At 48.1% G+C, this 115343-nt stretch carries 123 protein-coding genes, 2 tRNA genes and 3 pseudogenes (2 of these 128 cut by a window edge); 44 read left to right on the plus strand and 84 right to left on the minus strand.

The genetic code is table 11. The features are described 5' to 3' along the window. The 5 genes from nifJ to A31E_RS14560 all read left to right on the plus strand — a co-directional run. Positions 1 to 476 carry the end of a pyruvate:ferredoxin (flavodoxin) oxidoreductase gene (gene nifJ, locus A31E_RS14580; RefSeq protein WP_000628247.1) on the plus strand. The gene continues 3049 nt to the left of window position 1, outside the view, so only the last 476 of its 3525 coding nucleotides appear in the window; its start codon lies off the left edge, out of view; the stop codon is at positions 474 to 476. A gap of 365 nt (positions 477 to 841) precedes the next feature. Then, positions 842 to 1975, plus strand: coding sequence for a porin OmpN (gene ompN / locus A31E_RS14575; RefSeq protein WP_000837952.1), 1134 nt, complete (start codon positions 842 to 844; stop codon positions 1973 to 1975). A 140-nt stretch (positions 1976 to 2115) separates the two neighbouring features. After that, positions 2116 to 2550 carry a universal stress protein UspF gene (gene uspF, locus A31E_RS14570; RefSeq protein WP_010376343.1) on the plus strand — a complete coding sequence of 145 codons (435 nt, stop codon included), beginning with the start codon at positions 2116 to 2118 and terminating at the stop codon, positions 2548 to 2550. Between the two features lie 1014 nt (positions 2551 to 3564). Then, the gene (locus A31E_RS14565; protein ID WP_001201817.1) at positions 3565 to 4515 is read left to right on the plus strand and encodes an omptin family outer membrane protease; all 951 of its coding nucleotides are present in this window, start codon (positions 3565 to 3567) and stop codon (positions 4513 to 4515) included. Positions 4516 to 4699: 184 nt separating this feature from the next. Then, complete coding sequence (locus A31E_RS14560; RefSeq protein WP_001226090.1) at positions 4700 to 6184, plus strand: alpha/beta hydrolase; 1485 nt, start codon at positions 4700 to 4702, stop codon at positions 6182 to 6184. Between the two features lie 69 nt (positions 6185 to 6253). On the opposite strand, the gene cdtC is transcribed toward A31E_RS14560, so the two are convergent. The 35 genes and pseudogenes from cdtC to A31E_RS14400 all read right to left on the minus strand — a co-directional run bounded on the left by cdtC (position 6254) and on the right by A31E_RS14400 (position 37695). Further along, on the minus strand, positions 6254 to 6826 hold the full coding sequence (gene cdtC / locus A31E_RS14555) for a cytolethal distending toxin type IV subunit CdtC (protein WP_001220161.1): 573 nt from the start codon (positions 6824 to 6826) through the stop codon (positions 6254 to 6256). Next, a complete protein-coding gene (cdtB, locus tag A31E_RS14550) occupies positions 6823 to 7644 on the minus strand; it encodes a cytolethal distending toxin type IV nuclease subunit CdtB (RefSeq protein WP_000734594.1) in 822 nt (273 codons plus the stop codon). The genes cdtC and cdtB overlap by 4 nt, the downstream gene beginning before the upstream one ends. Then, positions 7641 to 8354: a cytolethal distending toxin type IV subunit CdtA gene (cdtA, locus tag A31E_RS14545; RefSeq protein ID WP_000358617.1), complete on the minus strand. Its 714-nt coding sequence runs from the start codon at positions 8352 to 8354 to the stop codon at positions 7641 to 7643. The genes cdtB and cdtA overlap by 4 nt, the downstream gene beginning before the upstream one ends. A gap of 511 nt (positions 8355 to 8865) precedes the next feature. Then, positions 8866 to 9156, minus strand: a complete 291-nt coding sequence (locus A31E_RS14540; RefSeq protein ID WP_000355611.1) for a hypothetical protein — start codon at positions 9154 to 9156, stop codon at positions 8866 to 8868. A gap of 10 nt (positions 9157 to 9166) precedes the next feature. Further along, positions 9167 to 9871 (minus strand): tail fiber domain-containing protein, encoded by a 705-nt coding sequence (locus A31E_RS14535; protein ID WP_000235972.1) that lies wholly within the window; start codon positions 9869 to 9871, stop codon positions 9167 to 9169. A gap of 9 nt (positions 9872 to 9880) precedes the next feature. Further along, entirely contained in the window at positions 9881 to 10162 is a 282-nt protein-coding gene (locus A31E_RS14530) for a hypothetical protein (RefSeq protein WP_000654144.1), read from the minus strand. Between the two features lie 1246 nt (positions 10163 to 11408). Next, positions 11409 to 11738 (minus strand): phage tail protein, encoded by a 330-nt coding sequence (locus A31E_RS26755; RefSeq protein WP_410402909.1) that lies wholly within the window; start codon positions 11736 to 11738, stop codon positions 11409 to 11411. Positions 11739 to 12170: 432 nt separating this feature from the next. Beyond that, positions 12171 to 12537 (minus strand): annotated as a pseudogene (locus tag A31E_RS26760) (prophage tail fiber N-terminal domain-containing protein); the annotation flags it as partial. Positions 12538 to 12601: 64 nt separating this feature from the next. After that, entirely contained in the window at positions 12602 to 13201 is a 600-nt protein-coding gene (locus tag A31E_RS14520) for an Ail/Lom family outer membrane beta-barrel protein (protein WP_001228229.1), read from the minus strand. A gap of 67 nt (positions 13202 to 13268) precedes the next feature. Further along, a complete protein-coding gene (locus tag A31E_RS14515) occupies positions 13269 to 16667 on the minus strand; it encodes a phage attachment tail tip protein J (RefSeq protein WP_016248729.1) in 3399 nt (1132 codons plus the stop codon). A gap of 60 nt (positions 16668 to 16727) precedes the next feature. Continuing rightward, entirely contained in the window at positions 16728 to 17375 is a 648-nt protein-coding gene (locus A31E_RS0122555) for a tail assembly protein (RefSeq protein ID WP_011703559.1), read from the minus strand. Next, complete coding sequence (locus A31E_RS14510; RefSeq protein ID WP_000194743.1) at positions 17273 to 18016, minus strand: C40 family peptidase; 744 nt, start codon at positions 18014 to 18016, stop codon at positions 17273 to 17275. Before A31E_RS14510 ends, A31E_RS0122555 begins: the two co-directional genes overlap by 103 nt. Positions 18017 to 18020: 4 nt before the next feature. Next, positions 18021 to 18719, minus strand: coding sequence for a phage minor tail protein L (locus A31E_RS14505; RefSeq protein WP_001152480.1), 699 nt, complete (start codon positions 18717 to 18719; stop codon positions 18021 to 18023). Further along, positions 18719 to 19057, minus strand: a complete 339-nt coding sequence (locus A31E_RS14500; RefSeq protein WP_000024053.1) for a phage tail protein — start codon at positions 19055 to 19057, stop codon at positions 18719 to 18721. Before A31E_RS14500 ends, A31E_RS14505 begins: the two co-directional genes overlap by 1 nt. Beyond that, positions 19050 to 22283, minus strand: coding sequence for a phage tail tape measure protein (locus A31E_RS14495; RefSeq protein WP_000840612.1), 3234 nt, complete (start codon positions 22281 to 22283; stop codon positions 19050 to 19052). Before A31E_RS14495 ends, A31E_RS14500 begins: the two co-directional genes overlap by 8 nt. Before the next feature lie 163 nt (positions 22284 to 22446). Continuing rightward, the gene (locus A31E_RS26765; RefSeq protein ID WP_001635124.1) at positions 22447 to 22572 is read right to left on the minus strand and encodes a hypothetical protein; all 126 of its coding nucleotides are present in this window, start codon (positions 22570 to 22572) and stop codon (positions 22447 to 22449) included. Between the two features lie 182 nt (positions 22573 to 22754). Next, a complete protein-coding gene (ydaY, locus tag A31E_RS14490) occupies positions 22755 to 23114 on the minus strand; it encodes a protein YdaY (RefSeq protein ID WP_122984268.1) in 360 nt (119 codons plus the stop codon). Positions 23115 to 23264: 150 nt separating this feature from the next. After that, positions 23265 to 24227, minus strand: coding sequence for a phage tail tube protein (locus tag A31E_RS14485; RefSeq protein ID WP_000094291.1), 963 nt, complete (start codon positions 24225 to 24227; stop codon positions 23265 to 23267). Between the two features lie 26 nt (positions 24228 to 24253). Continuing rightward, a complete protein-coding gene (locus A31E_RS14480; RefSeq protein ID WP_000144682.1) occupies positions 24254 to 24646 on the minus strand; it encodes a phage tail terminator-like protein in 393 nt (130 codons plus the stop codon). Further along, positions 24643 to 25023 (minus strand): hypothetical protein, encoded by a 381-nt coding sequence (locus A31E_RS14475; protein WP_001029818.1) that lies wholly within the window; start codon positions 25021 to 25023, stop codon positions 24643 to 24645. The genes A31E_RS14480 and A31E_RS14475 overlap by 4 nt, the downstream gene beginning before the upstream one ends. Continuing rightward, positions 25024 to 25407 carry a hypothetical protein gene (locus A31E_RS14470; RefSeq protein WP_000524258.1) on the minus strand — a complete coding sequence of 128 codons (384 nt, stop codon included), beginning with the start codon at positions 25405 to 25407 and terminating at the stop codon, positions 25024 to 25026. Continuing rightward, on the minus strand, positions 25407 to 25802 hold the full coding sequence (locus A31E_RS14465) for a hypothetical protein (RefSeq protein ID WP_000634207.1): 396 nt from the start codon (positions 25800 to 25802) through the stop codon (positions 25407 to 25409). The genes A31E_RS14470 and A31E_RS14465 overlap by 1 nt, the downstream gene beginning before the upstream one ends. 3 nt (positions 25803 to 25805) lie before the next feature. After that, entirely contained in the window at positions 25806 to 26030 is a 225-nt protein-coding gene (locus tag A31E_RS14460) for a hypothetical protein (RefSeq protein WP_000908083.1), read from the minus strand. A 42-nt stretch (positions 26031 to 26072) separates the two neighbouring features. After that, positions 26073 to 27212, minus strand: a complete 1140-nt coding sequence (locus A31E_RS14455) for a major capsid protein (protein WP_000918489.1) — start codon at positions 27210 to 27212, stop codon at positions 26073 to 26075. Positions 27213 to 27310: 98 nt separating this feature from the next. Further along, positions 27311 to 28075, minus strand: a complete 765-nt coding sequence (locus A31E_RS14450) for a DUF6651 domain-containing protein (RefSeq protein ID WP_000770040.1) — start codon at positions 28073 to 28075, stop codon at positions 27311 to 27313. Between the two features lie 104 nt (positions 28076 to 28179). Beyond that, positions 28180 to 29292 (minus strand): phage minor head protein, encoded by a 1113-nt coding sequence (locus A31E_RS14445; protein WP_024165603.1) that lies wholly within the window; start codon positions 29290 to 29292, stop codon positions 28180 to 28182. After that, on the minus strand, positions 29276 to 30682 hold the full coding sequence (locus A31E_RS14440; protein ID WP_000763705.1) for a DUF4055 domain-containing protein: 1407 nt from the start codon (positions 30680 to 30682) through the stop codon (positions 29276 to 29278). The genes A31E_RS14445 and A31E_RS14440 overlap by 17 nt, the downstream gene beginning before the upstream one ends. Before the next feature lie 2 nt (positions 30683 to 30684). After that, the gene (locus A31E_RS14435) at positions 30685 to 31986 is read right to left on the minus strand and encodes a terminase large subunit domain-containing protein (RefSeq protein ID WP_000625349.1); all 1302 of its coding nucleotides are present in this window, start codon (positions 31984 to 31986) and stop codon (positions 30685 to 30687) included. Further along, the gene (locus A31E_RS14430; protein ID WP_000089437.1) at positions 31967 to 33061 is read right to left on the minus strand and encodes a terminase small subunit; all 1095 of its coding nucleotides are present in this window, start codon (positions 33059 to 33061) and stop codon (positions 31967 to 31969) included. Before A31E_RS14430 ends, A31E_RS14435 begins: the two co-directional genes overlap by 20 nt. Positions 33062 to 33064: 3 nt before the next feature. Beyond that, a complete protein-coding gene (locus tag A31E_RS14425; protein ID WP_000126788.1) occupies positions 33065 to 33274 on the minus strand; it encodes a hypothetical protein in 210 nt (69 codons plus the stop codon). Further along, positions 33252 to 34184, minus strand: coding sequence for a GREB1-related protein (locus tag A31E_RS14420; RefSeq protein WP_001204031.1), 933 nt, complete (start codon positions 34182 to 34184; stop codon positions 33252 to 33254). Before A31E_RS14420 ends, A31E_RS14425 begins: the two co-directional genes overlap by 23 nt. Then, on the minus strand, positions 34177 to 34968 hold the full coding sequence (locus tag A31E_RS14415; RefSeq protein ID WP_001291091.1) for a ParB/Srx family N-terminal domain-containing protein: 792 nt from the start codon (positions 34966 to 34968) through the stop codon (positions 34177 to 34179). Before A31E_RS14415 ends, A31E_RS14420 begins: the two co-directional genes overlap by 8 nt. Positions 34969 to 35105: 137 nt before the next feature. Then, positions 35106 to 36563, minus strand: a complete 1458-nt coding sequence (gene trkG / locus A31E_RS14410) for a Trk system potassium transporter TrkG (protein WP_024165216.1) — start codon at positions 36561 to 36563, stop codon at positions 35106 to 35108. A 137-nt stretch (positions 36564 to 36700) separates the two neighbouring features. Then, complete coding sequence (locus A31E_RS26770; RefSeq protein ID WP_000091919.1) at positions 36701 to 37165, minus strand: lysis protein; 465 nt, start codon at positions 37163 to 37165, stop codon at positions 36701 to 36703. Further along, positions 37162 to 37695, minus strand: a complete 534-nt coding sequence (locus A31E_RS14400) for a lysozyme (RefSeq protein WP_000992105.1) — start codon at positions 37693 to 37695, stop codon at positions 37162 to 37164. The genes A31E_RS26770 and A31E_RS14400 overlap by 4 nt, the downstream gene beginning before the upstream one ends. Positions 37696 to 37800: 105 nt before the next feature. Here A31E_RS14400 and A31E_RS14395 point away from each other — a divergent pair, with 105 nt between their 5' ends. Next, a complete protein-coding gene (locus A31E_RS14395) occupies positions 37801 to 38073 on the plus strand; it encodes a hypothetical protein (protein ID WP_000370546.1) in 273 nt (90 codons plus the stop codon). Here the strand turns inward: A31E_RS14395 and A31E_RS14390 are convergent. The 8 genes from A31E_RS14390 to hokD form a co-directional block, all read right to left on the minus strand. Then, positions 38039 to 38383 (minus strand): YdfR family protein, encoded by a 345-nt coding sequence (locus A31E_RS14390; RefSeq protein ID WP_000193293.1) that lies wholly within the window; start codon positions 38381 to 38383, stop codon positions 38039 to 38041. The two genes, A31E_RS14395 and A31E_RS14390, sit on opposite strands and share 35 nt — an antisense overlap. A 4-nt stretch (positions 38384 to 38387) precedes the next feature. Continuing rightward, positions 38388 to 38603 (minus strand): phage lysis protein EssD, encoded by a 216-nt coding sequence (gene essD / locus A31E_RS14385; RefSeq protein WP_000839599.1) that lies wholly within the window; start codon positions 38601 to 38603, stop codon positions 38388 to 38390. A 776-nt stretch (positions 38604 to 39379) separates the two neighbouring features. Then, a tRNA-Gly gene (locus A31E_RS0122565) sits at positions 39380 to 39454 on the minus strand. Between the two features lie 3 nt (positions 39455 to 39457). Further along, a tRNA-Thr gene (locus A31E_RS14380) sits at positions 39458 to 39533 on the minus strand. 365 nt (positions 39534 to 39898) lie between these two features. After that, positions 39899 to 40441 carry a DUF1133 family protein gene (locus tag A31E_RS14375; RefSeq protein WP_000640136.1) on the minus strand — a complete coding sequence of 181 codons (543 nt, stop codon included), beginning with the start codon at positions 40439 to 40441 and terminating at the stop codon, positions 39899 to 39901. Next, entirely contained in the window at positions 40438 to 40728 is a 291-nt protein-coding gene (locus A31E_RS14370; protein WP_001551052.1) for a DUF1364 domain-containing protein, read from the minus strand. Before A31E_RS14370 ends, A31E_RS14375 begins: the two co-directional genes overlap by 4 nt. After that, a complete protein-coding gene (locus A31E_RS14365) occupies positions 40728 to 41327 on the minus strand; it encodes a DUF1367 family protein (protein WP_000940316.1) in 600 nt (199 codons plus the stop codon). The genes A31E_RS14370 and A31E_RS14365 overlap by 1 nt, the downstream gene beginning before the upstream one ends. A 464-nt stretch (positions 41328 to 41791) precedes the next feature. Next, entirely contained in the window at positions 41792 to 41947 is a 156-nt protein-coding gene (hokD, locus tag A31E_RS14360) for a type I toxin-antitoxin system toxin HokD (protein ID WP_000813254.1), read from the minus strand. A gap of 634 nt (positions 41948 to 42581) precedes the next feature. Here hokD and A31E_RS14355 point away from each other — a divergent pair. Continuing rightward, positions 42582 to 44393 carry an ATP-dependent nuclease gene (locus tag A31E_RS14355; protein WP_016248732.1) on the plus strand — a complete coding sequence of 604 codons (1812 nt, stop codon included), beginning with the start codon at positions 42582 to 42584 and terminating at the stop codon, positions 44391 to 44393. A gap of 172 nt (positions 44394 to 44565) precedes the next feature. Here the strand turns inward: A31E_RS14355 and A31E_RS14350 are convergent, their stop codons facing one another. The 4 genes from A31E_RS14350 to A31E_RS14335 form a co-directional block, all read right to left on the minus strand. Next, the gene (locus A31E_RS14350) at positions 44566 to 44988 is read right to left on the minus strand and encodes a DUF977 family protein (protein WP_016248733.1); all 423 of its coding nucleotides are present in this window, start codon (positions 44986 to 44988) and stop codon (positions 44566 to 44568) included. 40 nt (positions 44989 to 45028) lie between these two features. Further along, complete coding sequence (locus A31E_RS14345; protein WP_016248734.1) at positions 45029 to 46111, minus strand: hypothetical protein; 1083 nt, start codon at positions 46109 to 46111, stop codon at positions 45029 to 45031. Between the two features lie 71 nt (positions 46112 to 46182). Next, entirely contained in the window at positions 46183 to 46608 is a 426-nt protein-coding gene (locus A31E_RS14340) for a toxin YdaT family protein (RefSeq protein WP_016248735.1), read from the minus strand. Beyond that, a complete protein-coding gene (locus A31E_RS14335; RefSeq protein WP_000747949.1) occupies positions 46592 to 46834 on the minus strand; it encodes a Cro/CI family transcriptional regulator in 243 nt (80 codons plus the stop codon). Before A31E_RS14335 ends, A31E_RS14340 begins: the two co-directional genes overlap by 17 nt. A 391-nt stretch (positions 46835 to 47225) precedes the next feature. Here A31E_RS14335 and A31E_RS25735 point away from each other — a divergent pair, with 391 nt between their 5' ends. From A31E_RS25735 to A31E_RS23530, 3 genes are all read left to right on the plus strand, one after another. Then, positions 47226 to 47564, plus strand: a complete 339-nt coding sequence (locus A31E_RS25735) for a LexA family protein (protein ID WP_001416688.1) — start codon at positions 47226 to 47228, stop codon at positions 47562 to 47564. Between the two features lie 236 nt (positions 47565 to 47800). Beyond that, on the plus strand, positions 47801 to 47980 hold the full coding sequence (locus A31E_RS25300; RefSeq protein WP_001326317.1) for a hypothetical protein: 180 nt from the start codon (positions 47801 to 47803) through the stop codon (positions 47978 to 47980). A gap of 10 nt (positions 47981 to 47990) precedes the next feature. Continuing rightward, positions 47991 to 48146, plus strand: coding sequence for a YdaF family protein (locus tag A31E_RS23530; protein ID WP_001169151.1), 156 nt, complete (start codon positions 47991 to 47993; stop codon positions 48144 to 48146). On the opposite strand, the gene A31E_RS0122575 is transcribed toward A31E_RS23530, so the two are convergent. Continuing rightward, on the minus strand, positions 48143 to 48631 hold the full coding sequence (locus A31E_RS0122575) for a superinfection exclusion B family protein (protein WP_050583027.1): 489 nt from the start codon (positions 48629 to 48631) through the stop codon (positions 48143 to 48145). The genes A31E_RS23530 and A31E_RS0122575 overlap by 4 nt on opposite strands. 441 nt (positions 48632 to 49072) lie before the next feature. On the opposite strand from A31E_RS0122575, the gene kilR reads away from it, so the two are divergent. The 10 genes from kilR to ttcA all read left to right on the plus strand — a co-directional run bounded on the left by kilR (position 49073) and on the right by ttcA (position 57080). Next, complete coding sequence (gene kilR, locus A31E_RS14330; RefSeq protein WP_000560220.1) at positions 49073 to 49294, plus strand: killing protein KilR; 222 nt, start codon at positions 49073 to 49075, stop codon at positions 49292 to 49294. Next, the gene (locus A31E_RS14325; RefSeq protein WP_077688178.1) at positions 49294 to 49464 is read left to right on the plus strand and encodes a YdaE family protein; all 171 of its coding nucleotides are present in this window, start codon (positions 49294 to 49296) and stop codon (positions 49462 to 49464) included. Before kilR ends, A31E_RS14325 begins: the two co-directional genes overlap by 1 nt. A 74-nt stretch (positions 49465 to 49538) precedes the next feature. Beyond that, a complete protein-coding gene (locus A31E_RS14320) occupies positions 49539 to 49814 on the plus strand; it encodes a phage protein (protein WP_016248738.1) in 276 nt (91 codons plus the stop codon). A 101-nt stretch (positions 49815 to 49915) separates the two neighbouring features. After that, positions 49916 to 53038 carry an exodeoxyribonuclease VIII gene (gene recE, locus A31E_RS14315; RefSeq protein WP_016248739.1) on the plus strand — a complete coding sequence of 1041 codons (3123 nt, stop codon included), beginning with the start codon at positions 49916 to 49918 and terminating at the stop codon, positions 53036 to 53038. An 11-nt stretch (positions 53039 to 53049) separates the two neighbouring features. After that, complete coding sequence (locus A31E_RS14310) at positions 53050 to 54102, plus strand: RecT family recombinase (protein ID WP_001004422.1); 1053 nt, start codon at positions 53050 to 53052, stop codon at positions 54100 to 54102. 63 nt (positions 54103 to 54165) lie between these two features. Then, on the plus strand, positions 54166 to 54360 hold the full coding sequence (ralR, locus tag A31E_RS0122580; protein ID WP_021500490.1) for a type I toxin-antitoxin system endodeoxyribonuclease toxin RalR: 195 nt from the start codon (positions 54166 to 54168) through the stop codon (positions 54358 to 54360). Then, complete coding sequence (locus A31E_RS14305) at positions 54353 to 54541, plus strand: DUF1187 family protein (protein WP_001298826.1); 189 nt, start codon at positions 54353 to 54355, stop codon at positions 54539 to 54541. Before ralR ends, A31E_RS14305 begins: the two co-directional genes overlap by 8 nt. A 99-nt stretch (positions 54542 to 54640) precedes the next feature. Continuing rightward, the gene (xisR, locus tag A31E_RS14300) at positions 54641 to 54856 is read left to right on the plus strand and encodes an excisionase XisR (protein ID WP_000079604.1); all 216 of its coding nucleotides are present in this window, start codon (positions 54641 to 54643) and stop codon (positions 54854 to 54856) included. A gap of 1 nt (position 54857) precedes the next feature. Next, positions 54858 to 56093 carry a tyrosine-type recombinase/integrase gene (locus A31E_RS24140; protein WP_000040838.1) on the plus strand — a complete coding sequence of 412 codons (1236 nt, stop codon included), beginning with the start codon at positions 54858 to 54860 and terminating at the stop codon, positions 56091 to 56093. Positions 56094 to 56144: 51 nt separating this feature from the next. Beyond that, a complete protein-coding gene (ttcA, locus tag A31E_RS14295; protein WP_016248740.1) occupies positions 56145 to 57080 on the plus strand; it encodes a tRNA 2-thiocytidine(32) synthetase TtcA in 936 nt (311 codons plus the stop codon). Between the two features lie 94 nt (positions 57081 to 57174). On the opposite strand, the gene dbpA is transcribed toward ttcA, so the two are convergent. The 4 genes from dbpA to A31E_RS26215 all read right to left on the minus strand — a co-directional run bounded on the left by dbpA (position 57175) and on the right by A31E_RS26215 (position 60070). Further along, positions 57175 to 58548 carry an ATP-dependent RNA helicase DbpA gene (gene dbpA / locus A31E_RS14290; RefSeq protein WP_016248741.1) on the minus strand — a complete coding sequence of 458 codons (1374 nt, stop codon included), beginning with the start codon at positions 58546 to 58548 and terminating at the stop codon, positions 57175 to 57177. A gap of 29 nt (positions 58549 to 58577) precedes the next feature. Continuing rightward, complete coding sequence (gene ynaL / locus A31E_RS26075) at positions 58578 to 58751, minus strand: proline-rich small protein YnaL (protein WP_001296046.1); 174 nt, start codon at positions 58749 to 58751, stop codon at positions 58578 to 58580. Positions 58752 to 59025: 274 nt separating this feature from the next. Next, on the minus strand, positions 59026 to 60009 hold the full coding sequence (gene zntB, locus A31E_RS14280; RefSeq protein WP_000452014.1) for a zinc transporter ZntB: 984 nt from the start codon (positions 60007 to 60009) through the stop codon (positions 59026 to 59028). A gap of 13 nt (positions 60010 to 60022) precedes the next feature. Further along, the gene (locus tag A31E_RS26215) at positions 60023 to 60070 is read right to left on the minus strand and encodes a hypothetical protein (RefSeq protein WP_214678597.1); all 48 of its coding nucleotides are present in this window, start codon (positions 60068 to 60070) and stop codon (positions 60023 to 60025) included. A gap of 195 nt (positions 60071 to 60265) precedes the next feature. On the opposite strand from A31E_RS26215, the gene A31E_RS14275 reads away from it, so the two are divergent. Then, positions 60266 to 61498 (plus strand): sensor domain-containing diguanylate cyclase, encoded by a 1233-nt coding sequence (locus A31E_RS14275; RefSeq protein ID WP_000207190.1) that lies wholly within the window; start codon positions 60266 to 60268, stop codon positions 61496 to 61498. Positions 61499 to 61528: 30 nt separating this feature from the next. Here A31E_RS14275 and smrA read toward each other — a convergent pair whose 3' ends face one another. Further along, positions 61529 to 62092 (minus strand): DNA endonuclease SmrA, encoded by a 564-nt coding sequence (gene smrA / locus A31E_RS14270; protein WP_001516467.1) that lies wholly within the window; start codon positions 62090 to 62092, stop codon positions 61529 to 61531. 447 nt (positions 62093 to 62539) lie between these two features. On the opposite strand from smrA, the pseudogene A31E_RS26775 reads away from it, so the two are divergent. The 4 genes and pseudogenes from A31E_RS26775 to uspE form a co-directional block, all read left to right on the plus strand. Next, a pseudogene (locus tag A31E_RS26775) lies at positions 62540 to 62694 on the plus strand (p-aminobenzoyl-glutamate transporter); the annotation flags it as partial. A gap of 10 nt (positions 62695 to 62704) precedes the next feature. Further along, complete coding sequence (gene ogt / locus A31E_RS14265; protein WP_001516468.1) at positions 62705 to 63220, plus strand: methylated-DNA--[protein]-cysteine S-methyltransferase; 516 nt, start codon at positions 62705 to 62707, stop codon at positions 63218 to 63220. Positions 63221 to 63414: 194 nt separating this feature from the next. Continuing rightward, positions 63415 to 64167, plus strand: a complete 753-nt coding sequence (fnr, locus tag A31E_RS14260) for a fumarate/nitrate reduction transcriptional regulator Fnr (protein ID WP_000611910.1) — start codon at positions 63415 to 63417, stop codon at positions 64165 to 64167. A gap of 151 nt (positions 64168 to 64318) precedes the next feature. Next, positions 64319 to 65278, plus strand: a complete 960-nt coding sequence (gene uspE / locus A31E_RS14255) for a universal stress protein UspE (protein ID WP_001516469.1) — start codon at positions 64319 to 64321, stop codon at positions 65276 to 65278. A gap of 51 nt (positions 65279 to 65329) precedes the next feature. Here uspE and A31E_RS14250 read toward each other — a convergent pair whose 3' ends face one another. Continuing rightward, positions 65330 to 65587, minus strand: a complete 258-nt coding sequence (locus tag A31E_RS14250; protein ID WP_000605648.1) for a DUF2534 family protein — start codon at positions 65585 to 65587, stop codon at positions 65330 to 65332. Between the two features lie 244 nt (positions 65588 to 65831). On the opposite strand from A31E_RS14250, the gene ynaI reads away from it, so the two are divergent. Further along, positions 65832 to 66863, plus strand: a complete 1032-nt coding sequence (gene ynaI / locus A31E_RS14245; RefSeq protein WP_001516470.1) for a low conductance mechanosensitive channel YnaI — start codon at positions 65832 to 65834, stop codon at positions 66861 to 66863. 58 nt (positions 66864 to 66921) lie between these two features. On the opposite strand, the gene A31E_RS14240 is transcribed toward ynaI, so the two are convergent. The 3 genes from A31E_RS14240 to mppA form a co-directional block, all read right to left on the minus strand. Further along, a complete protein-coding gene (locus tag A31E_RS14240; RefSeq protein ID WP_016248742.1) occupies positions 66922 to 68847 on the minus strand; it encodes a GH25 family lysozyme in 1926 nt (641 codons plus the stop codon). Between the two features lie 3 nt (positions 68848 to 68850). Continuing rightward, positions 68851 to 69933, minus strand: a complete 1083-nt coding sequence (locus tag A31E_RS14235) for a glycoside hydrolase family 25 protein (protein WP_232015669.1) — start codon at positions 69931 to 69933, stop codon at positions 68851 to 68853. 188 nt (positions 69934 to 70121) lie between these two features. Further along, a complete protein-coding gene (gene mppA, locus A31E_RS14230) occupies positions 70122 to 71735 on the minus strand; it encodes a murein tripeptide ABC transporter substrate-binding protein MppA (RefSeq protein ID WP_016248743.1) in 1614 nt (537 codons plus the stop codon). Between the two features lie 182 nt (positions 71736 to 71917). Here mppA and mpaA point away from each other — a divergent pair, with 182 nt between their 5' ends. Further along, a complete protein-coding gene (gene mpaA, locus A31E_RS14225) occupies positions 71918 to 72646 on the plus strand; it encodes a murein tripeptide amidase MpaA (protein ID WP_001516472.1) in 729 nt (242 codons plus the stop codon). Here the strand turns inward: mpaA and ycjG are convergent. After that, positions 72621 to 73586, minus strand: coding sequence for an L-Ala-D/L-Glu epimerase (gene ycjG / locus A31E_RS14220; RefSeq protein ID WP_001516473.1), 966 nt, complete (start codon positions 73584 to 73586; stop codon positions 72621 to 72623). The two genes, mpaA and ycjG, sit on opposite strands and share 26 nt — an antisense overlap. 118 nt (positions 73587 to 73704) lie before the next feature. On the opposite strand from ycjG, the gene tpx reads away from it, so the two are divergent. After that, positions 73705 to 74211, plus strand: a complete 507-nt coding sequence (gene tpx / locus A31E_RS14215; protein WP_000078458.1) for a thiol peroxidase — start codon at positions 73705 to 73707, stop codon at positions 74209 to 74211. Between the two features lie 44 nt (positions 74212 to 74255). Here the strand turns inward: tpx and tyrR are convergent, their stop codons facing one another. The 8 genes and pseudogenes from tyrR to pspA form a co-directional block, all read right to left on the minus strand. Continuing rightward, positions 74256 to 75797 (minus strand): transcriptional regulator TyrR, encoded by a 1542-nt coding sequence (gene tyrR, locus A31E_RS14210; protein ID WP_001516475.1) that lies wholly within the window; start codon positions 75795 to 75797, stop codon positions 74256 to 74258. A 147-nt stretch (positions 75798 to 75944) separates the two neighbouring features. Further along, positions 75945 to 77009: a YcjF family protein gene (locus A31E_RS14205; protein WP_016248744.1), complete on the minus strand. Its 1065-nt coding sequence runs from the start codon at positions 77007 to 77009 to the stop codon at positions 75945 to 75947. After that, the gene (locus A31E_RS14200; RefSeq protein ID WP_016248745.1) at positions 77006 to 78403 is read right to left on the minus strand and encodes a YcjX family GTP-binding protein; all 1398 of its coding nucleotides are present in this window, start codon (positions 78401 to 78403) and stop codon (positions 77006 to 77008) included. Before A31E_RS14200 ends, A31E_RS14205 begins: the two co-directional genes overlap by 4 nt. Before the next feature lie 119 nt (positions 78404 to 78522). Continuing rightward, positions 78523 to 78868 (minus strand): annotated as a pseudogene (pspE, locus tag A31E_RS0122600) (thiosulfate sulfurtransferase PspE). A 42-nt stretch (positions 78869 to 78910) separates the two neighbouring features. Beyond that, complete coding sequence (gene pspD / locus A31E_RS14195; RefSeq protein WP_001469239.1) at positions 78911 to 79132, minus strand: phage shock protein PspD; 222 nt, start codon at positions 79130 to 79132, stop codon at positions 78911 to 78913. 8 nt (positions 79133 to 79140) lie between these two features. Continuing rightward, positions 79141 to 79500 (minus strand): envelope stress response membrane protein PspC, encoded by a 360-nt coding sequence (gene pspC, locus A31E_RS14190; RefSeq protein WP_016248746.1) that lies wholly within the window; start codon positions 79498 to 79500, stop codon positions 79141 to 79143. Continuing rightward, positions 79500 to 79724, minus strand: coding sequence for an envelope stress response membrane protein PspB (gene pspB, locus A31E_RS14185; RefSeq protein ID WP_001274965.1), 225 nt, complete (start codon positions 79722 to 79724; stop codon positions 79500 to 79502). The genes pspC and pspB overlap by 1 nt, the downstream gene beginning before the upstream one ends. 54 nt (positions 79725 to 79778) lie before the next feature. Beyond that, positions 79779 to 80447, minus strand: coding sequence for a phage shock protein PspA (pspA, locus tag A31E_RS14180; protein WP_000511027.1), 669 nt, complete (start codon positions 80445 to 80447; stop codon positions 79779 to 79781). A 165-nt stretch (positions 80448 to 80612) separates the two neighbouring features. Between pspA and pspF the strand changes: the two genes are divergently transcribed. The 8 genes from pspF to A31E_RS14140 all read left to right on the plus strand — a co-directional run bounded on the left by pspF (position 80613) and on the right by A31E_RS14140 (position 88953). Further along, a complete protein-coding gene (gene pspF / locus A31E_RS14175) occupies positions 80613 to 81590 on the plus strand; it encodes a phage shock protein operon transcriptional activator (protein ID WP_001516479.1) in 978 nt (325 codons plus the stop codon). Between the two features lie 226 nt (positions 81591 to 81816). Further along, a complete protein-coding gene (locus A31E_RS14170; RefSeq protein ID WP_001015094.1) occupies positions 81817 to 82062 on the plus strand; it encodes a YmjA family protein in 246 nt (81 codons plus the stop codon). A 300-nt stretch (positions 82063 to 82362) separates the two neighbouring features. Beyond that, a complete protein-coding gene (gene sapA, locus A31E_RS14165) occupies positions 82363 to 84006 on the plus strand; it encodes an ABC transporter substrate-binding protein SapA (RefSeq protein ID WP_001250188.1) in 1644 nt (547 codons plus the stop codon). Then, positions 84003 to 84968 carry a putrescine export ABC transporter permease SapB gene (gene sapB / locus A31E_RS14160; protein ID WP_000583280.1) on the plus strand — a complete coding sequence of 322 codons (966 nt, stop codon included), beginning with the start codon at positions 84003 to 84005 and terminating at the stop codon, positions 84966 to 84968. The genes sapA and sapB overlap by 4 nt, the downstream gene beginning before the upstream one ends. Further along, positions 84955 to 85845 carry a peptide ABC transporter permease SapC gene (sapC, locus tag A31E_RS14155; RefSeq protein ID WP_001146144.1) on the plus strand — a complete coding sequence of 297 codons (891 nt, stop codon included), beginning with the start codon at positions 84955 to 84957 and terminating at the stop codon, positions 85843 to 85845. The genes sapB and sapC overlap by 14 nt, the downstream gene beginning before the upstream one ends. Beyond that, the gene (gene sapD, locus A31E_RS14150; RefSeq protein WP_001128856.1) at positions 85845 to 86837 is read left to right on the plus strand and encodes a peptide ABC transporter ATP-binding protein SapD; all 993 of its coding nucleotides are present in this window, start codon (positions 85845 to 85847) and stop codon (positions 86835 to 86837) included. The genes sapC and sapD overlap by 1 nt, the downstream gene beginning before the upstream one ends. A 1-nt stretch (position 86838) precedes the next feature. Continuing rightward, a complete protein-coding gene (gene sapF, locus A31E_RS14145; RefSeq protein WP_000573415.1) occupies positions 86839 to 87645 on the plus strand; it encodes a peptide ABC transporter ATP-binding protein SapF in 807 nt (268 codons plus the stop codon). A gap of 117 nt (positions 87646 to 87762) precedes the next feature. Next, the gene (locus tag A31E_RS14140) at positions 87763 to 88953 is read left to right on the plus strand and encodes an IS4-like element ISEc60 family transposase (RefSeq protein WP_016248747.1); all 1191 of its coding nucleotides are present in this window, start codon (positions 87763 to 87765) and stop codon (positions 88951 to 88953) included. A gap of 57 nt (positions 88954 to 89010) precedes the next feature. On the opposite strand, the gene A31E_RS14135 is transcribed toward A31E_RS14140, so the two are convergent. The 5 genes from A31E_RS14135 to A31E_RS14115 all read right to left on the minus strand — a co-directional run bounded on the left by A31E_RS14135 (position 89011) and on the right by A31E_RS14115 (position 96503). Then, positions 89011 to 90174, minus strand: coding sequence for a multidrug effflux MFS transporter (locus A31E_RS14135; RefSeq protein WP_016248748.1), 1164 nt, complete (start codon positions 90172 to 90174; stop codon positions 89011 to 89013). 8 nt (positions 90175 to 90182) lie between these two features. Further along, complete coding sequence (locus tag A31E_RS14130; protein WP_000946209.1) at positions 90183 to 91556, minus strand: efflux transporter outer membrane subunit; 1374 nt, start codon at positions 91554 to 91556, stop codon at positions 90183 to 90185. Between the two features lie 3 nt (positions 91557 to 91559). After that, the gene (locus A31E_RS14125; protein ID WP_000492824.1) at positions 91560 to 94667 is read right to left on the minus strand and encodes an efflux RND transporter permease subunit; all 3108 of its coding nucleotides are present in this window, start codon (positions 94665 to 94667) and stop codon (positions 91560 to 91562) included. Next, positions 94667 to 95788, minus strand: coding sequence for an efflux RND transporter periplasmic adaptor subunit (locus A31E_RS14120; protein ID WP_016248749.1), 1122 nt, complete (start codon positions 95786 to 95788; stop codon positions 94667 to 94669). The genes A31E_RS14125 and A31E_RS14120 overlap by 1 nt, the downstream gene beginning before the upstream one ends. Positions 95789 to 95936: 148 nt before the next feature. Next, entirely contained in the window at positions 95937 to 96503 is a 567-nt protein-coding gene (locus A31E_RS14115; protein WP_000202112.1) for a TetR/AcrR family transcriptional regulator, read from the minus strand. A gap of 423 nt (positions 96504 to 96926) precedes the next feature. Here A31E_RS14115 and fabI point away from each other — a divergent pair, with 423 nt between their 5' ends. The 3 genes from fabI (at position 96927) to A31E_RS14100 (ending at position 100999) form a co-directional block, all read left to right on the plus strand. After that, positions 96927 to 97715 (plus strand): enoyl-ACP reductase FabI, encoded by a 789-nt coding sequence (fabI, locus tag A31E_RS14110; RefSeq protein ID WP_000506507.1) that lies wholly within the window; start codon positions 96927 to 96929, stop codon positions 97713 to 97715. 142 nt (positions 97716 to 97857) lie between these two features. Next, on the plus strand, positions 97858 to 98997 hold the full coding sequence (locus A31E_RS14105) for a CMD domain-containing protein (protein WP_016248750.1): 1140 nt from the start codon (positions 97858 to 97860) through the stop codon (positions 98995 to 98997). Positions 98998 to 99064: 67 nt separating this feature from the next. Further along, positions 99065 to 100999, plus strand: coding sequence for an exoribonuclease II (locus A31E_RS14100; protein ID WP_000484960.1), 1935 nt, complete (start codon positions 99065 to 99067; stop codon positions 100997 to 100999). Positions 101000 to 101061: 62 nt separating this feature from the next. Here the strand turns inward: A31E_RS14100 and A31E_RS0122610 are convergent, their stop codons facing one another. After that, on the minus strand, positions 101062 to 101184 hold the full coding sequence (locus A31E_RS0122610) for a hypothetical protein (RefSeq protein ID WP_000323866.1): 123 nt from the start codon (positions 101182 to 101184) through the stop codon (positions 101062 to 101064). Positions 101185 to 101237: 53 nt separating this feature from the next. Here A31E_RS0122610 and pdeR point away from each other — a divergent pair, with 53 nt between their 5' ends. Then, on the plus strand, positions 101238 to 103223 hold the full coding sequence (pdeR, locus tag A31E_RS14095) for a cyclic di-GMP phosphodiesterase (protein WP_000849463.1): 1986 nt from the start codon (positions 101238 to 101240) through the stop codon (positions 103221 to 103223). Here pdeR and A31E_RS26220 read toward each other — a convergent pair. Beyond that, positions 103205 to 103333, minus strand: coding sequence for a hypothetical protein (locus A31E_RS26220; RefSeq protein ID WP_214678595.1), 129 nt, complete (start codon positions 103331 to 103333; stop codon positions 103205 to 103207). The two genes, pdeR and A31E_RS26220, sit on opposite strands and share 19 nt — an antisense overlap. 38 nt (positions 103334 to 103371) lie before the next feature. Here A31E_RS26220 and yciZ point away from each other — a divergent pair, with 38 nt between their 5' ends. From yciZ to osmB, 3 genes are all read left to right on the plus strand, one after another. After that, positions 103372 to 103545, plus strand: a complete 174-nt coding sequence (gene yciZ / locus A31E_RS14090) for a YciZ family protein (protein ID WP_001288366.1) — start codon at positions 103372 to 103374, stop codon at positions 103543 to 103545. 88 nt (positions 103546 to 103633) lie between these two features. Next, a complete protein-coding gene (locus A31E_RS14085) occupies positions 103634 to 104383 on the plus strand; it encodes a DNA-binding transcriptional regulator YciT (RefSeq protein ID WP_016248751.1) in 750 nt (249 codons plus the stop codon). A 268-nt stretch (positions 104384 to 104651) separates the two neighbouring features. Next, entirely contained in the window at positions 104652 to 104870 is a 219-nt protein-coding gene (gene osmB / locus A31E_RS14080; protein ID WP_000498252.1) for an osmotically-inducible lipoprotein OsmB, read from the plus strand. A gap of 127 nt (positions 104871 to 104997) precedes the next feature. On the opposite strand, the gene yciH is transcribed toward osmB, so the two are convergent. The 5 genes from yciH to pgpB form a co-directional block, all read right to left on the minus strand. Further along, positions 104998 to 105324, minus strand: coding sequence for a stress response translation initiation inhibitor YciH (yciH, locus tag A31E_RS14075; protein WP_016248752.1), 327 nt, complete (start codon positions 105322 to 105324; stop codon positions 104998 to 105000). After that, positions 105324 to 106061 (minus strand): orotidine-5'-phosphate decarboxylase, encoded by a 738-nt coding sequence (pyrF, locus tag A31E_RS14070; protein ID WP_000176253.1) that lies wholly within the window; start codon positions 106059 to 106061, stop codon positions 105324 to 105326. Before pyrF ends, yciH begins: the two co-directional genes overlap by 1 nt. A 192-nt stretch (positions 106062 to 106253) precedes the next feature. Then, positions 106254 to 107423 carry a lipopolysaccharide assembly protein LapB gene (lapB, locus tag A31E_RS14065; RefSeq protein ID WP_000891363.1) on the minus strand — a complete coding sequence of 390 codons (1170 nt, stop codon included), beginning with the start codon at positions 107421 to 107423 and terminating at the stop codon, positions 106254 to 106256. 6 nt (positions 107424 to 107429) lie between these two features. Continuing rightward, the gene (lapA, locus tag A31E_RS14060; RefSeq protein ID WP_000876278.1) at positions 107430 to 107738 is read right to left on the minus strand and encodes a lipopolysaccharide assembly protein LapA; all 309 of its coding nucleotides are present in this window, start codon (positions 107736 to 107738) and stop codon (positions 107430 to 107432) included. A gap of 148 nt (positions 107739 to 107886) precedes the next feature. Beyond that, positions 107887 to 108651 (minus strand): phosphatidylglycerophosphatase B, encoded by a 765-nt coding sequence (gene pgpB / locus A31E_RS14055; protein ID WP_016248753.1) that lies wholly within the window; start codon positions 108649 to 108651, stop codon positions 107887 to 107889. A 169-nt stretch (positions 108652 to 108820) separates the two neighbouring features. On the opposite strand from pgpB, the gene ribA reads away from it, so the two are divergent. Continuing rightward, a complete protein-coding gene (gene ribA, locus A31E_RS14050) occupies positions 108821 to 109411 on the plus strand; it encodes a GTP cyclohydrolase II (protein ID WP_001176295.1) in 591 nt (196 codons plus the stop codon). Positions 109412 to 109474: 63 nt separating this feature from the next. Here ribA and acnA read toward each other — a convergent pair whose 3' ends face one another. The 6 genes from acnA to cysB form a co-directional block, all read right to left on the minus strand. Further along, a complete protein-coding gene (acnA, locus tag A31E_RS14045; RefSeq protein ID WP_001516489.1) occupies positions 109475 to 112150 on the minus strand; it encodes an aconitate hydratase AcnA in 2676 nt (891 codons plus the stop codon). A gap of 291 nt (positions 112151 to 112441) precedes the next feature. After that, positions 112442 to 113731 (minus strand): group II intron reverse transcriptase/maturase, encoded by a 1290-nt coding sequence (gene ltrA / locus A31E_RS14040; RefSeq protein WP_016248754.1) that lies wholly within the window; start codon positions 113729 to 113731, stop codon positions 112442 to 112444. 447 nt (positions 113732 to 114178) lie between these two features. Next, positions 114179 to 114274 carry a small membrane protein YmiC gene (gene ymiC / locus A31E_RS25740; RefSeq protein WP_122983110.1) on the minus strand — a complete coding sequence of 32 codons (96 nt, stop codon included), beginning with the start codon at positions 114272 to 114274 and terminating at the stop codon, positions 114179 to 114181. A gap of 116 nt (positions 114275 to 114390) precedes the next feature. Continuing rightward, on the minus strand, positions 114391 to 114561 hold the full coding sequence (yciX, locus tag A31E_RS14035; RefSeq protein ID WP_000261428.1) for a protein YciX: 171 nt from the start codon (positions 114559 to 114561) through the stop codon (positions 114391 to 114393). 2 nt (positions 114562 to 114563) lie between these two features. After that, on the minus strand, positions 114564 to 114704 hold the full coding sequence (locus A31E_RS14030) for a YmiA family putative membrane protein (protein ID WP_001300896.1): 141 nt from the start codon (positions 114702 to 114704) through the stop codon (positions 114564 to 114566). Between the two features lie 316 nt (positions 114705 to 115020). Then, on the minus strand, positions 115021 to 115343 hold the 3' portion of the coding sequence (gene cysB / locus A31E_RS14025; RefSeq protein ID WP_000776256.1) for an HTH-type transcriptional regulator CysB. The gene runs 652 nt beyond the window's last position; the window shows 323 of its 975 coding nt (coding positions 653–975); its start codon lies beyond the right edge, outside the window; the stop codon is at positions 115021 to 115023.

Here is a 115343-nt window from a genome sequence, read left to right on the forward strand (position 1 = left end):
GCAAACGCAAAGCGCGTAAAGACCTCGGCGTCAGTATGATGATGTACGGTCATGTTTATGTGGCGCAGATTTCTCTCGGTGCGCAACTGAACCAGACAGTGAAAGCGATTCAGGAAGCGGAAGCGTATCCAGGGCCGTCACTGATCATTGCTTACAGTCCATGTGAAGAGCACGGTTATGACCTGGCATTGAGTCACGACCAGATGCGCCAACTCACCGCAACCGGCTTCTGGCCGCTGTATCGCTTTGATCCACGTCGTGCCGATGAAGGCAAACTGCCACTGGCGCTGGATTCACGTCCACCATCAGAGGCTCTGGAAGAAACATTGCTCCATGAACAACGTTTCCGCCGTCTGAATTCGCAACAGCCAGAAGTGGCGGAACAGTTATGGAAAGATGCCGCAGCCGATCTGCAAAAACGCTATGATTTCCTCGCGCAAATGGCGGGGAAAACGGATAAAAGTGGCACCGAGTAGAGTAACAGGGTAAGGATTATCCTGAACAAAAAAAAGCCCGAATGAAAGTTCGGGCTTGTCTTTTTATTTGTTGGGAAATAAGTAATCGTAGCAATGCCCCAACAGAAAATAATATCTGTGACAATAAAGGCATATAACCCGCGCAGAATAACGCATCACTTTTTAAATGTATAATTTTTATTTTATATGTATCACCACTAAAACATTCATCAAACTTATTGTCATTTCTCAAGAATTATTTGATTAAGGTTTTACTTAAGACGTAACAAATGACACTTATCGGCTAATGGAACTTTTCCTTTAGGATGTTTTCACTTCCCGAACAGGGAAAGAAAGGCAAATAAAATAACTAAAGGATTTTTTCAATGAAAAGCAAAGTACTGGCACTCTTAATTCCTGCCCTGCTCTCCGCAGGAGCTGCTCATGCGGCAGAAATTTATAATAAAGACGGCAATAAATTGGATCTTTATGGCAAAGTTGATGGTCTACATTATTTTTCTGATAGTTCAGCGAAAGATGGCGATCAGAGCTATGCACGTCTTGGTTTTAAAGGCGAAACACAAATTAACGATCAACTCACTGGTTATGGTCAGTGGGAATACAATATTCAGGCAAACAATACTGAATCCTCAAAAAATCAATCCTGGACTCGTCTGGCATTCGCCGGGTTGAAATTTGCTGATTACGGTTCTTTCGATTACGGACGTAATTACGGCGTAATGTACGATATAGAAGGCTGGACCGATATGCTGCCAGAATTTGGCGGTGACTCCTACACGAATGCGGACAACTTTATGACCGGTCGTGCTAATGGCGTAGCAACTTATCGTAATTCTGATTTCTTCGGTCTGGTTAATGGACTGAACTTCGCTTTGCAATATCAGGGTAACAACGAAGGCGCGAGCAATGGTCAGGAAGGTACGAATAACGGACGTGATGTTCGTCATGAAAATGGCGACGGCTGGGGTCTTTCCACAACCTACGATTTAGGTATGGGCTTTAGTGCGGGTGCAGCATACACCTCCTCAGACCGCACCAATGATCAGGTTAATCATACTGTGGCGGGTGGCGATAAAGCCGATGCGTGGACTGCCGGGTTAAAATATGATGCTAACAACATCTACCTGGCAACCATGTATTCCGAAACACGTAATATGACGCCATTTGGCAACAGTGATTACGCCGTTGCGAACAAGACCCAGAACTTTGAAGTCACCGCCCAATATCAGTTTGACTTTGGCCTGCGTCCGGCAGTGTCTTTCCTGATGTCTAAAGGGCGTGACCTGAACGCTGCTGGTGGTGTTGATAATCCAGCCGGTGTTGACGATAAAGATCTGGTCAAATACGCAGATGTTGGCGCGACATATTATTTCAACAAAAATATGTCAACCTATGTTGACTATAAAATTAACCTGTTGGATGAAGATGACAGCTTCTACGCTGCCAACGGTATCTCTACCGATGATATTGTCGCTTTAGGTCTGGTTTATCAGTTCTAATCCTGCCTGCCCGCCTCTCTGGCGGGCTTTTTCTACTTATTGAATCCTGCTTAATCTAAATTAAAAATGTGAACTCCGTCATTACACAAAAAGTGTCATCTGGCGTTACACTTTATGCGGATACTAAAACAGGAGGTTTTATGAACAGAACGATTCTTGTCCCTATCGATATTTCAGACTCAGAATTAACTCAACGCGTGATTAGTCACGTTGAAGCCGAGGCAAAAATTGATGATGCAGAGGTTCATTTCCTGACGGTAATACCTTCGCTGCCCTACTATGCCTCTCTGGGTTTAGCGTATTCCGCAGAGTTACCGGCAATGGATGACCTGAAAGCGGAAGCCAAATCGCAACTGGAAGAAGTCATTAAAAAATTCAAACTGCCGACTGACAGAGTGCATATCCATGTTGAAGAAGGTTCGCCAAAAGACCGCATTCTGGAAATGGCGAAAAAGATCCCTGCTCATATGATCATCATTGCCTCCCATCGACCGGATATTACCACCTACCTGCTCGGCTCTAACGCCGCTGCCGTAGTACGTCATGCAGAGTGTTCAGTGCTGGTCGTGCGCTAATAACTAACGCCCGCACGTCGCTGCGGGCTTTTTGATTCATTTCGCAAATGTGCTGACATTTTCCCCTCTAATCCGTACCATACACGCCACTGTTTTTATATCAGACTTCTGCTGTCGGATATCCCGGCATGATGCATACTCTTCTGATGCCATATAATGAATTGAGCTACTATTAAATGTTGCAAAATCAAGAAATTAGTAAGAAAGAACAATACAACCTGAACAAGTAAGGGCAAAAATCACAACTATCTGACCCATAAGTATTTTATTTATTTTTCAATATGTTAAACATTATCGGCAACTACAATAAGCCACGATAACCCACTCTTTTTTTGCCCCATTTTTGCCCCTTTTGCAGTGTTTTGCCCCATTTTTGCCACCGAAAAATGCGAGAATTTCTCAATCTGTAGTCTGCAAATTGCGCCCATGAGTTCTTTCCAAGAGAATCTGTTTCGGCTGGAAATCATTCAATACTCACGCTATCGAAAGTTATCCAGCCTGTTGTGGAACGTCCTTGCATGTGACGTATCGCGGGTCTCTTTACGATTTTTATCTGTATTGGTGAATTATAAGCAATCTGAATCTATGCATGACGTGTGGTGCCTGTTTTGCTTTTTTCCATCTATTTTTGCTGGGTCGAAGCCCATATCTGTGAGTCTGGCGATACGCCCCCGCCAGACTCACCGCCCCCTTTTCACCGATACATGAGCGGCCACAACCAGAAAAAACTGAACAAGAGTACTGTAGCAATACCTACAACAATGATATTTTTGTTAATATGCGTCTAAATGAATAACAATGTATAGATAAAAATACCAGTAAGAAGAAAAACCCCAAAGCTTTAAACCGCAAAACAAAACCTTATCAGGTAATTTAACCACAGAGTATTAATGCAACCAAATAATAATTCAAACCTAAACAAACCATAAACAGTTAAACAATATACAATTGACTCATCAAGTTAGATATAAAAAATACATGTTAAATCATTAAAACGATTGAATGGAGACCTTTATGCGGGCGAAACTTCTGGGAATAGTTCTGACAACCCCTATTGCGATCTGCTCTTTTGCCTCTACCGAGACTTTATCGTTTACACCTGACAACATAAATGCGGACATTAGTCTTGGAACTCTGAGCGGAAAAACAAAAGAGCGTGTTTATCTAGCCGAAGAAGGAGGCCAAAAAGTCAGTCAACTCGACTGGAAATTCAATAACGCTGCAATTATTAAAGGTGCAATTAATTGGGATTTGATGCCCCAGGTATCGGTCGGGGCTGCTGGCTGGACTACTCTCGGTCAGAAAGGGGGTAATATGATTGACCGTGACTGGCAGGACCCAGATAAACCTGGCATCTGGACAGATGAAAGCAGACATCCCGATACCCGCCTTAATTTTGCCAACGAATTTGATCTGAATATCAAAGGCTGGCTCCTCAACGAATCCAATTACCGCTTGGGGCTTATGGCCGGATATCAGGAAAGCCGTTATAGCTTTACAGCCAGAGGTGGTTCCTATATATACTCTGACGAGGGATTCAGAGATGATATCGGCTCCATCCCGAATGGAGAAAGAGTAATAGGCTATAAACAACGTTTTAAAATGCCCTATATTGGCCTGACGGGTAGTTACCGTTATGAAGATTTTGAGTTTGGTGGCACATTTAAATACAGTGGCTGGGTGGAAGCATCTGATAACGATGAACACTATGCCCGTGTAAAAAGAATCACTTATCGCAGTAAGGTCAAAGACCAAAATTACTATTCTATTGCAGTCAATGCAGGTTATTACGTAACACCTAACGCAAAAGTTTATGTTGAAGGCGCATGGAATCGGGTTACGAATAAGAAAGGTGATACTTCACTTTATGACCATAATGATAATACTTCTGAATACAGCAAAAATGGTGCAGGCATAGAAAACTATAATTTCATCACTACTGCTGGTCTTAAGTACACCTTTTAACACCGTTAACTAAAATCTCCCCGGTGGTAATGCATAGCCCCGGGGAGTTTATCTGCTATTCAAAGTAAACAACATTCTCTAATTTTGTACTCATTTGACCAATATCCGTAACGTGTAGCCCCCTACCGCAACACAGGGGTCAATATATTCAAATTTTATCTTTATACTGATATTCAGAGGCACAATGCGAAAGATAATTGCTCATTTCAAGATTGTTTTAACCTTACTTCTACCCGTAACCGTATCTGCCCAGCAGATCGAGTGGCAATCCTGTATGACCAGTCAATTCAACCACTGGTTTGCTGAGGAAAAACCGTCTCCTGACTTACTATGTGGTTATTTGTCTGTTCCATTAAAATATACAAATATAGGCGGAGATGCTTCTTATGAAAAAAAATCACAAGTCAAACTAGCGTTGACAAAATTGCCGGCAAAAAGCAAGCATAAAGGAAGCATCCTGATAATAAGTGGTGGGCCCGGGTTACCAGGCATAAATCCTTATATTAACTTTGACTGGCCAGTCACAAATCTGCGTGAGTCATGGGATATTATTGGATTTGATCCTCGAGGCGTCGGACAGTCCACTCCGACAATAAACTGCCAGCAATCAGATACAGAGATTCAGGAAAACATAACCGAAAAGCAACGAGTACTAAATAAAATTAATGCCTGTATCCATAATACCGGAGCCGAAGTCATTCGCCATATCGGCTCTAATGAGGCTGTATATGATATTGATCGTATTAGGCAAGCCTTGGGTGATAAACAACTGACAGCCGTGGCGTATTCGTATGGAACACAAATTGCAGCCTTATATGCAGAACGTTTTCCTTACAACGTCAGATCTATCGTTCTGGATGGAGTCGTCGATATTGATGACCTGGAGGACAACTTCACATGGCAACTCAAACAGGCACAAAGTTATCAGGAAACGTTTGATCGCTTTGCATCCTGGTGTGCGCGTACAAAAAGTTGCCCGCTTTCTTCAGACAGAGATAAGGCAATAACTCAGTTCCACGAACTGTTATTAAAATTGCATCACAGACCTTTAATCGACAGCAAGGGAGAAAATATATCTTCAGATGAACTCATATCATTAACAACAGACCTTCTATTATGGCGTTCATCATGGCCAACCCTTGCAACTGCCATACGCCAGTTCTCACAGGGGATTGTCAGTAATGAAATTGAAACTGCGCTCAGTGCTCCAATAGCCTCAGAAGAGTCAAGCGATGCTTTGGGGGTAATCCTTTGTGTTGATCAGGGAGATGAGAAATTAACACCAGAAGAGAGAAAATCCCGAAAAGACGCTCTTGCGAATGCCTTCCCAGCTATTAACTTTGACAATGGACGCTCTGATTCACCTGATTTTTGTGAATTGTGGCCAATACATAGCGACCTGAACAAAACTCGCCTGAAAAATACAGTTCTGCCCTCGGGTTTACTGTTTGTTGCACACAAATACGACCCAACAACGCCCTGGATTAATGCTCGCAAGATGGCAGAGAAATTTTCCAGCCCGTTACTGACAATAAATGGTGATGGGCATACATTAGCTCTTACCGGAGTCAATTTATGTGTGGATAAAGCAGTTGTACATCACCTGCTCACTCCACAGAAAACAGAAGATATATCCTGTCCAGGAAATGCTGAAGTAGAGATACAATAATAAAAAATAGCATCCAACCACAGCACGCTCTTGCTTACGACGTGCTGCGGTTTTATTGATAATTCCGGATTAGATCGTCAATGGAGACATTATTGCCGGAGATAATGGTGGATTCAGCATCCAGAGTAATCCCGGCGACACCGTATCAAAAGGACGGCTCAGATCATTAACACATTTTGTTAACTTGAAATCTGTAACACTTTCTCCATTCCCCAAACATTGACCATTTCCAATCGACTTGATTTGCACAGCTCCAGTTTCACTGGTTATAAATGTAAATAATGCATTGCGATTGCTTTCAGTGCATTGTTTAGCCACTGCTAATTGCCCATTTAGAATTGCAAGGCATTCATTACCATCAGGGTTTTTTATCTGAACATGCCCCCCCGGTGCCGATATCAAATCCAAATCATTAGTCTTTACTTCTGATATAACCCAATTATTTACATTGAAGTCACGACCTACAGGGTTTCTGAGTATCCCACCAGTAAGAACGTTTCTAATATTAACCAACACAGGTCTGGGTTCAGGATCTCCAGAAGCATTGTTGCCAGCAAACTGAGTGAGAAGCCCTCGTTGATTTACCGCATCAGAAGTACATCCCGTCAGCAATAAAACCAAAATCGTAATAATTATTCTCATCTTCTAGCTCCTCTTCCGGGAATGAAGCCAACCGGAAAGTGATCAGAGGCAATTTGCCCTCTTAACAACCCAAATAACAGCGAAGCCCTCAACAGGGGAAGCACAAAACTCACTGAGTTTCCAACTACAGCATAATCAAGCACTCCACCACTGGCCTGCGTTGGATCTGGTGGTGCAATAATATTCACGTGATTACGGATTCCCGGCTCAAGTGTTGAAAATAACATAGCAGGTGAACGGTTGAAATCTCCTGCAATCATCCAGTTAGCGGCCTGTCTTATAGGATCTGTTTGTCTGTTGAAAAACTCAAAAACACTGTTAACAATTGCTCCAGAATCTATACCTCGGTTTGCCAATGCATGAGTTGAGAAGAAAACATCATTACCTATTCTTATTCCAATGATCGGACGCGATGCCACTGTTGGAGGTGATAATACAATCACCTCATCAGCTCTTCTGTTAGATACTATCGCTAAATTTACTCTATTAGAAAGAGCATCAGTTCGCGAAAAATAAATAAAAAGCTGCTGTGGACGGCTATTCGTTCCAGTATTCCAGATATACTCATTCATTGGGATACCTGGTGTACGAAATTCACGTTCCGTTAGTGTAGCTGAAGATGGTATTGAACCAGCTTCCTGAACCATCAGGATATCAACAGCACCACTTCCCGTGACAAGTTGTCGAACATGTGTGTTCCATTTATTTTCTGTCGGTGCATTTGAGCCCTGCAAATTCCAGGTTGCAACTTTAAAGTCGCTTAAATCTGCAAAAGAAATACCCGGCAAAATCATTAACAGGAATAATAATTTTTTCATACTCCCTCCATTCCATCAGGTTTGTCATGAGGTGGAATTGGCAATGGTCTGAATGGTCTTAATTCTGGTTTAATCAGATTTGGTTTTGCCGCTCTGACAGGTGGACTTATTGCCCATAGCATTTCTTGCGTTTCTTCTTTTGCACCAGGACACTTCTCAAGGGTGATTGTAAAAGCAAACGGTGACAGTATAGTTCTGCTTAAATAGTCTGCTCTTATACACGTCTGCAAGGCGCTACTTCTTATAAGCACATTACCATTAGTAGAAGGCAGTAACTGAAACTCCTGAGATAACGAATTATCATCACAGGTATTATGTATCACCCCGTTTTTAAAGGCCTCCATGCAAGTCCCCTGGGCAACATTAACAAATTTCACTGTACCGGCATCTTTACCATCCACAACCTTCCAGTTCCGATTCTCTCCAAAACTTACTGAATCAAACGGAGTATATCCCCAAAGCCAGTTACGGACAGGTCTGGCCCAAACAGTAAGCATCGCTCCCCCTGTGCTCATTATTGAAACATCAGGAAAGTCAGTACTGTTGCTCCCAAATGTTGGAGATGTGCCATTTGAAGCAACAGCGACACCTTGCCCTGGAATTCCGACTAATTCTACATTCTTTCCCGGTGGCGAAGGTGAATCACCGATCCCATCCGAGCAACCAGTAATTATAAGTGTGCACAAAAATGCAATTAGTTTTTTATCCACTATATTTCCTCCTCTGCACCACCTCTTTTTTATAAAAAACAGAAACAACAAAGCAACAAAAATATTACTGGTAAGATTAATGAGAAAATGTGAAAGCAGCACAACAAACAAGTTTATTATAACATTCGTTATTGTTTTTCAGGTTACAAACAGCGAGCTCATATATAATTCTTTATATTCCAAAACACTATGCAACATGACCATAACGTCTGCGGTTCAGTGGAGTTTGCTCAAACATATTCGCCAGTCTGTTTCATTACGTAATACACCTGTTTAGGTGTATGCATAAGACCAGTCAGGTATAAATAACTATATTGTTTTGCATAAGAAGTTGGTTGCATAATCACCAGTTAATATAAACTCCATTATTTCTCCACATTTTCATGTTAGAAGTTGCAAAGAGAAACATGATGTTTCTCTTTGAGATAATTAATCATTCCTGTTGCCCACCTCACTGGTGGGCTTTTTTATGTAAAACCAGCCCCTGCCATGTTCCCCTGACATGATGACGTTAGCGATTAACCAACAGCCAGATCAGCAGACACGCCACCACCGGCACAGCAAAATCCATCATGCTTGCCATATCCCATGCACGTGGATCAAAACCGCCCCACCACGGCATGTTAATCCGCTTGCCATGCCCGAACATTCCAATCCAGCGATATTCTGCCTGGGTATGTTCACGCGCAATGAAGAACGTACAACCGGCTATCGCTCCGTAAGCCCAGTTCCCGGTAAAAAGACCAACCAGTACCTGCGCAGCCACAGCACAAAGCGCGTGAAGGAAAGGTGTTATATCCATTACTCCTCCTTTATCCAATATCGCTTCGGGAAGTTAATAACAACTTTAATTCTGACTCAAGTTCATCAACTCTTTCAGTCAGCTTCTGGATATGGTGAATCAGTGGAACAACCAGACGTTCGTACATTACGCCTTCGGCAACAAGGCCATTGCTGGAAATAGCTTCAGGAGCATCATCTTCGTTAGCTGGTCGCCAGTGTACAAACTGAGGGGCAATTTCTCCTACTTCCTCGGCAATCAATCCGTAGAATCCCCAATCGCGCCTGTCATTTTCGCATTGCGACCTGTACCACACAGGGCGCATCTTGAAAATGAGATCGGCGTGCTCTGAATCTATCGTCTCTACTGAATGTTTATAGCGGATAGACGATGTTGACCGCAGCACAGACGAAATTGCGGGGTCAGGATTAAGATAAAGGTTTGCCGCAGCTGTAGTCGTGGCCAAATTCCATAAATAAAACGCTTCACGACCTGTCAGTGGATAAAAATCTCCGCCATAACGACCGCTTTCCAGATCGTTCACTTCCACTTTGTTTTTCAGCTTATTATCCACTTCAGTTTTCGTGTATCTGGTACTGATATCCTGCTTTGCACTGTCCATATCAGTCTGAAGCGTTGATACTTTTCCGCTAATTGATGAAATATCTTCCTTAGCTTTACTGACATCTCCCTTTAGCTTGGTGATATCTCCTGGAATTACTGTCGATGTAGCCATTTTTCTGCCTCACATCCAGCCACGAAGTTGATGCTCAACAACAACCGCGTATTTATCGAATATTGACGATTTTTTTGCATCATTAATGATGCGCACGTTTACAAAATATCCATCTTCCTTAACACATATCGGTTCGCCATCTTCAGTCAGCTCTCCGGTTTCTTTGTACACGTTACCTATCACGTCAATAAGAATATCATCCTGCATCGACTCGTCATCATAATAGCCAGCACTCTCCATAAAGGCCGAAAAGTCGGCCCTGTCGGCAAATTTGAGTGTTAAATCTTTCATTAGATTGACTCCCCCACCTGAGCATCAGTCAATGCCTTGTGCCATATTCTGAAATTCCTGACATGACCAAATAAATGACGTAACCCGGCTGTAGTCTGGCCTCCAATACGGATAATTGCGGTGTTCTGAATATAGAACCATGTGGTTTTTGTTTCGCTGGATATACGCCCGTTACTTACTGAGCACGTAGACTGATCTGACTTTACACGCATCCCCATAACCATTTTTTCAAGCGATGCGTTTTCGTTTACCCGTCTGTTAGCTCCTCCAATATCGCAATAAGGAAATCCGTCGTAATCTGTTGAACGACCGAAGCCAAGAATAATAGCCGCTCCGGTTTGATGACCGCCGGTGTCAAAAACACGCGGCGCTGCATTTGGCGTTTTATACCAGTTCTTATGTACCTCACAAAGAACCGTAAAAGGAAGATTATAAAGATTATTCTTAATGGGAACTGTAACTATATCGCTTGCGCGGGTCGCCGCCGTCGTTCCTGATATAATAAAAGATGATACACAAGGCCCATTTTCTACTTGTGGGGTGGCCAGATAAATATAGTCACCAGATACGGTTGCCCCGCCCTGCTTAGGAGAATACTGTATCTGAGAACCTATTTTTAACTCCCCATCAATTGCCTGAATTGTTGCCTCTGCAAAAATCCATCCGGTAGCTTCGTCCTTTCTGACTCTCGCAGTAATCCTTGAGGCAGCACCGCCTGTCATAGTAATTTCAAGCGTTTGTGTATCAATATACGCATCACCAAGAAAAGTTGTTGCGCTACCGTCATATTTATCAAACCGGATACGCAGCCTTACCTGCAGTTCTGTTTTAAAACGACATGAGGTTGTCACGTATTTATTATCGCCTGAGACATCAACTGACTTTGTTGCAGCAATTGATGCCATATTAATGGCTGAGGTTTGCCCAATCAGAGAATCGTTACAGACAAACTTTCCATAGGTAAAACCAAAACTATCCGTCCCGGTTTCGGGAACATCCATATTTGACGATCGCCCCCAACTGGCAGGGTTTTCCGAATTGAGCATGTAGTTTGTTCTTTGCCCCTCAATAAGCAGGCCATCACGTTCAAATCGTGGCTCGTCAATGGCAGCCTCTGTCAGCACACCAGATTTATTAATATAGGTTGCTTTCGATGCGCGTTTAAACTTTACAACCTTATCGCCAGGCATCGTTATTTCATCATCACCAATAACAATCTTTTTATATGACGGCGAAAAGCCCGTAATCATATCCAGTGAATCGTTAAACGGTATCCACACATCGGGAAGCGGCTGCAAAACTTGTTTATACGGCTCCGCAGCCTGGCTTGCATACTCTCTGGCTGCGTCTTCACTTGCTTTTGCAGCCGTCTGGCTTGCAGCGGATGCTTTCGCCGAGTTAGCCGCCGCAGTCTCGCTCGCCTTTGCGTTGGTTTCACTGGTTTTTGCAGCTTTTTGACTGTTGGCTGATGCAGTGGCAGAAGAAGCCGCCGCACTTGCAGAACCAGCTGCAGCACTCTCGCTTTGGGCCGCTGCATCCTGACTGTTTTTCGCCGCAGTTTCGCTGGCTTTAGCATTCGTTTCGCTGGTCTTCGCTGCCGTCTGGCTGGACTTTGCGTTAGTTTCGCTCGTCTTCGCTGCTTTCTGGCTGTTAGCCGCAGCAGTTGCTGATCCAGCTGCTGAAGTCGCAGAACCGGCTGCCGCGCTCTCGCTTTCGGCTGCTGCATTCTGGCTATTTTTCGCCGCAGTTTCACTGGCTTTAGCATTCGTTTCGCTGGTTTTCGCTGCCGTCTGGCTGGACTTTGCGTTGGTTTCGCTCGTCTTTGCTGCTGTCTCGCTATTTTTCGCGTTGGTTTCTGATTTTTTAGCTGCTGTCGCGGAATTTGCCGATGCAGTCTGCGAGGCCGCTGCCGCCTGTGCGCTGTTAGCTGCATTCGTTTCTGAGGTTTTCGCCGCGTTCTTCGATGATGCCGCTGCAGTTTCGGATTTCTTTGCCGCCGCTGCGCTCTGAGAGGCGGCTTCAGCGTTGCGTGCCGCTTCTTCCACCATTTCCTCAAAACGACGCAATGCCTCCGGCATGACATCATCTTCCGTCATGGCGCCGAGAAAATCATTCAGCGTACCTGGTCTGGAGCCTTCATAGACGGTAATGGTCCCGGCATGTGAAGGCGGAAAACCTTCAACCAGCAGGATGACGCTGTACTGGCCATACTCAACATCCATGCTGTAACGCCCGACTTCATCCGGATTTTCAGAGGCCACCGTGTTCACCAGTACCGTGGTGCTGTTACGCTTTGCCTTCAGTTGAATAGTGCAGTTCTGTATTGGTTTTCCCGCACCATCTTTCAGCACACCTGAGATTTTTACTGCTGCCATATCCACTCCACAAAAAAGCCCGCCTGAACCGGCGGGCTGTCATAACACTGTGTTACCTGGCTAATCAGAATTTATAACCGACACCAACGATGAAACCGTCAGTGCGCCAGTCGCCACTGCCGGAACCTTCATAAGCAATATCAATGGCCACGGATTCGGTCGGGTTAAACTGCACGCCAGCCCCCCACGCCAGAGACGTGTTGCTGTGGCGACCGTCATCACTTCCGGTCAGCACATCGTGCGTTTTCCCCTTGTTATCAGTTACGCGGAGATAATCTCCGGAGAACGTCGAAACACGGCTGTAAGCCACACCCGCCATCGCATAAGCACTGAACCACTCATTCACGCGCACAGATGGCCCCGCCATCATGCTGAACCAGCGGTTACGTACGGAATCTTCATGCCAGCGGGTATCGCTGTAACGGGTAAGCTGGCGATTCTTGTCTCCTGCATAGCTGAATGACGTCACCAGCCCCAGCGTGTCCGTAAATTCATAACGGTATTTCACGTTAACGCCCTTCAGGTCATCGTTGCCGGGCATATCAGTATGGGACTGAAGATACCCGGCGCTTAGTGTGGACTGATGCTCTGCTGCACTCGCTGGCGTACCAGCGGCGACCAGCCAGACTACTGCAGACAGAATAACAGCACATAATTTACGCATAATTACCTCTCGCTTTTCTGCAATAAAAAAGGCGCCATTTCTGGCGCCCGTATTTGGGTTATAAAATTCAACTGATACTGATACCGGCTGTTGATTTCTTCATCACGACAACAAGAAGGTCGCTGATACTGGTCGTTGGCGTCCAGTTATTAGCACCATATGAAGAAACATTGAAAGTCAGGGTGACATGACCGTGTCCGGCAGGCATATCAATGACGGATGAAAATACCCTGCTGACATCCGTCGCGGGTTGCTGAAAGATTTCCTGTCCGTTCTTCAGTACCTGCAGCTTACAGGTTGAATACCAGTATGACTGTTGGTTGTTGCTGTTGAAGTTTTCATGCTTACCACCGCGAAACAGAACGGGTGGGATTACTATCTGACGGTCAAAAGCCTGGTCATCGTACACAGTGACCGTTATTGTACCGCTGGCATAACTGCCATTTCTCGGAAAGGCTTTTCCCACCGTTTTGACAATATCACCTTCAATCTGGTTGGCAGACAGTTTTCCCAGAATCCGGCAGTTCTGGTTAATCGTGACATTATTGAGCGTCCCGGAGTTCGCATTCACGTTACCGCTGATATCGGCATTTTTCGCCGTCAGCCGCCCGTCCGGTGTCAGGGAAAATACCGGCGGATTGCCGCCGCTGGTAATGGTGGGAGCCGTCAGATACTTCAGGAACACTTCGTTCATGAATATCTGGTTGCCCTGCGCCACAAACATCGGCGTTTCATTCCCGTTTGCCGGGTCAATAAACGCGATACGGTTAGCGGCAACCAGGAACTGGCTCAGTTTGCCTTCCTCCGTATCCTCCATGCTGAGGCCAAGCCCCGCGACATAATGCCTGCCGTCTTCGGTCTGCTCAATTTTGACGCCCCACATGGCATTCCATTTATCGTTGGCGTCTTTCCACTCTTTCGAAAACTCCTCCAGTTTGCTGGCGTTATCTTCCGTCAGCTCAAAGTTTTCCAGTAGCTCCTTGCCGAGATGCGTTTTATTGATCAACCCTTTATAAAAATTCAGATAACCTTCCGCATCATCGCTCGCCCGACCGACGGCCTCCACGAATGTCGATTTACCAACGGTGTTCACGCTGCGGATATAAAAGTAATAATCATAACCCGGCTTAATATTGCTACTGGCGGCTATCCAGTACAGCGCAGTACCAAGATAACGCGCGCTGGTTTCAACCTGCCTGATATCAATAATCTGCTTTTCCGAGAACCAGAACTCAAACTGTACCGTCGGATCATAAACGGCAAGATGCGGCGTGGCGGTGATCTGAAAATAGCCCGGCGTCAGCTCAATCCGCGACGGCGCTGACGGTGCGGCAATCCGGAACGATACCGACGCCGGATCGCCCTGCTGTCCCCACGCATTTACCGCCCGGACTGTCAGCCTGTAGTTTCCCAGCGCCAGTTGCGTGAATCGGTATGTGGTTTCCGTCGTCCGGGCCGTGCTGACCAGCCGCTCACTGCCGTCATCCGCTGCCACGGTCAGGCGAAGCATAAAGCTCACACCCTTCACCACCTTCGGCGTATCCCAGCGCGCCAGCACCTGGTATTCCCCGCTGTCTGCGGTGACTTCTGCGGTCAGGTGCTGCACTGCTGGCGGCGTGACACCATTCACCGTGCCGCTCTGGTCGCCGTCAAAGTGCGCCCCGTTATCCACGATGGCCTCTTTCTCCGGCACATGCTGCACAGCGGTGATGGCATACGTGCCGTCGTCATTCTCACGGATACTCACGCAGCGGAACAGGCGCTGGCGCAGCGTCGGCAGCTTCAGCCCCCACACGCTGTACTCGGCAACGCCATCAGGAACCCGGCTCACTTTTACCTTCACGCCGTCGGTGACGGACTGGACCTCCACGCTGACCGGATTCCCCTGTCCGTCAACCAGGCTTATCAGCGTGGTGCCGGAGGATGGCAGCGTGATTTCACGGTCGAGCGTCAGTGTCCGCGTCTGGCTGTTCACCGCCAGCACGCGCCCGCCGGTGCTGATACCCGCATAGTCATCATCGCAGATTTCAATGACATCGCCCGGTACATGGCGAAGCCCTTCTGCACCCACGCTGAAGTCCACGGTCTGCGTTTCCAGCAATTCCGTTTTAATCAGCCACAGCCCGGCGCGGTGCGCCTGCCCCCGGCTGGTACAGCCAAAAGCATCCATCTTCGTGACGTTACGACCGTAACGGGCAATGGCCTGCGTATCCTCCACAAGCTCTGTCGCCGTCTCCCAGCCGTTGTTCGGGTCAATCCAGTTCACCTCAACGGCATTATGGCGGTCTTTCAGGGCGCTGAAGCTGTAGCGGAACGGTGCGCCATCATCCGGCATCACCACATTACTGCGGTTATAGGTCCACACCTTATCCGACGGTCGGTCCTGCACGAACGTCAGCGTCTGCCCGTTCCATACTGGCATACAGCGCATCGCCGAGCAGAAATCACTGAGCACATCCCACGCCTTGCGCTGTGTGGTCAGGTACGCATTACAGGTGATGCGCGGCTCCGTGCCGCCAAAGCCGTCCGGCACCGACTGGTCGCAATTCTGGCCGATGACATACAGCGCCCATTTGTCCACATCCGCCGCACCGAGACGCTTCCCCATGCCGTAGCGCGGATGGGTCAGCATATCCCACAGACACCAGGCCATGTTGTTGCTGTATGCTGGCTTAAACGTTCCGTCCCAGATACCGCTGTATTGCCGCGTCTGCGGGTTATAGTTCGACGGCACCTGCAGAATGCGCCCGCGAAGATGATAATTACGGCTCACCTGCTGGCTGCCGAACTGTTCCGAGTCCACCTGCACGCCGACCAGTGCCGTGTTCGGGTAGCACTGTTTCACATCGATGATTTCGGTGTATGACGACCAGAGCGTTTTGTTCTGCAGCTGGTCTGTGGTGCTGTCCGGCGTCATCCTGCGCATCCGGATATTAAACGGGCGCGGCGGCAGGTTACCCACCACCACCGAGGCCAGATACTGCGAGGTGGTTTTGCCCTTAATGGTGATGTCTTTTTCCGTCACCCAGCCACCGTTACGCTGTATCTGAACCAGCAGACGGACTTCCGACGGATTCCTGTCACCCTTTGAGGTGGTTTCCACCAGTGCCTGTACACCGAAGGTAAAGCGCAGACGGTCGATGTTTGCCGACGTAATGGTGCGGGTGATCGGCGTGTCATATTTCACTTCCGTACCCAGCACCGTCTCGGAACCGGAGGATTCAAATCCCTCCGGCGGTGACTGCTCCTGCTCGCCTGCCCGGAACACCACCGTGACGCCGGAGATATTGGTATTCCCCTCACTGTCCAGCACCGGCGTACTGTTCAGCAGCACGCTTTTTAAGCCATCCACCGGACCTTCAACCGGCCCTTCACTGATGGCATCGATCACACTCAGCAACTGCGTGGACTTCAGGTTGTCCTTCGCTTCGCGCGGGATATGCCCCTTACTGCTTCCTTTGCCCATTCGTCATGCTCCATAAACGACAAAACCGCCCGGAGGCGGTTTCACATGAAATATTTTGCATCAGCGGCCAATCACCACAACCTGACCACCGTCCCCTTCATCTGCCGTGCTGATCTCCTGAGAAACCACACGAGACCCCACGCGCATTTCACCGTACAGAACAGGCAGAACATTGCCCTGGGCAACCATGTTATCCAGTGATGAGAAATAGGTGTTCTGCTTACCGTTATCCGTGCTGGTCGCTGTGGGCGTCCGGGCTTTCGGTGCCAGCATCTGGGCCACACCACCCAGGATCATACTGGCCCCTGCCGCATACATGCCCGATACAGCCGCGGCACCCAGCCAGCCCACAGGGTTCCACCATGCCACCGCAATCAGCGCCGCACCCAGCACTGCCTGAAAAACACCGCCACTTTTAGCTCCCGCCAGACGCGGCACAATGTGGATCACGGCACCATTTGCCAGCGACTCATTAAGACGGGCAGATAATTCATTTTCGCCTGCATCACGCCCGGCAATGCGCACCTGATACCAGCCCTCATTCAGTTTCTGACGAAACGCCGGGAGCTGTGTGGACAACGCCCGGATGGCTTCAGCCCCCGTTTTTACACGAAGGTCGATGCGGCGGCCAAATCGTTGTAAATCCCCGTAAAGGCAGATGCGTGCCATGCCCGGTGACGCCAGAGGGAGTGTGTGCGTCGCTGCCATTTGTCGGTATACCTCTCTCGTTTGCTCAGTTGTTCAGGAATATGGTGCAACAGCTCACCGTCGCCGCAGTAAATGGCGGCATGATTCGGCACCGATGAACCAAAACAGCACAGCAGCACATCGCCCGGCTGCGCCGCTGACAACGGCACCTGATACAGCCCTGTGGCCTCCAGATTATCCAGATAGAGATTCTGGCCGTTACACCACCAGTCATCCTCACGATGAAAGTCCGGCATCTCAATCCCCGCCAGATGATAAGCATCCCGGAACAGCGTGTAACAGTCCGTCGCCCCGTGCTCAAAGCGCCGCCCGGTAAGATGCGGCACACAGCGGAATTTATGAATCTCACCCCGGCAGACCAGCCACCAAGGCAAATCGCTCTGCACCTGCAGCCGCCTGTCAGCCTCACTCAGCCAGGGCAGACCACCGGGGTGGCTGTGGACCAGCGCCACAATCTCACCCTGCATCTCTGCCCGCAGCCAGTCCTCCGGCGACATCCGGAAATACGCCTCCGGCTCACCGGAGATATTCACGCAGGGAAAATATCTTTCCCCTTCCGGCGTTCTCACCACGAAGCCGCACGACTCCGCTGGCGCACATCGCCGGGCGTGCGCCAGAATCGCTGATTCTGTCTGTGTCATGGGATTACTGCGAAAGTTTGTTAATGGAAAGGAAGCCGCCAAAGTTGCCGACGTTATTGCGAAACTTACAGCCGCTCAGGCATTTGCTGCATTTATCCTTCGTGATATCGGACGTCGGCTGGTCATATTCATCCGCGACAGCCGGACCATGATAACCGCACTCATCACCGCGATAGGTCCAGGTGCAGGTGTTGGCCAGCATGATGCGCCCCGGAAAAACAGCACCATCCGTTTCCGTCGGTGTGGAGAGCACAAAGGAGGCACTGACCGCACTCAGTTCGCTGCACTGCTCGATGCGCCAGCGGCTGATCACCTCCTGCTCCGGATCGGCGTCGCTGTTTCCGTTGACGAAGTTCACCGCATCCAGAAAACGGGCGTAAACCTTACGCCTGACCACCGTTCCGCCGACCAGACTCTGCAGGTCTTCCGCCATCCCGGTGACCATGCCGTGCAGGTTAGAGACCGTCAGTGTCGGACGGGTAGCACTACCCTTACCGTTCAGTTCAAATCCCGTCCCCTGAATAGGGTATACCTGATACTGCCGCCCCTGCCAGGTGACCGGCTCACCTTTTTCGTTCTGCTCATTACAGAAAAAATAACGTTCACCACCGACCTCTGTCAGATCGATTTCCCAGAGCACCACCTGGGCTGACTGAGTAAGGCGTGTCGTCTCATGATGTGTTTCCTGTCGTATGTCCTGCATCAGATCACCACTTCGTCAAACTGACACGAAAAATCGGTATAGGTGATATGTTCTGTCGCTGACCACGTTCGACACACCACTCTGATTTTTCTGTTAATACCCGGCGGGCGCCAAAAAAAAGATTTATAGCCTCCATGCCGAGCCAGAAACAGTTCAAATGAATTACGTTCATTCGCCTCAACCCTGAAATCACAGGTAAAAACACGCAGAGAATGATTAAGTCCGTTTGGGCTTCGTTGTTCATAACCATCGCCAAATCTTACAGTTTTTATCGATGGCTTATTTTCTGTTTTCATTCCATCCTCTGGTAACCAGTAAAATTCTTCCGTATTAGCCACTTAACATTCCTCCATCACGTCGCATATTTAACAGAGCGCCCTGCACCCGCTGATCAACCATCCCCATAAGTGCTTTTATTGCCTGAGGACCAATCTCTCCATTCTGGCCGTCATTTTGAATAGTGATTTGGTATACAGGGGCATAAGTAATATCTCTGCCTCCATTACCACTTTTACTATTAATAGCTCTGACACCAAGAGAACCATCGGAAGTTCGCGTTAATGGCATAATAGCTTCCGGTCCAGCCTCACCAAAAACACCAGCTCCTTTTGCAAAAGCAAAAAATTGCGGGGAGTCATAAATACCGTTCGAATATGTACTCAATGACGGAGACTCATAAACACCGCCCTTTGCATTCGGAATAAATTTACTAATAGCACTCCCGATAGTTCCTAAAATACCCCCAGAAGAACTGTTACTAATGCTGTCGAAAATCCCAGTAATTGAAGCCTTTAATGCAATTCGACTAAGATCTGAAATCACGGAAGTAGCGAAAGAACGAAAATTTGCCTTGCCTGTCGTGACAAAATCACCTAGCGCATCGGTCATCCCATCAAACATCTGAGTCGTGGTTGATTTTATTTGCGCACCGATATCCTTAGTGTCATCCAGCCAGTTATTGAATCCCTGGGAGGCACCACTAATCCAGTCTCCTGCCTGAATATCGAGCTGCTCGTTTTTCTGGCTGACAATTTCTTTTTCTCGCTCCAGAGCATCATTCAGAGCCTGCATTTTCTCCTGAAAAACATGATTTGACATTCCACGGGATTTATCTGCATAGTCACGTTCAAGTTGCAGACGCTGATTGTTATATTCACGTTCAATCCGCAGTAATTCCTGCTGGCGTTGCTGATTTTTATCGCCAACCCCATAACCAGCAATCTGAATATCATACCCCTGCTGACGATTATCAATCGAAGCCTGCAATGAATCACGCCATGCGGCTATTTCGGCGGATTCTTTGATTAGCCTGTTATTTTTTTCAATCGCAACATTTTTCTCCATCAACGCGGTTATTTCTTCCCGGTGTAAGAGAAGCGATTTCTGATCCTGGGTTAATTTCGATGACGGTCGTGACTCCAGGTCGGCAATCTGCTGACGCCACTTAACCAGTTCCTGTTCAGAGGAACTTAATTTAACGGTCAATTCAGCTTGTGAACTTAGTAACGCATTCTGTTGATTCAGATGATCAATCATTCGTTGGGCAGCATCATCCGAATAACCTTTCGCCTTTGGTTGCTTTGGATCTTTATAACGCTCATTTATTTGAGCGATAAGATTATTATATTCTTCCTTTGAATACTGATTCTTTAGCTTTTCCAGTTTTGCAAGTTCACTAGCTCTCTGCTGCTCCCGGGTCTGATATTGTTTTGAAAAAGCATCTGCTCTCTGTCTGAGTTCAATTCCTTCCTGTTGTCGCTTGTTGTAATCGTTTATTGATGAATTTAGTACGTCCTGAGCAATTTTTTCTGCTTGAAGTACGCCCAATTGCTGCTTTAATCGTGCCAGCTTTTTATTTTGAGCTCCGCCATCTCCAATGCCACCTAACCCGAAAACTCCGGGTCGGGTATTTTTTTCTATTTCATCAATTTGACGGAGAACATCTGAGATTTTTTGATCAAGGGAGGCCTCACGGCCAATATCCAGCATGGAATCCCATGCCCATTTTGCGGAGTCTGCGACAGCTTTCCATGCAGTCTCAAGATAACCAAGATTTTCTTTAATCTGGTTGGTGCGCTGGATCATTGAGGATGAGTATGCTTCTGTCGCAATGCGGGCGGCCTCCTGCTGGTTCCCTTCATCCTGTAGCGCCTTAATCTGGTTATAAGTCGCAAGTGTCAGAAAATGGTACTGATCATTAAGTTTTGATATAGCACTGACAGGATCCTTTGCAATTTCATTGAAGTCATTAACCAGTTGTTCGGTTGATATTCCTGTTACTTCGCTCGTTTTTACTATCGCTGTCGTCACTTGCTCCAGCGAACTGCTCGCTACCTTTCCCGAACGCACAAGCTGGTTTAATACTGCCGCCGCAGCGCCAGTTGTCGAATCAGCCGCATTCCCGGCACGTTGAGCTATATCGGCCAATTGCCCGCTGGTTGTCCCCAACTGATTTCCGGTAAGAATAAGAGATTTATTAAATTCGTCCTGCTCCTGAGAGCCTTTATAGTAAGCCAGCCCTAAGACGCCAACGGCTGCTGCGGCCAGGGTAAAAGGATTAATTAATCCCAGCACATAAGAACCTACACCTTTGATCGCCGGGCCAATCCCACCGAACATATCTTTTAGCTGGCCGCCCTGCTGCATTAACACCATAAATGGCGACTGACCAGTGGACAACCCAACAACAATATCCGTCATTTGTGCAGGCAACATGCGCATAGCAAAAGCCGTTTGTTTTGCCGACATTCCGGTTTTGCTTAATTGCGATTGAGTAACCTCAAGCTCACTCCGCATAGCACGAAGTTTTCCAGAAAGCTCCTCATACATTTCAGGAGAAAGCATCCCCTTAGCTTTTGCTTCATTGAGCTGTTTCTGTTGTTCTACCAGACGATTAAAAGCAGTTCCGACAGGATCAAGTTGAGCAATCAGACGTTGCAAAGCAGCAACCTGTTCATCATGTGCTTTTGCTGCTTCTCGCTCTGCCTGAGCCTCTCCGGTAAGCTCTCGCCGTGTTTCCTGTATTTTTCGGCTATAATTCTCAAACTGAGAACCATTTATTTTCCCGGATGCAAACGCAGCATTAAGTTCATCCTGCTGTTGTTCAAGATTTCTTAGCGCCGCAGCCAGAGGGTCGATCTTGTCCAGCATTCTTTGAAAGACCTGAGCCTGCGCTTCCTGCTGGGCGGCAGCAAGTTTTCCGGCCTTCTCGGCTTCTCTCTGCGCTTGCGCAACCCCGCTCAATTCCTCTGTGGTTTCATTAAGTTTACGGACAAGAAATTCATATTCTTCTTTATCAATAAGCCCTTTATCGAAAAATTTCTTTAATTCAGAATAGCGTCGACCGACAGTATCAATTGCGGCACCAACTGGATCAATAGCTGCTTTTAATTTTGCGAGCGCGTTCTTCTCATCTTCTGTTGCCTTAGTCACTTTCCCTGCGCTATTTGCAGCAGTTTCCCCAGCCTGCGTCATTTTGACTAATGAGGAGGCCAGATTGTCAGCATTATTTTTCGCTCCAGTGCTATCAATAATTATTGCGAGACGCGAGGTTTGCTCTGCCATTCATTAAAACTCCTGACAACAAAAAACCCACCGAAGTGGGTTTCAGGCGACATAATAGTAGATATAGCGATTACGAGGCCACGCAATGCTTTTCTCCAGGAGCATCATCGATTTAATTAAAGACACCATCACATCTCTGTAACAGAGTGTACGTAATTAACAACTACACACACTGCTCCTGAAAATACTGGTCATCCAGTGCAAAGATCACTGCTTCAAATTCATCGCGCTCAATCAATACCGGATGAGTGGCTAAATATTCATTTATCTCTGTCAGAGATAAAGGCAAAGGCACCCCAGTCATTCCAGCATAACGTCGGGCACGGGATATTACCGAATAGGCGTACAACAATTCCTTAAGCACCGGGTCTATTTCTGGTTCCGGTATCGGTGGCAACCTGAGTTTTTCTCGCTTCCATCTTGCCTTTTCACCCTTTTCTCCCCCGAACTCCGATAACCACCGCTGGGCGGCTATGGCTTTTTTATCGTATCCTGCTTCTGCTGCTCTTTACCCTGGGCGATGCTGGCTGCTTCTGCAAGGATCTGCCAGTACAACTCCGGATTCTGCTTAAGCAGCGCGATCCCTCGTTCTGGCGTATATTCCAGTGCAACCTCAACACCATCAACCAGTTCACCAACCCCTTTCCAGTCTTTCAGCAGATAACGAGCAGCATTATCAATGAGTAAATCATCAACAGAATCCACCTCGGAAACCTTTGCAATATCAAACTCCTTCGTTCCGACGTGCAAACTGGCATCCATTTTCTCAATGTGGCGACGGATTAATGCATTACGGGAGCGATACTGATCGTTATCGCTGCTTGCCACCAACAGTTTTAACCCGTCTACAGGTTTTAAGTCCTTCATTGGGGTAAACCAGCGTTCACCACCGATGATAATTTTCTGATTAAGAATAAACATCCATAACCTCATTCAATGCGCCCCCCTGTAGTGCAGTACCACAGGGGGAATAACGGAAAATCAACTAATCGCCTCAGCACTGGCTTTTGCGATCACGGCAGCCGGGGAGGCTTTTTTTCTGGTTATCGTAGGTGCTTCATCTGCTGCGGTAATGCTCAATTGAACCTGGATAATGTCGGTATTACCCCCATCAGGCCATTCACCTGACATCTGAACCTTCGGGAAACTGAAAGTGTATGCCCCCTCTCCATTCGAAAGCGTGAAGCTGAACGGAACTGTTTCTCCAGTCAGTGTTTTACTCCAGATTTCCCACGCGGCTTTAGACCATGAAAGCGTCACCGTACCGGACGGTGTAAAAGTAGTCGGAATATTTGCTCCTGCATAAGGCGAGCCAGTCCCGATACAACGCTGTGTCTGGAGTTTGTTATCGAACTGAATATCAAAACTGTCGATACAAAAACCGTTACCTCCGGCAACACCATTCAGGCTTACTGCTGAAACCTCCTTAAACGAATAACGTAGCTTTCCTGCACTATCCACAGGTTCGCCTTTGATAAAATTCGTATCATCGGCCTTTGATTCCCAGTCCAGCCCGGCAAAGGTTACGGTCGCCGTAATATCGCCGTCGTTAGGGATCTGCATTTTCCATGAGCCAACCTGCGCTCCTCTGACAACAGAGGCAATTCCGACATCGGACGCATAGGTCGCCAGAGAAAATGTTATTCGCTCATTCCCCATTGTCAGAGAATCACCTGACCATTCCGCGCCGAAACAGGATGCAAGAAAATCATCATGTTGACCCCAGCGAAATTTGGTACCAACATCACCGCCAACATCCACAGTGCCAGGCGTCGCCCCCTGAGCCATCCGGGAGCCACCAATCTCATTATTTTCGCCTTTATTCTGGGTGGGTTTTACTCCCCAGCTTGTGCGTTTTAATAAACTCCAGTCACCACTTGCTGGTGTGGTGCCTGCAACTGTCTCCCGGATAAATGCCGAGATAACCTTTGCACCTGAACTCACAGGAGCCTCCTATGTCATTAATTGCGCTAGAGCGCGCGATATGGAATTTGAAGATTAAGCTGGAACCAGCCATTCTTTTCGCCAACGGTTATTGAGGAAACAGCCTGGTAACTGAGACGGTCGTCATCCTGAAACTCAAACAGTTCCCGCAATTTATCGGCTGTCTCAGTAATGAGTTTTGAACCAGAACCTGCGGGGACAAATAACTGAATAATGATTATCCCCGTGCGATAAACAACCGGCCCCGCACCAATTTCATTAACTCCAGCCTGCCCGGGAATATTACTTAACCGCGCCCAGATTAACTTACCGGAAGGATCGAACGTTGGCCCGTTCGGATACAATACGTCTTTTCCATTAATAACCGTCTGTGCCGTCATTCTGGAAATGACCGTATTTCTGATTTCAGTAAACGTCATTTGTAAGCCTGTAAAACACCATGAAAAGCGTTGGCATACACGCCAGTTGGCGCTTGTTGTGAATGACCGTTTTCAAGAGCCTCTGCATAAGGAAGGTTATTCTGGATATAAATAATTCCGTAATTTGCAGCTTTCGAAATAACCCCGATCCCACGCTGAACCGCAATCGTACCGTTCGGATCCACGTTATCAGATATACCAAAATCGGGATGCTGTAACGACACCATGTTGTTATTTCTGAAACGCCCGGTATCAACCGGAGCAGCAATATCGATAGCAGTAAGAATCTGAATAGCGATGTAGCGAATTTTCAGCCCCACATCTTCCTCAATCATCCCGGCAAATATTGACGGTTCGATATCCCATGCCTTTGCCATTTACGCTCTCCTTAACTGGATTGAGTAAACTGATGCGGAAGGATCTACACTCGCTGTAATTACCTCGTATCGTTGCAACTGCCTTGATACAGGATCATAAATCTCAATAATATGGCCGACAGCGGTTTTATCCGTAACCTCGCATACCAGAGCTGTTAATTTAAGGTCACCATGCAAAATATTAATCCCATCAATTCTGCCCAGCTTATAACGCGTCAACACGCCTCGCCCGGTATAGGTTGCTGTGGATTCGCCGCCAGTTTCCGTCACTGGATTCCAGTTCCGGTGCGCAACGTAAGAACCAGAAAAATCACTCACGGCGTCTGCTAAATCCTCATCAAAAGCAGCGGCAACCTCTGACTGAATCTCTTCACGAAGCCCCATCATCCCCCCCTCACAACCCTGACTTGTGAGCGACTAAGTCCGTACGGTTTCAGCAGTGCTATCGCAAGCTGTAAATCGGGTTCAAGCAATGCAGTGCTGTTTGCTGGCAATTCAGCAAATGATTTCGATACACTGACCCCGTCAGCCGACACGGCTTTACTGATAACAACGCCAGAATCATTTTTCTGCTGAAACAACTTACCGACAGAGGCAATTCTGGCTGCATATGCTCCCGCAAGTTTTACCTCTTCCGGAATACGGGATGGGTTAATTTTCAGGCCGAAGCCATTAAGCCAGGCATTAGCCATTAAAACAGCTTTATTTTTAGCGTTCTCACTCGTCCAGGCGTTCCCAAACGCATTATCAACGTCATCACAGGTCACGTAAGTGATCATGTGTTACTCCTGAGTTTTCCAGCCCAGAGCCTTCCAGTTGTCAACTTCATCAGGATGAACATTAGCGATAGTTGGTGCGCCGGGAAACATCTGATAATCGGTCACCATAACCACTAACTCAATTTGCGTTTTTTGTGGCTCCTGAATTTGCTCCACATTTTGCTCCACCACTGCATTTTTTTGCGCGGCTTCACGCTGTGCTCTTTGCTCTTTAGTTAATCCGGCCATATACCCTCCATTAAAAATGGGGCCGAAGCCCCGTTTGGATGTTTAACCAAGAATCAGACAACCATGTGCCGGTTTCACTGACGAAACACCCCATGCCAGTCCAACTTCATAGCGCACCTGGCGATACTGACGATACAGTGCAATCTGGAACGTAATCCCTGAAATCGGGTCCGTAACATTCATTACATCATCAGCATTATCGCCACCTTCCGGCATTGCCGGAGTACGGGATGCCAGCAGAAACGCGTTGCGATCAAACGCCATATTTGCAGTAAAGGAGCCAACAACTGTGATTGCAGTATCATCGGCCAGATCCTGACGCAGTCCCGGTGCTGCAAGAGTAATCAGATTGCTGGTCGCTGCTGCCACAACATACTGATTAGGATCGCCAGCGAACGTAACAATCTGACCTGCAGAAATACTCCCCGAACCAGTATCAATGGAAATAAGAACATCGCCTTCTTTTTTCTCGCCATTCACGAGATAACCAGTTGCAGCAACCTTTGGCGCTCGTTTTACACCTGCCGAACTGTGAATATTGAATCCCTCCAGACGCCCCAACACGCCCTCACGCAGTAGCTGTTCAGTGCCGGATTCATTCACTTTAAACAATACAGACTGTTTTCCGCGCAAATTAGCAATGGCAGTGGAACCAAGCACCATCTGCAGATCTGTTGTCGGTGCGCCGTTATCCTCCAGAACCTGACGAGCCAGAGCAGCATCAGAAAGATCATCTTTAACACCAAACGGCGTTGTCCCTGCGGTTCCCACGGCGCGGGAAGCACCGAAATACAACACACCAAGATCAGCCTCAACCTCGTTTGCAAGGGCGCGAAAAGCCTGCTTGAACTGATCAGCCAGAATGGTGTTGTAAGTCCCTGAAGGGCCAAGAGCCAGTTGTTCTTCACCATTCCATTTAACCGGCGCCATTTTGGATTTAGTAATTTTTACATCAACAGTGCCAATATTTTGATCACCGGTATTCGGAGCTGACGGCCCCGGTACGATATCTTCGGTTTTCGCCTCAGGCGCAACTGGCGCGGTTACCGTCTGATCTTTTGCTGCGGCGTCAGCTTTTGCGTTTTTTGCTACCGCAGGGATAAAACCTACCTGCTCACGGGATACAACATCCAGGGCGGTGTAAATAGTCGGGATCAACCCGGTCAGGGTATTTCCAGCCATAATTAAATATTCCTTAAAAATTTGCGTAATTGTGAATGGATTGAGTAGTGAGCTATCCAGCCCTGACACCAACTCCCATCCGGAAGCTGGCAAATGTATTAATCAACGATTGTGATACCGTCTTTCAGTGCGTTTTGCTTACCTGCAACATCCAGTGCATCAAAAGCAGAGCGTTTCATCGTTTTCTGACCAATATCATGCTGTGTCGGACGGGAACCGCCGCCATTGTTGCCACTGGCTTTCAGGATGTAGTCTTTCTGAGGGTAATTTTCGACGAGGAACTCCAGCGCCTCATCAAACTGCGCCAGTTCTCCTGGCTTCGCGCGGGAATAAATTTTGTTGCCGGAAGCGTCATAAGCAACGATCTTCCCTTCTTCCACTTTGAATGCCTGTCCGAAGCGGGCTTGTAATAAATCTGCCGGGATCGCAATTTTATCGGCAATATATTTTGAACCCGCAAAACTACCGCCAATCATAGAATCGTAAAGCTGCTTCTCCAGCATCTGAGAGCGTTGCTTTTCTTCATCTAATTGCTGCTGAAAATTTTTCGTAATTTCAGCCTTAACCTGGTCAACCTGTCCCGCATCGATCAGCTTTTTCTGGTCGATTTTTGACAGCATTTCCAGTGCCTCGATCGCCTTCTTCGGGTCTTCGATAGCGGCAAACTTAGCCAGTTTTTCCTCTGCAGCTTCTTTAGCCAGGCGATGATTTTTTGCCTCGCCATTAAGTTCTGTAATTTTTTTTGTCGCCAGCGGTGCATCGAAGCCGATTTCTTTACCATCGTCGTGCACATAAACTGGCAGGCCAGCAGTATCAATTTCTGCGTATTGTTTTCCGTTAATCTCGACCGTTTTCAGTTTCATATTAGTACCTGGTTTAAGTCTTCCGACAGTTACGCTGCTCACCATCCGGATCGCAGCAATAAAAAAGGCCACCCGAAGGTAGCCTGTTGTAATAAATGATTTATTTAAATCCCTGCTTTTCTGAATACCTGTGCATCACGCTCACGGAGTTGCTTCAGCGTCAGCCATTCGCCTTTATCGGTGTAAAATTCATCTGGCGACATACCACCATCCCGAATCAGCTTTGCCCGGGTTTCCCCCACAATCTGTTTTTGTCTGGTGTAAGGCTGACGCAAAAACCATTCCCTGTAGGTTGTATCTCCGGCCACCACGCCATCCATGCTGGCCCGCTCAGCCGGGGAAATATCACGAACATCAATACCCAGTTCCTTCGCTGATTTCAGAATGAACGTTTCCGTTGAGCGGCAGCAGAAATGAATTTTTCCCGGCCCCTGCAAATAAGGCACGCTGTGACCTACAGGTTTATTATCCAGCGTATATTTGAGGCGATCCCTGATTCGACATTGTGGCGTAGTACGATTATCAAGCGTTGATAACCATTGCTTACCCTTAATCAAATCATTATTCGCGCGTGCAAAACTCTCACGAGCAGTAGCAGCAAGATGTCCAACCGCTGTTTTTGCAATGCTGGCCGCATTAGCCCGGCTCATCTGCAATGCACCATCCTGAAATCCCTTACTGACATGTCCCCGAATTTTTCTTGCGATCTGCTCATTGGTATCCCCCAGCAAAAAACCCTGACGCACCGTATTTGTTATGCGTCTGAGCCGATCCGCCTCAAGATCTGAGGCCCACTCACTGAGCAGTCGTCCCTGGAATGGTCGCGCCATTGCAGCGGCGTAAAGTGCATCAGAAGAGATACCAACCAGAGGGTGAACATCAGCAACAAAATCAGGTAGCAGAGAATCAAACAGACTTAACTGATAACCAACCTCATAAATTGCCAGCTCGTTCAGCTCTCCGGAGAGACTGGTAAACATGCTGTTAATAGCAGTGCGGTTAACCTCTCTGACACTCGCCAGAAGTGACTCCAGGCGCGTAACGGTAAAACTACTAGGATCGAGGCTGTCCAGTGCTACCAGCAGGCGAGCTGTAAGCTCCGCATCGCTGTCATTCAGTATTTTCACTATTCTGGCAGCCACACCAGTGCTATAGCGGGATATCCAGACTGCATGAGCAATTGATTCATCACGCAGCCGTTCATTCACGGTTTGCATCATTGATTTCCATCAGCATTACACTCTGATTTTTTAATTCATCGATCACTTCCTCTGGACGGGAATCCTGATCGATAAATTTCAACGCCTGCAACACCCGAACCGCATCAATCTGACGTATATCACCGCCCTGACGCAATGACTGAACAGCCAGCGCGGAGGATGAGTCAAACACCTGGGCAGATACATCCAGTTCAGTGCGCACATCCACATTGCCACCGCAACTCTCTCCGCTCCATTCCGCCATTATCTGGAGAATATTATCGAGGGCATCTTCGAGGGAGTTCGCCATTGTATAAAGCGGCGAGTGTTCCTGCATCCGCTCTTCATTAGTCTGATCAACAGATTTGGTGGATGTATTTTCAGCCCGCAGAAGTTTAGCGCCGGCATGACGCATCTGATTTTCCAGCTTCTCAAGTGATGTTTCGCCAGATTCTATCGCTGCGCCACTATGTTCAACATATTCGAGGCCATTTTTTGTTCTGTCCTCAAAAATCGTAGCGGTGGATGCACCAACCGTCAGTTCTTCATTCCTGTCCAGCCCGTAGGCCACCAGCAATGGAACGCGGGCAACATGAAGAATATTGTCCTGCTCGCTCTGGCTTTGCCAGTGCTTGATATTCAGCAAGCCAAGATTAAGCAATGGCGGTGTACCACGCATAAACCCTGTTTTCTTCGTATACAGTGTTACCAGAGGAATATCATCACGGCTGGTATTCCATGACTCATGAAGCGTCCAGACAGATTCGCCATTAGTACCTTCGCTGCGTCGATAAATTTCAACTCGACGGGGCATAATATGGCGGATCTGCTCCACCTTCTTCTGCCCGAAATCATCACCATCAATAATGATGACCTCTTTTATACGCAAATCAGTGAGAACAACTTTCCCTTTTTCAACTTTCGATTTCCATCCAATAACCTGGCGTGGATTCAGCATCGTAACGTACGGGCGACCACCGGCCGCGTTTTCATCGGCTTTTGTCCGAATCTCTTTCATATCCGTTCGTGGATAGTCCACCAGCGCATGTGCCACACCATACTGAAATGCGAGACTGAAAAATTGCTGCGCCCACACATCCAGTCGGCTCCCCTCCATGTCGATATTTTCTGCATATTCCCTGATTTTTTCCGGCGTTTCCTCACTCAATACTGTCGGCTCTGCAAATATGCGCCCAATATTTTGTTTGATGCTTTCTTCATACACAGGAAGTAGCGTAGCCACAGACAGGCGTTTTTTATAAGCGTCTTCATCTTCATTAGGCCATTTGGGGAGATAATTTTCCCCCTGCCTGCGCATTTCAAGCGTACCGCCCATCAATGCGTCGTTAATATCCCACGCCTCCAGCATATCGTTATAGTCGAGGTTGGGTGTTGATATATCAGCCATAATTAAATCCGAAGTGATGTGACTCTTCCGGTCGGTTTGACAATAGGGAATTGCTTAACGATGAAATAACCTCCGGCATCATTCGGGTGATCATTGCCAGATTTTTTATCAGGCTCCCCCTTATCATCCCAGACCTGTTGCTCCAGAGATTCGGCATATACCGGACAACGCTTCACATTAACTTTATAGCGACGCTCACCATTGGCATTGCAGAACATTGCATTCATTGAGTTAACGCGATCTTTTACTGGCGGGTTCGAGCTGTTCACCACAACGTTAAAACCAGCCTGCTTAAGCTGGGCTATATCCGTCGTACTTGCGTTACTTGATTTTCTGGAATCTCCGGAAGCATCTGGATAAATATAAATCTCCCTCACTTTCCGGTAATCATTCCCGTCATACAGCCAGAAGCGTTCTTTAATGATGCGGATCATATCCGGCGTATCGTAGGCATTGATGATTTCAGTTACCGCACATGGAAGCCCCAAACGCAGCACATGGACGATCCCCGCCATCTTTCCAACGTTAAAATCCATCCCAATATAAATCGGCTCCCCTGGCTGCTCCACTTCTTCGCAATTATTCAGTTTCCGGTCAAACTGATGGTAAACAGTACCACTTGTCAGGTTAGTAAACTGTCCTCGAAGATAGGCTTTAATCAGCTCTGGAGGGTATGATTCAAGAAGCGAAGGAATGTAATCTGCTGGCAGGTTCTTTTCATTATCGAAAGTAGATGCCTGCACCAGACCATACAGTGAGGCCAGCTCTGTTTTTTCACGCACGGCTTTAACAAACTGCTCGTAGACAAATTTGAATCCTTCCGGCGTGGTTGTAACGTCAATACCGTTGCGAAGTCCATCAATCTTATAACGCATACGCGCAATTATCTTGCGCCACGCCGTTCTGGCTTTTTCCTTCGGCAAAATGTCCAGTTCATCCACCAGCGCATTACCAATTTTGAAACCGACGATCGTTTGTGGCTTCTCCATCGATCTGCAGATAGTGGTTCCCCGATACTGGCGTCCGTAATAAAAGTGAACCTCTTTATTTCCCTCATTAATTTTTACGTTCAATCCCCAGTCAGCAGCAACTTCTTCCACTGTAGGGTAAAAAATATCGCGAATTTGGGGATACGTTGGCGCAAAATATCCCTGATTTATACCTGGATGCTCCCAAATCCCCTTGCATATGCCGCCACACCCAACCCATGTTTTGCCCGAGCCAAAACCAGCAATATAGGCTTTAAATTTATGGGGCATTGAAAGAAATCGCGCCTGAGGCACATTAAGCGTCGGAGAGATCATCTTCATCACTCCTTACTCTGGCATCAACCACATTAATATTGATCGCCACAGGCTGGGGATGTTCATTATCTTCCACCGTTTCGATCTCTTTGCGCAGCTTCTGGTTTTCCATTCTGCGTCGTTCAATTTCCAGTTCCTGTAGCCGCTTATCTGCACATAAAGCCCCGCCAGCAGAAAGCAAACGCAACAATTCACGCCGGGCGGCAGCCTTATCCTCCAGCAGGATCTCAACGCCGAATTTTCCGAGTTTTGCCCCTGCATATAATTGCCGCGCATCCCCATCAAGCAGAGTGGTATCAGCCATATAAAGCTGTCCCGTTCCCTCACCGCAGCACTTCGGGCAGTCCGGATTGGGTATGGCGTTATCAACAAAGCCGAGGCCTCCATATTCCGGTTCGGGTTTGCCATCTCTGGAAGCCTGCGCCGCTGCCTTGTCGAATTCTGCTATATCGCGCCACTGGTAGAGATGATTCTCGCCCCAGCAATAACGGCAGTTAACACGGCGAAATTGTGCAAGCTGATTGGGGTCGGCCAGGACAATGGCCATCAACTGACTCACCAGTAAATCCAGGTCTGCGGTATAGCGTTTCTGGTACTGATTGCGGAAGTAGCTGATAGCGCGAAAAACCCTGGCATTTCTAAGCATACGACTGGCGTTGCTGTTAGCTGTCGCACCTTGCCCCTCATAACCGGCTAGTCGGTACGCCTCTGTCGGCTTTTTCCCCTGAGCAACAAGCATCGCAAACTTAGCCTGCTGGTCAGAAATGCCGAATTCATCGGGACAGAACGAAAATTCCTCCGCGTCGCCCTCATTCAGGCCCGCATCGAATACTGGCTTTTTTTCCTGAGATTTTTCGTTCCGCTTTTGTGCAGTCTGCGCAGATTTTTTCTGCGCACTTTTTTGCGCAGTTTTGCGCATTTCTGTCTGCGCATTTTTCGGAGGTTTTTTGATGTAACGACGGGCTGTTGCGTAATTCAGTCCCCTTGCTTCACACCATGCCACCGGAGATATACCGGAGCGGGTGTATTCAGCAATATACTCCTGCTGCAACGCCCCCCAGTCCGGTCTGCTCATCAGTTAGTCCTGATTTTTATCCACCCTGAGTAGTTCGCGCAGAGCAAAGGCATCCCCTTTTCTGGCAAGCTTAAACAATGCCGCTCGTAACTCGGCTTCACCTTTCGCTCTGCCCTTACGGATGGCCGCATAAAAATCTGTCATTGCTTCCCGATTTTCTTTCAGTCGGTTCAGATCAACATCCAGAACGTCAGCGATTTGTTGTGCAGTCATCCGGCACGCTGCCAGAGACTCGACTTTCGAATACGGAATCATTTGTCACCCCTATTGATATGCAGGGTGTCTTCTTCCTGTATTTTTCGTGAAGGATTTTTACTGCAGCGTTGTTCCAGGTGACCTGATGGTGAATGCGTTTATGGCTGGCACCCATCAGTGAGATTTTTACGCACGACGGCGCATACATGACGGAGTAAAAACTTTTAACGTAGGTTCCGGAATCCAGATACAGCTCGGTCATTCCGCCGCTGTTTTTCTGCGTCTGTTTCTGCCCTAACTGGACAGCACCGATCGTCATAAACAATTCACCACAGCGACCGAGATTCGTGTACGTATTCACATCCTCGTTAATGCGCCCCATGAATGAGAACGGTCGATCAACCGAACAGATAAAGCTGTTCATTGCCTTGCGTTTCACCCACGAAGCATGGCCGCCATTGTCACCAAGAAAATCCCCGCCCTGCGACATAGCGATGGAAAGAGCAGGTATTGATTCGTAGTACGCCAGCATTTCAGAAAGGATCGCATCCAGTTTCCTTATCGGAAAATAGGCCTGGTCATAGTTGCGATCCACCCGAAACTGGAACTCGTGATAATCATCATCGAGCTGAATGAAGTATTTACACCCGACCAGTTTTGCCAGGTCGAAACAGGCATTACGGGCGTAAAAAATTGAGCGGCGGTCACCGAAATTATCGGCTTCGTCAAAACGACTGGCGATATCGGCTTTGGAAAACACCAGCACCTGTTCACCAAATTCAGCCATGTACTGATGCCGTGTCTTATCTTCATCATCAACAACGATAAAAATTTTCCCGGTATAGCCAGCACGACGCAACGTCCGGTAAGTCAGAACTTTGTCCGGTCGCCCGTGAGTCAGAATAAAGGCGCAAAAATCATCACGCATATTCCTCCTCCTCACCACCATGCATGATCTCCACCATGCGCTGCGTCATCCGGACAAATCCATTTTCAATAGCCTGCTGATAATCAATGATCACCAGCGCCGACTCCTCGAAAAAACACTGAATTTCAGCGGGGGCGTGAGCGTAATAGTCCGCAATTCTGCTGAAATTAAACACCGTGTGACGTTCTGCCGCACACAGGAGGAATTTCTCAATATCAGGCTCAAGGGAAGCCAAACGTATCCGGCTGATCAGCTCCTGCGTTTTCGTATCGTCGTACAGTTCACTGATATCCGGTTTACCGCCCGACGGCTCATAAACAGGCGTATCAATTTTCGTCGTATACGGCTCCTCCTCATTTCCTGTACCGGGCAAAACATCCGTCAACAGTTCATCAATTTCTGTCGGGATGAAGCCTGTCAGGGAGACATCAAAATCAGCATTGATTAGGTCCGACAGCTCCATCCGCAACAGATCTTCATCCCAGCCAGCATTCATCGGCAGGCGATTATCTGCCAGGCGGTACGCCTTTTTCTGCTCATCCGTCAGGCCAGACAGAACAATGACCGGAACAGAATCCATTTTGAGCATTTCAGCCGCCATAACACGACCGTGACCCGCAATAATTTCGCCCTTTTCGTCAATCAGCACCGGATTAGTCCAGCCGAATTGCTTAATACTTTCTACCAGTTGTGCCACCTGCTCAGGGCTGTGCGTCCTGGCGTTGTGCGCATACGGTGACAATTCTTGTAATGGGCGATAGACTATCTTTAATTTCTCGCTCATACATCCTTGCTTTATGAATAAAACGCACCCCAGCAGCCAGTGCTACTGGGGGCGGAGGTGTTGCTGGTAAAGTTAGGTATTGGATCAATGAGTGAGTCAACATAATATTAAACTCACAATTATAAATCAGCCATATATTAGGAGCGCCAAAAAAAACCTGAAAACAATATAATAACAGGATAAATTTCAAGGCGACCAAGAATCATAGCTATGCACATTAAATATTTTGCAATGTCATTAAGCACTCCGAATGACGATGCAGTAGCCCCAAAACCTAATCCCATATTATTAATACATGCAGCCACTGTTGCAAATGATGTAAGAAAATCATATCCCATACCATTTAACACCAGTATAAAAAACACCGTGAAGAGAGTATAAAGAAAAAAGAAACTCCATACAGACCTCATTACACGATCTGTAACTATCTTCCCTCCTACATTTACACTCAACAACGCTCTGGGATGAGAAAGCTGATTTATCTCGTGTTTGCTTTGTTTGAAAAGTATAAGAAATCGAAGTGACTTAATTCCACCACAAGTTGAACCTATACATCCCCCAAAGAAACTTGACAACAGCAAAAACACTATCGTGTGCGTGGGCCAGCTTGCATAATCCTGCGTAGCTAAACCATTATCAGTGAGCATGGAGCTGGCAAGAAAAAACGAATGAATAAAACTTCCATGCAAGTCATACATACCTATATGCCAGACCTGGAAAGAGGTAACAATGATCACCCCTAAGGCTATTAACAGAAAGAAACGAAGTTCAATATCTCTGATTAAAGGTTTTATCGTTTTCCTGCTAATAACAATATACCAAAGAGTGAAGTTGAAAGCCGATAGCAGGGAAAAAGAACCAGCCACCAGCTCAACCAAATAGTTATTAAAATATCCGATACTCTCGCTATGAGTTGAGAAACCACCAAGCGAAACTGTGGAAATCCCGTGACAAATAGCATCAAACAAAGGCATTCCTGCAAGTCTATAACAGACAATACAAGCAATACCTAATAAAGAATAAGTTATCCACAGTGTCCGTGACGTATCGGCCAGGCGGGGAGTGAGTTTGTCATCCTTAAATGGCCCCGGCATTTCTGACTGATAAAGCTTTGCACCACCAATACCCAATAATGGCAATACAGCAACCGCCAGAACAATAACTCCTAAACCACCTATAAAATTTAACTGTGACCGATAGTACAAATATGCCCGAGGTAATGAACTAACATCATCAATTACAGTTGCTCCTGTTGTTGTTATTCCAGAAACCCCTTCAAACAGAGCATCAATGAACGTTAAATTAAGTTCTGAGTCAATCCATAAAGGGAATGCACTAATAACAGAAAACAAAATCCAAAACATTACAATTATAATAAACCCATCACGGGTACGTAATTGAATGCCAGATTTCTTAGTTGTATACCACGCTCCGCCACCAATGCAAAAAAATATAACGAAAGTTATAAAGAAAACGAATAGGCTTTTTTCTTTATAAAACAATGCTACAACCATTGGTGGCAACATTGAAAGACTATAGAGCCAAACCAGGAACCCACACATATGAGTAACAACTCTTACATGAGATGTATTCATATCTAAATATTCTTTCAATTATAACCACCTTGCTGCAATATTATGATTATACTGTATAAAATTTAACTCCTCTTAGATCTTACTTCACTGTTCCTTATGAAACAATCATCAAAATGAATCATATTGTAGTTAAGATTTTACTTTAAACACTGTTCGGTTATGTATTGCTGAGCACCTTCAAGTTGGGCCTGCATCATTACCAGTCGTTCCCGGAGGGTGAAATAATCCCGTTCAGCGGTGTCTGCCAGTCGGGGGGAGGCTGCATTATCCACGCCGGAGGCGGTGGTGGCTTCACGCACTGACTGACAGACTGCTTTGATGTGCAACCGACGACGACCAGCGGCAACATCATCACGCAGAGCATCATTTTCAGCTTTCGCATCAGCTAACTCCTTCGTGTATTTTGCATCGAGCGCAGCAACATCACGCTGACGCATCTGCATGTCAGTAATTGCCGCGTTCGCCAGCTTCAGTTCTCTGGCATTTTTGTCGCGCTGCTCTTTGTAGGCGGTGGCGTTATCACGGTAATGATTAACAGCCCATGACAGGCAGACGATGATGCAGATAACCAGAGCATAAATAATCGCGGCGACTCTGCTCACTGATCTATCCCCCAACAGGCTAATGCGCTTTCCTGGTCACGACGAATAACCTGTCCATAGCAGTTATTTGAACGTATGCGGCAATCGCGCCCACCATCTTTTATCCACCAGCGAATCGCCTCGCATGCACCCTTACGATCACCGGCATTCAGCCGCTTATAAAACGTCGACGGGAAACACTTACCGGGGCCAATGTTATAGGGACAAAATGACGCTATACCCGCTTTCTGTGGTTCGGTCAGTGGTACTTTAATATTGCGCTCCACCCATGCCAGCGCCTTATCACGTTCAATAGCGTTAACCTGGTCGCATTTTTCCTTCGACAGCCTCATTCCCGGTATGACGGGCTTACCATCCACCATTGTGGCACCACGACAGATGGTCCATATACCGGAACCATCGCGGTATGCCGTTGTGTGGTTACCTTCTTTTTCATCCAGAAACTGGTCGAGAATATCAGGCGCAGGCGCACCGACGGCAATCAGTGCCAGAACGGCAGCCGACAGGCCGTATCTGATTTTTGCGTTCATGGATATTTATCAGGATTTATCGGTTTCTGAACCCTGGATATGTTTATCTGTCCCGGCCTGTTGAATCAGGCAAGGAATAGTTAAATACAATAGAGAGGATTGTTTATGGACAATAGCACCATTTCTCTACAGGAGTTGCTCGACTGCATTTCCAAGCTTCGGGATGATGTAAATGCCCTTACTGTCGCATTTTCATATCTGGCATTCTCAATTCCCAAGGAACAAATGCAACCAACACTGGCATCGCTCCAGCTTGAATCACTCAACCCCAAATGGTCCCAGCAACAACAAAATTCTTTCAAGTGGCTGGCGGTATTACTGGAAGAAAAATATGCTGGTGAAATTACCATTTCGGCGGAGTCTTCAGTGAACCAGTAATTCTTCCCGGCAGTTTTCCTTTGTAGGTTATCCACACACCCTGCGCCTCTAAAATTATGGGGCGCTTTTCCGGTGACTGCTCATCCCCTTCACATAACCCGGCAGCAACATCCAGGAAGACCTGTCTGATGCTCCTTCTGGCTGCTGCCTCATAAAACTCCAGCGCGGCACCTTCAACACGGTCCAGCGAGATGTCCAGGTCTAAAATTTCACCGTCAAAGCGTTTTTTGTCCCGTAACGCTAAAGTTACCGTAACTTTATTCTCAAAATTGCGGATCCCTTTCACAATCAGTTCATAGTTTTGAGTCATTGAATTACTCTCCCCGTGCAGCCTTACGCTTATCTTCTTTAATCTTGAAATAAAGATTTGTCAGATACGTCAACAGGCCAAACACCAGACTACCCAGCACACCTATTGCTGCCCACTGTGAGGGCGTGACTCTATCGAGCAACTGTAAAAACCAGTAGCCAGCACTGCCTGCGGAGGTGCCATAGGCGACACCTGTTGTTAACTTATCCATGGATTTCATAACCCCCACCTCGCAGATGCGGGCGCTGTGTAATGGAAACAAAAAATGGCCACCAGCGGCCCGTAAAAAACACCCCGTCAAAAGCACCGGCATCCGCAGATGCCCTTTGCGTGGCGTTATTTGATGCGCGCCAGGTGTGGCGCAAAGAAATGAAATAAGACTTATCGAAAATTAAGGTTAATTTGATGATTTAAACCACTTCTGAAGCTTAGTAGTATGAACATGTCCCCAGAAGGGGCCAATACTTATTATTCTTCATGGACTTTGTCCCGCGGTCTTAATCCGACGACCGCGCTACTCTTCACCCTCTCGCAAATTGCTATCTAAAGGACGTTGTCCCACGAGTATTCCTGTATGCTCGTGTCTTTTTTTGTCCTGAGAAAGGAATAAAAAAAACCGCCAGATATGGCGGTTGGTCAATGCAAGGGATGAATTTTTTAATTGTTATTAAACCGAGGCGTCGGGTGCCTCCCGAAGTATTCCGTGCTGCATGGATACTGTGGTTTCCCGCTAAACCGACTCTTTAAACCACCCTCTCACTGAGGAGCGCCTCTGTGGTGCTTTTACAACACCAAAATGATGCATCACCGACCCTGCCAGGAAATACAAAATCTCCACCGATAATGCACCATTCTGCTGCCGTAAAAAATTAGCACTGAGGCTACACCCGGCCTCAAATCATAGCCAGAGAACAGAATGCTTTTTCAAAACAACCTGCTCCCACGTAATAAAAAAATACGCCAGTGCCGTAATACAATAAGGCTTGTTTTAAATGCTGGAGCGGGTAGCGGGAATCGAACCCGCATCATCAGCTTGGAAGGCTGAGGTAATAGCCATTATACGATACCCGCATATGGTGCCGACTACCGGAATCGAACTGGTGACCTACTGATTACAAGTCAGTTGCTCTACCTACTGAGCTAAGTCGGCATTGGTTCTTCAGGGGAGCGATATCACCGAGCGATATCACCGAGCAAAGAAGAGTTCCCCCTCAGAACCGTTTTCGATGATACGATTTAATATTCCAATCGCAACAACACTTTGCGTCAAGCTATGTAAATTTATTTATGTATTTTTATTTTATGTGAACATTTCACCTTCACTTAAAATATACGCGACAATATATAAACAAATTTATTTTGAAGGCAATATTAAATGTCGTTTCTTATATCACACCACAATAACAACAAAACCCGCTTGATGGCGGGTTCTATTAAAGTTTAATTGCGCTTGATTCGCCTCGCGATACAGCTTTGCGAAGCGTAGCAAAATTGAAGCAGTTTACGCGTAAAAAATCAAGCCGTTTTTTGAGCGAATGATTCTCGCATGGGAATGTATAGCGCATACTCAGCAACGGCCAACCAATTAGCAATTCGCTTTTCGCATGTGCTAAAACACCACTCTGGGTGTGCATCATTTAGCAATTCAGCCATTTTGCGTTTGGTCATCCCCCGCCCCTCATACCGTTGCCGAAGGACGCTAATCAATCCTGGATGCTCTGCCAGCACCTCACTTATGACCCGATCAATACATAACGCCTCTGCATCAGTACAATGCGCCAGCCAGCTCTTTTGCTTACCGTTAATCATATCCCGCAAAAAAGCCTCAAGTTCAGACTTGTTCAGACCTGCTTTTTTCATCCTCCGGAGCGCCTCGTTAATTGCCGTTTTTGTCAGCTTTTTAGAGGCCAACAACTGGTTGAACATATTCCCCGTCTTACCGCCGCCAATATACGACCAGCGCCCCCACATGCGCAGTTTTCCCTGAATCCAGACACTTTCCAGCGTGGTGAGACGAAGGTGTTCCCCGCTTTTGCCTGTATTTGTTGGGTAAATCATAAATAACCTTCCTTTCTCCAGATTTCTTGCGTGCGAAAAACACCTTCTGCATGCATCAGGCGTAAATCTTCTTTGGTGTAATCGCTTGTTTTTACCCGCCCGTCGATTAAATCGTGGCATGAGCTACAGGCAATCGCCGCCTGCATATCGTGTGGTTTTGTCGCTGTTCCGCACGTTCCCGCCAGTCGGTAATGCGCCAGCACAGACGTTTCCGGATCGTGATTGCAGTAGCCAAGAATTCTGACGGTGCACATCCGCCCCCGCGCCGCTTTACGTAAATCCACCATTACGCAAACTCCAGCAGCTGCGCGGCCACATTTTCGACTTGTTCCGGAGAGGAAAATTTACGGAACAGAATCCAGTTCCACAGCACATTCAGAACAGATTTATAAACCTGCTGAAACTCGGTTTCGTCCATATTCGCAAAAGCGATAGATTTTGCCCGACGCCCGCGGCTACCGTCCGGATAAAAATGTTCGGTGTAAAATCCAGCCTGAATGGTTACCCACTCGCGAAAAGCCTCAAACGACTTTAGCAATGCCGTATCCCGGGTTCTGCGTGTCGCAACTGTATTCAGATATTGCTCTGCGGCATCACTCAGGGCTGGCGTGTGTTCCCGACCAACTGATTCGCACAGGTAATCAACGAAACCAGACAGCAGTTCTCGTTCGCGAGGCGTGATCGCCCCACCGACCGGAGTCCAGTAATCGAATCCCAGTTGCAGGAGTTTGAAAAAACGCTTGTGGAATGCGTAGTTACGCACACGCTTAAAGTCTGCGTGTATCCACTCGCCTATTTTGATTTGATGCAGAAAATCACAACTCTCCGGCGTCGCCGGGAGAAGTAATCCGGAAGAGGTTTGTTTGACCAGTTGTATATGCGCCATTTCTTAATCTCTCGATGGCGCAGCGCAGCAGATGCCAGTTGTTCAGGCTGACGTATGAAGTATAAATAAACTGGCTCCAGTGTAAAGCCCCACCTTAATGGAATAAAAACCAAACAACAGATTGCTGGGATACAAACAACGCTTATTATTAAAAGCGGTTAAACAAATTAAATTTTAATGTTATGCAAATCTGCCAGATCACCATAATATCTCATTTGAAAACCGCTGAAATAACAACCCTATCAGGGTTAATCATATTAAGGTGAGTAAATATGGAAAACAACAAATCTGCACATTACGTTCCTTTTTTATCTGTAATACTTTTTGTTTTATGCTGTGCGTGGGCATTATTTTTATAAATATATTTACAGATGAAATAAACCCGCCAATCAGGTTAACTGTGGCTGCGTTGAGGATGCATAATACATCAGAGGTGGCGAGGGATTTCTCCCCCGCCAGGTCTCTTACTCCTCAGGTTCGTAAGCTGTGAAGACAGCGACCTCCGTCTGGCCGGTTCGGATTCGTACCTCGCAGAGGTCTTTCCTCGTTACCAGTGCCGTCACTATGACGGTTAAACAGATGACGATCAGGGCGATTAACATCGCCTTTTGCTGCTTCATAGCCTGCTTCTCATTGCCTTTCGGCACGTAAGAGGCTAACCTAGATTTGCCGTTCATAGATTGAGCCTCAGATTAATGTTAAGCGTCTTGCAGGACGCGTAATGTTAACTGGGGCTTTTCTCTATCTGCCTTTGGTGTTCATGCCTGAGGCAGATAGCCTCAAGCACCCACAGCCATTCTACTTAACTACCGTTACCTCGCCAACATGAAATCAATCAGAAAGGCGAACCATAAGAACAATAACAACAATTAAATTCATTTTCTCAAATCCTGTTAACGACGCCCATCCGACACTAACAACTTTCATTTATTATACTATTTCCCCATCGACGCTCTGCGTTGGCATAACACAAATCTGTCTGTCCGTTTGGGTAAAGAGCGGATATCTGCAGTTTCAAAGAAACTGCGCATGCACACGAACTATCAAAGATAGTGATAACTGAGATAAAAACATATGGAAGCCTTCGGCATTTAAAAATAACAGCAAATCATATAAAAGGAAAGAGATAAGCAACATTTACATAACATGTATCACGATACGCCCCAGTGTTAATAAGAAGACTATCACTTTATTCTTTTATAATGTTAGTTTGCACTAGCAAGTGCCACTCCGAACAGAAAAAGGATACATGTAATGAAGCTACAGCAATTTAATATTAAAAATTACAAGTCGATAAAAGATGAAATAGAAGTATATATCGATGATATAGTTGTGCTAATTGGTCCAAATAACTCTGGAAAGTCAACAATATTAGATGCGTATGAAAAGTTTGCATCTTTAGGATCAGCAAAAGGCCTGACTGCTCATGATTTTTATAACTCAGATATATCTATACCAATTGAAATGTGCGGAATTTTCACTGATATCACTGATGATGATATTCGTACATTAGGGGGAGAGAAATGGTTTTATAAAGATGATGCTCTTGACAGAAGAAATATGGCAAGAAAGTATGGGGGAGATTGGGAGAAAAATAATACCCCATTGGAAAGCAAACTCTATTATTGTGTTAAATGGGTTTGGTCACATCCAGAAAAAGCAGCCCAAAAACAATCCTATGGCCTTGATGATGCCTCTGGCAAACGCATATTTATTGATGGGGGCTCTGGGGGACTTGACACACTACTACAAAGTCGAGTTCCTCAACCAATAAGAATAAGCCCAGATAAATCCATGGATGAAACTAAAAAAATTATCATAAGTTTCTTAAAGGAAGATGCAAAAGATGAGTTACTGAAAACAGGGGAAAGTAAAGCTGATATAATACAGAAAATACAAGAGTTGACAGACACTCTTATGAAAGATTCCAAATCAAAAATCGATGATCTTCTACAGCAGGTCTCCAAATCATCATCATCTGTTTTTCCTGGGCTAGAACTGGAATTAAACATACTTTCCAAGGATCCCGTAGATGCGGATGTTATGGTTTCAGAATCTAACCTTACAGTGAAAATGGATGGGATAAATAGCTCTCTTCTCGAGAACCAAGGTCACGGTGTTCGCCGCTCCGTTTTATGGTCTGCTTTGCAAATTTTGACTCACGAATCTCATGCACGAGATAAAATAAAAAAAGCGAAAGGTAAGCCTATCTCTGTTGAGAAAAAACAATATATTTTATTGATTGATGAGCCTGAATCATTTCTTCACCCTCCTATAATTAGAAGTGCGAGGGACTCGCTTTATGATTTTGCAGCAAACAATGATAACTGGCAGGTGATGGCTACAACACACTCCCCTGTATTCATAGACTTATCCAAGAAGCACACGACTATAATTAGGATAGAAAAAGACAAATCGCTAAATAAAACAATATCTACAGATGAACTATCTTTTTCTGAAGAGGAAAAAGATAATATGAAAATGATAAGATTATGCAACCCAATGGTTAATGAGTTTTTCTTTTACGACAATATAATATTAGTTGAAGGCCCAACTGAAAAAATCGTCATTAACAAAATATGTGATATTGTCGGAGTTGATTATCATATCATTGACTGTTTAGGAAAAGGGAATATAAAAACATTTGCTAAAATATTAAATCAATTTAACGTTGAGTATATAGCAGTACATGACTCCGACATTCCAAAATGCTTAAAGCAAGGAAGCGTTTCAGGTAATGGAGCATGGGGTTCAAATGTATCCATAATGAACGAATGCTCTAAAAGTAAAAAACCAATGGTATTTATTCAAATACCTCATTTCGAAGGACTGTTTTTTAAAAATTTCAATCCATCAAACAAAGTTGAGACAGTAACATCAGTTCTATCTAATAATTTAACACCAGAATACAAAGCAATATTTGATACATATAGCAGAATTTTAAACAAAGATCCATCTGTTTTTATCAGCTCCAACGAAAAAATGATAGACATGTATCATGCATTTTATGCCAGTAATAAAAACCAAATTGAGACGCTAAAGAATCCTGAAATCTGGATCCTTTAATTTTTAATGTTGTAATAAATATTATTTAGTAACAACCCTCTATTGAGGGTTGTTTTTAATCATAAGAAATCTGACACACTCTACCATACTAAAAATAACACAACATGCATACAAAGTGTTTATATGCATAGACATATTACCTCACATCTGAGTCAATACACTTTAATTTCATTTACCGAACCAATTTCTTATTACTGGTATGATAAAAGTTCAACACACGCCGCATAACTTCGCTCTTCCGGCACTCGCGACAGATTATGTTTAGACGACTATCGTAGCGACGTATTTCTCCGTCAGGTAATGACCAGATAAGGTCCGGATCAACCACAGATGGTTTCTTCAGCTTTGCCCTCGAGAGTTTTTTGCGGGCGTTTTGCCAGTCCTTACGAGCCTGTTCAGACGGGAATAACCCGTAGCCAGAGTTGTATACATCACCGCTCGCAACCAGCTCTCTGGCAAGAACGCTCATCAGATATCTTGTCGCACCTGTTTTAGCTTCCAGTTGCCGTAGCGTCTCTCGCCCACTCTGGCGTACTAGCTTAACAACCTGTCCTTTAATTTTTTCCCGCTCTTCTTGTGTAAAAACTTTTGCCACAAGCCCTCCTGAAAATTACCTCATGACCAGAAATTAACACTTACCCCCTGAAGCCCGGCGGAATTTCGTTATCCGGTTCAGAAATATGATTCACACAACGCTGGTTGTTCGTGCCGCTTACCGGGAGCAACCAAGGGTTCTCAAAATTCCGGTCCGGTCCCAAAAACGTCGTCGCTCGCTGAACAAATTCCGTTCCCGTTTTCCCGGTAGCCGCCAGGTATCTTGCGTAACGCCTCACACCATCCAGCATGGCCTCTGGTGGCACCCCCTCGCGTAATCTGGCTTTCCAGGCACTGAAAGCGGATTTCTTCGGGTTTGCCCCGGCACGCAACGGGTATTCCCGCCAGACCTGTTCGAACACATCAGGATAATCCACTCGTCCCACAGGCTGCCCGGTGTTTTCCGGGACTACCCGATCGGCTTCCCGCTGAATGGCGGAATCGGCTTCAGGCTGCTGAAGTTGGTGTGATTGCTCCTGCCTTGCGGTCATCACCTGCTGCACAGCGCCCGAATCGGCTTTCAGCGCATACGCTGAGTCGGCTTCCGGTGTCGTGCCTGCTGGCTGACCAAGATTGACGGTCTGAGCATCCCCTGCCTGGTTCGTGGCGTTTTTTACGCCATGGACCATAGTGTTTTGATCTTCTTGATCTGTATCTTTATCTGTATCTTTATCTGTATCTTTATCTGTCGTGACTCGTCGTGACATGTGCGTGACATTTCGTGACTCGCCGTGACAATCGCCATTTTGTTCCCGCTTTCTTTCCCTCTCTCGCTGCGCCCTCTTGCGCTCTGCCGGAGATTTTGCGGTTTGCGAAATATTGCCGTTGTCCTCTTTCAGCACCTGGCGTTTTTCCCATCCAGTGATTAAATCACCATCAAGTACCCGCCCCTGCATCGTCTGCAAAATTGAATCAATTACCTCCTCTGTCACGTCGAGTGCACTTGCCAAATCTTCTGTCGTGACATCAATGTGACCTCGCGTGACATTTCGTGACGCACTCACCAGGAGGTGGATATACACTGCCATCACTGTTGCAATTGGCTGCCCTGACACCCTGGCAATTGTTCGCCACTTAGGGTCATTTGGCATGTCATGCCATAATCTGAGCCAGGCGTTAGCCATACTCACCTCTTCTAATACCGAATCTTTTTACTCACGAGTTGCCGGAAGCGATTCGATATGGCTATTGTCAGTCAATGTACTGCCACAGCATTTCCTGCCGGGCCACCACGGTTCATCTGATTGAAACCGGCGATTGCCACTGCGACAAAATCATCAGCGTCTCTCACCAGCCGCTCCCGCGTCTCCACCAGCTCCCGAAAATAAGCTGAACTGTGGCTGCGCATTCTGGCCACCAGCAAAGGTGGCATTGCCTTTTCGATCGCTGGTAACAACGCCTGAATTTTTTCAACTGCATCAGGGGTGTCTTTCTCTATCCAGCGGAAAATTTTCTGGGTATTGCGAGCCAGGGCGTCCGGATGGCTGTCGTCGTACAGTTCAGGAAACGTCATACCCAACTCAAAATAAGCCTGGGTTATTCCAGCTGCCGGAACTTTTTCGCCATCAGGACGTGCCCAGGCATTCATCGCCATGCGGATGTGTTCATGCTTGATTTTCATGAATCCCCCCTTGGTTAGAAGGCGGATTATGATCAGAACCGGGAATGACAACCGTCGGTATGTGTAACTCATATTTGAGCGCCCCGGCAGTGACTGCCTGAATTAGCAACGCCCATTTCCACGGAACGTCTTCCCCCCACATGCTGACTGTGGTTTTTGACGTTCCTAGAGCGGCGGCTGTTTTAACAACTCCGCCAAAATAGCCTAATACTTCTGATTTTTTCATGATTCGCTCCATAAAACTGAACGCCAAAAGTTTAATAATCAAAACCAAAGAAAGTCAAGAAACAAAACCATCTGTGTTTTAAAATCAAAACATGAACAAGCAAACAATATCTGAACGCATAACCCAACGTATGCATGCGCTAAACTTGAAAGGCAAAGACCTTGTCAATGCCACTGGCGCATCAAAAGGCTCCGTAAGTCAATGGATGAACGGTGGAGGAGCGCCGTCCTCGCGTTACATAAGCTCACTGGCAAAGATCTTGAAAGTAAACGAAAATTGGCTTCTTAATGGAGGAGAATTAAATACAGGTGATTCGCTTGATCTATCTTTACCGCCGATAAAAACGGTTCCGCTACTATCACTTCAGCAGGCAGCAAGCTGGAGTGATTATATGAAAAATTCCTCAATAACCTCTTGTGTGCAGCTTGTCGGAGAAATCCCGGCCAATACCTTTGCTGTTGTTCTAGAGAGTGACAGTATGTCGACATCTGGTGGTGGAGTTTCCATCCCAAATGGTTCAACAGTTTTTGTTGATCCCGATCGAATCGTACAACCAGGAAATATTGTCCTTGCCTTACCCAAAGGGACCACAACGCCTGTCATTCGCAAACTGGAGATAGAAGGGCCGGATATTCTTTTAGTCCCCACGAATCCTCGCTACCCTTCAATTATGCTGGATGATCTATCTTGCATATTGGGAGTATGCTTTAAAATTCAACAAGATATTTAACCAACCTCATCTATTTGATTAACTGTATGCCATCGTAGTGATGGCGTAACAGCTGCCTGCTTAAAATGTTTTGATAAAAAAACATTGACCTTAAATGTTCATTTTTCTAAACTTCATTCATTCCCTCACCCCGCCCCACAGAATGCAGGGCAATACTTCGAGTTACCAGGCAGTGGTCAGGGGTTAAGTAGCCAGCCCGAGGCGTATGAACATGACGGCGGGATTCAAATTTTGCAGTGCAGCAGTTAGTTCCGCCACCCGGCGTTAAGGGGATAGATAAGATGGTGCATTACGAAGTAGTTCAGTATTTGATGGATTGTTGCGGTATCACTTACAACCAGGCTGTGCAGGCTTTACGCAGCAACGACTGGGATCTCTGGCAGGCAGAAGTCGCTATACGTAGCAACAAGATGTGAGATTCGCAAAATGCAAAAAATCGACCTCGGCAACAACGAATCCCTGGTGTGCGGCGTGTTCCCCAACCAGGATGGAACGTTCACTGCCATGACGTATACCAAAAGCAAAACATTTAAAACCGAAACTGGTGCGCGCCGATGGTTGGAGAAGCACACAGTAAGCTAACGATTAAAACGTCTACTCCTGCTGTTCCAGAATAACTTCATAAAATGGGAGTATTTTTCGGTGACGAGATAATAAGAACAGTTTGCGCTATCACTCTGATGTTGAATGATGCCCTTCCGTTCTAATTTTTTCATAACCGGGTTACGGCAAGGAGAAGTGATAATAAGATTTCCTGTTTTAAGGAAATCTTTAAATACAGCGATTTCTTTCTCAGATAAACGAAGCAATACTCGTTGCTCTGGTAGTAATGAATAATGCTTTTGAATATGTGCTCGCAATCTTGAGAAGGAAATGGCGACCACGAAAGAAAAGGCAAAAACGATAATCTGAAAGAGCCAAGATATTTCAGTATAAGCATTGAATGCGACAGTAAACTCTTTCGGTATCAGCCAGAGAGTGAGACCAAAAATGATAATCGTATACATAAGTCTTTCGAGTGGCTCGTTAGCAAAAAGTTTCAACAATGGAGTAAATACATCCAACATATCAATAACTCTCAACTGTAAGGGTATTGAAATGTTAACACAAGCTCTCGCTGTAGGGGTATAGCCGAGACCACCGAAGCCCGGAGGTGGTGAAATAAAACCGGGCACAACACGAAGGCGCATTTCCGATATCCATAAAGAGTCGGTCTTGTCTGTTAAATTTAAATGGTGGGAGTGCGCCTCCGGTTGTAAATAACGACATTGCTGTGTGTAGTCCTGGCGGCATCAGTTTTTTTCTTGAAGTTCGGCTGATGTCCGCCCTTTTTAAAGTGAATTTTTTGATGCGGTGAATGCGGCTAAGCGCACGTGGCACAGTTAAAAGTCATGTTAGTCCTTATTAGTTTGGGTGGGAAAGCCGACTGTAATTGTTAACTGGTTGCAGTCACCTGGAGGCACCAGGCACCGCATCAACAAAGTTCATTTGTAAAAATGGAGATAATTATGATTGCACATCACTTCGGAACTGATGAAATACCACGTCAGTGTGTGACTCCTGGCGATTATGTTCTTCATGAAGGCCGGACATATATTGCCTCGGCAAACAATATTAAAAAGCGAAAACTATATATTCGTAACCTGACCACAAAAACATGCATTACTGACTGCATGATTAAAGTTTTCCTCGGTCGTGATGGTTTACCTGTAAAGGCGGAATCATGGTGATGACTAAGAAAATAAAATGTGCTTACCACCTTTGCAATAAAGGGGTTGAAGAAAGCAAAAGCATTAAAAGACCACTTCATTTCATGCGTGGAGTTATACCAACGACGGAAATGAAAAAATATTGTAGTGAAATCTGTGCCGAAAAAGACCAGATGGCACACGAACTTTAATTAACTGACTATGCGAAACTGAATTCATGCCAGCAATGGCAGGGATTCGCTCAACCTTAATTAAGGAGAAAAACATGATTACTAATTATGAAACCACTATTGTAACTACTGATGACATTGTTCACGAGGTTAATCTGGAAGGAAAGCGTATTGGCTACGTGATTAAAACAGAAAATAAAGAAACCCCATTCACTGTAGTTGATATCGACGGTCCATCAGGCAACGTTAAAACACTTCACGAAGGTGTCAAAAAAATGAGCCTGGTGCATATCGGAAAGAATCTGCCCACAGAAAAAAAAGCCGAATTTCTGGCAACTCTGATTGCAATGAAATTAAAAGGTGAAATCTGAAAGAAATAGCCTGCGTATGGCGCAGGCTATGAACAGTGTGTATCCGGCAAGATCATTCACTGAACAAAACGAATTTTAATCTGAGTTGAGGTTAAAAAACAATGAGCACAAAACCACTCTTCCTGTTACGGAAAGCGAAAAAATCATCCGGTGAACCTGACGTCGTCCTGTGGGCAAGCGACGATTTTGAATCGACCTGTGCCACTCTGGACTACCTGATCGTTAAGTCAGGTAAAAAACTGAGCAGCTATTTTAAAGCTGTTGCCACGAATTTTCCTGTCGTTAATGACCTGCCCCCTGAAGGTGAGATCGATTTTACCTGGAGTGAACGCTATCAACTCAGCAAAGACTCCATGACCTGGGAACTAAAATCGGGAGCAGCGCCAGACGACGTTCACCATCAGGAGAATGCTCAGGAAACCGAAGAACTGACGGGAGGGCAGGAAGAAAACACACTGGCAGACGCTCACGGGGATTGCCAGGATTGCGAAGTTTCTGTATCTACTTTGCGGTTCACACAGCGTCTTCTGCACATTTTTACCTATGCGGCCGGGGATCGGAAATACCTGCATCATGCCACCCGAGAACAACGCGAACACATTACTGCTCTTGAGATGGATCAGGAAAACAGCTATGTCCAGAATCTGCTGTTGGCCATACGCGGCATGGCAGAACCGACAACTCTGGATAATGCCGCCCTGCTCCGCCTGACTGATGCAATTAAGGGGGTTTTCTCTATCACGAAAAAACATCAGCCCTATGAATTTAAGAATTTCATTTCAGCCTGGCTGGATACCGAACACATTGATCGCGGTCTTCTGACAAAAGAATGGCGAAAAGGGAATCGTGTTTCACGCATCACTCGCACGGCTTCCGGTGCTAATGCTGGCGGCGGGAACCTCACCGATCGCGGCGAAGGTTTCGTCCACGATCTGACGTCACTGGCGCGCGATGTAGCCACTGGCGTACTGGCCCGTTCAATGGACGTGGACATCTATAACCTTCATCCGGCACACGCTAAACGCATTGAGGAAATTATCGCTGAAAATAAACCGCCCTTTTCTGTTTTCCGCGACAAATTCATCACCATGCCTGGCGGGCTGGATTATTCACGCGCCATCGTGGTTGCGTCCGTGAAAGAAGCACCAATTGGGATCGAGGTCATCCCCGCGCACGTCACTGAATATCTGAACAAAGTACTGACTGAAACCGATCATGCCAACCCTGATCCGGAAATCGTGGATATTGCCTGCGGTCGCTCCTCTGCCCCGATGCCGCAGCGTGTAACAGAAGAAGGAAAACAGGATGATGAAGAAAAACCGCAACCATCTGAAACAACGGCAGATGAACAGGGAGAGGCTGAAACAATGGAACCGGACGCAACTGAACATCATCAGGACACGCAGCCGCTGGATGCTCAGTCACAGGTAAATTCTGTTGATGCGAAATATCAGGAACTGCGGGCAGAACTCCATGAAGCCCGGAAAAACATTCCATCAAAAAATCCTGTCGATGCCGATAAATTGCTTGCTGCATCACGTGGTGAATTTGTTGACGGAATTAGCGACCCGAACGATCCGAAATGGGTTAAGGGGATCCAGACTCGCGATTCTGTGTACCAGAACCAGCCAGAAACGGAAAAAACCAGCCCGGATGTGAAACAACCTGAGGCAGTAGTGCAACAGGAACCGGAAATAGTCTGCAATGCCTGCGGTCAGACTGGCGGAGATAACTGCCCTGACTGTGGGGCGGTGACGGGCGACGCAACATACCAGGAAACATTCGATGAAGAGAATCAGGTTGAAGCTAAGGAAAAAGATCCGGTGGAAATGGAAGGCGCTGAACATCCGCACAATGAGAATGCTGGCAGCGATCCGCATCGTGATTGCAGTGATGAAACTGGTGAAGCGTCAGCTCCTGTAGCAACTGAAATCATGTGGCCGTCATATTTCGAGCCTGGCCGCTATGAAAACCTCCCGAACGAGGTTTATCACTCCGCCAACGGAATAAGCAGCACGATGCTGAAGGATGCCCGTATCAGCCTGATGTATTACCACGGACGGCACATTGCCGGAACTATTCCGAACGAGGAAAGTGATGCACTGCTGCGTGGGCGGATCATTCACAGCTATGTTCTGGAAACGGATAAATTCGCTGATGAATATGCCATTCCAGTACCGGTTCCTGAATATGTGGTTACTACTTCTAGCGAACTGATCGCCATCATTAAAAAACACAATGCCAGTCTGCCAGCACTGATGACACCAGAGCAGATGAAAGAGTGGATCGAAAGCTACAACAGCACTCTTATACAGCCACTGTCTGTAAGTGCCGGGGCCGAAGAAACAGGCATCCTTTACGGTTCGCTTCCGGTGGAATTTCGGCGTATTCCTGAGGGGGAAAAACACACAGCATCAGCAATGAAAGCCTGTATTAAAGAATACAACGCAAGCCTCCCTCCTCTGTTGAAAACCAGTGGAGCACGGGAGCAGCTTCTGGATCAAATTGAAACTGTAGACCCAGAACTGGCAAAAAAAGAACGTGCTAAATCTTTGCCTTACAACATCAGTGGCACAAAAGAGCAATTAACCGAAATCGCACGGAAAATTCGCCCGGAACTGGTGACACTGGAGGACTGGCAAAAACGCCAGCAAGAAGAAAATGCCGGGAAAACGTTTATCAGTCCGGAGATGTATGAACAGGCAAAAAATATTCACGCGGCACTGCAAAACAATACCGATGCAGCAAGGCTACTCAACCACCCGGATCGCAAATCTGAAATCAGCTATTTCGGGTTTGATGAAGAAACCGGGCTGGAAATCAGGGTCCGTCCTGATATCGAAATCCGGCTGCCATACGAAAGCATTTGCGCTGACGTGAAGTCAGTCAGCCTCGGTTATGTGCGACAGGAACGACTTAAAGATCGCCTGCACCGTGAAATTATTGAGCGTGATTATCACCTCAGCGCCGCAATGTATTGCGATGTGGCAAACCTGGACAAATTTTTCTGGATCTTCGTCAACAAAGATGCTGGCTATCACTGGGTGGCAGTCGTGGAAGCCTCGCAGGAACTCCTGGAACTTGGTCGACAGGAATATCGCCGGACGCTACGCCAGATAAACGAAGCCCTGGAGACAAACAACTGGCCAGCACCGATTACCGAAAGTTATACCGACGAATTAAACGACTTTGATCTTCGTCGTCTTGAAGCACTGAGCATCTGAGGAAGGACACAATGAACGAATTAACTCAACAAGAAAATATTAACTCTAATGTTGCGGTTTTCAGCCCTCAGTCCCTGGCTGCAATTCAGACATTTTCCCAGGTAATGGCTTCCGGCATGGCTACTGTACCGGAACACCTCCGGGGAAATCCATCAGACTGCATGGCCATCACCATGCAGGCGATGCAGTGGCAAATGAACCCTTACGCAGTAGCTCAGAAAACTTTCGTTGTGAATGGTGTGCTCGGATATGAAGCGCAACTGGTTAATGCCGTAATCAGTACTCGTGGGCCGCTAACCGGGCGTATTGAATATGACTGGTTCGGGCCGTGGGAAAAAATTATCGGGAAATTTGAAATCAGGAAGAGCGACAAAGGGAAAGAATATCGTGTACCTGGCTGGAAGCTGGCCGATGAAAACGGGATCGGTGTTCGTGTCCAGGCAACACTACGCGGCGAAAGTAAACCACGCGTACTGGAATTACTTCTGGCGCAGGCCAGAACACGTAACTCAACGCTATGGGCCGACGATCCTCGCCAGCAGCTTGCCTATCTAGCGCTGAAACGCTGGGCGCGCCTTTATTGCCCCGAAGTGATTCTTGGAGTGTACACCAGGGACGAACTGGACGAGCCACAGGAAAAAATCATTAATCCGGTTCAGGAACATAAAAACACTTCCGCTTGCCGCGCGGAACGTGAAACAACAATTATTGAGCAGGATGCCGGGGAAAACTGGATCGATGCTTTCCGTGAACGTATTGAGCAGGCACAAAGCACCGGGGAAACAACAGCACTTCGCCAGGAAGTGGAAGATCATAAAAATACACTTGGCGCTCTCTATACGGAACTTAAAGGAAAAGTGGTTCAGCGTCATCACCGTCTCAATGCTATTGCCCGTATCGAGAAGATGATAAATGACCTACCTTCTTCAGGTGATCCAGAAGCAGAACAAAAATTTACTGCTCTGGAAAATACGCTGAATGCTGCCCGGCCACATCTGGGTGAATTATATGAGGCGTATAAAACGACACTGACAGATATGAAACCAGAATATATCGGCTCCTGATATTGACTTTGGCGGTGTAGCCTCACCGCCATCACAAAATTTTATTTTATGAGAGAAAAGACAATGCGGTATGAAAAAGTCAAACCATGCCCTTTTTGTGGTTGTCCATCAGTAACGGTGAAAGCCATTTCAGGATATTACCGCGCGAAGTGTAACGGATGCGAATCCCGAACCGGCTATGGTGGAAGTGAAAAAGAAGCACTCGAACGATGGAATAAACGAACCACTGGAAATAATAATGGAGGTGTTCATGTATAAAATTACCGCCACTATTGAAAAGGAAGGTGGCACTCCTACTAACTGGACAAGGTACTCAAAAACAAAATTAACCAAATCAGAATGCGAAAAAATGCTCTCAGGTAAAAAAGAAGCAGGCGTTTCCAGAGAGCAGAAAGTAAAACTGATAAATTTTAATTGCGAGCAACTTCAGTCCTCGTGAATTGCATTGTATTCAAATTAAAACTTCATAGCTGATTATTAATAATCAACATCGGGCGTCAATTTCAGTCTAACATTGGCGCCTGCCAGAGGTGATGCGATGGCACAAGTAATCTTTAATGAAGAGTGGATGGTTGAATACGGCCTGATGCTTCGCACTGGTCTGGGGGCCAGACAAATTGAAGCATACCGCCAGAACTGTTGGGTGGAAGGCTTCCACTTCAAACGAGTATCTCCTTTAGGGAAGCCAGACAGTAAGCGAGGGATTATCTGGTACAACTATCCAAAGATAAATCAGTTTATCAAAGACTCATGATATGTCTAAATTACCAACAGGTGTCGAGATTCGAGGTAAATACATTCGCATCTGGTTCATGTTTCGAGGAAAACGATGTCGGGAAACATTGAAAGGCTGGGAGGTTACTAACAGTAACATTAAAAAAGCCGGGAATTTAAGAGCGTTGATAGTTCATGAAATCAATTCCGGTGAATTTGAGTATTTAAGACGTTTCCCCCAGTCCAGCACTGGGGCAAAAATGGTGACAACGAGGGTCATAAAAACGTTCGGGGAGCTTTGTGATATCTGGACAAAAATTAAAGAGACAGAGTTAACAACAAACACAATGAAGAAAACGAAATCACAATTAAAAACACTCAGGATAATAATTTGTGAGAGTACCCCAATATCACATATTCGTTATAGCGATATCTTAAACTACCGGAATGAACTGCTGCATGGAGAAACGCTTTACCTGGATAATCCAAGATCCAACAAAAAAGGAAGAACCGTGCGCACAGTTGATAACTATATCGCCCTGCTCTGTTCGTTGTTACGTTTTGCGTATCAGTCGGGATTTATATCAACCAAACCATTTGAAGGAGTAAAAAAATTACAGCGAAACAGAATAAAGCCTGATCCGTTATCTAAAACAGAATTCAATGCATTAATGGAAAGTGAAAAAGGACAGAGCCAGAACTTGTGGAAATTTGCCGTTTACTCCGGGCTTCGTCACGGGGAACTGGCTGCTCTGGCGTGGGAGGATGTGGATTTCGAGAAGGGAATTGTGAATGTCAGAAGAAACCTGACGATACTTGATATGTTCGGTCCCCCAAAAACAAATGCGGGGATTCGGACGGTAACACTACTGCGGCCTGCTATTGAAGCACTGAAGGAGCAATACAAACTAACCGGGCATCATCGCAAAAGCGAAATCACTTTTTATCATCGGGAGTACGGCAGAACCGAAAAGCAAAAACTGCATTTTGTTTTCATGCCCAGGGTGTGTAACGGAAAACAGAAACCTTATTACTCGGTAAGCAGTCTGGGGGCGAGATGGAATGCAGCAGTAAAACGTGCTGGTATTCGCCGCCGTAATCCGTACCATACGCGGCATACTTTTGCCTGCTGGTTGTTGACGGCAGGAGCGAACCCGGCATTTATAGCCAGCCAGATGGGGCATGAAACTGCGCAGATGGTGTATGAAATTTACGGTATGTGGATTGATGACATGAACGACGAACAGGTAGCTATGTTGAATGCGCGGTTATCGTAGTTGCAAAGTTTGCCCCCAATTTGCCCCATTTAGTACCAGAGAACTGAAATAATGCAAGAAAATCAAAAGAATACGAAGAAAGAACAATACAACCTGAACAAATTACAAAAACGCCTGCGCCGCAATGTGGGCGAAGCTATTGCTGACTTCAATATGATTGAAGATGGCGACCGCATTATGGTTTGCCTTTCCGGGGGAAAAGACAGCTATACCATGCTGGAGATCCTGCGGAATTTGCAGCAAAGCGCGCCAATCAGTTTTTCGCTGGTTGCCGTTAACCTCGACCAGAAGCAGCCCGGTTTCCCGGAGCACGTCCTGCCGGAGTATCTTGAAAAGCTGGGCGTTGAGTACAAAATTGTTGAAGAGAATACTTATGGGATCGTGAAAGAAAAGATCCCGGAAGGCAAAACCACCTGCTCACTCTGCTCTCGTCTGCGTCGCGGTATTCTTTACCGCACGGCAACAGAACTGGGCGCGACGAAAATCGCACTGGGTCACCATCGTGACGATATCCTGCAAACGCTGTTCTTAAACATGTTCTACGGCGGCAAGATGAAAGGTATGCCACCAAAGCTGATGAGCGATGACGGCAAACATATCGTAATTCGTCCGCTGGCTTATTGCCGTGAAAAGGACATTCAGCGTTTTGCCGATGCGAAAGCGTTCCCGATTATTCCGTGCAACCTGTGCGGTTCACAGCCTAACCTGCAACGTCAGGTGATTGCCGATATGTTGCGTGATTGGGATAAGCGTTATCCAGGGCGTATTGAGACAATGTTCAGCGCGATGCAGAATGTGGTGCCGTCACATCTGTGCGATACCAATCTGTTCGATTTCAAAGGCATTACCCACGGTTCTGAAGTGGTTAACGGCGGTGATCTGGCGTTTGATCGCGAAGAGCTACCACTACAACCCGCGGGCTGGCAGCCTGAAGAAGATGAAAATCAGTTGGATGAGTTACGCCTGAATGTGGTTGAAGTGAAATAACCAGGATAGCGCCCGATACGCAAGCTTATCGGGCTATTCTTGTGCTGGCCGGATAAGACGCAACCAGCGTCGCATCCGGCAATTCAACATTTCGTTATTTTAATAACCGCACCCGGCACGTTTTCCCTTTAATCTTTCCGCCCTGTAACTGTTTCCATGCCTTATGGGCAACAGACTGACGCACTGCGACGTAGACATGTGCTGGATGAACGGCAATTTTGCCAATATCTGTGCTATCCAGACCAATATCCCCCGTCAGCGCCCCCAGCACATCGCCTGGACGCATTTTCGCTTTTTTCCCACCATCAATGCACAACGTCGCCATTTCTGCTTCCAGCGGCACAATGGCGCTGCTGGCTGGTGGCGTTTGCCAGTTAAGTTTTATCTGCAACATGTCAGAAATGATATTCGCCCGCTGCGCCTCTTCCGGAGCACAGAAACTGATCGCCAGACCGCTATTCCCCGCTCGCGCAGTACGCCCGATGCGATGTACATGAACTTCAGGGTCCCACGCCAGCTCAAAGTTCACCACCAGCGCAAGAGATTTGATATCCAGACCACGTGCCGCGACATCGGTCGCCACCAGCACACGTGCGCTACCATTGGCAAAACGAACCAACGTCTGATCGCGGTCGCGTTGTTCCAGATCGCCATGTAACGACAATGCACTTTGCCCTACTTCATTCAGAGCATCACACACAGCCTGGCAATCTTTTTTTGTATTACAGAACACCACACAAGATGATGGCTGATGCAAGCTTAATAACCGCTGCAACAACGAAATTTTGCCTTTGCTGGATGTCTCATAAAATTGTTGTTCAATAGGCGGTAAAGCATCTGACGTATCAATCTCAATCGCTAAAGGATCGCGTTGTACACGACCGCTAATCGCGGCAATTGCGTCCGGCCAGGTTGCAGAAAACAGAAGCGTCTGGCGAGAAGCAGGCGCAAAACGGATGACGTCATCAATTGCGTCGCTAAATCCCATATCCAACATACGGTCGGCTTCATCCATTACCAGCGTATTCAGGGTATCCAGCGATACAGTGCCTTTTTGCAGGTGATCGAGCAAACGACCCGGCGTTGCCACGATGATATGCGGCGCATGTTGCAGCGAATCGCGCTGAATGCTGAACGGCTGGCCGCCGCATAAGGTCAAGATTTTGGTATTCGGCAGAAAACGCGCCAGCCGGCGCAACTCTCCGGCAACCTGATCCGCCAGTTCACGGGTCGGGCACAGCACTAAAGCCTGGGTCTGAAACAGCGACGCATCAATTTGCTGTAACAAGCCAAGGCCAAATGCCGCCGTTTTGCCGCTGCCAGTTTTCGCCTGCACGCGAACATCTTTTCCGGCAAGGATCGCCGGAAGCGCGGCGGCCTGCACCGGCGTCATGGTTAAATAGCCCAACTCATTAAGGTTAGTGAGCTGGGTGGGAGGCAAAACGTTCAGGGTAGAAAAAGCGGTCACAATCTATTCTCGTGGTCATCGACGCAAAATTAGCAGGCGCGTATCCTCGCAGATCTACGCTCACGATGCGACAATTTAATCGGTTCTTCATCTGGCGGCGGGTCTGGCATGGGTTGCGGACGAGGGATGGGATCTGGCACTGGTACGGGATCGCCAGGAATGGGTTCAGGGACAGGAATTTGCAAATAAATGAGTGTCGTCATATTTCCCTCCGGTCATGGGGTGGACTCTTAAAGGGTAGACGCTGAAAAATAACAGGCAAAAAAAAGCCGACTCATCTAAGTCGGCGTCGTACGAATCAATTGTGCTATGCAGTAATTCAAAAAAGGAAGTAAGACAATATGGAGCGCAACGCCCATCGCTTGACGTTGCATTCACCTGCGAGGGAGATATTGCCCTGAATGGGTAGAGAGTTTATTGACTTCGCTCAAACTTTACGGCGTTTTTATATACAGGAAGTAGACAAATTTTCTTTTGTTACAACCATTTACTACGATGCAACCATAAAGCAACACCACCAATAAGAACAACTAACAGAATACAAAAAAGCGAAAAGCCGAATTGCCATCCCCCGCCAGGAATGCCACCGAGGTTGACACCAAATAACCCAGTTAAAAACGTACTGGGTAAAAAGACCATTGCCATCAACGACATCGTATAAGTACGACGCGCTAAATTTTCCTGCATGACCTGAGCGATTTCATCTGCCATCACGCCGGTTCGGGCAATACAGGCGTCAATCTCATCCAGGCCGCGTCCGAGACGATCGGCAATGTCCTGCATTCGGCGGCGTTGGTCGTCATTCATCCACGGCAGACGCTCACTGGCAAGGCGAGCATAAACATCACGCTGCGGTGCCATATAGCGACGCATCACAATTAATTGTTTACGCAGCAACGCCAGGAAACCGCGCGGCGGTATTTGTTGATCGAGCAGATTATCTTCCAGGTCGATAATTTTATCGTGCAGTTGTTCTATAAACTCACTGGAATGATCGGTTAACGCATCACACACATCCACCAGCCAGCCACCGCAATCGGTCGGGCCGGTTCCCTCTTCCAGATCGCTAACCACATCATCCAGCGCCAACACTTTACGTTGTCGGGTCGAGACAATTAACCGTCCATCCATATAAACACGCATGGCGACCAGTTGATCGGGACGTTCATCAGTACTGCCATTAATGCAGCGTAAAGTAATCAACGTCCCTTCCCCAAGACGGCTGACCCTGGGCCGCGTGCTTTCCCCCGCCAGCGCATCGCGTACGTTATTTGGCAACAAGGGTGTTGTCGCCAGCCATTGGGCACTGTCATGGTGCACATAATTGAGGTGGAGCCAGCAAGGATGCGCTTCATCTATATCATCTGTATTTTCCAGCGGTTTAACTCCGCCTTTACCATCCAACATCCAGGCAAATACTGCATCCGGGACATTTACGTCCGCTCCCTTAATCACTTCCACAGTGCCTCCATTGTCAACGCATTATTTTGTAGTCTAGTCTTCTGGTCATCTTACGCAACATCTCATCACCCCATTACCCTGAAATGATTAATAAAATCCTGTCAAAATTAAATACAGAAAGCAAAATACTTTTCCTGATTTGAAAACGTGTAAAGCGTTAAATAGCGTCTATCATTATCAGAATTATCTGATCATTTGTCGTGGCATTTTTGCGATCAGGTAGTAACAAAAGATTGATAAAAATAACGGGATTTCAATGACTACGCACAACTTCAATACTCTGGACTTATTAACCAGTCCTGTCTGGATCGTTTCACCCTTTGAAGAACAATTAATTTATGCCAATAGTGCAGCGCGACTTTTGATGCAAGAACTCACCTTTAGTCAGCTACGTACCGGCCTCTATTCCATCTCCTCGCAAAACGAGCTTCCTAAATACCTCACAGACTTGCATAACCAGCTCGATATTGTAGAAATTCTCACTGTCCAGCGTAATGGTGAAGAGGCGGCATTAAGCTGCCGATTGACCCTCAAAGAGATGAGTGAGACGGGAAAAGTAATTATCTTCGAAGGAATGGAAACTCCAGCAACACTGGGGTTAAAAGCCAGTCGTTCAGCGAATTATCAGCGTAAAAAACAAGGGTTTTATGCTCGTTTTTTTCTGACCAACTCTGCACCGATGCTGTTAATTGATCCCTCACGTGATGGCCAAATCGTCGATGCTAATCTGGCCGCGCTCAATTTCTACGGCTACAACCATGAAACAATGTGTCAGAAGCACACCTGGGAAATAAATATGCTTGGGCGTCGCATCATGCCAGTCATGCATGAAATTTCACGGTTGCCCGGCGGCCATAAGCCTCTCAATTTTGTCCATAAACTGGCAGATGGCTCCATTCGGCATGTGCAAACTTATGCCGGGCCAATTGAGATTTACGGCGACAGGTTAATGTTATGCATCGTACATGATATTACAGAGCAAAAACGGCTGGAGGAACAACTGGAACATGCAGCCCACCATGATGCACTAACGGGATTACTCAACCGTCGGCAGTTTTATCACATAACTGACCCCGGACAGATGCAGCACCTGGCAATAGCTCAGGATTATAGTTTGTTGCTCATCGACACCGATCGTTTTAAGCATATCAATGACTTATACGGTCATCAGAAAGGAGATGAAGTGTTATGCTCGCTTGCCCATACTCTTGAAAGTTGCGCCCGCAAAGGCGATTTGGTGTTTCGTTGGGGGGGGGAAGAGTTCGTCTTATTGTTGCCGAGAACCCCGTTGGATACTGCACTTTCGTTGGCTGAAACTATCCGCTTGAGCGTGGCAAAAGTGAGTATTTCGGGCTTACCGCGCTTCACAGTCAGTATTGGCGTGGCGCATCACGAAGGAAATGAAAACATCGATGAACTGTTTAAGCGTGTTGATGATGCCTTGTATCGGGCAAAAAATGACGGACGCAACCGCGTGTTAGCCGCCTGATATATTCAAAAACGCGGAAGCGTCATTTAATTATCGACTACGTTTAGCGTGGCGTTCCCAGTTTTCCAGCTTCGCCTGCACCGTTTTACGCAGCGCGACGTAACATGCCCCGCTACCGCCATGATGCGGTAGTGCGGTGCAATAGGCCTGTACGTCTTCGAACTCCGTCAGCCAACGCGCCACATAGCTACGAATAATATTCGCGTGTGATTTATCTTCCCGCCCTTTGCCATGAATAATAAGCACATTTCGCAAGCCGTCCGCCAGCGCCTGATGAATAAAACTGAATACCATTTTACGGCACTCCTCCACCGGCTGGCGCAGTAAATTCAGGCTGGCCTGCTGCGGATATTTGCCGCTGCGTAGCTTATCAATCACCCCATGTTGTAACCCTTCCCGACGAAATTCCAGCGGCTGGTTTAGTGGAATAATGTCAAGAAATCCGGTGGTGAGAAAATTATCAAGTTGCAGCGTATCTATACGCTGCGGCGCACGTTGGTTACGCGTTGGATGCCAGTAGACATCAGTAGCGCATTTCAGTGGCTGGACATCTTCCATGGCGTCAAGAAACAGCGATTTGTCGTCAGGGTTCATGTAGCATCCTCACGCAATACAGAGCGCGATATAATAACTGTGCCCCATCAGGCCGACAACGGTCTGGCGCAATTTCCCGTATGCAGATTAGGAACAACATATATTACGGCGAAGCATTAATGCATGATGACTCAGTTGTATAGCGGCTGATTTAACTTATATTTTCGTGAAACCGGTCACTGAAGAAAATTGGCAACAGAGTGGTAAAACCGTTATAACACTGTCACCGGCAGACAGGAACCCAGGCCGGAATAAAGACGCGGATGCACTGCTGTGTGTACTGTAGAGTCTGGCGGATGTCGACAGGCTCTATTTTTTTATGCGTGCGCAGAAGATAATCACATTCGCAGACTAAAAACGCGATCAGCAGTGGCTGCCTGCCCCCTTTTTTGCATTGTTTGCACCTCTATATAACCATCAGCACTAATATCTCTGTTTCTCTGACTCCTGCAACGATATAAGCCAGTCGCCAAACTGGATACCTACAATTTGTTAGCCTTACTGTCTCCTCTTATATTCTTGGTGGTATGGCTGCTGATATTGCTGGCATGGTATCTTGTCGGTCTACTGATTAGTCCGGGTTTTACCCACGTTTGTCTTGAGAGAGAACGGATGCTGAGATTACTTGAAGAAAAAATTGCCACCCCATTGGGTCCACTATGGGTGATTTGCGATGAACAATTCCGTCTGCGGGCGGTTGAATGGGAAGAGTACAGTGATCGCATGGTGCAATTGCTGGACATCCATTATCGCAAAGAAGGTTATGAGCGAATTTCCGCAACCAATCCCGGCGGTCTTAGCGACAAACTTCGCGACTATTTTGCCGGTAATCTTAGCATTATTGATACCCTTCCTACCGCTACTGGTGGTACTCCATTTCAGCGGGAAGTGTGGAAAACATTGCGCACTATTCCTTGTGGCCAGGTAATGCATTACGGTCAACTGGCAGAACATCTGGGTCGTCCGGGCGCAGCGCGCGCCGTTGGCGCGGCGAACGGTTCAAATCCGATCAGTATTGTCGTACCTTGCCACCGGGTTATTGGACGAAACGGCACGATGACCGGATATGCAGGCGGAGTGCAGCGAAAAGAGTGGTTATTGCGCCATGAAGGCTATCTGCTGCTGTAGACCTTAAACAATTTGTGCCGGTTTGCTCACAGTTTTATGTAAAGCCATCCTTAATAATTTAAGAATTTTCAAGTAGATAGATATATATTTACATCTATTATCGGAATTCTCCGCTGTTAAGGTTTGCTTAGACTTACTTGCTCCCTAAAAAGATGTTAAAATTGACAAATATCAATTACGGCTTGAGCAGACCTATGATCCCGGAAAAGCGAATTATACGGCGCATTCAGTCTGGCGGTTGTGCTATCCATTGCCAGGATTGCAGCATCAGTCAGCTTTGCATCCCGTTCACACTAAACGAACATGAGCTTGATCAGCTTGATAATATCATTGAGCGAAAGAAGCCTATTCAGAAAGGCCAGACGCTGTTTAAGGCTGGTGATGAACTTAAATCGCTTTATGCCATCCGCTCCGGTACGATTAAAAGTTATACCATCACAGAGCAAGGCGACGAGCAAATCACTGGCTTCCATTTAGCAGGCGATCTGGTAGGTTTTGACGCTATTGGCAGCGGTCATCACCCTAGCTTCGCCCAGGCGCTGGAAACGTCAATGGTATGTGAAATCCCGTTCGAAACACTGGACGATCTGTCTGGTAAAATGCCGAATCTGCGTCAGCAGATGATGCGTCTGATGAGCGGTGAAATTAAAGGCGATCAGGACATGATTCTGCTGCTGTCGAAGAAAAATGCAGAAGAACGTCTGGCTGCTTTTATCTACAACCTGTCCCGTCGTTTTGCCCAACGCGGCTTCTCCCCTCGTGAATTCCGCCTGACGATGACTCGTGGCGATATCGGCAACTACCTGGGCCTGACGGTAGAAACCATCAGCCGTCTGCTGGGACGCTTCCAAAAAAGCGGCATGCTGGCAGTCAAAGGTAAATACATCACCATCGAAAATAACGATGCGCTGGCTCTGCTTGCTGGTCATACGCGCAACGTCGCCTGATTTTTCCGCATAATCGACTATCCTTCTGTCATATCATTAAATTTTTCTGATTTATTGATCTGGCAGAAGGTTCATCACTGTTTCATTCACCAGATATGGGTTAATCTTTTAATTACAAACTGCATTGACAGTTGTTGTAAGGAGACCCTGTATGGCTATGTATCAGAACATGCTCGTTGTTATCGATCCTAACCAGGACGATCAACCAGCATTACGGCGAGCTGTTTATTTACATCAACGGATTGGTGGCAAAATTAAAGCTTTTTTGCCGATTTATGATTTCTCATACGAAATGACTACCCTGCTCTCCCCGGACGAGCGCACCGCCATGCGTCAGGGTGTTATCAGTCAGCGAACTGCGTGGATACACGAGCAGGCGAAATATTATCTTAACGCTGGCGTCCCCATTGAAATCAAAGTGGTCTGGCATAACCGTCCTTTCGAAGCCATCATTCAGGAAGTGGTCAGCGGTGGGCACGATTTAGTCCTGAAAATGGCACACCAACATGATCGTCTGGAAGCGGTTATCTTTACCCCTACCGACTGGCATCTGTTGCGTAAATGCCCAAGTCCGGTGTGGATGGTGAAAGATCAACCGTGGCCGGAAGGCGGTAAGGCGTTGGTGGCAGTAAATCTCGCCAGCGAAGAGCCGTATCATAATGCGCTCAATGAAAAACTGGTGAAAGAGACGATTGAACTGGCTGCACAGGTGAATCACACCGAAGTCCATCTGGTTGGCGCGTATCCCGTTACTCCTATTAATATTGCTATTGAGCTGCCGGAATTTGATCCAAGCGTTTATAACGACGCTATCCGCGGACAACATTTGCTGGCGATGAAAGCCCTGCGGCAGAAATTCGGTATTAATGAAAACATGACGCACGTCGAAAAAGGTCTGCCGGAAGAAGTGATTCCTGATCTAGCGGAACATTTGCAGGCAGGAATTGTCGTTCTTGGCACCGTAGGACGAACCGGAATTTCCGCGGCATTCCTTGGCAATACGGCGGAACAGGTGATTGATCATCTCCGTTGCGACCTGCTGGTAATCAAACCCGATCAATACCAGACGCCAGTTGAACTGGATGACGAAGAAGAAGACGACGACGATTAATCGTTCTTTAATTACTCACGAGGCCCGATACTTCGGGCCTTTTCTTCTTGCTTATTTCTCATCGCCACCGAGGAAATAAATTCCCAGCGGGATTGCCAGCAACACGGTAAAAACCAGGCTGTACACGAAAATCATCGAAGATTGAATCACATACATTGATGTCGTCCAGTCAGACAGCGGAATATTATATTGTTCAATAACACCACCAATGGTTGCGCGAGTCACCACCGACGCCGCAATAATAAAAACCGCCAACAAGCCTAAGAGAAACTTTCTTCCCCTCGCTGACTTTAATTTCATCATGATCATAATGTAATCCTTGTGCAAACAAACTCTCTGTTACTTATGCGTAACAATACCATGACATTTTGTCGTTGTCTGCTCTGAAGGCGTCAGATTGTTGACGTTTATATCATCAATCTATTGATCAATTCGCTGATGTTGCTACTTCCTTCCCTTACTATTGATGATATGAATCATTTGTCGCGGTAAAATAGCCCCGCCAGGGGTTTCCGGCATGACTTCAACCAATCTGGAGGAGCCTGATAAAACAATGATCGCTGAACTGTTTACAAATAATGCGCTTAATCTGGTCATTATTTTCGGTAGCTGCGCAGCATTGATTCTGATGAGCTTTTTGTTTCGTCGTGGGAATCGTAACAAGAAAGGATTCTTATTCCATGCGGTTCAATTTTTGATCTACACCATAATTATTAGTGCTGTTGGCAGCATCATTAATTATGTCATTGAAAATTACAAACTCAAATTTATCACACCAGACGCCGTCGATTTTATTTGTACGTCACTGATTGCGCTTATTCTGACGGTTAAGTTATTCCTTCTGATTAACCAGTTTGAAAAACAACAGATAAAAAAAGGCCGTGATATCACCAGTGCGCGGATTATGTCACGTATCATCAAAATCTGCATAATTGTGGTGATTGTTCTGCTTTACGGTGAACATTTTGGTATGAGCCTTTCCGGGTTGCTGACCTTCGGTGGTATTGGTGGTCTTGCTGTCGGTATGGCCGGTAAAGATATTTTGAGTAACTTCTTTTCCGGGATTATGCTCTATTTCGATCGCCCCTTTAGCATTGGCGACTGGATCCGTTCACCGGACAGAAATATCGAAGGTACGGTGGCAGAAATTGGCTGGCGTATCACTAAAATAAACACCTTTGATCACCGTCCTCTGTACGTGCCAAACTCGCTGTTTTCGTCTATCAGCGTAGAAAACCCGGGACGCATGACCAACCGTCGTATTACTACGACCATCGGTTTACGTTATGAAGACGCGGCAAAAGTGGGTGCCGTTGTCGAAGCAGTACGCGAAATGCTGAAAAATCACCCCGACATCGATCAGCGACAAACCTTACTGGTCTATTTCAACCAGTTTGCTGACTCGTCATTAAATATCATGGTTTATTGCTTTACCAAAACCACGGTATGGGCCGAATGGCTGGCAGTCCAACAGGATGTTTATTTGAAGATTATCGATATTGTACAGTCGCATGGCGCAGATTTTGCCTTCCCAAGCCAGACGTTGTATATGGATAATATTACACCGCCGGATCAGATGAAGTAACAACCCGCAGAAACTGGATGGCGATGTACATATTTGCCATCCAGTCTTATTTATTTTTTCAATTAACAGCAGCCAGTGCTACATTATTCTCACCCGCTTTAAACTGAACATACTGTTCTTCAGTACCAAAGAAAACTTCCGACTCAGTGCTGTGGCCGATCCCCGGTACAGTTTCATTCCCTGAATATTGCCAAAGCGTCCAGGGATTGCGCCCCTCAAGCTTCACGCCAGCTTGTCCCCAATACCCCATCCACACCATATACTGCTCAAATCGACTATCCATGAAGTGGGACAGATTATTATGATTGCCATAAAATATGGGGGTCTTATGATAATTTTGATAGACCAGACCAGCAAAGTGCAAAATATCATTACGTGCTTTCGCCATTCCCGATTTTTTAAAACAGGCTAGTTGAGTTGTATCTTCACCTTCAGGGTTTACCAATAAAATACCGGGCGGTAACATATTTGGATCAGCAGGCAGGAGGCTTTTTGCCGTTTCCAGTTGTGCTTCAGGAGTGCGACAAAAATCAAATTTGAAATAACCTCCACGGTCAAATTTGGAATCAGCTAATTGTTTCCAGTGAGACTTAAATGATGAATCGGGACCTCTCCAGCCAACTACTCTCGTATATACAAAACGCGCAGACGATTTTTCCTGAAACAATTTCCAGTCGATCTCACCATCATTAGATGAAATATCATGTCCATGGATCGGATAAATCTCCGGCGTTTTAAAAATACGAATATCAGGACGATTGGGAATTGCACTTACGGGACCATAAGGAATCTCAATTAATTTATTATCTTTTTCTTGATTATCTGCGGGGGAAGAATCTGGCTTATCAATAGAGAATGATGCCACATCGATATTAGTAAACTCTCCTGCTTTTCCCGCAGCCAGTTGAGTCTTATTATCCAGACGACTTGCCGCAGGCTCATTGATGAAGAAGAATCCCCCAGGGCCTGCGGGAATTTCTGTTGCACCAATCCAGGCATCACTTAAATGTAATCCCTTCCCTTGTTCATCCAGCTTTTCATTAATATCTGAATATTGATCGTTAACATAGATAAATAAACTCAACGTTCTGGTTATTCCGGCATAGTATTCTTTCTTACCATCTACCTTTACCATATATGACTTACCAAAACGTTCGTCGGCAACACCATTCGTTACCCCTTTGATAATTGTATCAAAAAAGACACTTCCGCGCTTTGCATCCAGCGAGTAAACCTCTGTTTTATCGTCACCGGCAGCTATTGCATACGCACCTGGATTACTGTACGAGTTAGAGTTACCCGCTCCGATGGTCATGCCATACAAGCCAGAACCAAAGCAAGCATTGACTAAAGTCAGAACATGGAAATAACGCTTTGCCAGAATATTAAGCTGTGCATTCAGCGCTGGCATTTCATACATCCCTTTTGAACCATCGATATCTGTAGCATTACTCAAAACAAATGCCGGTGCTTTATCAGAATTACCATTTTGAGTACCAAAACGCCCATGTCCTGAATAAGCAATTAACAAACGGGCTTTCTTATCAAACATCGTCCCTCTGGCAGGTAGATATTCTTTCAAAAAATAATTAATATTATCCAGCGATGCATCCTGATCTTTTAATAAAATAACCTCATCAAACTTCTGTCCGTTGATAAGAAAATCAGCCATTCTTTGGCCATCTACCGCTGCGGCAGGAATATCCTCATGCAAAAGTGGATATTTTGAAATTGCAATAATCAACCCGATGGAGCGAGTTTTTGCTGCATCCTGATCAGGTATTTTTAATGCGTCACTGATTCGGATATCCAGTCTCCCAGGGTTCTCAGAGCCATAATGGATAAAAAAATGACAATATTCATCAGGGACCATTGCGCCATTTTTGCAAATATCATCTGCCAGGACGTCAGTCATTCCCAGTGATATTCCTGCAATGAACAGCCCAAGGGCCGATTTACATAAAATTAGCCATCGTCTGTTCATAATTTAAAACTCCTGAACACCAAGAGTGGAATAAAACTCAGCAGTCGGTCCTTTATAAATACTGGCATCGAATTTCTTACTCGATCCCAAATTAAGCTGTGCAGCATCGGTAAACTGCCAGATTGCCCATTTTGTCTGGTTAATTGAACGCGGGGTTTCACTGGCCTGTGCCTGATTAGAGTAATCAGCCAGCCACAGTTTATGTTCTGCGACCTGGGCGAAACTATTTTCCCCACCAACGGCATCTTTCCACCACGCACGTGCAGTGTAGATAACCGGTTTACGCCCTAAATCGGCTTCTACCTGCGCGGTAAACGCCTTGATCATTGTTATAATTTCCGCAGGTTTGCGCTTCTGCCAGCGGTCCTTACCCGTTAATGAATCCACATCCCACTCAACATCCACTGCCGGTGGCATGTCTGTCGCCCTTAGCCCACCGTTAGCTTTGATAACTTTGACAAACGTCATTGCCTGCTTGCGTCCCCACAATTCTGCGTCGTCTGCCGGTGTACCGCTGGAAAGAAAGTGGTAGGCTCCACGGTGAAGTTTTATCCCTCGTTCAGTATCGCCGGCCCGCTGCCAAAAGCCGGCGAATTCAGGATCAACATAACGTGTTCCTTGACTGGACTTCATATACAAGAACACAGACTTATTTTTTGCCAACAGTTCGATCGGGAAGTTCCTGCCGTTATGATGGCTGATATCCACACCAAATAAAGAACTGGGTCGTGGTTGATTCAATACTGAATCGTAAGCAACATCAGCCGGAAATTTAAAATATTTTTTTACAGCAAAGGAATCAAACTCTTTATCACGCGAAGGATCCGATTCCAGAATTTTCACAAACAATTCTTGCCGGGAGAGATCATTCGTTAAGTTTTCCAGTCCCAGCGATGAGGCATCGGGCAGTGATTCTGCGGCCAGCGTTAAAGAGGAATAATTAATGAATAATAACGAGATAACTAACGGAATAGCTGAAAGTTTTTTCATTTTACCACCCCATTTTTTAGCTGTATGTCTGTTTTCTAATGAAGATATTTCACCAGGAATGCAATTCGCTTTACGTTGTAAAGAAAAGTAAAGCACAGCTTATATTCAGCGTATGTAATACACCTGACAAATAAAACATTTGATTATTATTTATGTTCGATATTGCCAGAAAATTTCAAAATTCCATCGTTGGAATGATTTTTTATAGGGAGGATTTAAAAAAAGAAGGGATTTTATCGGGATTGTTAAATCTGGCGCGCTTAACCGCGCCAGATGACATCATATTAATGCTTCACTATATACATAGTCCGACTATACGCCACATCTTCCGGGTTATTAATTGGATAACCTTTCAACCACGGTTTGATTAACCGACCATTGGTATATTGATAAATCGGCGCAATCGGTGCTTGTTCTATCAGGATTTTCTCTGCCGCGTTGTAATCGGCGTTGCGCGCTTTAACGGTATTTTCAGTCGATGCCTGAGCCAGTACCTTGTCGTATGCCGGATTGTTAAAACGTGAAATATTCCCTGAGTGCGTTGATGTTAACAGCGTCAAGAAAGTCGATGGTTCATTATAATCCCCGACCCACGAGGCGCGAATAACATCAAAGTTACCGGTGTTACGACTATCGATATAGGTTTTCCATTCCTGATTTTGTAATTTGACATCTACACCAAGATTCTTTTTCCACATCGACGCGACGGCAATAGCAATTTTCTGGTGATTTTCCGAAGTGTTATACAGCAGTGTAAGTTTCAACGGTTTCTGTGGACCATATCCGGCAGCGCTCAACAATGTTTTCGCCTGGGCATTCAGTTCTTCCTGACTCATTTGCTCAAACGGCGAAGGTTCTGGCGTAAATCCGGCGGTAACATCTGGCGTAAAATGCCATGCCGGCTTTTCACCTGTACCTAATACTTTTTCTGCCATCAGACGACGATCAATCGTCATGCTTAATGCCAGACGGACACGTTGATCTGCCGTTGGCCCTTTTTGCGTGTTAAATGCATAATAATACGTCCCCAACTGCGGCGGCGTATAAACCTGCCCTGGAATATCCTTCAGTAGTTTCTGATACATATTTTTTGGGAAGGATTCAGTGATATCAATATCACCTGCAAGATAGCGCTTGGTCGCGGTGGACTCCTGGTTAATTGGCAGGAAAGTCACTTTCTGCAGCACCGTTTTAGCGTTATCCCAATAATGGGTATTCGGCACCACGACCAGCTTTTCATTTACTACGCGCTCTTTAAGTACATAAGCACCATTGCCGATCAGATTCCCGGGCTTCGTCCACTCTTTACCACTTTCAACGTTGGCTTTTTGCACCGGGAAAAAAGCAAAGTTAGCGGTTAAATTCACAAACCAGGGCAACGGTTTATCAAGCTGAATTTTCAGAGTATGGGCATCAACAGCGGTGACGCCAAGTTGAGCTGGCGTAGCCTTACCATCAATAATTGCCTGGGCGTTGTTGATTCCAGCCAGTGCGGCAAACCAGGCAAACGGAGACAACGTTTTCGGATCCACCAGACGCTGCCAGCTATAGACAAAATCCTGTGCCGTTACCGGTGTACCATCGGCCCATTTGGCGTTATCGCGCAGGGTAAAAGTCCAGATGCGGTTGTCATTACTTTTCCACTGGGTAGCAACGCCAGGCACAATCTCGCCTTTCTCGTTCTGATTCACCAACCCTTCAAACAAATCGCGAATGACCTGAATCTCTGGCAAACCCACGGCTTTCGCGGGGTCTAATGATGCAGGCTCATCTTTAATGTGGCGCACCAACTCCTGTTTCTCTGCCAGTACTGTGCCGCCCGGAACATCTGCAGCATACGACAGGGAAATGCTGCTGACTAACAGCGCACAACAAGTGACTGAAACAGAGTGCTTCATAAGATACCCTCAAAACGATGTTAAGATTGATGCGTAATTATTTGTTTCTCCTTGAAGAAATGCAAATAACTTCCGGTAAAAAAGTGATAAAGGATCGATAACATATCGTTGTCGAAAAGGATTTGATAATCCGCAAAATTTGCACAACACTGCCTGTAATACTTCTTATATTCGAGACGATTATGACCGTGACCCGCCCGCGCGCCGAACGGGGCGCTTTTCCGCCAGGAACCGAACATTACGGACGTTCATTATTAGGTGCGCCATTGATCTGGTTTCCGGCGTCTGCAGCCAGCAGCGAAAGTGGTTTGATTCTGGCTGGCACCCACGGCGACGAAAATTCTTCCGTCGTCACCCTCTCCTGCGCATTACGCACATTAACCCCTTCTCTGCGCCGCCATCATGTCGTGCTCTGTGTGAATCCTGACGGTTGCCAGCTTGGTTTACGAGCCAATGCTAATGGTGTGGATTTGAACAGAAACTTTCCTGCAGCGAACTGGAAAGAAGGTGAAACGGTGTACCGCTGGAACAGCGCCGCCGAAAAGCGCGACGTGGTCTTGCTGACCGGAGATAAACCAGGCTCAGAACCTGAAACCCAGGCGTTGTGCCAGCTCATTCATCGTATCCAACCCGCCTGGATAGTCTCTTTTCACGATCCGCTGGCTTGTATTGAAGATCCCAGGCACAGTGAATTAGGTGAATGGCTGGCTCAGGCGTTTGAATTACCGCTGGTGACCAGCGTCGGCTATGAAACGCCCGGCTCCTTCGGCAGTTGGTGTGCTGATCTGAACTTGCACTGTATTACCGCCGAGTTTCCGCCTGTCTCCTCAGATGAAGCCAGCGAAAAGTATCTCTTTGCAATGGCGAATTTACTGCGTTGGCATCCTAAAGATGCAATTCGCCGGTCGTAAACTGTAGCGGCGGCTCCACATCCACCGCCAACCAGGTCGGGCCATCAAGATCAGCAAAACTGACCTGCGGCACCAGCGGTAAAACGGCGCTAATGGCGCGTGAAGTACATAGCATGCAGCCCAACATCAGGCTAAAACCTTGTGCACGCGCTTCGGTCGCCAACGCCAGCGCTTCTGTTAGCCCGCCGGTTTTATCGAGTTTGATGTTAACCATCTCATAGCGCCCTTGCAGCGCCTTCAGGTTACTGCGGGTATGGCAGCTTTCATCAGCACAAATGGGTAACGGATGAATAAAATTCTCCAGCGCCGCATCGTCCTGTGCCGGGAGCGGCTGTTCCAGCATAGCGACGCCTAAATCAGCCAACAACTGACATCGCGCCGCCAACCCTTCCGCGCGCCAGGATTCATTAGCATCAACAATCAACGTCGCATCCGGAACCGCTGCGCGGATCGCCACCATCCGCTCGCTAATAAGATGGTTATCCAGCTTCACTTTCAGCAATTTCGCCCCCGCCTGCCAGAGTGCTGATGCACTGCTGGCCATCTGATCCGGCGTACCAATAACCACTGTCTGCGCCGTGGTAATAGTGTCGGGAAGCGTTATGCCGATAAATTCAGCTAACGTCTGCTGCTGTTTACGCGCACAGAGATCCCACAACGCACAATCCAGCGCATTGCGTGCCGCACCAGCGGGCAAAATTTTTTGCAACTCTTCTCGTGTCAGTCCTTTTTCCAGTTGCGGCACAACACTCATAATTTGCGCCATTACCGAAGCATCGCTTTCACCGTAGCGCGGATAGGGAGTACATTCCCCTACGCCTTTAACACCATCCTCTTCCAGTTCAACCACCACCACACGCGCTTCACTACGGCTACCTCGCGCAATCACAAACGGGGAATGTAACGGCCAGGCTTCCTCAAATACCTTTACGGTTCTCATCTTTACTCCTTGTTGCCGCGGTGGTTTGCGGATTAAGCGCAAATAGCGTTTGCTGTGTTATTGACAGTTAGCATAAACTAGATGTGACGTTAACTATATGTAAACAGGAAAGATAATCATGTCACAAATCGTTCATTTCCAGGGCAACCCGGTTACAGTCGCCAATTCCATCCCGCAAGTGGGTAGCAAAGCGCAGACTTTTACTCTCGTGGCAAAAGATCTGTCTGACGTCACCCTCGGTCAGTTTGCGGGTAAACGCAAAGTGCTGAACATTTTCCCGAGTATTGATACCGGTGTTTGCGCCGCATCAGTACGTAAGTTTAACCAACTGGCGACAGAAATCGATAACACCGTTGTACTGTGTATTTCTGCCGATCTGCCATTCGCCCAGTCTCGTTTCTGCGGTGCGGAAGGTCTGAACAATGTAATCACCCTTTCCACTTTCCGTAATAGCGAATTCCTGAAAGCTTACGGTGTTGAGATCGCTGAAGGCCCCTTGAAAGGCCTGGCAGCGCGCGCAGTTGTCGTAATTGATGAAAATGACAATGTGATTTTCAGCCAACTGGTGAATGAAATCACCACCGAGCCGGATTACGACGCAGCTCTGGCTGTACTGAAAGCGTAAGTTATTATGCCTGATGGTATTGCGCCATCAGGCATTTTACGTGTTTACTCTTCGCTCTTCTTCTGACTCAGGCCGTATTCACGCAATTTGTTGGCAATCGCGGTATGGGAAACACCCAGACGTTTTGCCAGTTTGCGCGTGCTGGGGTAATTGCGATAAAGCTGGGTTAATACCGATCGTTCAAATCGGCTGGTGATCTCATCCAGCGAACCTTCCATCGCATCTTCCCCCACAGGGACGGTAGCAGCGTCATAATCTGGCAGCAAAATATCTTGTGGGCGCAGTTCGTAGCCATCCAGTTGCGTTAGTGCACGGTAAATCGCATTTTTCAATTGCCTCACGTTACCCGGCCAACCATAACGTGTCAGCACGGTATTCAGATCGGCAGCCAATTTCGGACGCGGCACTCCCTGCTCGTCGGCAAAGCGCGCGACGAACAATTCGGTTAACGGCATGATATCCTGCGGGCAGTCACGCAACGGCGGCAGATTCAGCGTCAACACGTTCAGGCGATAATAGAGATCTTCCCGAAATACGCCTTTTTGCACCAGCTCAACCAAATTCTTCTGCGTCGCGCAAATCACCCGCACATCAACATGCACTTCATGATCTTCGCCAACCCGACGGAAGGTGCCATCATTGAGGAAACGCAGCAGTTTAGCCTGCATCCGTGGCGACATCTCACCAATCTCATCCAGCAGCACCGAACCGCCGTTCGCTTGCTCAAAGAACCCTTTCTTCCCTTCCGGGGCATGCCCAAACAGTTCGCTCTCAACGGCATCTTCCGGAATAGATGCACAGTTCAGCGCCAGATAAGGTTTACCGGCACGAGGGCTGGCTTGATGACAGGCATAAGCAAAGAGATCTTTACCTGTACCCGTGTCACCCGTGATCAGTAGCGGCGCGCTTAACATCGCCAGTTTTTGCGCCTGCTCGACAACGTGTTTCATTTTCGAGCTAACGGCGACAATCTGGCTAAAGGCGCTGACGTCCTGCGCAGCCACATTTTGCAACTGACGCCCCATACGAATCGTCGAACGCAGCATCACCACCGCACCAGTCAAAACGTGCTGGTCATTTTCATCCTGAAGATAGACCGGCGTTATCTCCATCAAGAAATTCTGCCCGTTGATCACCACATGTTCGTTATGCGAATCCTGCGGGTCACTCTCCAGCCAACGTAAAAAATTAAATCCGTTAATCAATTGCGCAGCGGTATGATTGCGTAAACGCTCAAGTTTCTGACCAAATAGCTGACAACTCGCCGGATTCGCCATGTCCACTTTACTTTTCATATCGACAGAAAGCACGGGTTCAGGCAATGCCTCAAGCAATGCGCTCAGCGCCAGATGTTCACGCTCGGAAGGCATCCACGACACCGTGCGTACATCGGTAACACCTGCTATACGGCGAATTTCCGCCATCAGGCTGCTGAAACTGTCAAAATCCAGCTCGGCAAAATTAAGGTAAATCCGCCCGATTGGGTCAATCTCAATACCGCGTAAATCGATGCCTCTTAGTACTAGTAGATCGAGTAATTCGCGGGTCAGACCGAGTCGGTCTTCACAAAAGACTTCCAGACGCATGGGAACCTTCACCTGAAAAAAGAACAATTAATATGATGATATGACACTATTCGAGTGGCAGGAAGGTTTCTGTCAACAAACATTGACACAAAGACGAATAAACGGGCACTTCGGCGTAAAGATATCCGATCAGTACCCGATATTGCGTTATTTTTCGCTGGGCGTTTTGCCCTTTTGCAGCGTCTCTTTTACCTGACCGATAAGCTGACGACGGAAATCACCCAGACGGGGTTTGTCATCGTCAATCCACGGCAACGGACGGCAAAGTTCCATAGCTTTAATTCCCAGACGCGCAGTCAGTAGCCCGGCACCAATCCCCTGGGCAGCGCGCGTCGACAAGCGTGCGGCGAGATCCTGCGACATCCAGTCCATCCCCACTTCGCGCACCAGTTCACTGGCCCCGGCGAAAGCGATATTCAGCAGCACCAGTTTAAACAGACGCAAACGGCTGTAATAACCCAGTTCAATGCCATACAGCGTGGCGATGCGATTAATCAACCGCAGATTGCGCCAGGCAATAAACGCCATATCCACCAGCGCCAGCGGACTGACGGCAATCATCAGCGTAGATTCTGCCGCTGAACGGCTGATTTCGCGGCGCGCCTGCGCATCCAGCACCGGCTGAACCAGATGGGCATACAAACTGACGACTTCGCGATCGTTCTGCGTTTCATGGATCGAGGCATACCAGCGTTGCAGCGCCGGATGCGACTGATCGATCCCCGCCTGCTGCGCCAGCTTTTCACAAAAAACTCGCCCTTTTCCAGTACCGTAGCTATGCAGCAAATCTCGCGCTTCATCACGCTCATGAGCACGCTGGCGCAAGCGCCATAACCGCCGCCACTCCGTCACCACAGAGCCAACGCCAGCGCCGATGATCAATGCCCCAGCGGCACAACCGCCCAGCGCCACCCAGTCCTGGGTTTGCCAGGCATTCATCGTCCACTGCACCCCCTGACCAACAACGCTCACGCCAAACAGCGTCAGCCCGCCCATCACCATTTTGCGCCACAGACTGCGTTTCGGGCGTAATGCGGCATCCATCACCGCTTCAACTTGCCCTTCTTCTTCCTGTGCTGCGTCGAGCGTCGCCGGTGCAAAATTTTGCGCCTGACTTTCGTCAAAGGTCTGCTGCGCCCTGAATTTAGGGTTCTGATCGACCTCCAGCGGACCGTCGAAATCAATACGTGGTTTTAACAACGGTTCGGTCATCGCAATTTATCTCCTATTAAAAATTCCAGCGCGGCATCAAGACGAATATGCGGCAGCGGTTTGTCGACATCCATTACCTGCGGACGAAACGCCTCAAACTGGAAACCTTGCTTATCCCAGAACGCCTGACCGGGCAAACGTGCGGGAACTTCGCCAGGATAAACAGTGAGCGGTGCGCCATCGCTCAATCGATTGCCGCGCAGCGCCGGAATTTTCTCACCGTTAACGTCGATAATGCCGCTGGTGGTCGCCTGAACTGAGGCCAGCCCCAGACAATCCATGCTGATCCCTTCAAACGCCGCATTTTGCCAGGCGTCCTGAATCAGTTGTTGCAGTAATGAAACCATATTGGCGTGCTGATCGATGGTCACATGGTCCGCTTTCGTCGCAGCAAACAGTAATTTGTCGATAACCGGCGAGAACAAGCGCCGGAACAGCGTGCGCTGCCCATAATGAAAACTCTGCATCAGTTGCGTCAGCGCCAGGCGCATATCGTTAAAAGCCTGCGGACCACTGTTGAGCGGTTGCAGGCAATCCACCAGTACAATCTGGCGGTCGAAGCGCAGAAAGTGATTCTTATAGAAACCTTTCACCACTTTCTCGCAGTAATAGTTATACCGCTCACGCAGCATCCCGGCGTTGGTGTGTTTATCGGCCTGTGCCAGTTTGGACTCACCCCAGGCGTCAACATCCGGCCACGGGAAGAACTGCAACGCAGGCGCTCCCGCCATATCGCCAGGCAAGACAAAGCGACCAGGCTGGATAAAGTGCAGCCCCTGCTGCTTGCAATGGTGGAGATAATCGGTCCACGCGGCGGCAATGTCCGCAAGACGATTTTCGTCGGCAGGAGCTAACGGGTCCAGCCCTTCGCACATCATCCGCCATTTTGCCGACCACTCGCCACGCTGACCATTAAGCAAGCCCGTCATCTGCCGCGACCAGCTTAAATAATCCTGTGCCAGCATTGGCAAATCGAGTAGCCACTCGCCGGGATAATCAACAATCTCCAGATACAACGTGGAGGTGTCCTTGAAATGACGCAGCAGCGAATCATTCGATTTATAACGCAATGCCAGGCGGATTTCGCTGACGCCGCGCGTTGGCGTCGGCCAGGCCGGAGGATCGCCATATAATTGCGCCAGACCTTCATCATAGGTGAAGCGCGGAATGCCAAAGTCACGCTGGGGAATGCGTTTTACGCCCAGCAGACGATCTTCACGCACCGCACTTAATAGCGGCAAACGTGCTCCGGCATGAATATTGAGCAACTGATTAACCATCGCGGTGATAAACGCTGTTTTCCCACTGCGGCTAAGACCGGTTACGGCCAGTCGCAAGTGCCTGTCGACACCACGATTCACCAGCGCATTAAGTTCATTTTTGAGTCGCTTCATTGCTGTCCTGTGCCAGAAAGCTGTAGAAAGGATGAGATGCTGGAGGTAATAATGTGGGTTAATTTTGATTTATCAAATAAATAAGCGGTGTTATTTACACCGCTCAATGAGTAATTCTTTTAACCTTTGACCTTCGGCATCTCAATATCTTTAAGACCACCGGCGTTTTCAACGTGGGTGTACCCCATTTCGCTGAGGATTTCTTTTGCCTGTCCGGACTGACGCCCTGCGTTGCAATACACTTTAACGGTGTCGTTTTTATCCGGAACGGCGGTGGCAATACGCTCTTTCACTTCCTTCAGGGGAATATTGATGGCTCCCTGAACGTGCTCTTGCTGATACTGTTCTGGAATACGAACATCGATCCAGTGTTCAGCGGCAAAAACAGGCAGTGAAAACGCCAGCGTCAGCGCTAGTAACCCTTTTTAAACATGTAAGCGTCCTTCTATGGATGAAAATTGCTATCCATTATACGCCTGAGATTTAACAATTTTTGCGAAACTCCCCTCACCTTTTATAGCGCTGTGCCAGTTTATTAGCGGCCCGACTTAACAGCGGTTCCAGCGCCACAGCCAGCAACATTTTCAGCGGCCGACGAGCAACAGATTTTATCGCCCAACCAGCAACGCCCGCCGGGCCGTAGCGCAGTGCGGTAAGAAGTACCAGCTTGCCTGCTAATTTGAAACCAGGCTTCACCTTTTGCCCGGCCTGTTGCCAGCGAATATTCATAACTTTCCTCACAGTTGACGGAAACGACTACGTAGCGAGAAAGTGTCGGAAGTGACATAACGTTCCATCTCGCGTAAACGCGTTTCACTGGCCGCCAGTTCACGGTCGACTTCATCCAGCAATTCGCTGCTGGAAGGTTGTTGTTCACCATACGCCATGTTGTCCGGCATCGGGTCAAGGGCAAATGACAAGATGATGTAAGCGACCAGGGTAAACAGCGCCAGGCCGAAGAATATCGACAGCACCACGAGAATACGCACCAGTTTTACGGGCACATCAAAATAATTGGCAATCCCTGCGCAGACACCACGCACCATGCCCTGTTGTGGGATGCGCCATAATTTTTTATTGAGATTAATACCCGCCATTAGCGATCCCTCCAGTTCGGATGTTCAGCATCAAGAATGGACTCCAGCGCCTGAATACGCTCACGCATCCGTTTTGCCTCATCTGCCAGTTGCGCTAATCGCTGCTGTTCACTTTGCGACAATTCACCGCGGCTGGAGCGGTTGCTGTAATGCAGCCATAACCAGATAGGCAAAACAAACAGCACAAAAATGGTTAACGGAATAGCCAGAAATAGCGCGCTCATAAGTACTCCTTAGACGATGAGCGGCGGCGCGTTCAGACGCCGCCTGGGGTGTTATTATTGATTATCTTGCTTCATTTTGGCTTTTAATTGCGCCAGTTGCTCGCTGATTGCGTCATCGGCTTTCAGTTCAGCAAATTGCTCATCCAGCGATCGTTGTTTACCAAAGCTGTGGCTTTCTGCTTCTGCTTCCATCTGGTCGATACGACGTTCGAAAGATTCGAAACGCGCCATCGCTTCATCAAGTTTTCCGCTATCCAACTGACGGCGCACATCGCGCGACGAATTCGCCGCCTGATGACGCAGCATTAATGCCTGCTGGCGAGCGCGGGTTTCGCTCAACTTGTTTTCCAGTTCGCCTATCTCTTTCTTCATGCGCGCCAGCGTATCGTCCACCAACGTCACTTCATGTTCCAGGGACTTAATCAGATCGGTCAGTTTCTGTTTTTCAATTAACGCTGCACGCGCCAGATCTTCTCTCTCTTTCAGCAGTGCCAGTTCGGCTTTTTCCTGCCACTCAACTTCACGAGCCGACGCTTGTTCAATCCGGCGAGTCAGTTGTTTCTTTTCCGCCAGCGCACGCGCCGAAGTAGAACGCACTTCAACCAAAGTGTCTTCCATCTCCTGGATCATCAGACGCACCAATTTCTGCGGGTCTTCCGCCTTCTCTAAAAGGGCGTTGATGTTGGCATTCACGATGTCGGCAAAGCGAGAAAAAATACCCATAATGTTGTCCTCTTGATTTCTTTGTTCAGGATTGTCCTGCTGAACTGTTAATACAATTTGCGTGCCAATTTTTATCTTTTTGATTTATAAAGATCTGATTGAAGATTCAACAGCAACATGCCAGGATGAATTAGCGAATTACACTAACAAGTGGCGAATTTCATCATGGCTGAATACAAAGATAACTTACTCGGTGAAGCGAACAGCTTTCTCGAAGTGCTGGAACAGGTTTCGCATCTCGCGCCGCTGGACAAACCAGTGTTGATTATTGGCGAGCGCGGCACCGGTAAAGAGTTGATCGCCAGCCGCCTGCACTACCTTTCTTCGCGTTGGCAAGGGCCGTTTATTTCTCTTAACTGCGCGGCGTTAAATGAAAATCTGCTGGATTCCGAACTGTTTGGCCATGAAGCTGGCGCGTTTACCGGCGCGCAAAAACGTCATCCGGGACGATTTGAACGCGCAGACGGCGGCACGTTGTTTCTTGATGAACTCGCTACGGCACCGATGATGGTGCAGGAAAAATTGTTGCGCGTGATCGAGTATGGTGAACTGGAACGCGTCGGCGGTAGTCAGCCATTACAGGTCAATGTGCGGCTGGTATGTGCCACGAACGCCGACCTTCCGGCGATGGTCAATGAAGGCACTTTTCGCGCCGACCTGCTCGACCGTCTGGCTTTCGACGTGGTGCAACTGCCGCCGCTGCGTGAGCGTGAAGGCGATATTATGCTGATGGCGGAACACTTTGCCATCCAAATGTGTCGGGAAATCAAACTGCCTCTATTCCCGGGTTTTACGGAACGCGCCAGAGAAACGCTGCTAAATTATCGCTGGCCGGGAAATATTCGTGAATTGAAAAACGTGGTGGAACGTTCGGTGTATCGCCACGGCACCAGCGATTATCCGCTTGATGACATCATTATTGATCCCTTTAAACAGCGTCCACCGGAAGAAGCTATCGCCGTTTCAGAAACGACATCACTTCCGGCGTTGCCGGTGGATTTGCGCGAATTTCAGATGCTGCAGGAAAAAGAGTTACTTCAGCTCAGTTTGCAACAGGGGAAATATAACCAGAAACGCGCGGCTGAATTACTGGGATTAACCTATCATCAGTTCCGCGCATTGTTGAAAAAGCACCAGATTTAGCGGGGTTAGGCAATGTCACTTGCCGGATGCGGCGTAAACGTCCTGTTCGACCAACAAAACCGTTTAAATTCAATATACTGTCAGCTAGTGCATGATACGGGTTTCGCCAGACGCAGCCTGGCGCACTGGCGGTGCGCAGCGCCGTTATCTATAAAAAGATGTATGACCCGGATCACGAGTGCTATCATCCGCCCCTATGCTTAACGCATTAACCCCAGGGTAAACCATGAACCACGATATCCCACTGAAATATTTCGATATTGCCGATGAATACGCGAGCGAATGCGCAAAATCTGTCGCAGAATCTGAGCGCACGGCGCTGGCCCACTACTTCCAGTTACTGCTCACCCGTTTGATGAACAATGAAGAGATCAGCGAAGAAGCCCAGCATGAAATGGCCGCTGAAGCAGGGATTAATCCCGCGCACATTGATGAGATCGCAGAGTTCTTGAATCAATGGGGTAATGAGTAATCATTTAATAGTGGACGCCCGGCCAGGATTGTAGGCCGTACCGCATCCGGCTAAAAATGAGACACACCTTGTCAGCAATCTGCAGTCAGTCTCACGATCGCGCCTGTCTGCACCTCGCTAAGTTGTTCTGTGAGTTATAGTTATAAAGAAATCACGGGTACGAATGTTGAACAGATGGCGACGCCACCTGTTCAACGACCAACCACACGGCCCTCATTACGACCCCTGAACACAAACGGTAATGGCAAATGTCATTAAATATTAGTAAGATAGCCTCTTTACATAAAATCCCTTAATATTATGCGCCAGGTATTATCGTCTCTTTTGGTGATTGCTGGACTTGTGAGTGGTCAGGCAATAGCCGCGCCTGAACCCGCCCCGCACGCTGATATCCGCGACAGCGGTTTTGTCTATTGCGTCAGCGGACAAGTCAACACCTTTAACCCATCCAAAGCGAGCAGTGGGTTAATTGTCGATACCCTTGCCGCCCAGTTTTATGATCGACTGTTGGATGTCGATCCTTATACCTATCGTCTGATGCCGGAACTTGCCGAAAGCTGGGAAGTGCTCGACAACGGCGCGACCTATCGCTTCCACCTGCGCCGCGATGTCCCGTTTCAAAAAACGGCCTGGTTTACTCCCACGCGCAAAATGAATGCCGATGATGTGGTGTTTACCTTCCAGCGAATTTTTGACCGCAGCAACCCGTGGCATAACGTCAACGGTAGCAACTTCCCCTATTTCGACAGTCTGCAATTTGCCGACAACGTTAAAAGCGTCCGCAAGCTGGATAATCACACCGTTGAGTTCCGTCTGTCCCAGCCTGACGCCTCCTTTTTATGGCACCTGGCAACCCACTATGCGTCGGTAATGTCTGCCGAATACGCCCAGAAGTTAGAGCAAGAAGATCGCCAGGAGCAACTCGACCGCCAGCCCGTCGGCACCGGACCGTATAAACTGTCGGAAAATCGCACGGGGCAATATATTCGCTTACAACGTCATGATGAATTCTGGCGAGGCAAGCCGTTGATGCCGCAGGTGGTGGTGGATTTAGGCTCTGGCGGCACCGGACGGCTGTCGAAACTCTTGACCGGTGAATGTGACGTTCTGGCCTGGCCCGCTGCCAGTCAGCTATCTATTTTGCGCGATGACCCGCGTTTGCGTTTAACGCTGCGTCCGGGGATGAACGTTGCCTATCTGGCGTTTAACACCGCCAAACCGCCGCTAAATAATCCAGCAGTCCGCCACGCGCTGGCGTTGTCGATCAATAACCAGCGCCTGATGCAATCTATCTATTACGGTACGGCTGAAACTGCGGCCTCAATTTTACCGCGCGCCTCGTGGGCTTATGACAACGAGGCTAAAATTACCGAATACAATCCAGCGAAATCACGCGAACAGTTGAAGGCGTTGGGACTGGAAAACTTAACGCTGAAACTGTGGGTGCCGACGCGCTCACAGGCGTGGAACCCCAGCCCGCTGAAGACCGCCGAACTCATTCAGGCGGATATGGCGCAGGTCGGCGTGAAAGTGGTGATTGTACCGGTAGAAGGTCGTTTTCAGGAGGCGCGATTGATGGATATGAGCCATGATCTGACGTTATCCGGTTGGGCGACGGACAGTAATGATCCGGACAGTTTCTTCCGTCCGTTACTGAGCTGTGCGGCCATTCACTCCCAGACCAACCTTGCCCACTGGTGCGATCCGAAATTTGACAGCGTATTGCGTAAGGCGCTCTCCTCGCAGCAACTGGCTGCGCGTATTGAAGCCTATGACGAAGCGCAAAGTATTCTGGCGCAGGAGTTGCCCATTCTGCCGCTGGCCTCGTCACTGCGCTTGCAGGCCTACCGTTACGATATCAAAGGGCTGGTTCTTAGCCCGTTTGGTAACGCCTCCTTCGCAGGGGTGTACCGCGAAAAGCAAAATGAGGTGAAAAAACCATGATTATCTTCACCTTACGCCGCATTTTGTTATTGATCGTGACCTTGTTCCTGCTGACCTTTGTTGGCTTCAGTTTGAGCTATTTCACGCCACATGCGCCGTTACAAGGCGCGTCGCTGTGGAATGCATGGGTGTTCTGGTTTAACGGCCTGATCCACTGGGATTTTGGCGTTTCCAGCATTAACGGTCAGCCGATTGCCGAGCAGTTAAAAGAGGTCTTCCCGGCGACGATGGAGCTGTGCATTCTCGCCTTCGGTTTTGCGCTGATTGTTGGGATCCCCGTGGGGATGATTGCCGGAATTACACGCCATAAGTGGCAGGATAATTTGATCAACGCCATCGCGTTATTGGGCTTTTCGATCCCTGTTTTCTGGCTAGCACTTCTGTTGACGCTGTTTTGTTCGCTTACATTAGGCTGGCTGCCCGTTTCAGGGCGTTTCGATCTGCTCTACGAAGTGAAACCGATTACCGGTTTTGCGTTGATTGATGCCTGGCTTTCGGACTCACCGTGGCGGGATGAAATGATCATGAGCGCAATGCGTCATATGGTATTGCCAGTCATCACCCTGTCGGTTGCACCGACTACCGAAGTGATCCGTCTGATGCGTATCAGCACCATCGAAGTGTATGACCAGAACTATGTGAAAGCAGCGGCAACCCGCGGTTTGTCGCGCTTTACTATTTTGCGTCGCCACGTGTTACATAACGCGTTACCTCCTGTCATCCCTCGCCTGGGATTACAGTTCTCCACCATGCTGACACTGGCGATGATCACCGAAATGGTCTTTAGCTGGCCTGGACTTGGCCGCTGGTTAATTAACGCCATCCGCCAGCAGGATTACGCAGCCATTTCCGCCGGAGTGATGGTCTGCGGTTCACTGGTCATTATTGTTAACGTGATTTCTGATATTTTGGGTGCCATGGCTAACCCTCTGAAACATAAGGAATGGTATGCCTTACGATAGCGTATACAGCGAGAAGCGCCCGCCCGGCACGCTGCGTACCGCCTGGCGCAAATTCTATGGTGATGCCGCTGCAATGGTCGGCCTGTACGGCTGCGCGGGGCTGGCTGTGTTGTGTATTTTTGGCGGCTGGTTTGCGCCTTACGACATCGACCAGCAATTTCTCGGTTATCAATTGTTGCCGCCGTCATGGTCGCGCTACGGAGAAGTCTCTTTTTTCCTCGGCACCGATGACCTTGGTCGCGATGTTTTAAGCCGTTTACTGAGCGGTGCTGCGCCTACCGTCGGCGGCGCATTTGTGGTGACGCTTGCCGCGACAATCTGTGGTCTTGTGCTCGGCACCTTCGCCGGTGCTACGCATGGTTTACGGTCAGCGGTGCTTAACCATATTCTGGATACTTTACTGGCGATCCCGTCCCTGCTGCTGGCGATTATCGTCGTCGCGTTTGCCGGGCCGAGTTTGTCGCACGCAATGTTTGCCGTCTGGCTGGCGTTACTGCCGCGTATGGTGCGTTCGGTCTACAGCATGGTGCATGATGAGCTGGAAAAAGAGTACGTTATTGCTGCCCGTCTGGATGGCGCAACGACGCTGAATATTCTCTGGTTTGCCGTGTTGCCGAACATTACCGCCGGACTGGTCACAGAGATCACCCGCGCACTGTCGATGGCAATTCTTGATATCGCCGCGCTGGGCTTTCTCGATCTCGGCGCGCAACTCCCCTCGCCTGAATGGGGAGCGATGCTTGGCGATGCACTGGAGCTGATTTATGTCGCCCCGTGGACCGTGATGCTGCCTGGAGCGGCAATTATGATCAGCGTGTTGTTGGTTAACCTCCTTGGCGATGGTGTACGTCGTGCGATTATTGCGGGGGTGGAATAATGCCGTTACTGGATATTCGTAACCTGACCATTGAATTTAAAACCGGTGATGAGTGGGTTAAAGCCGTTGACCGCGTGAGTATGACCTTAACCGAAGGTGAAATCCGTGGCCTTGTTGGCGAGTCTGGCTCCGGCAAAAGTTTGATTGCGAAAGCGATTTGTGGCGTTAATAAAGATAACTGGCGTGTTACCGCTGACCGTATGCGTTTTGATGATATCGATCTGTTGCGTCTCTCCGCGCGCGAACGGCGCAAGCTGGTTGGGCACAATGTATCGATGATCTTTCAGGAACCGCAATCGTGTCTCGACCCTTCTGAACGTGTGGGTCGTCAGTTGATGCAAAATATCCCGGCCTGGACCTACAAAGGGCGTTGGTGGCAGCGTTTTGGCTGGCGCAAACGCCGTGCCATTGAGCTGCTGCACCGTGTGGGGATTAAAGATCACAAAGATGCGATGCGCAGCTTTCCGTATGAGTTAACCGAAGGTGAATGCCAGAAAGTGATGATTGCCATCGCGCTGGCAAATCAACCACGTCTGCTGATAGCTGACGAACCGACAAACTCGATGGAGCCAACCACCCAGGCGCAGATTTTTCGCCTGCTGACGCGTCTGAATCAGAACAGTAACACCACCATTTTGCTTATCAGCCATGACTTACAAATGCTTAGCCAATGGGCGGATAAAATTAACGTGCTTTACTGTGGCCAAACGGTGGAATCCGCGCCAAGTAAGGAGCTGGTGACGATGCCGCATCATCCTTATACCCAGGCGTTGATCCGCGCGATACCGGACTTCGGCAGCGCGATGCCGCATAAAAGTCGCCTCAATACGCTGCCCGGTGCCATCCCTCTGCTGGAACAATTACCGATTGGCTGTCGTCTGGGACCACGTTGCCCGTATGCACAACGAGAATGTATTGTGACGCCGCGTTTGACGGGGGCGAAAAATCATCTCTATGCCTGTCATTTCCCGCTGAACATGGAGAAAGAGTGAGATGATAGAAACCCTGCTCGAAGTGCGTAATTTAAGCAAAACGTTCCGCTACCGAACCGGCTGGTTTCGTCGTCAGACCGTAGAAGCCGTAAAACCCTTGAGCTTTACGCTGCGTGAACGCCAGACGCTGGCGATTATTGGCGAGAACGGTTCCGGAAAATCGACGCTGGCGAAAATGCTGGCGGGAATGATTGAGCCAACCAGCGGTGAGTTATTGATTGACGATCATCCGCTGCATTTTGGCGATTACTCTTTCCGCAGCCAGCGGATTCGCATGATCTTTCAGGACCCGTCGACCTCGTTGAATCCACGTCAGCGTATCTCGCAGATCCTGGATTTTCCGCTGCGCCTGAACACTGACCTCGAGCCTGAGCAGCGGCGCAAACAGATTATTGAAACGATGCGTATGGTCGGACTGCTGCCGGATCACGTCAGTTACTATCCGCATATGTTGGCACCAGGGCAAAAACAGCGTCTGGGTCTGGCTCGCGCACTAATATTGCGCCCTAAAGTCATTATCGCGGATGAAGCTCTCGCCTCGCTGGATATGTCGATGCGTTCGCAGTTGATTAACCTGATGCTGGAGTTACAAGAAAAACAGGGCATTTCTTATATTTATGTTACCCAACACATCGGGATGATGAAGCATATCAGCGACCAGGTTCTGGTCATGCATCAGGGCGAAGTGGTCGAGCGCGGCAGTACGGCTGACGTGCTGGCATCGCCGCTACATGAACTCACCAAGCGGCTCATTTCCGGGCACTTTGGCGAAGCGTTGACGGCAGATGCGTGGCGCAAAGATCGTTAATCTTCGGCGCCTCATTCTGACAGGGGAAAATCCCCTGAGGAATCCCCAGAAAACAAGACAGGCATAGTGAGATGTGATCTAATTGATTGTGCTAACAATTTCAAGGAGATCACCACTATGCCTGCACGTTCATTATGCCAAAATTTCCTTAACAACATACTGGCCCCTTTGCATCTTTACCGTCAAAAATCACTGATTGACGCAACTAATGCTGTAATAAATGGCGCTTCCCTCACACTTACCAGTATCGGGCGTCATTTAACCGGTACGGCATCAGTTAAAAACAAAATAAAGCGGGTGGATCGACTGTTGGGGAATCGACATTTGCAAAATGAGGTTTCCACCATTTTTCAGCGAATTACCCAAAAGATTACGCGGGGAATGTCTCGTGTTGTGATACTCATTGACTGGAGTGCTTATCATGCCTCTCGTTTTCAGCTTTTGCGGGCAAGCCTGGCATGTGACGGGCGTTCTTTACCGTTGATGAGTTGTGTCGTTCCATCATCACAGACAGCGAATGCAGACGTACATGAGCGTTTTCTGGAATCGCTTGCTGAGTGCTTTTCCCCCGGGACTGATGTCATTGTTATTACAGATGCCGGTTTTCAGGGGCGATGGTTCCAACAGCTCCGCTCCCGTGGCTGGACCTATATTTGCCGGGTACTGGGCAATCATTATTACAATGTTGGTGATGGCTGGGAAAAGGTGTCGGACTCAGGCACAAAAGCATCAACGACAGCAATTTATTTAGGTGAAGGCCTGCTGGGTCGAGATAAAAATGCACAACATGAAGGGCATTTTTATCTTTATAAAAGTAAGCCTAAAGGTCGTAGATTTAAACGCTCAAAGGAAAGAGCAACCAGACCATCGGTGACGGCTAAAGCTCGTACTGCCGGGAAATCACCATGGTTTATTTTCACAAACAGTACTGAGTTCTCGCCAAAACAGGTAATGAAATTATACAGCCGTAGAATGCAAATTGAGCAAAATTTCAGGGATGAAAAAAATCCTCGCTGGGGATTTGGACTACGGTTTGGTGCCAGTCATTCATCCGGGCGAGTCACGGTATTGAGTCTGATCGCAACATTAGCCAGTATCATTATGTGGTTAAGCGGTTTCAGCTTGGAAAACAAAGGGATACATCATAAATATCAGGCAAATACAGTGAAGCACAGGCGAGTCATCTCGTTGTTAAAACTGGTGGAGAATGTGATTCGACATTCTCCACTCATACTAAACACACTGTCACTTGACGCAGGGCTGAAAGTTCTACAGCAACGGTATACCAATATGATAATGGTTTACTAAATTTTCTGGGGATCCCTCAGGGAAAATCCCCGTCAGAATGAGGCATTCATTAATCCATTACTTCTGACTGTCGATTCTGGTGAGAGCAACCAGCAATGCCAGCGTGTAACACACCGTAATCGCCAGGCTCATTTTTAACAGAGTTTCCCCACCTACTCCCGATAACGGCGCAGCTATACCGCCAAAGACAAACATACTCATCCCCATCAGCGCAGATGCCGTTCCTGATTCTTGCGTCCCTACAGCACTCATTGCCTCAGCCCCACCAACAGTGCCTATGCCGCTACAAAATGCGATGGTGAAAAATAATGCCACCAGTGCCGGAATGGGTAACTGCAACCATGCACATAAGACAGTGAGCAATGCACACAGAATCGCCGCTACCAGGCCGACTCTCAACAATTTCATCGGGTTAAGTCGTCGGGCCAGTCGTGAGAAGATCCATGAAGCGATGATAAGCCCGATGCCGTTAAGGCCAAACACCAGGCTGAATTGCATTGGGCTAAAGCCAAATTCTTTCTGTAATACGAAAGACGAAGAACCGATGTACGCAAACAAGCCAGCCAGCATAAAACTTTGAATCAGGCAAAAACGCATGAAACGGCGGTTCTGCACCACACTTCGTCCGGTTAATAGTAATGATGAGCCCCTTTTATTTTCTGGCAATGTCTCATGGATAAATAACAGACAGCCCAGCAACAGTACGGTGCTAATTTCAGCCATTACCCAGAATAAAGTGCGCCAGTCAAAGGTGCTGACAATGTAACCTCCCAGCACTGGCGACAATACCGGAGCCAGGCCATTCACCGTCATTAACAGTGCAAAGAACTGGGTCAGCGTTACCCCCTGATATTTGTCACGAGCAATAGAACGAGAGAGCACCGAACCACCTGCCCCCGCGATCCCCTGAATAAAACGCCAGACCACCAGCCAGTAAATATTGTTAGTTGTCGCGCACAAAATGGAGGAGACAATAAACAATAGTAACGACAAGATTAACGGGCGTTTACGTCCTATTTTGTCGCTCAGAGGGCCAAATAACAGTTGCCCTACGCCAAGACCGATTAGTGACGCGGTCAACGTCAATTGCGTTATGGTCGTGGTTGTCGCCAGTTGCTCCGACATCTCAGGTAATGCGGGCAAATAAAGGTCAGTACACATCGGGCCGATACCGGCTAAAAGACCAAGAATCAATGCCCATGAAAGAGAGACTCTAGCCATACTATTCCTTACTTAAGTGATGACATGCCGCCGCCCAGCGACTGCCAGAGTGTTACCCGGTTTGTGAAATCAGTCAGTTGCAATGCCAGTAACGCCTGCTGTGCGCTCCACAAAGTGCGTTGTGCCGTCAACACGGTCAGGTAATCACCGACACCGGCCTGATAGCGGCGCAGGCCAATATCGACCGTTTGTTGTTCAGCTTTAACATACTGACGCTGTGCATCCAGTTGTTCTTCAACTGTTGCTCTACGAGCCAGCGCGTCAGCAACATCTTTGAAAGCGCTCTGAACGGTTTTCTCATAGGTGGCAATAAGCCCGCGCTTTTGTGCTTCTGCGTAACGAAGCTGCGCCAGATTACTACCGCCGGTGAACAGCGGTAATGTTACCGAGGGCGCAAATGACCAGACCTGCATTCCGTGGCTGAACAGCGACGATAATGCGTCGCTGCCGACGCCAGCACTTGCAGTCAGCGAAATCGTCGGGAAAAAGTTAGCCCGCGCGGCACCAATATCAGCATTGGCGCTCTTCAGATTATGTTCCGCTTCCTGGATATCCGGGCGACGCAGCAAAACGTCAGATGACACTCCCGCAGGAACCAGGCTTATCATCTGCTCCGGCAGGCTTTCCAGTGTTCCCGGTAGCAGATTTTCCGTAAGTGTTGTACCCGCCAGTAAGTTCAGGGCATTTTTATCCTGCATCACTTGCGTCTGATAGCTGGCAACGCTGGCGCGCGCCTGCTGATAGATACTCATCGCCTCGCTGACATCTGTCGCTGCCGCCGTGCCAACCTGCTGCTGGCGCTGGATAATTTTCAATGAGTTCTCTGCGCTGGCCATCGTTTCTTTTGCCAGAGCCAGGTTGCTGTTATCGGCCGCCAGGGTCAGCCAGGCGGTGCTGATTTCGGCAATCAGCGTTAAACGGGTGTTCTGGGCTGTAAATTCACTGGCAAGCCAGGTTTCTCGCGCTGCCCGTGACAAACTCTGATTACGACCAAACAGATCTAACGTAAAACTGGACACCGTACCGTCAGCCTCAGCAGTGGTCCCCGTGCCATTCGCCAGCGAACGACTGCGGGTCGAACTTAAGGTTGCATTCACCGTCGGGAATAACGACGCATTAGTTTGCCCATAGAGCGCCCGCGCTGAGTCAATATCAGCAATCGCTTTTTGCACATCGCGGTTACTGTTCAGTGCAATGGTCACCACTTGCTGCAATCGGGGATCGTGGATCACCTGTTGCCAGTCATGGCTGATTGCCTTCCCCTGCCCCTGTGCTCCCGGCAAGCTCGCCGGGATTGGGGATTCGGGCGTGCTGTAGTGGGGATCGAGCGAGACACATCCCGCACTCAACAGCACCAGAAAAATTAGAGAACGACGCAACATAACTTACTCCTGACGGCGCGGTTTACCGGCAAACAAACGTTTAACCAGCACAAAAAACAGAGGAACGAAGAAGATGGCCAGTAATGTAGCGGTCAGCGTACCGCCAATAATGCCCGTACCAATGGCGATGCGGCTGTTCGCACCTGCACCGGTCGCCATCGCCAGCGGCATAACCCCCGCAATAAACGCCAGCGAGGTCATGATGATTGGACGTAAACGGGTCTGCGCCGCGCGTAATGCCGCACGACTCAGGGAATAGCCCTCAGCAACCGCCGCTTCGGCAAATTCCACAATCAGAATGGCGTTTTTCGACGACAAACCGATAGTGGTTAATAGCGCCACCTGGAAGTAAACGTCGTTGTTTAAATCACGCATCCAGGCCGCCAGCGCCGCACCGAGCAGCCCCAGCGGGATCACCAGAATGACCGAGAACGGAACTGACCAACTTTCGTACAGTGCTGCAAGGCAGAGGAAAACCACCAGAATAGAGACCGCATACAGACTCAGTGCCTGACCGCTGGCCAGTTTCTCCTGCAATGACAAGCCACTCCAGGCCCAGGTTGTCCCTGCCGGAAGGTTGTTTGCCAGAGCTTCCATTTTTGCCATCGCGTCGCCAGAACTAAAACCACTCGCGTTTTCCCCCTGAATTTCATAAGCCGCGGAGCCGTTGTAACGCACCAGTTTTTCCGGGCCATAGATCCAGCGCGTAGTAGCAAAAGCAGAGAATGGCGTCATGGCGTTATCGCTACCGCGCACAAACCATTTCCCTAAGTCTGACGGCGCAGAACGAAACTCACTGTCGCCCTGAATGTAGACTTTTTTCACACGGCCACGGTCAATAAAGTCATTCACATAAGTACCGCCCCACGCGCTGGCCAGCGTATCGGTGACATCACTTAAACTCAAACCCAGCGATACAGCTTTATTGTTATCAATATCTACCTGCAATTGCGGCATTTGCGGCAGGTCATTGGCACGTACAGAAATCAGCTCGGGGCTTTGATTAGCCTGTTCAATCAACTTGTTACGCATTTGAAGTAAGGTTTCACGGTCAGTAGCACCACTTGCCATTAATTCAAACGTAAAGCCATTGCTATGCCCCAGACCATCAACCGCAGGTGGAGTCATGGCAAATACCGTAGCATCACGAATTGCCCCCAACTCTTTGGTTGCCCGTAAGGCAATGGCCTGGGCGGTATTTTCTGCACCCTTACGTTGTGACCAGTTTTTCAACGAGACAAACGCCATCCCGGTGTTCTGCCCGCTACCACTAAAACTAAAACCATCAACGGTAAAAATGACATCAGTGTTTGCTTTTTCGTTTACCAGGAACCAGTCAACAATCTGGCGGTTTACTTCTGCTGTACGAGCTGCGGTCGCTCCGGCTGGCAGCGTGTACTGCACCATGATTTCGCCCTGGTCTTCAGTGGGTAAGAAACTGCCCGGCAGTTTCCACATCATCAGAGCCATTCCACCGCCCAGCACGACATAGACACCCATAGCCCGCACCGCACGACGCAAAACATAAAGGACGCCATGCTGGTACTTTTCTTCAGTACGACGGTAAAAGCGGTTGAATGCGCCGAAAAAACCTTTTTTATGCGGTGGAACATGATGGAGGACAGAACCACAAAGCGCAGGAGTCAGCGTTAATGCGACCACCACGGAAAGCAGCATGGCGGAAATAATGGTTATCGAAAACTGACGATAAATTACCCCCGTAGATCCCCCAAAGAACGCCATTGGCAGAAATACGGCAGACAGTACCAGAGCAATAGCAACCAGAGCGCCAGAAATTTCGCCCATTGATTTTTCCGTTGCTTCACGCGCAGGCAGTCCTTCGTCACGCATAATACGTTCGACGTTCTCCACCACCACAATGGCATCGTCCACCAACAGGCCGATCGCCAGTACCATTGCAAATAACGTCAGGGTATTAATCGAATAGCCAAACAACGCAAGAACGCCAAACGTCCCCAGCAAGACGACCGGCACGGCTAACGCCGGGATCAGCGTAGCGCGCAGGTTTTGCAGGAATAAATACATCACACAAACCACCAGTACGATGGCTTCAAACAGCGTCTGAATTACGTCCTCTACGGAGATTTTAATAAATTCAGTGCTGTCTTTTGGGTAAGCGATGTCGTATCCCTGTGGCATGTTGCGCTGAAATTCTGCGATTTTATCCTTTACCAGCGTCGCCGTATTTAACGCATTCGCTCCCGGTGAGAGCATCACGGCTACCCCTGCGGCCGGATGACCGTTCAACTTACTGATGGCGTTATAATCTTCGCTACCCATCTCAACGCGAGCCACATCCTTGATGCGAACAACCGCGCCGTCTGACTGGCTTTTAACAATGATATTTTTAAATTGCTCAACGGTTTGCAAGCGTGACTGAGCACGAACTGTTGCCGTCAATTGTTGCGTGTTCGATGACGGTAAAGCACCGATTTTCCCGGCAGTAACTTGCACGTTTTGCGCTTCAATTGCACTTTGTACATCGGATGGCATCAGCGAGTATGAGGCCAGTTTGGCTGGATCAAGCCAGATGCGCATCGCATATTCAGCCCCAAAAACTTGCAGACTCCCTACGCCTTCAACACGCGCCAGCGGGTCCTGAAGATTACTCACCAGCCAGTCAGCAATATCGGAACTGGTCGCTTTGTCGGTAGTGTCATATACGGCAGCAATCAGCAAAAAGTTGCTTTGTGATTTCTCCACCGTGACACCGGTTTGCTGTACTTCGCTCGGTAAACGTGACTCCGCCTGCTGTATTTTATTTTGTACCTGCACCTGCGCGGTATCAGGGTCAGTGCCTTGTTCAAACGTTACGTTAATACTGACTGAGCCATCCGAACTACTGGTGGAACTGAAGTAGAGCAAATTATCCAGCCCGGTAAGTTGTTGTTCGATAACCTGAGTTACGCTGTTTTCCAGCGTTTCAGCAGAAGCACCGGTATAAGTAGCTGAAATTCTGATGGTCGGCGGCGCAACATCAGGATATTGCGCGACGGGTAATGTGCGAATGGCCAGAATCCCCGCCAACATAATCAAAATGGCGATAACCCAGGCAAAGACGGGTCTGCGAACAAAAAAACGCGAAAACATCAGGCATTGCCTCCATTAGCCTGAACCTCAACGGCCTTGACGGTCTGCCCTGAAGTTACTTTGGCGGAACCTTCGACAATCAGTCGGTCACCGTTGTGCAGGCCGTTCAACACCAGCCATTTATCACCGTAGGTTTCTCCCGTTTCGAGCGTGCGCTGTTCTACTTGATTGTCTTTATTCACCACCAGCGCGGTAGCATTACCTTTAGCATCACGCGTAACACCTTGTTGCGGCGCGAGAATAGCGTTTTCCATCACGCCTTCATCGACACGAGCGCGAACAAACATACCCGGTAACAACTGCTGCTGTGGATTAGGGAAAATCGCCCGTAATGTCACCGAACCGGTAGATTCATCAACGGCCACTTCGGTGAGTTCCAGCCGACCTTTTTCGCTATACGTTGTACCATCTTCCAGGATAAGTGAGACGCTCATGGTATCGCTGTTGGTTGCCAGCGACTGTTTGCGCAGACGCAGTAAATCGACACTGGAGCGAGTGAGATCAACGTACATCGTTTCCAGACCACGAATAGTCGTTAACGCCGTATCCTGCGACGCGGTTACCAGTGCGCCAGGCGTCACCGACGAAATGCCTATGCGCCCGGAAATCGGCGCGGTGACCGTGGTCCAGTCAAGATTAATTCGCGCGGTTTCCAGTGCAGCTTTTTTCGCTTCTACACTGGCTTTATCTTGTGCACAGGTAGACTGAGCATCATCAGCATCCTGTTGTGACACGCCGCTATCTTTCACCAGTCGGGCATAACGCTGCGCTTTCTGGCAATCGGCTTTTACCAGTGCCTGCGCCTGTTGCAACGCAGCATGGGCTTCATTCCATGCCGCCCGATAACTGGCCGAATCAATCTGGTAGAGCGGCTGTCCGGCCTTAACCAGATCACCTTCCTTAAACAAGCGTTTCTGGATAATTCCCCCAACCTGCGGACGTACTTCAGCACTGAGTGCCGCACTGGTGCGCCCGGTTAATTCACTGACTACAGAAACCGGTTGAGATTTGAGCGTAACAACGCCCACCTCTGTTTCCGACGGGGATGAATTGTTATTTTGCGTATTATCACAACCAGATAAGAGCAGCATTGCCACTACAGACGTTGCTATATACTTCATTATTTTCTCCAGGGTGAACAATACCCTCCTCATTAAAATTAATGAGGATATGTCAGGGATATTCAGATATAACGAACCCGCATCGCGAAATAAATTTCGCAATGAAATAAGGGGGATTAATATCCCCCGCTATCGGTTAATTCTGTTCTTATTTATTTATCAACATACTAATAATATCCTGATATATTTCCTGCAGACGTTGTGGATCGCTTTTTTGCGGTGTTAAACGACGATAAACCGTACCTTCCATCATAGTGGCGAGCACCTCAACGCAACAACGAATGTGCTCATCGCTAAGATGGGGATGCATTCTTTTCATATGCGCACAACCGTTAGCGAACATTCTGGCGTCAGCTTCCTCGAGCATTGCCATCACCCGCGGGTTGCGTGTTGCTTCTGCGGCCACTTCCAGCATCAACGCGTCGTCGTCTTCATTTAAGGATTTCCGCAAGGCAAGGACTTCCGGGAAGCGATCGGTACGCGCGTCAATGTCCATCTGAGCAATACGAAAGTCGATGATACGGCGAACCATCTCTTCAATAATGGCGTCTTTATTGGCGAAGTAACGGTAGATCTGCCCGACGCTAAGCTGAGCTTCGCTGGCAATTTGCGACATACTGGCGGCATGAAAACCGCAGCGATGAAAACACCGACGGGCGGCGTTGATGATTTCATCCTGGCGCTGTTTGTGACGTATCTCCAGCTTGCTAGTCATTTCTGTCTCCTGGCCTTCCACTTGGTGAGAATGATCATTCTCATTTTGGCTAATTATACGTTTCTCCAAAGTAATGGAAAGTATTTTTATCTTATTCATGATGCATATTCTGATAATGAAGAGATTGTGGAGATTCTGTGAAGATGGTTGAAATATTACGTTGATGTCAGTTCATCAGAGAAAGGCAGCGACGTGTTGTCGCCAGATTCTATGAGATATTCCCATAACCTGCCCCTGAAGATGTCAGGATCAGATAGAACAAAATGTTCTGTACTGTAGCTTCTCCCCCGTACAGAAAGCGCAACTATAGCCACCCACAGCCAGGTTGATTATAATAACCGTTTATCTGTTCGTACTGTTTACTAAAACGACGAATCGCCTGATTTTCAGGCACAACAAGCATCAACAATAAGGATTAAAGCTATGGGTTTTCTTTCCGGTAAGCGCATTCTGGTAACCGGTGTTGCCAGTAAACTGTCCATCGCCTACGGTATCGCTCAGGCGATGCACCGCGAAGGAGCTGAACTGGCATTCACCTACCAGAACGATAAACTGAAAGGCCGCGTAGAAGAATTTGCCGCTCAATTAGGTTCCAGCATCGTTCTGCAGTGCGATGTTGCCGAAGATGCCAGCATCGACACCATGTTCGCAGAACTGGGTAAAGTCTGGCCGAAATTTGACGGTTTCGTACACTCTATTGGTTTTGCACCTGGCGATCAGCTGGATGGCGACTATGTTAACGCCGTGACTCGTGAAGGCTTCAAAATTGCCCACGACATCAGCTCTTACAGCTTCGTTGCAATGGCAAAAGCTTGCCGTTCTATGCTGAATCCGGGTTCTGCCCTGCTGACTCTTTCCTATCTGGGCGCTGAGCGCGCTATCCCGAACTACAACGTTATGGGTCTGGCGAAAGCGTCTCTGGAAGCGAACGTGCGCTATATGGCTAACGCGATGGGTCCGGAAGGTGTGCGTGTTAACGCCATCTCTGCTGGCCCGATCCGCACTCTGGCCGCTTCTGGCATCAAAGACTTCCGTAAAATGCTGGCACACTGCGAAGCGGTTACTCCGATTCGTCGTACGGTTACCATTGAGGATGTGGGTAACTCCGCAGCGTTCCTGTGTTCCGATCTCTCTGCCGGTATCTCCGGTGAAGTGGTTCACGTTGACGGCGGTTTCAGCATCGCTGCAATGAACGAGCTGGAACTGAAATAATCGTTCTGTGGGTAATGATGGGCGGCGTTGCGCCGCCCATTTCTCTGTTATACCTTTCTGATATTTGTTATCACCGATCCGTCTTTCTCCCCTCTCTGCCTTGCGTCAGGATAACGATTTCCGTTATGACCAAGGAACGCCCATGGAACAACGCCACAGTTCAGGCAAAAGCCACTGGTATCACGAAACGCAATCCAGCACTGCAGAACATGACGTTCTGCCTCTGGTTCCGGAAGCTGCACAGGTTACCGATCCTTTTCTGCTCGACGTGATCCTTGACGAAGAAACACTTGATCCCTTTCATTCGTGGCTGATCCCGGCGCGTACTCTTGCTGTAGAGCTATTTCCCAATCAGCTTGCGGTGACCCGTTTACAGACATTCACCGCCTATGAACGCCTGTCGACCGCTCTGACCGTTGCTCAGGTCTGCGGCGTCCAGCGTTTATGCAACTACTATTCCGCGCGTCTGACACCGCTTCCCGGACCAGACGCCTCCAGGGAAAGTAATCATCGTCTGGCACAAATCACGCAATATGCCCGTCAACTGGCCGGCTCTCCATCGATTATCGACAACCGATCGCGCCAGCATCTTCACGATGTCGGGCTTACCGCCTGGGACTGTGTAATTATTAATCAAATTATTGGTTTTGTTGGTTTTCAGGCGCGAGCAATTGCGACTTTTCAGGCTTATCTTGGACAACCTGTACGCTGGTTACCCGGTCTGGACGTGCAAAGCTACGCTGACAGCTCATTTTTTGCTGAAGTATCAACCGGCTGGCGTGCCTGCTACGAAGGGGAAAAATTCTCTGGAGAGCAAGAGACGAATGCTCTCCTGTTGCCAGGCTCTGAACTTCGCCAACTGGCAGCAATCCTGAATCTGCATCCTGCCTCGTTTTCACTCTTTGTGGCGTTGTTATCCAGCCCGTTGGTAACAACAAAATCCAGCCATCAACTTGCTGCTTTACTCAGCGCACGAATTAACGGCAGTGCTGCCTGTTTCACCTCTCTCATACATTCAACATTTGAATATAAAGCAGCAATATCCATTCTGCGTCAGGGCGAAAACGAAATAAACCAGTGGGCTGACTGCCATTTTGTTGAGCGTGCTACGGTTCAGGCGATACAATGGCTGACACGAGCACCCGATCGCTTTAGCGCCGCCCAGTTTAGCCCGTTACTCGAACATGAAACATCATCAGCGCAGGTTATCAATCTGCTGGTATGGAGCGGGTTTTGTGGTTGGATAAATCGCTTAAAAATCGCGTTGGGTGAGACACATTAACCTTGCTGCGTCAGGCAGAATCGCGTAAAACTGTCAGCCGCTCTAATGGCCACCAAAATAGACAATTATGTTTCAGGACAACCCGCTGCTAGCGCAGCTTAAACAGCAACTGCACTCCCAGACGCCCCGCGCTGAAGGGGTGGTAAAAGCCACTGAAAAAGGCTTTGGCTTCCTGGAAGTCGACGCACAGAAAAGTTATTTCATTCCGCCGCCGCAGATGAAAAAAGTCATGCATGGCGACCGAATTATCGCGGTGATCCACAGTGAAAAAGATCGTGAATCCGCAGAGCCAGAAGAACTGGTTGAACCGTTTCTGACTCGTTTCGTGGGTAAAGTTCAGGGCAAGAATGACCGTCTGGCCATCGTGCCTGATCATCCACTCTTAAAAGACGCTATTCCTTGCCGCGCTGCCCGCGGGCTGAATCATGAGTTTAAAGAAGGCGACTGGGCGGTTGCCGAAATGCGCCGCCATCCGCTGAAAGGCGATCGTTCTTTCTATGCCGACCTGACTCAATACATCACTTTTGGTGATGACCACTTCGTGCCCTGGTGGGTAACCCTGGCGCGCCATAACCTGGAAAAAGAAGCACCAGATGGCGTCGCCACCGAAATGCTCGATGAGGGTTTGGTTCGTGAAGATCTCACCGCGCTGGACTTTGTCACCATCGACAGTGCCAGCACGGAAGATATGGATGATGCCCTCTTCGCGAAGGCGTTACCGGATGACAAACTGCAGTTAATTGTCGCAATTGCCGATCCAACCGCGTGGATTGCCGAAGGCAGCAAGCTGGACAAAGCAGCGAAAATTCGCGCATTCACCAACTATCTGCCGGGCTTCAACATCCCGATGCTGCCGCGCGAGCTTTCTGACGATCTCTGCTCACTGCGTGCCAATGAAGTGCGCCCGGTACTGGCATGTCGGATGACGTTGTCTGCTGATGGCACCATTGAAGACAACATCGAATTTTTTGCCGCTACCATCGAATCCAAAGCCAAACTGGTTTATGACCAGGTTTCCGACTGGCTGGAAAACACCGGCGACTGGCAGCCAGAAAGTGATGCGATTGCCGGACAAATCCGCCTGTTAGCGCAAATTTGCCAGCGTCGCGGCGAATGGCGTAATAACCATGCGTTGGTGTTTAAAGATCGCCCGGATTACCGTTTTATTCTCGGTGAAAAAGGTGAAGTGTTGGATATCGTCGCTGAACCACGCCGTATTGCTAACCGTATTGTCGAAGAAGCGATGATCGCCGCTAACATTTGTGCGGCCCGCGTGCTGCGCGATAAGCTCGGTTTCGGTATCTATAACGTGCATATGGGCTTTGATCCGGCAAATGCCGAGGCGCTGGCAGCATTGCTGAAAACGCATGGCCTGCATGTTGATGCCGAAGAAGTGCTCACACTGGACGGTTTCTGCAAACTGCGTCGTGAGCTGGATGCGCAACCGACTGGCTTCCTCGACAGCCGCATTCGCCGTTTTCAGTCTTTTGCGGAAATCAGCACCGAACCGGGTCCTCACTTTGGCCTCGGTCTGGAAGCGTATGCCACCTGGACTTCACCAATTCGCAAGTATGGCGACATGATCAACCATCGTTTGCTGAAAGCGATCATCAAAGGCGAAACGGCGACGCGTCCGCAGGATGAGATCACCACCCAAATGGCAGAGCGTCGTCGTCTCAACCGGATGGCAGAACGTGATGTCGGGGACTGGTTGTACGCGCGTTTCCTGAAAGACAAAGCGGGCACTGACACCCGTTTTGCGGCAGAAATCGTCGATATCAGCCGGGGCGGTATGCGTGTGCGTCTGGTCGATAACGGCGCTATCGCCTTTATCCCTGCACCGTTCTTACACGCCGTGCGCGATGAGCTGGTTTGCAGTCAGGAAAACGGCACCGTACAAATTAAAGGTGAAACAGTTTACAAAGTAACCGACGTTATCGACGTCACCATTGCCGAAGTACGCATGGAAACCCGCAGCATTATTGCGCGCCCTGTCGCGTAATCTCTTTTTACGGCCCATTCATTACGGATGGGCCGTTTGCTTTTCCCTTCCCCCACATTCGTTTATCTCAGCAGATTTTTTTTAATGACATCCGTTTGAAAACTGGCGTTTTCCCAAAACTGGATTACAAATAAATATATAAAAAAAACAATACGTTTAACCGCCATTAATTTCATGTAAGCCATATGAACCGTTCATTTAACTGCGGGACTCCGCTGTTAACCGGAGGGTATGCATCATGAAAACCATTAGGGAGTCCACAACGTTGTACAACTTTCTCGGATCGCACAACCCATACTGGCGGTTGTCGGAAAACAGTGATGTTTTGCGTTTTTCCGCCACCGAAACAACGGAACCTGAACGTACTCTGCAGTTATCTGCCGAACAGGCTGCTCGTATCCGGGAAATGACGGTTATCACCTCCAGCCTGATGATGAGCCTGACAGTCGATGAGAGTGATCTTTCTGTTCATCTGGTGGGACGAAAAATCAATAAGCGTGAATGGGGTGGAAACGCGTCAGCATGGCATGACACACCGGCGGTAGCTCGTGATTTATCACACGGACTGTCCTTTGCAGAACAAGTGGTTTCTGAAGCCCACTCTGCAATAGTGATTCTGGACAGTCGGGGAAATATCCAGCGTTTTAACCGGTTATGTGAAGAGTACACGGGGCTGAAAGAACACGATGTCATCGGGCAAAGTGTGTTTAAACTGTTTATGAGTCGTCGTGAAGCTGCGGCATCCATGCGCAATAACCGTGGATTTTTTCGAAACGGCAATGCATATGAGGTAGAAATCTGGATACCCACGCGTAAAGGCCAGCGGCTGTTTCTGTTTCGCAACAAATTCGTGCATAGCGGCAGCGGCAAAAATGAGATCTATTTAATCTGCTCCGGCACCGATATCACCGAAGAACGCCACGCCCAGGAGCGCTTGCGAATTCTGGCTAACACCGACAGCATTACAGGGCTGCCGAATCGTAACGCTATGCAGGAATTAATCGATCACGCCATTAATCAGGTGGATGAAAGTAAAGTCGGCGTGGTTTATCTCGATTTAGACAATTTTAAAAAAGTGAACGATGCCTACGGGCATTTGTTTGGCGACCAGTTGTTACGCGAGGTTTCACTGGCCATTTTAAGCTGTCTTGAGCCGGATCAGGTACTGGCGCGCTCTGGCGGCGATGAATTTCTGGTACTCGCACCAAACACCTCACAAAGTGCCCTGGAAGCAATGGCATCGCGGATTTTGACCCGCCTGCGTCAGCCTTTTCGCATTGGTTTAATCGAAGTTTATACTGGCTGTTCGATCGGTATTTCACTTTCACCGCAACATGGCCCAGACAGTGCGGCAATTATTCGCCACGCCGATACGGCAATGTACAGTGCCAAAGAAGGCGGTCGAGGGCAATTTTGCGTTTTTTCACCGGAAATGAATCAACGGGTATTTGAATATCTGTGGTTGGATACCAACCTGCGTAAAGCACTGGAAAACGATCAGTTAGTTATTCACTATCAACCGAAAATCACCTGGCGCGGTGAAGTGCGCAGTCTGGAAGCTCTGGTGCGCTGGCAGTCGCCCGAACGCGGACTAATTCCCCCACTGGACTTTATTTCCTATGCGGAAGAGTCCGGTCTGATTGTGCCTCTGGGTCGTTGGGTTATTCTTGACGTCGTTCGCCAGGTGGCAAAATGGCGAGATAAAGGCATCAATCTTCGGGTGGCAGTCAATGTCTCAGCACGCCAACTCGCTGATCAAACTATTTTCACTGACCTGAAACAGGTACTCCAGGAACTTAAATTTGAGTATTGCCCTATTGATGTCGAGCTGACTGAAAGCTGCCTGATTGAAAACGACGAGCTGGCGCTTTCCGTTATTCAGCAATTCAGTCAATTAGGCGCACAGGTTCACCTGGATGATTTCGGCACTGGCTACTCTTCCCTTTCTCAACTGGCACGATTTCCTATCGATGCCATTAAACTCGACCAGGTTTTTGTCCGTGATATTCACAAACAACCTGTCTCACAGTCGCTGGTACGGGCAATTGTCGCCGTAGCTCAGGCCTTGAACCTGCAGGTTATTGCCGAAGGCGTAGAAAGCGCAAAAGAAGATGCTTTTTTAACCAAAAACGGCATCAATGAGAGACAAGGATTCTTGTTTGCCAAACCGATGCCCGCCGTAGCGTTTGAACGCTGGTATAAACGTTATCTGAAACGCGCATAAAGAGACGAATATATATATTTAACGGTATATAATTCCATTACATATCGTATTCGTGAATGATAATTAACCTTTGCCGTTAAGCACTTCTCTTTTAGCGGCAATTTTTGCATTATTTATTTTCACCTTTTTTGCCTTAAGGATACCCTTGATGTCTGAATTTGATGCCCAGCGCGTTGCCGAACGTATTGATATTGTGTTAGATATCCTTGTGGCAGGCGATTACCACTCTGCGATCCATAATCTTGAGATACTTAAAGCAGAACTCTTGCGCCAGGTTGCTGCATCTACGCCAGACATCCCGAAGGCACCATGGGAGATTTAACAATCGTGCTTTCAGTTTTCCCTATTTAAGGATGCCCGGCGCGTCAGCATTTTTTATTGAGTATTATAACGTTATAAGAATTACAGCGATGAATTCCCGACAACAAACTATTCTACAGATGGTCATTGACCAGGGTCAGGTTAGCGTAACCGATCTGGCGAAAGCCACTGGAGTTTCCGAAGTTACTATCCGCCAGGATCTCAACACCCTCGAAAAACTTAGCTATCTACGCCGTGCACATGGTTTTGCTGTTTCGCTTGATAGCGATGATGTCGAAACCCGTATGATGAATAATTATACGCTGAAACGTGAACTCGCTGAGTTTGCCGCCTCACTGGTTCAAGCGGGAGAAACCATCTTTATCGAGAATGGCAGCAGTAATGCCCTTCTGGCCCGCACATTGGGTGAGCAAAAGAAAAATGTCACCATCATTACGGTCAGCAGCTATATAGCGCATTTATTGAAAGACGCCCCTTGTGAAGTCATTTTACTTGGCGGTGTGTACCAGAAAAAAAGCGAAAGTATGGTTGGTCCTCTGACACGTCAGTGTATCCAACAGGTGCATTTCAGTAAGGCATTTATTGGTATCGATGGCTGGCAACCTGAAACCGGGTTTACAGGTCGCGACATGATGCGTACCGATGTGGTCAATGCTGTACTGGAAAAAGAGTGCGAAACCATTGTCCTGACTGACAGTTCAAAGTTTGGTGCCGTACATTCTTACCCCATCGGCCCTGTTGAGAGAATCAAACGCGTTATAACCGATTCAAAGATTAGCGCCAGCGATCTGATGTCTTTGGAACACAGTAAATTAATCGTTCACGTCGTTGACATATAATCACTTTCCTTCCTTACGGATGATTTGCTCTAACGCAAATCATCCGCACTAAGATGATTCCTGGTTGATAATTAAGACTATTTACCTGTTATTAACACCCTAACGTTATAAACTTATTATCAGCGATATAACAGGAAGTCACTATCACCTGCGTGATATAACCCTGCGCGCGAGAGGATTTCACGGAATAATTTTACATGGCCTATTCTGAACTATTATAGTTATAGAGAGCTTACTTCCGTGAATCATAAATTCAGGAGAGAGTATTATGTTTGTAACGAGCAAAAAAATGACCGCGGCTGTTCTGGCAATTACACTGGCAATGTCTCTAAGTGCCTGTTCTAACTGGTCTAAACGGGACCGAAACACCGCAATCGGTGCAGGTGCAGGGGCTTTAGGCGGTGCAGTACTGACTGATGGCAGCACGCTGGGTACATTAGGTGGTGCAGCAGTTGGTGGTATTATCGGTCACCAGGTCGGTAAATAATCGTAAATAAATGTCGATTAGCAACTCGCTATTATAATACGCTTGACTCTGTTCAGTACGAAATAACTGAATAATACACACAGTGAAATAAACGAAAGCCACGAAAATATTTCCGTGGCTTTTTTTGTTAACCGCCTGCGAGTTTTACCTTCATCCCTTTCGCTTCAAGCAGTGATTTTAATAAATCACGCTTATCCCCCTGGATTTCGATAATTCCATCTTTTACTGCCCCGCCGCAGCCGCATTTTTTCTTCAGTTCAGCCGCCAGCCTTGTCAGTTCGGCATCATCGAGATCGACGCCGGTAATCAGGCATACGCCCTTACCTTTACGCCCACTGGTTTGCCGTTGGATGCGCACCACTCCGTCGCCTTTTGGTCGTACAGGGGTCGCTTTGGGTTCATCAATACGTCCAGTTTCCGTTGAGTAGACCAGACGGCTGTTAGAATCACTCATCATGCACTCCGTTGTAACGAGGTGTTGATCGCTTTCAGCGTTTGCGCCGGGGCCGCCGATTGCGTTACCGGGCGACCAATCACCATATAATCAACGCCTGCCGCCAGCGCCTGTTCCGGGGTCATGATGCGGCGCTGATCGCCAGCGTCGCTCCCCTGCGGGCGAATACCCGGCGTCACCAGTTTGAAATCCTGACCAAATGCTTGTTTAAACCGCACAGCTTCCTGGGCTGAACACACAACACCGTCAAGGCCGCATTTTTGCGTCAGCGCCGCCAGACGCTCTGCATAATCTGCCGGTGACAGTGTCACACCAAGATCGGCCAGATCGCTAGCTTCCATACTAGTGAGTACAGTCACAGCGATTAATAGCGGCGCATCTTTGCCAAACGGAACCAACGCCTCACGTGCTGCGGTCATCATACGTGCGCCGCCAGAGGCATGAACGTTTACCATCCACACGCCTAAGTCAGCCGCCGCTGCCACGGCGTGCGCTGCGGTATTGGGAATATCGTGGAATTTCAGGTCGAGGAAGATATCAAAACCACGTTGTTGCAGTTCACGAACAAACTGCGGCCCAAACAGGGTAAACATCTCTTTGCCTACTTTCAGACGGCAATCGCGTGGGTCGATCTTGTCGACAAACGCCAGCGCAGCGTCACGATTATTATAATCAAGGGCAACAACAACAGGAGAATGAGTAACAGCGCGGGAAGGAGATGAAGCAGTTAACGTCATGACCAGACCTTCTTGATGATGGGCACCGGAAGTGGCGCAAAACAGGTAAACGGCGTGCATTCTACCCGTGGAAATAAAAAATTAACAGTTACGATTTTCCCCCTGCCAGTCTTTTTCTGCTCAGGCGTTACCGAAGCTATTTGTAAAAATAACCATTAGTATGTTGTAACTAAAGATAGTTTTTTTTATAAATTACAGTCCATCCAGGCCACGAATCGGTTTAATGGTTGACCAGGCACGGCAGGACGGACAATGCCAGTAAAGCGTGTATGCAGTAAAACCACACTTCTGGCAGCGGTAACGCGGCTTACTACGCACCTTCTCGCCCACCATGTCACGCAACACCATCAGGCTCTCTTTGGCGCGCCCTTCTTCCGCTTCGTTAAGGTGGTAATCCATCAACTTGTGGAACACGCGCATCGTCGGATGGCGTTGTAGCTGGCGCGTAATATAGACCTGTGCGGCTTCGCTGCCATCGCGCGCTTCAATGATGTCGGCAAGCATCAGTTCAGCATCTGCCCCCGTATTCTCCTCCACCGCACGCTGGAGAAACTCTGCCCATTCGGCAGTTTTATCCAGTTGCTGATAGCAGGTTTGCAGCATTTCCAGCGTTTCGCTGACCAGCTCTCTGTCCTGGGAGATAACGCGTTGCAGGCTCTCGACCGCTTTTGCGTACTCCCCTTTTGCCATGAAAACACGTCCCATCATAATGGACACGCGGGCGCTGTTTTTGTCGGCTGCCGCCCCTTTTTTCAACAAGGCCATAGCGCGATCGAGATCGTCACTGGCCATGTGCTGAAGGGCTAATTCACAGTAGAAATGGGCGATTTCGACTCGCTGTTTATCTTTACCAAGCTTCACCAGGCGTTCTGCAACATCAATTGCTTTCTGCCATTCACTGGTGGACTGATAGATTTGCAACAGTTGTTGCAATGCGCCAACTCGGAAGTCGGTTTCATCAGTCAGTTGATTAAACATATCTTCCGCGCGATCGTATAAACCCGCCGCCATGTAATCACGCCCCAGTTGCTGAATTGCCAGCAGACGCTGCTCATAGGTCAACGAGGCACTTTCCATTAAGGTTTGATGAATACGAATAGCGCGATCGACTTCGCCACGCGAACGGAATAAGTTTCCGAGCGTAAGGTGGGCTTCAACGGTGCCTGTATCCTCTTTCAGCATATCGAGGAACAGATCCACCGCTTTGTCCTGTTGATTACTAAGCAGGAAGTTAACCCCTGCTACGTAATCACGTGACAGGCGGTTGGCTTCATCTTGCTTGTTTTGTTGCGCACTTCTGCGGCCCATATACCAGCCATAGGCAGCGGCTACAGGCAAGAGCAGAAACAACAACTCCAGCATAGAAAGTTATTCCTTCGCTACTGACGAATCAGGCGCTACCGCCACGCCAGTCGCAGGTGAAAGCTGGTTTTCCAGTCGCTTTATTTTACGTTCAGCGCGTGCCAGAGAAACACGAATTCGCAGCCAGAACAGGCCACAAATCAACCAACCGATAGCAAACCCCGCAGCAAACAATACCGCCAGCAAAGTAGAGATACGATACTCCCCTTGCGCTAACAGATAATTAAACGTTACCTGCTGATCATTCTGCGCACCTAACGTGACAGAAATCACAAAAATCGCTAACACCAGTAAGAAAATGAGTAAATATTTCACATTACTTCCCGTTATGTGGTTAGAGCGAATAAATTATGGTCAACTTACCGCAATAGCCCTTTAAAGTACCATTTTCACGACGTCTGCGAAATGGTAGCCACAATCATTGTTGATGATTTGAGGGTTAAATTCGGAAATTCAACCAGTTTTAACTTTCTTGTTCTCGCTGCGCTATCTCACGATTTTCTTCCGGCGGTGGTGTTAATGGCCCACAAATACGTTGCGCGAACCAGGTTGCCACCGCCACCAGCGCCCACGAAATCAACGTAGCCACCACCAGATCGCGCGGCCAATGCATCCCCAGCAGCAAGCGGCTTCCCATTACTCCCGTTGCCCAGACCAGCAAGAGCGCAATGGTTAAAGTTCGCCTACGTGGCCACAACAGCCCAACGGCGAGCAAGGCCCAACTGGCGGCAAACATCGTGTGGCCGGAAGGAAAGGCAAACCCCGTCTCTTTCTGCCAATGAGAACGTAAATATTGCGGGATATTTTTTTCTTCAGCCAACTGTTCTTTCACTAAATTACCGCGCTCTGCTCGCTTTAAAGTGTAGAACTCATCAACCGGAATATGATGTGTTTTTTCCAGCCAGATAACAAAAGGGCGTGGCTCCTGAACTTTACCTTTGATCCAGGATTTAACTCCCTGTCCGACAAGAATTGCCGCTGCCAGAATAGCAAATAACATAACTGCGGCTTTGAGGCGAAAACGCAGACACCAGAGAAACCAGCCGAATAAAATAAGATGCGTAATGACGCCCCAGGGCTGAGTGACGGTTTCAGTGACCCAAAAGGCCGCTTTTAACAGCCAACTTTGATCTCCAGGTTGCCAACGCCAGCCAGAAATCCATACCGCTACCGGCATGATAAGTAATAGTGCTGCTCCAACTGCGGTACGTCTGGCAATCGAACGCATGGTCTCTCCTTCCTTATAAGTCTCACAATCATAACTGAAAATGCTCTGACCTGGAAAAATTGACAGATTTGTGCCATTCAGTGAACGATTGACGCGTCGTGATTAGGTGAACACCTTCGCGTTATGGCAAAATAAGCCGATACAGAACCAGCATTATCTGGAGAATTTCATGCAGCTTAAACGTGTGGCAGAAGCTAAACTGCCAACCCCCTGGGGCGATTTCCTGATGGTGGGATTTGAAGAACTGGCAACCGGACACGATCATGTCGCGCTAGTCTATGGCGATATTTCCGGGCATACCCCGGTACTTGCGCGCGTCCATTCCGAATGTCTGACCGGTGACGCCCTGTTCAGCTTGCGCTGCGATTGTGGCTTCCAGCTTGAAGCGGCACTGACACAAATAGCCGAAGAAGGCCGTGGTATTTTGCTGTATCACCGTCAGGAAGGACGTAACATTGGTCTGCTGAATAAAATTCGCGCTTACGCGTTGCAGGATCAAGGCTACGATACCGTAGAGGCTAATCACCAGTTAGGCTTCGCCGCTGATGAACGCGATTTCACTCTTTGCGCCGATATGTTCAAGTTACTTGGTGTCAACGAAGTCCGTCTGTTAACCAACAACCCGAAAAAAGTCGAAATTCTGACCGAAGCAGGGATTAACATTGTTGAACGCGTGCCGTTGATTGTCGGTCGTAACCCAAATAACGAGCATTATCTCGATACCAAAGCGGAAAAAATGGGCCATTTGCTGAACAAATAATCCTCGTTTAATGCAAATTCGGCCTGCTTGCCGGATGCCCCTCATCCGGCAAGTAAAGCACAGTTACTTCAACATATTACGAATGACATAATGCAAAATACCGTCGTTCTGGTAATAGGTTAATTCCGTCGCGGTGTCGATACGACAACGGCACGGCACAACTTCCTGACTCCCCTCCGCTCGCGTTAGCGTCACCGGAACCGTCGCGCCCGGTTGTAGACTTTGTAGATCGGTAATATCAATCTTTTCTTCCCCGCTCAGCCCTAACGTTTTACGCGTCACGCCTGGAGGGAACTCCAGCGGCAGAATACCCATACCAATTAGATTCGAACGGTGAATACGTTCAAACGATTCGGCAATAACCACACGAATACCGAGCAGACGCGGACCTTTTGCTGCCCAGTCACGGCTGGAACCAGATCCATACTCTTTCCCGGCAATCACCGCCAGCGGTGTTTTCTCCTGCTTATAGCGCATCGCTGCATCGTAAATAGAGACAACCTCGCTGGCAGGCAAATGGCGCGTCATCCCTCCTTCAACGCCAGGCACCATTTCGTTACGAATGCGAATATTGGCAAACGTGCCGCGCATCATCACTTCATGGTTACCACGCCGCGAACCGTAGGAGTTAAAGTCTTTACGCTCAACGCCACGACCCTGCAAATATCGCCCTGCCGGGCTGTCGGGCTTAATACTGCCTGCCGGAGAAATATGGTCAGTGGTAACCGAATCCCCCAACATTGCCAGGATTCGCGCACCGTGAATGTCTTCCACTGGCGCTGGTGTTACCTGCATCTCATCAAAGAAAGGCGATAACCGAATATAGGTCGAATCATCCTGCCATCCGTAGGTATCTGATCGCGCAACGTTAATCTCTTTCCACTCCGCCGTGCCTTCAAAAACTTCCGCATATTCTTTACGGAACATTTCTGTTGAGACTTGCTCAACCGCGCGAGCAATTTCTTGTGCTGATGGCCAGAGATCTTTCAGATATACCGGATCGCCTTTGCGATCATGTCCAAGTGGATCGGAAGCGAGGTTGATGTTCATATTGCCCGCCAGCGCATAAGCAACAACCAGCGGCGGCGAGGCCAGCCAGTTGGTTTTAACCAGTGGATGAATACGCCCTTCAAAGTTACGGTTACCAGACAGCACCGCTCCAACGGTTAAATCACCTTTTTTGATCGCCGTTTCGATAGGATCGGGTAATGGGCCAGAGTTACCGATACAGGTTGTACAGCCATAGCCTACAAGATTAAAGCCAAGTTCATCGAGATACGGTGTCAGTTTGGCTTTTGCCAGATAGTCAGAAACCACTTTCGAGCCGGGAGCCAGCGACGCTTTAACCCACGGTTGTCGTTTCAGCCCCAGAGTTACGGCTTTTTTCGCCAGCAACCCGGCAGCCATCAACACGCTGGGGTTAGACGTGTTGGTACACGATGTTATTGCGGCAATAACCACTGCGCCATCAGGCAACTGATACTGATGCCCGTTCATAACATAATCGACGGGCTGGCGATCTTTATGCGTGGCATTCACTTCCAGTTCGTTACTGGCGGCAAAAGCTTTTGGTACATCTGCCAGCGCAACGCGATCCTGCGGCCGTTTTGGTCCGGCAAGACTGGCTTCAACGTCATTCATATCCAGTTCTAATGTACTGGTAAAAATCGGTTCATCGCCCGGGTTACGCCACATTCCTTGCGCTTTGGCGTATTTTTCGACCAGCTCGACCTGATCTTCACTGCGTCCACTTAAACGCATGTAATCGAGGGTAACCGAATCTATTGGGAAGAAGCCGCAGGTCGCGCCGTACTCCGGTGACATGTTGGCAATTGTCGCGCGATCTGCCAGCGGCAGCGAATCCAGTCCATCGCCGTAAAATTCGACGAATTTACCCACTACGCCATGTTTACGCAGCATCTGAGTGACGGTAAGAACCAAGTCTGTGGCGGTGATACCTTCACGTAATTTTCCGCTGAGTTTAAAGCCCACAACATCCGGGATAAGCATGGAAACCGGCTGACCTAACATTGCTGCTTCCGCTTCGATCCCACCAACACCCCACCCCAACACGCCAAGACCGTTGATCATCGTGGTGTGCGAGTCGGTGCCGACAAGCGTATCCGGGTAAGCAATCCACTCACCGCCCTGCAATTCGCTCCACACCGCTTTACCGAGATACTCGAGGTTAACCTGATGGCAAATCCCAGTGCCTGGCGGCACCACCCTAAAACGACTGAACGCCTGCTGTCCCCATTTCAGGAATACATAACGTTCGTGATTGCGCTCCATTTCCAGGCGCACGTTTTCCTCGAAGGCCTCATCATCACCAAACCGATCGACGGTCACCGAGTGGTCAATCACCAGATCGACGGGTGAGAGCGGGTTCACCTTCGCGGTATCGCCGCCGAGACGTTTTACCGCTTCACGCATCGCCGCAAGGTCAACGACAGCAGGCACGCCGGTAAAGTCTTGCATCAGCACTCTTGCCGGACGGTAAGCGATTTCACGGTCAGCATGGGCATTTTTCAGCCATCCTGCCAGCGCATGTATATCTTCTTCGGTAACAGAGTTGCCATCCTGCCAGCGCAGCAGGTTTTCGAGCAAAACTTTGAGTGACTTAGGCAGACGGGTAATATCGCCCAGTGATTTGGCAGCAAGCGGCAGACTGTAGTAGTGGTAGGTTTTATCTTTAGCCTGCAACGTGTCCTTAGTGGCTTCTCGTAGGGTTGACGACATAGCTCCTCCTTAATGACAGGGTTGCGATGCCCTGATTCTCCTCAGGGTGAATATTAAAGATAACACAAACACTGCGTAACGATTTGATAACAACCCAAATTGATAAAAGAGGAGAGGCCTTACAGGGATAAATCGGGATAGGAGCTGATCTCACGATCAGCTTCCTCCCACACCACCGTACGTACGGGGCCGTATACGGCGGTTCGGTTATGTTGATCGTCGCTTGCCTATACTTCTGGCAGGCCCAGTCTGGAGAACAGCTTATTGGGGAGTGCTATATTCAGTGCCGGACTACAAGCTTATCCGCCACTCTTTATGGCAGCTTCCTGCTGTTTGCGCCGCAAGGTCCTTGCTTACGCCTCGACTGCGCAACTCCCTGAAGCGGTTGCGGCCCGTTTTCCACTGTTTCCAGAGTATGCTTCGCAGCCTGCGCCTTATCCATCCGTTCAGCTCTCGCATCAGCGATGGCCTCTGGTTCAGCCCGTAGTAACTTTTCCAGCCCGTCAGATATCGTCTTAGCGGCTGAGTTAGCTGTTCAAGGCTTCTCCCTGTGTTGCGTCCGGTCAGTGCTCTTATCCGCATTTTGAACCGTTTTATCGACTCCGGCGATACCACGCACCATACCTTCCGCCCCCTTATGAAGCTGTATCCAAGGAACTTGCGCGTTTCAGGGCGTGCTACAGCACTCTTCTTCGCGTTGACCTTCAGCTTCAGTTTATGGCTCAGCCAGTGCGTCAACCCCGCCATGATCCGGTTGCCTGCCCGTTCGCTTTTCACGTAGACATTACAGTCGTCTGCGTACCGCACGAACTTCAGACCACGTTTCTCCAGTTCCTTGTCGAGGTCGTCAAGCAGCAGGTTCGATAGCAGCGGCGACAGTGAGCCGCCCTGCGGCGTTCCTTCTGTCACCGGCCTTACCAGACCTGCGTCCATCACCCCTACATTCAGGAACCTGCGGATAAGTGACAACACCCGTTTATCCGATACTCGTTTCTCTATCCGGCTCATCAGCACATCGTGATTTACCCGGTCGAAGAACTTCTCCAGATCGAGGTCGACCACCCCGTGATACCCGGCCCCGATATGTTCCCGGGCTTGTATCACTGCCTGATGGGCCGAACGACCGGGACGGAACCCGTAGCTGTTGTCGCTGAACGAGCTATCCCACTGTGCCTGCAATACCTGCATCATCGCCTGCTGGGTGAAGCGATCCACCACCGTCGGGATGCCCAGCAGACGTTCGCCGCCGCCGGGCTTCGGTATGGACACTCTTCTCACAGGAGATGGGCGGTATCTGCCGGACAGCAGTTGCGCTTTCAGCTCTGGCCAGTGGTGCCTCAGGTAGTCCGGCAGTTCGCTTACGCGCATACCATCGACTCCCGCTGCACCTTTGTTGGCTTTAACTCTTTTCAGGGCTTGCCTGAGATTGACTGGTTCACAAATGGCTTCCATCAGCCACACTGTTGACGACGGACTTTCTCTGTTCGTCGGTGCCTGCACGGTTTCAGCCCCCGGAAGGGCGGCGTTCGGGGCTTCACCCCGTTCCCCGGCCTCAGGGTCGCGATACGTTTTCTGCTGCATGACCGTTCAGAACCTCCGTTGATACTCGTCACGCATTACCGTTCGGGCCTTCGGGTGTCATGCCCTACTATGCCCTCTGCTGACTCCTGTCCGCCGGTCAGCGCCCCTTACGGTACGCCCAGTTCTGGATACAGAACGACGGACAGGCCTCCCGGGGTAAGTTCAGCCGCCTTCACCACACACCTGTCCGATTTACCACCCCGGTTCTTGATGGTTATGGCCTTCGCAATTCTTTGCTTGCTCCGCCAACCGGGTAGGCCTCGTATCGGATTTCTGTTCGTCAGGTCATGGATTTGCTTCACGCTTCCTTCAGACCCCGCCTCACGACGACGCCCTTGCGCTTCGCTAGTCCTTCGCCACCATCAGGCTGGACAGGGGACTTTCACCCCCGAGCTGCTGAACATGCCCGGCACACAAAGAAAAACCTCGCCGCAGCGAGGTCAGAGATTAGTGAGCAACTATCCAGATGAGTTCGGACCAGAAGAGTATCGACAGAGAAAATGCGCCCATCCAGGACCAGTATTTCGTATTTGTGATGATCATAGGCTACACCCTTTATTTGTTATTACTTTATGTTGAAATTACTCAACCTTTTATTGCAGTGGTGTATTAAAAAGCGTTTAATTCACGAATATATCGGGTAATAAGAATGATGATAATTATTGTTTCTGCTGATCATCTTCAGCAAACATCTCTATAAAGGCTTGCTGCTGCGACGTTAGTTTCCAGTCATCTGGAATAACGACGGAACATTCTCGTTTCGTTTCCATTTCGTTGTCACTATGCTGACATAATGGTGACGATTCCTGATGCTGCTCCTGAACAACCATCGTTATCCCCACACTTTCCATATCAGTAGTGCGACAACCACCCAGAAGAGTGCAGAACCAAGAAATACTGCAAGCCAGGCTTTGCGTTTTAATTCAGGGTCCCGGCGGGGTTCCTGATTTCCAGAAGGCATTGCTAACCTCATATGATCGCCATCACTTATCAGTAAGACGTTAACCAATTGGTAAAATTAATCAAACGATGAGACAAATCCTAATGAAACTTTAGCCAAAAATCCAGCTAATTTACGAATCGTATCCAGTGAATAATTCAATCTTTTGACCTGATATAGATATTTGAAGATTGAAGTTTGCGAGGCGGGTAATTAGGCACTACTTTATGATCGATTTACCATAAAGATTTCAGGGGTAATTATATTGTGGGTGCGTACGAATAAGAAGGAGCAGAGAATATATTCCGGCCCCCTGGTAACATAAAGGTGCCGGAAATAACGCAGGTAATTATTTTTCAGGCAACTTGATATCTTTAAACATGACCTCAATTTCTTCATTAGAACGCAGTGCCACAGCGGCATCAACGACGTCTCGCGTTAAATGCGGGGCAAAACGCTGAATGAAATCATACATATAACTGCGTAAAAACGTACTGCGACGAAAACCAATTTTGGTTGTGCTATGGCTGAAAATGTCGTGTGCATCGACACGAACCAGGTCAGGGTCAGCAACCGGGTCGACCGCCATGCTGGCAATCACCCCTACCCCCAGTCCCAACCGGACGTAGGTTTTAATGACATCAGCATCCGTTGCCGTGAAGACGATACGCG

The organism is Escherichia sp. KTE159 (genome assembly GCF_000408805.1).
Taxonomy (GTDB): Bacteria; Pseudomonadota; Gammaproteobacteria; order Enterobacterales; family Enterobacteriaceae; genus Escherichia; species Escherichia marmotae.

Bases quoted from the DNA above. Each gene is read 5' to 3' on its own strand.
- ompN (WP_000837952.1), top strand. From the start codon at position 842: ATGAAAAGCAAAGTACTGGCACTCTTAATTCCTGCCCTGCTCTCCGCA.
- uspF (WP_010376343.1), top strand. From the start codon at position 2,116: ATGAACAGAACGATTCTTGTCCCTATCGATATTTCAGACTCAGAATTA.
- A31E_RS14565 (WP_001201817.1), top strand. From the start codon at position 3,565: ATGCGGGCGAAACTTCTGGGAATAGTTCTGACAACCCCTATTGCGATC.
- A31E_RS14560 (WP_001226090.1), top strand. From the start codon at position 4,700: ATGCGAAAGATAATTGCTCATTTCAAGATTGTTTTAACCTTACTTCTA.
- cdtC (WP_001220161.1), bottom strand. From the start codon at position 6,826: ATGAGAATAATTATTACGATTTTGGTTTTATTGCTGACGGGATGTACT.
- cdtB (WP_000734594.1), bottom strand. From the start codon at position 7,644: ATGAAAAAATTATTATTCCTGTTAATGATTTTGCCGGGTATTTCTTTT.
- A31E_RS14540 (WP_000355611.1), bottom strand. From the start codon at position 9,156: ATGGATATAACACCTTTCCTTCACGCGCTTTGTGCTGTGGCTGCGCAG.
- A31E_RS14535 (WP_000235972.1), bottom strand. From the start codon at position 9,871: ATGGCTACATCGACAGTAATTCCAGGAGATATCACCAAGCTAAAGGGA.
- A31E_RS14530 (WP_000654144.1), bottom strand. From the start codon at position 10,162: ATGAAAGATTTAACACTCAAATTTGCCGACAGGGCCGACTTTTCGGCC.
- A31E_RS26755 (WP_410402909.1), bottom strand. From the start codon at position 11,738: ATGCTAAAGCCAGCGAAACTGCGGCGAAAAACAGTCAGGATGCAGCGG.
- A31E_RS14520 (WP_001228229.1), bottom strand. From the start codon at position 13,201: ATGCGTAAATTATGTGCTGTTATTCTGTCTGCAGTAGTCTGGCTGGTC.
- A31E_RS14515 (WP_016248729.1), bottom strand. From the start codon at position 16,667: ATGGGCAAAGGAAGCAGTAAGGGGCATATCCCGCGCGAAGCGAAGGAC.
- A31E_RS0122555 (WP_011703559.1), bottom strand. From the start codon at position 17,375: ATGGCAGCGACGCACACACTCCCTCTGGCGTCACCGGGCATGGCACGC.
- A31E_RS14510 (WP_000194743.1), bottom strand. From the start codon at position 18,016: ATGACACAGACAGAATCAGCGATTCTGGCGCACGCCCGGCGATGTGCG.
- A31E_RS14505 (WP_001152480.1), bottom strand. From the start codon at position 18,719: ATGCAGGACATACGACAGGAAACACATCATGAGACGACACGCCTTACT.
- A31E_RS14495 (WP_000840612.1), bottom strand. From the start codon at position 22,283: ATGGCAGAGCAAACCTCGCGTCTCGCAATAATTATTGATAGCACTGGA.
- A31E_RS14480 (WP_000144682.1), bottom strand. From the start codon at position 24,646: ATGACGTTTACTGAAATCAGAAATACGGTCATTTCCAGAATGACGGCA.
- A31E_RS14475 (WP_001029818.1), bottom strand. From the start codon at position 25,023: ATGGCAAAGGCATGGGATATCGAACCGTCAATATTTGCCGGGATGATT.
- A31E_RS14470 (WP_000524258.1), bottom strand. From the start codon at position 25,407: ATGGGGCTTCGTGAAGAGATTCAGTCAGAGGTTGCCGCTGCTTTTGAT.
- A31E_RS14465 (WP_000634207.1), bottom strand. From the start codon at position 25,802: ATGATCACTTACGTGACCTGTGATGACGTTGATAATGCGTTTGGGAAC.
- A31E_RS14460 (WP_000908083.1), bottom strand. From the start codon at position 26,030: ATGGCCGGATTAACTAAAGAGCAAAGAGCACAGCGTGAAGCCGCGCAA.
- A31E_RS14455 (WP_000918489.1), bottom strand. From the start codon at position 27,212: ATGGCTGGAAATACCCTGACCGGGTTGATCCCGACTATTTACACCGCC.
- A31E_RS14450 (WP_000770040.1), bottom strand. From the start codon at position 28,075: ATGAAACTGAAAACGGTCGAGATTAACGGAAAACAATACGCAGAAATT.
- A31E_RS14445 (WP_024165603.1), bottom strand. From the start codon at position 29,292: ATGCAAACCGTGAATGAACGGCTGCGTGATGAATCAATTGCTCATGCA.
- A31E_RS14440 (WP_000763705.1), bottom strand. From the start codon at position 30,682: ATGGCTGATATATCAACACCCAACCTCGACTATAACGATATGCTGGAG.
- A31E_RS14435 (WP_000625349.1), bottom strand. From the start codon at position 31,986: ATGATCTCTCCGACGCTTAATGTGCCTCAGGCGCGATTTCTTTCAATG.
- A31E_RS14430 (WP_000089437.1), bottom strand. From the start codon at position 33,061: ATGAGCAGACCGGACTGGGGGGCGTTGCAGCAGGAGTATATTGCTGAA.
- A31E_RS14425 (WP_000126788.1), bottom strand. From the start codon at position 33,274: ATGACTGCACAACAAATCGCTGACGTTCTGGATGTTGATCTGAACCGA.
- A31E_RS14420 (WP_001204031.1), bottom strand. From the start codon at position 34,184: ATGCGTGATGATTTTTGCGCCTTTATTCTGACTCACGGGCGACCGGAC.
- A31E_RS14415 (WP_001291091.1), bottom strand. From the start codon at position 34,968: ATGAGCGAGAAATTAAAGATAGTCTATCGCCCATTACAAGAATTGTCA.
- trkG (WP_024165216.1), bottom strand. From the start codon at position 36,563: ATGAATACATCTCATGTAAGAGTTGTTACTCATATGTGTGGGTTCCTG.
- A31E_RS14400 (WP_000992105.1), bottom strand. From the start codon at position 37,695: ATGAACGCAAAAATCAGATACGGCCTGTCGGCTGCCGTTCTGGCACTG.
- A31E_RS14395 (WP_000370546.1), top strand. From the start codon at position 37,801: ATGGACAATAGCACCATTTCTCTACAGGAGTTGCTCGACTGCATTTCC.
- A31E_RS14390 (WP_000193293.1), bottom strand. From the start codon at position 38,383: ATGACTCAAAACTATGAACTGATTGTGAAAGGGATCCGCAATTTTGAG.
- essD (WP_000839599.1), bottom strand. From the start codon at position 38,603: ATGAAATCCATGGATAAGTTAACAACAGGTGTCGCCTATGGCACCTCC.
- A31E_RS14375 (WP_000640136.1), bottom strand. From the start codon at position 40,441: ATGATTTACCCAACAAATACAGGCAAAAGCGGGGAACACCTTCGTCTC.
- A31E_RS14370 (WP_001551052.1), bottom strand. From the start codon at position 40,728: ATGGTGGATTTACGTAAAGCGGCGCGGGGGCGGATGTGCACCGTCAGA.
- A31E_RS14365 (WP_000940316.1), bottom strand. From the start codon at position 41,327: ATGGCGCATATACAACTGGTCAAACAAACCTCTTCCGGATTACTTCTC.
- hokD (WP_000813254.1), bottom strand. From the start codon at position 41,947: ATGAAGCAGCAAAAGGCGATGTTAATCGCCCTGATCGTCATCTGTTTA.
- A31E_RS14355 (WP_016248732.1), top strand. From the start codon at position 42,582: ATGAAGCTACAGCAATTTAATATTAAAAATTACAAGTCGATAAAAGAT.
- A31E_RS14345 (WP_016248734.1), bottom strand. From the start codon at position 46,111: ATGGCTAACGCCTGGCTCAGATTATGGCATGACATGCCAAATGACCCT.
- A31E_RS14340 (WP_016248735.1), bottom strand. From the start codon at position 46,608: ATGAAAATCAAGCATGAACACATCCGCATGGCGATGAATGCCTGGGCA.
- A31E_RS14335 (WP_000747949.1), bottom strand. From the start codon at position 46,834: ATGAAAAAATCAGAAGTATTAGGCTATTTTGGCGGAGTTGTTAAAACA.
- A31E_RS25735 (WP_001416688.1), top strand. From the start codon at position 47,226: ATGAAAAATTCCTCAATAACCTCTTGTGTGCAGCTTGTCGGAGAAATC.
- A31E_RS23530 (WP_001169151.1), top strand. From the start codon at position 47,991: ATGCAAAAAATCGACCTCGGCAACAACGAATCCCTGGTGTGCGGCGTG.
- A31E_RS0122575 (WP_050583027.1), bottom strand. From the start codon at position 48,631: ATGTTGGATGTATTTACTCCATTGTTGAAACTTTTTGCTAACGAGCCA.
- kilR (WP_000560220.1), top strand. From the start codon at position 49,073: ATGATTGCACATCACTTCGGAACTGATGAAATACCACGTCAGTGTGTG.
- A31E_RS14325 (WP_077688178.1), top strand. From the start codon at position 49,294: ATGACTAAGAAAATAAAATGTGCTTACCACCTTTGCAATAAAGGGGTT.
- A31E_RS14320 (WP_016248738.1), top strand. From the start codon at position 49,539: ATGATTACTAATTATGAAACCACTATTGTAACTACTGATGACATTGTT.
- recE (WP_016248739.1), top strand. From the start codon at position 49,916: ATGAGCACAAAACCACTCTTCCTGTTACGGAAAGCGAAAAAATCATCC.
- A31E_RS14310 (WP_001004422.1), top strand. From the start codon at position 53,050: ATGAACGAATTAACTCAACAAGAAAATATTAACTCTAATGTTGCGGTT.
- ralR (WP_021500490.1), top strand. From the start codon at position 54,166: ATGCGGTATGAAAAAGTCAAACCATGCCCTTTTTGTGGTTGTCCATCA.
- A31E_RS14305 (WP_001298826.1), top strand. From the start codon at position 54,353: ATGTATAAAATTACCGCCACTATTGAAAAGGAAGGTGGCACTCCTACT.
- xisR (WP_000079604.1), top strand. From the start codon at position 54,641: ATGGCACAAGTAATCTTTAATGAAGAGTGGATGGTTGAATACGGCCTG.
- A31E_RS24140 (WP_000040838.1), top strand. From the start codon at position 54,858: ATGTCTAAATTACCAACAGGTGTCGAGATTCGAGGTAAATACATTCGC.
- ttcA (WP_016248740.1), top strand. From the start codon at position 56,145: ATGCAAGAAAATCAAAAGAATACGAAGAAAGAACAATACAACCTGAAC.
- ynaL (WP_001296046.1), bottom strand. From the start codon at position 58,751: ATGACGACACTCATTTATTTGCAAATTCCTGTCCCTGAACCCATTCCT.
- A31E_RS14275 (WP_000207190.1), top strand. From the start codon at position 60,266: ATGACTACGCACAACTTCAATACTCTGGACTTATTAACCAGTCCTGTC.
- smrA (WP_001516467.1), bottom strand. From the start codon at position 62,092: ATGAACCCTGACGACAAATCGCTGTTTCTTGACGCCATGGAAGATGTC.
- ogt (WP_001516468.1), top strand. From the start codon at position 62,705: ATGCTGAGATTACTTGAAGAAAAAATTGCCACCCCATTGGGTCCACTA.
- fnr (WP_000611910.1), top strand. From the start codon at position 63,415: ATGATCCCGGAAAAGCGAATTATACGGCGCATTCAGTCTGGCGGTTGT.
- uspE (WP_001516469.1), top strand. From the start codon at position 64,319: ATGGCTATGTATCAGAACATGCTCGTTGTTATCGATCCTAACCAGGAC.
- A31E_RS14250 (WP_000605648.1), bottom strand. From the start codon at position 65,587: ATGATCATGATGAAATTAAAGTCAGCGAGGGGAAGAAAGTTTCTCTTA.
- ynaI (WP_001516470.1), top strand. From the start codon at position 65,832: ATGATCGCTGAACTGTTTACAAATAATGCGCTTAATCTGGTCATTATT.
- A31E_RS14240 (WP_016248742.1), bottom strand. From the start codon at position 68,847: ATGAACAGACGATGGCTAATTTTATGTAAATCGGCCCTTGGGCTGTTC.
- mppA (WP_016248743.1), bottom strand. From the start codon at position 71,735: ATGAAGCACTCTGTTTCAGTCACTTGTTGTGCGCTGTTAGTCAGCAGC.
- mpaA (WP_001516472.1), top strand. From the start codon at position 71,918: ATGACCGTGACCCGCCCGCGCGCCGAACGGGGCGCTTTTCCGCCAGGA.
- ycjG (WP_001516473.1), bottom strand. From the start codon at position 73,586: ATGAGAACCGTAAAGGTATTTGAGGAAGCCTGGCCGTTACATTCCCCG.
- tpx (WP_000078458.1), top strand. From the start codon at position 73,705: ATGTCACAAATCGTTCATTTCCAGGGCAACCCGGTTACAGTCGCCAAT.
- tyrR (WP_001516475.1), bottom strand. From the start codon at position 75,797: ATGCGTCTGGAAGTCTTTTGTGAAGACCGACTCGGTCTGACCCGCGAA.
- A31E_RS14205 (WP_016248744.1), bottom strand. From the start codon at position 77,009: ATGACCGAACCGTTGTTAAAACCACGTATTGATTTCGACGGTCCGCTG.
- A31E_RS14200 (WP_016248745.1), bottom strand. From the start codon at position 78,403: ATGAAGCGACTCAAAAATGAACTTAATGCGCTGGTGAATCGTGGTGTC.
- pspD (WP_001469239.1), bottom strand. From the start codon at position 79,132: ATGAATATTCGCTGGCAACAGGCCGGGCAAAAGGTGAAGCCTGGTTTC.
- pspC (WP_016248746.1), bottom strand. From the start codon at position 79,500: ATGGCGGGTATTAATCTCAATAAAAAATTATGGCGCATCCCACAACAG.
- pspB (WP_001274965.1), bottom strand. From the start codon at position 79,724: ATGAGCGCGCTATTTCTGGCTATTCCGTTAACCATTTTTGTGCTGTTT.
- pspA (WP_000511027.1), bottom strand. From the start codon at position 80,447: ATGGGTATTTTTTCTCGCTTTGCCGACATCGTGAATGCCAACATCAAC.
- pspF (WP_001516479.1), top strand. From the start codon at position 80,613: ATGGCTGAATACAAAGATAACTTACTCGGTGAAGCGAACAGCTTTCTC.
- A31E_RS14170 (WP_001015094.1), top strand. From the start codon at position 81,817: ATGAACCACGATATCCCACTGAAATATTTCGATATTGCCGATGAATAC.
- sapA (WP_001250188.1), top strand. From the start codon at position 82,363: ATGCGCCAGGTATTATCGTCTCTTTTGGTGATTGCTGGACTTGTGAGT.
- sapB (WP_000583280.1), top strand. From the start codon at position 84,003: ATGATTATCTTCACCTTACGCCGCATTTTGTTATTGATCGTGACCTTG.
- sapC (WP_001146144.1), top strand. From the start codon at position 84,955: ATGCCTTACGATAGCGTATACAGCGAGAAGCGCCCGCCCGGCACGCTG.
- sapD (WP_001128856.1), top strand. From the start codon at position 85,845: ATGCCGTTACTGGATATTCGTAACCTGACCATTGAATTTAAAACCGGT.
- sapF (WP_000573415.1), top strand. From the start codon at position 86,839: ATGATAGAAACCCTGCTCGAAGTGCGTAATTTAAGCAAAACGTTCCGC.
- A31E_RS14140 (WP_016248747.1), top strand. From the start codon at position 87,763: ATGCCTGCACGTTCATTATGCCAAAATTTCCTTAACAACATACTGGCC.
- A31E_RS14135 (WP_016248748.1), bottom strand. From the start codon at position 90,174: ATGGCTAGAGTCTCTCTTTCATGGGCATTGATTCTTGGTCTTTTAGCC.
- A31E_RS14130 (WP_000946209.1), bottom strand. From the start codon at position 91,556: ATGTTGCGTCGTTCTCTAATTTTTCTGGTGCTGTTGAGTGCGGGATGT.
- A31E_RS14125 (WP_000492824.1), bottom strand. From the start codon at position 94,667: ATGTTTTCGCGTTTTTTTGTTCGCAGACCCGTCTTTGCCTGGGTTATC.
- A31E_RS14120 (WP_016248749.1), bottom strand. From the start codon at position 95,788: ATGAAGTATATAGCAACGTCTGTAGTGGCAATGCTGCTCTTATCTGGT.
- A31E_RS14115 (WP_000202112.1), bottom strand. From the start codon at position 96,503: ATGACTAGCAAGCTGGAGATACGTCACAAACAGCGCCAGGATGAAATC.
- fabI (WP_000506507.1), top strand. From the start codon at position 96,927: ATGGGTTTTCTTTCCGGTAAGCGCATTCTGGTAACCGGTGTTGCCAGT.
- A31E_RS14105 (WP_016248750.1), top strand. From the start codon at position 97,858: ATGGAACAACGCCACAGTTCAGGCAAAAGCCACTGGTATCACGAAACG.
- A31E_RS14100 (WP_000484960.1), top strand. From the start codon at position 99,065: ATGTTTCAGGACAACCCGCTGCTAGCGCAGCTTAAACAGCAACTGCAC.
- A31E_RS0122610 (WP_000323866.1), bottom strand. From the start codon at position 101,184: ATGGCTTACATGAAATTAATGGCGGTTAAACGTATTGTTTTTTTTATA.
- pdeR (WP_000849463.1), top strand. From the start codon at position 101,238: ATGAAAACCATTAGGGAGTCCACAACGTTGTACAACTTTCTCGGATCG.
- A31E_RS26220 (WP_214678595.1), bottom strand. From the start codon at position 103,333: ATGCAAAAATTGCCGCTAAAAGAGAAGTGCTTAACGGCAAAGGTTAAT.
- yciZ (WP_001288366.1), top strand. From the start codon at position 103,372: ATGTCTGAATTTGATGCCCAGCGCGTTGCCGAACGTATTGATATTGTG.
- A31E_RS14085 (WP_016248751.1), top strand. From the start codon at position 103,634: ATGAATTCCCGACAACAAACTATTCTACAGATGGTCATTGACCAGGGT.
- osmB (WP_000498252.1), top strand. From the start codon at position 104,652: ATGTTTGTAACGAGCAAAAAAATGACCGCGGCTGTTCTGGCAATTACA.
- yciH (WP_016248752.1), bottom strand. From the start codon at position 105,324: ATGAGTGATTCTAACAGCCGTCTGGTCTACTCAACGGAAACTGGACGT.
- pyrF (WP_000176253.1), bottom strand. From the start codon at position 106,061: ATGACGTTAACTGCTTCATCTCCTTCCCGCGCTGTTACTCATTCTCCT.
- lapB (WP_000891363.1), bottom strand. From the start codon at position 107,423: ATGCTGGAGTTGTTGTTTCTGCTCTTGCCTGTAGCCGCTGCCTATGGC.
- pgpB (WP_016248753.1), bottom strand. From the start codon at position 108,651: ATGCGTTCGATTGCCAGACGTACCGCAGTTGGAGCAGCACTATTACTT.
- ribA (WP_001176295.1), top strand. From the start codon at position 108,821: ATGCAGCTTAAACGTGTGGCAGAAGCTAAACTGCCAACCCCCTGGGGC.
- acnA (WP_001516489.1), bottom strand. From the start codon at position 112,150: ATGTCGTCAACCCTACGAGAAGCCACTAAGGACACGTTGCAGGCTAAA.
- ltrA (WP_016248754.1), bottom strand. From the start codon at position 113,731: ATGCAGCAGAAAACGTATCGCGACCCTGAGGCCGGGGAACGGGGTGAA.
- ymiC (WP_122983110.1), bottom strand. From the start codon at position 114,274: ATGATCATCACAAATACGAAATACTGGTCCTGGATGGGCGCATTTTCT.
- yciX (WP_000261428.1), bottom strand. From the start codon at position 114,561: ATGGTTGTTCAGGAGCAGCATCAGGAATCGTCACCATTATGTCAGCAT.
- A31E_RS14030 (WP_001300896.1), bottom strand. From the start codon at position 114,704: ATGAGGTTAGCAATGCCTTCTGGAAATCAGGAACCCCGCCGGGACCCT.